Here is a 115,343-nt window from a genome sequence, read left to right as displayed (position 1 = left end):
CAGTGCCGGGGACGTCAGTGGTTGGCCACGCCGTTGCCCGAGAGCGCGGAGATGTCGTCCAGGATGTGCGACAGCGGCTCGTCGCCCTTGGCCTGGGTGCTGTTCTCGGCGCACTGCTGGTTCTGCGGGGCGGACAGGACGGGGATGTCCTGGACACCGACGTTGGCGATGATGGCGAGAACGGACTGCACGTCAGCCTTGACCGGGAGGCCCACACAGAGCTTGTTGGCGGTGCCCTGGACCAGGGTGGCCTGGGGGCTCATGTCGCCCTTGGTCACCGAGTTCCCGAACGCCTCGCGCGCGCCGTTGCCGCTGGCGGAGGTGGTGCCGGCGTCGTCCCCGATGGCAAGCGCCTGGGGGGCGACCGCCGCGGACATACCGACGACGGAAGCGGCGACCGCCGCCGCGGCCATTGCCTTCTTGAGCATTTCGCTATTCCTTTCCCTGTCCTGACTCCTGGTCAGGACCATGTGCCTGCCACCGAACCAACCGGAAGCGCCGTATTTGGTTGCGGCCAGTCACCCGATCGGTTTTCCCGACCCGGCGACCGGAGTTCGCCGCAATAGGCCATCGGAGTGAACCGGAGCAACCAAACAGGTCAGGTGAAGTTAATCCGAACGCTCCGGTGGACGGGGCTTCTCACCGAAGGGACTCACAAGTGATCAAGAAGGTTCTGGCCACCGCCGCGGTCGCCGCTTCCGTCGTCGGCGTCTCCGCCGCCGCGGCCGCTCCGGCGCTCGCCATCGGCAACGACAGCGGCACCACGTCCGCCAGCGGCAACGGCGCCAGCCAGTCGTTCGGCAACTCGGCCACCTTCGGCAACATGAGCCCCCAGATGGCACTCATCCAGGGCTCCTTCAACAAGCCCTGCATCGGCCTGCCGGCGAAGCTCAACGCCCAGTCCATCCTCGCCCTGGTCAACATCGGCGTCCAGGACATCCCGATCCTGTCCGCCCCGCAGAACCAGCAGTGCGTCGAGAACAGCACCCAGGCCAAGGGCGACGAGCCGCTGTCGCACATCCTGGACGACATCTCCGCGCTCTCGGGCAACGGTGCGGCCAACCACTGAGGCCACGCGCTGAACGGGTTCTTTTCCTGAGCCCCGGGGTGGTTTCTCCGCCCGGACAGCGGGCCGCCGGATCATCGGCGGCCCGCTGTTCTAGCGTGCGGCGCGTGACGATGAAGAGAAACCTTTGGCCACGCCGCCTGGCGATTCCCGGAATCGTCCTGGCCGCCACGGGCGCGCTGCTCGGCAGTTCCGCCCTCCCCACACTGCCCGGATTCCCCGGACTCCCCGGACTCCCCGGCCGGGAACACGCCGCGCGCGGGCTGAACATCCTGCTGATGGGCACCGACGAACGCGACATCCTCACGGCCGGTCAGAAGCAGAAGTTCCACGCCGGGGGAAAGCCCTGCGGCTGCTCGGACGTCCTGATGCTGATCCACGTCTCGGCCCACCGGGACCGCGTCAGCGTGATCAGCATGCCCCGTGACTCCTACGCGGAGATCCCGCCGTACCGGGAGAAGCCCGGCGCCAGAGAGCGCCCGCCGCATCCAGCGAAGCTCAACGCGGCCTACCAGGAGGGCGGTCCGGAGCTCATGATCCGGACCGTGGAGTCGATGGCCAAACTGAACATCGACCGGTTCCTCCAGGTGGACTTCCGGCGCTTCATCAACAGCGTGGACGAGATCGGCGGCGTCGAGGTGTGCACACCGCGGCGGCTCAAGGACACCGCGACCAGGCTCGACCTCAAGCCCGGCAAGCACCGGCTCGGTGGCGGCCAGGCGTTGCAGTACGTCCGTTCACGCCATGTCGACGGCAGCGCCGACCTCGGCAGGATCCAGCGTCAGCAGCGCTTCCTCGTCCAGGCGTGGCGGGAGGTGCGGGAACGCAAGCTGCTCACCCACCCGAGGCGCATGACGAACCTGGCGGAGACGTTGCTCGGGGCCAAGCGGCAGGGCTTCTCGGCCAGCGAACTCGTCGAGCTTGTGGCCGCGCTGCACCGGCTGCCGGACTCGGCGACGGAGTTCACGACCGTGCCGATCGCCGGGTTCGCCCCGGCCCGCCTGGGCATCGGCGCGGCGCTGGCCTGGGACCGGAAGAAGACGGACGCGCTCTTCACGACGGTGCGCGACGACCGGCCGCTGATCGAGCGGGGTGCGGAGCCGAAGCCGAAGGACCCGCCGGACATCCTCGGCAAGACGGAGCCGGTGCGGGGGAGCGCGTACGCATGCCACTGAGGGGCGCACGGCGGCCGGGCGCGATGCGCTGGGCCGATCGGGGCACAGCGCGCAACCCCGGGCGGGTACGGACCGTTGTTGATCACGCAGCTCCTCCCCCGGAGTCCGCGTTTTCGAAGGGAACGAACATGAAGAAGCTGTGGGCGACCGCTGCCCTCGCCGCCTCCGTCGCCGGTCTCGCGGGGCTGAGCGCCCCGCAGGCCCTCGCCATCGGTGACGACAGCGGCACCACGTCCGCAAGCGGCAACGGCGCCTCGTCGGAGTTCGGCAACTCGGCCACCTTCGGCGACATGAGCCCGCAGCTCTCGCTGGTCCAGGGTTCGCTGAACAAGCCGTGCATCGGTCTGCCGGCGAAGCTCAACGCCCAGTCGCTCATCGCCGCTCTCAACATCGGCGTGCAGGACATCCCGATCCTGTCCGCCCCGCAGAACCAGCAGTGCGTCGAGAACAGCACCCAGGCCAAGGGCGACGAGCCGCTGTCGCACATCCTGGACGACATCTCGGTCCTGGCGGGCAACGGCGCGGGCAACGGCTGAGCCACAGCCTGACGTACCGCGACGGCGGGTCACCGGTTCTCCGGTGACCCGCCGTTTCGTGTGCCACCGGCGGCGTCGTCCGCGGTGCGGTGTCATGTGCGGGGTCACTTGCGGTAGAGGTTCTCGATCTCTTCGGCGTATCGGGCCGTCACCGCGTGCCGTCTGACCTTCAGGGACGGGGTGAGCAGTCCGTTGGCCTCGTTGAACTCGCCCTCGACCAGGGTGAAGGCGCGGATCGACTCGGCCCGGGAGACGGCCTCGTTGGCGTAGTCGACGGCCTTCTGGACGTCCGCGCGCAGGCGGGGGTCGCGCAGCACCTCGGTGGGCGGGGTGTCGGCGGGGAGCCCGCGTACGGTCAGCCAGTGGGCGAGCGCGTCGGGGTCGAGGGCGACGAGGGCGGCGACGAAGGGGCGGTTGTCGCCGACGACCAGGCACTGGCCGACCGGGGTGCGGCTGCGCAGCCGGTCCTCCAGGACGGCCGGGGAGACGTTCTTGCCGCCGGAGGTGACCAGGATGTCCTTCTTGCGGCCGGTGATGGTGAGGTAGCCGTCGTCGTCGAGGGAGCCGAGGTCGCCGGTGGCGAACCAGCCGTCGGTGCGGACCTCGGCGGTGGCCGCCGGGTTGTTCCAGTACGAGTCGAAGACCACCCCGCCCTCGATGAGGATCTCGCCGTCGTCGGCGATCCGGACGGCCGCGCCGGGGACGGGCTGCCCGACGGTGCCGGGCCGGGGTTTCAGCGGCGGGACGAGGGTGGCGGCGGCGGTGGTCTCGGTCAGGCCGTAGCCCTCGTAGACGATGATGCCGGCCGCGTAGAAGAAGAGGCTCAGGGTGCGGTCGAGGGGTGAGCCGCCGCTGATGGCGTAGCGCATGCGGCCGCCGAGTTCCTTGCGGATGCGGCGGTAGACCAGCAGGTCGTAGAGGGCCCAGGCGGCGTAGAGGCCGGGCCCGGGGCCCTTGGCCTTCCGCTTGCCGCCGTCGCTTTCGCCTTCGTTCAGGAACTTGTCGAGGTATGCCTGCGCGAAGCGTACGGCGATGCGTTCGGCGCGGTCGAAGGAGGCGCCGCGGCCGAGCTTCTCGGCGGTGGCGCGGCCGGTGTCGTGGATGCGCTCGAAGAGGTAGGGGACGCCGACCAGGAAGGTGGGCCGGAACTCCTTGAGGGCGGGGCGGAGTTCGTCGGGTTTGACGCTCGGGAAGTGGCCGGTCTCGATGCGGGCCATCAGACAGGCGATCTGGAGGGTGCGGCCCATGATGTGGGCGAGCGGGAGGAAGAGGAGGGTGGAGGCGGTCTGGCCGGTGACCTCCTTGAAGATCGGGTGGAGCAGTTCGAGGGTGTTGGCGGCCTCGGCGTGCAGATTGGCGTGGGTGAGGACGCAGCCCTTGGGGCGGCCGGTGGTGCCGGAGGTGTAGCAGAGGGTGGCGGTGGTGTCAGGGGTGAGGGCGGCTCGGCGCCTGGTCACCTCCTCGTCGGGGAGGTCGCGGCCGAGGGCGTTCAGTCGGGCGACCGCGTCCGCGTCGAGTTCGAGGATGCGCGGGGGCAGCGGATGGTGTGCCGTGCCGGTCGTCGCCGTACGGGCGTTGTCGGCGTTCTCGACGACGATCAGGGTGGCGCCCGAGTCCCGGACGATCCAGTCGACCTGTTCGGCCGACGAGGTGGCGTAGATCGGGACGGTCTGGCCGCCGGCCGCCCAGATCGCGAAGTCCAGGAGGGTCCACTCGTAGCGGGTGCGGGACATCACGGCGACCCGGCCGCCCGGTGGGAGGCCGTGCGCGATCAGGCCCTTGGCCGTCGCGGTGACCTCGGCGGCGAACGCGGCGGCGGTGACCGGGTGCCAGCCGTCGGGCCTCCTGCGGCGCAGCACCACCGCCTCCGGGGCCTCGGCCGCGTTGGTGAAGGGGAGGTCGGCGGTGCTGCCCGTGGTGGGTGGCGCCACCAGGGGCGCGGTGCGGGCCTCCCGTACGGTGCCGGTGTCGTCCCGGAGCAGGTCGACCCGGGTGCGGGAGGCCAGGTCGGTGCGTTGTCGCGCCCGCTTCAGATCCTTGCGTACGCCCATGACGACTCCCCGGTCGCGGTGCGGCTGGCCTGTACCGGTGGGCTAACTTACTCACGCGTAAGGTTCTGCACCAGAGGTCGAGACTGCTCACGCCGGCGATGGCTTCGGCGAGGCCGCGGACGTCCCTGTCCTCGGCGCCGCCCGTCAACGCGTCGGCGGTTTCCCGGAGTTCAGGGGGCCGGAACGTGGGACGGGGGGTGCGGCTCCATGGTGGCCTAGGACACCACGTCCTTGCGGGCGAAGCCGCGGAAGGCCAGGGCGAACAGGACCAGGGCGTACGTCACGGAGACGGCGGTGCCCTGGATCATGCCGGACCACTCGGGGGTGGGCTGGACGGCGTCGGCCCAGGCGAACTGCCAGTGCGCGGGCAGGAAGTCGCGCCAGTCGCCGAGGGCGGTGACGGCGTCCAGCACGTTGCCGACGATGGTCAGGCCGACCGCGCCGCCGACCGCGCCGAGCGGGGCGTCGGTCTTCGTCGAGAGCCAGAACGCGAGCCCCGCGGTGACCAGTTGGGAGACGAAGACGTACCCGACCACGACCACGAGTCGCTGGGCAGCGGTGCCCGGGTCGAGTGCGCCGCCCGTGGGCAGCTCCAGGGAGCCCCAGCCGTAGGCGGCCGAGCCGACGGCGAGGGCGACGACCGGCAGCAGGACCATCGCGGCGAGGCTGAGGCCGAGGCCGACGACGAGCTTGGACCACAGCAGGCGGGCCCGGGGCACCGGCGCTGCGAGGAGGTAGCGCAGCGAGGACCAGCCGGCCTCCGAGGCGACCGTGTCCCCGCAGAACAGGGCGACCGGGATGACCAGGAGGAAGCCCGCGGACACGAACAGGTTGACGGCGGCGAAGTTGGCGCCGGACGCCGTCGCCGTGTCCATCAGGGTGACCTGGTTGTTGCGGCCGCCGGGCTCGCCGCCGATCGCGAAGGCGATGAGCAGGACGAACGGCAGGGCGGCGAGGATGCCGCCCATGACCAGCGTGCGGCGGCGCTTGAGCTGGCGGACCAGCTCGACGCGCAGCGGCAGCGTGCGGCCCGCCTGGTAGCCGGAGGCGACCTCGGTGAGCGTGCTCATGCGGAACCTCCGATCAGGGTGAGGAAGGCGTCCTCCAGGCGGCGGTGCGGGCCGACCGCCGTGACGGGCACGTCGAGCCGGACGAGTTCGGCGACCAGGCGCTGGGCGCTGCCGTCGGCGTCCAGGCGGACCAGCAGGCCGTCGCCGGTGGGGAGCGCGGAGGCCACCCCCGGCAGTGCGGCGATCTTCTCGACGACCGGCTCCTCCACGGGGGTGACGGTGCCCACGAGGAGGGTGTCGCCGGAGCCGACGATCTCGGCGACCGGGCCCGCCTGGACCAGCCGGCCCCGGTCCATGACCACGAGGTGCGTGCAGGACTGCTCGACCTCGGACAGCAGGTGGCTGGAGACGATGACCGTGCGGCCGGCCGCCGCGTACCGGATCATCACCTCGCGCATCTCGCGGATCTGCGGCGGGTCGAGACCGTTGGTCGGCTCGTCGAGGATGAGCAGGTCCGGGAGGCCGAGCATGGCCTGGGCGATGGCGAGGCGCTGGCGCATGCCCTGCGAGTACGTGCGTACCGCGCGGGCGAGGGCGTCGCCGAGGCCGGCGATCTCCAGGGCCTCCGCGAGGTGGGCGTCCCCGGCGGGGCGGCCGGTGGCCCGCCAGTACAACTCCAGGTTCTCCCGGCCGGACAGGTGCGGGAGGAAGCCGGCGCCCTCGACGAAGGAGCCGACGCGGGAGAGGACGGGCGCACCCGGGCGGATGGCGTGGCCGAAGACCCGGATCTCGCCGCCGTCGGGGCTGATCAGACCCATCAGCATGCGCAGGGTCGTCGTCTTGCCCGCGCCGTTCGGGCCGAGGAGGCCGAGGACCTGGCCCTTCTCGACGCGGAAGGACAGGTCGCGGACGCTGTAGCGGTCGCCGTTCGCGTACTTCTTGCTCAGGTCGGTGATCTGGAGCGGGACCTCGGCGAGCGCGGGGTCGGGGGCGGGGCCTGCGGTGCGGCGGCGGGCCGTCAGCAGCAGGGCGAGCGCGATCGCCGCGCCCGCGAGGGGCAGCCACCACACCCAGGACGGGAGCGGGGCGGCCGCGGTCGTCACGGCGGGGGCGGTCGGGACCTTCAGGTCGCCCTTCATCGAGACGGTGTACGTCGCCGGGGTCATCGGGGAGGCGTAGCCGAGGTCGGTGGAGGCGAGGACCAGGCGCAGCCGGTGTCCGTCCTCGACCTTGTGGTCGATCGCCGGGAGCGTGATCGTGACGTCCTTGCCGGCCTTGGCGCCCTCGACGCGGACCGGGGTGACGAGCTGGGACGGCAGCACCTGGCCGCCCTGGCCGCCGGCGCCGCTGACGTCGTAGACCTTGGCGAAGAGGACGGCGGTGTCGGCCGTCGACCTCACATGGACGGTGACCGTCGGGGAGCCGGTGACGCGCAGGTCGCCGGTGACCGGGGCGGAGTCGAAGGCGGCGTACTGGCCGGGGAAGTCGAGGGAGACGCCGACGCCGAGGGAGGAGAGCTGGGAGAGGCCGCCGCCCCCGAGACCGGGCAGGGCCGAGACGGCGGGCGGGCTGGCGCCGGGCGGGTTGGCGAAGGACTGCTCCTCGCGGCGGCCGGTCAGCGGGAACGCGCGCTCGCCGTTCTCCAGGCCGGGGTAGCTGTCCGCGCTCGCGCCCCTGAGCTGGGCGGCGCCGTCGGTGGAGTCGACGCCCCCGGTGCGGGTGACGCGGAAGGCGGGGCCGGTGTCGGCGGCCTTGTCGTCCTTGAGGTAGCGGTCGAACCAGTCACGCACGCGTGCCTGGACGCGATCGCCCTCCATGTCGCCGCCGTCATGGCCGCCCGAGATCCAGTCGACGTCGACGGGGGCGCCGTTGGCGCGGATCGCCTTCTCGGCCGCGTCGGACTGGGCGAGGGTGAAGAGGGAGTCGGTCTGGCCCTGGATGAGGAGGGTGGGGACCTTGATGCGGTCGGCGACGGCGGACGGCGAGCGCTGTTCGAGGAGCTCGCGGGCGGCGGTGTCGGGGGTGCCGGACTCGGCGACCCGGTCGTACATCGCGGCCAGGGCGGGTTCGAAGCGGGCGGAGCCGCCGCCCGTGTTGAAGAAGATGCCGGCCCACAGCTTCTTGAACACGCCGTCGGGGAACAGGGCGTCCGCGAGGTCCCAGTAGGTGATCGCGGGGGCGATGGCGTCGACGCGGTCGTCGTACCCGGCGGCCAGCAGGGAGATCGCGCCGCCGTAGGAGGCGCCGGCCACGCCCACCCGGGGGTCGCCGGTCTTGTCGAGCCGCACCTGGGGCTGGTTCGCGAGCCAGTCGATCAGCCGGGAGACGTCGGCGACCTCGCCCTTCGGGTCGTTCAGCCCGATCTTGCCGGTGGACTTGCCGAAGCCGCGCGCCGACCAGGTGAGCACCGCGTATCCGTCACGGGCCAGTTCCTCGGCCTGCTGACGTACGTCGTCCTTGCTTCCGCCGAAGCCGTGCCCGAGGAGGACGGCGGGGCGGCGGCCGGCGGCGCCGGAGGTGAAGTAGGAGGTGTCCAGGCGTACGCCGTCCACCGCCATGACCCGGTCGGCTTGGTGCACCGCGGGCGTGTCGTCGTCGGAGGCGACGGCCGTCCAGGTACCGGCACCGGCGAGTACGGCCACGGCGGCCACGGCGGAGACGATCCGTCGCGGCCGCCGTGGTCCTCGCAGACCGGGCAGTCGAAGATCCATGCTTCAACGGTACGGGGTCAACCTGTCGTGGAGTTGTCGACCGTGGACCGAACTCGTCGCCCTCCCGGGGGCGTACGGGCCGGGGTCGGCGTACACCAGTCGCGGTATGCGTCAGGCCTGCGCGTCGTCCGGGATCGACACCAGCCAGCGGGTGTCGCGACGGGGGCGGAGGTAGAGGGCCCAGTAGAGGGTGGCGGCGGCGGTGATGCCGCCGGTCCACAGGAGGTAGGCCGTCTCCTGCTGGGTGAGGATGTAGCCGAGGACGACGATCAGCAGGGCCGGCAGCACCGGCCACAGGGGCATGCGCCAGGCGTGGGTGTCCTGGTGGTGACCGCGCCGGGAGAGCAGGGCGGCGACCGCGACGAGCAGGTACATGCCGGTCACGGAGACGCCGGTGACGCCGTACAGGGTGTCCAGGTTCACGAAGCAGAGCAGTGCGCCGGGGATGCCGACGGCGAGGGTGGCGACCCAGGGGGAGCCGAACCGGCCGAGCTTGGCGAAGACGTCGTTGACGGGCTGGGGCCAGGCCTTGTCGCGGGCGGAGGCGAACAGGACGCGGGAGTTCTGGATGACCATCACGATGCCGGCGTTGATGATCGCGAGTGCCACGCAGAGGCTGACGAAGGTGCCGACGGCCGAGTTGGACCAGGCGGTGACCATGCCGCTGATGTCTCCGCCGGTGAGTTCGGTGAGGTCGGAGGCGCCGAAGGTGATGGCGACGACCGGGACCAGGATGATCACGGAGGAGATGGCGAGGGTGGCGAGGACCGTGCGGGCGACGTTGCGGCGCGGGTTCTCCAGCTCCTCGGAGAGGTAGACGGCGGTCGAGAAGCCCTGGGTGACGAAGAGGGCGATGGCGAGGCCGGAGACGACCAGCATGGCGGTGACGGCGTCGGTGTGGCCGTCGGCGCCGGCGACCTGCATCGAGACGAGGCTGCCCGCGCCGCGGTGGCCGTGGGCGAAGCCCAGGACGGCCACGACGGCCGCCGCGATGACCTCCAGGACCAGGAAGACGCCGGTGATCCAGGCGTTGGCGCGCAGGTCGAGCAGACCGGCGAGGGTGGCCAGCAGCATGACGGCGGCGCCCGCGAACGAGGGGTCGAGATGGACGACCGGGGCCAGGTAGTCGGCCGTGCCCATCGCGATCACCGGCGGGACGATCATGACGACGAGCAGGGAGAGGACGAAGACCAGCCAGCCGGCGAGCCGCCCGGCCAGCGTCGACACCATGGCGTACTCGCCGCCCGCGCTGGGGATGAGGGTGCCCAGCTCCGAGTAGCAGAACGCCACGGCGATACAGAGCAGCGAGCCGATCGCGATCGTGAGGGCGGTCGCGGTGCCGAGCGAGCCGAACAGGTCGGGGACGACGACGAAGAGGGTGGAGGCGGGGGTGACGCAGGAGAGGGTGAGGAGGGTGCCGCCGACGACTCCGATGGAGCGCTTGAGCTTCTGGGGACTGTCGGGTGCCTGCGCCTGAGGGGCGACGGCGGTCTCGACAGGGGGGAGCGTGTCGGTCATGCGGCGATTCCGATCGACTCGTGCGGCGGGGGTGAGGCGGGAGCGCTATCGCCTCCGGCGGCTTTGGTCGTACGTCATTCGTCCGCTCCCGGCGGCTGCATGGAATCCCGACGGAAACCGGTGCGTCAATAGGTGTTCACCTACGGAATTCGTTGCCGAGAGCGTCTCCGAGTCACGGATTTGGCAATTCTGAACAGACCGTTCCGCCCCCTTGGGACGTGCGGTAACCGCAGGGCGGGCGGCAAAAAAACATGCGGGCGTTCGCCATGCGGACGTGTCAGTGTGTCTCGTCGGAGTGCGGGGCACAGACGGTTCACAGGGGTGGGGACGAATGAAGCCGAGACACAGTGCTGCCTGGGCAGGGGCCGCGGTGGTGGCGCTCATGGCGACCGCGGGATGCGGCACGCGGGCGGCCGAGGGGGCGGGCGAGAAGGCCGCCGGGGTCGTGGACCACAGCGAGGCGATCCTCGCGGCCCTGACGCGGGCGGGCGACCGGGCCGACGACATCGGGTCCGCGCAGGTCGAAATGACGACCGAGCTGGGCCTGGGCGGCGCCCCGATCGCGATGGACGGCACGTACTCCTGGGGCGACGGGTATGCCTACGACGTCCAGATGGACACCAAGGCGTCGCAGATGCAGACGTTGCAGGACGACCCGACGATCCGCACGCTGTTCGTGGACGGCGCGTACTACTACGACGTCGATCCGCAGTCCTCGGGCCCGCTCGCGGGCAAGGAGTGGATGAAGGTCGACGCCTCGGCCATGCTGGGCGAGCAGGGGGCCCAGGCCCTCAGCGGCAGCAGCGGCAGCAGCGGCAGCCCGACGGCGTCCCTGAAGGGCCTCAAGTACGCCGACGACGTCGACGACCTGGGCACGGAGACCGTCGACGGGAAGCACACGACCCACTACCGGGCGACGATCGACGAGTCCCGGATGGGCAGGTTCAAGGACGCCCTGGGCGACCAGAGCGGCATCCTCGGCTCGGTGACCGGCGGCGTGAACTCGATCTCCGTCGACATCTGGGTCGGCGACGACGACCTGCCGGTGCGCATCCTCCAGACCATGGGGGCCATGAAGGTCACCATCGACTTCGAGAAGTTCGGCGCCACGACCGAGGTGAAGGCCCCGCCCGCCGCGCAGACCGGCGACCTCACCGAGGCGATCAAGGAGGCCGGCGCCGCACAGTGACACGAACGCGCCCGGTCCCCCCCTCGCGCGAGGGGGGGACCGGGCGCGTCAGGGCCTCAGTGGTTGCGCGGGAAGCCCAGGTCCACGCCGCCCGGACCGTCGGCCGGGTCCGGCCAGCGGGTCGTGACGACCTTGCCCCGGGTGTAGAAGTGGGTGCCGTCGTTGCCGTAGATGTGGTGGTCGCCGAAGAGCGAGTCCTTCCAGCCGCCGAAGCTGTGGTAGCCGACGGGGACCGGGATCGGGACGTTCACGCCGACCATGCCGGCCTCGATCTCCAGCTGGAAGCGACGGGCCGCGCCGCCGTCCCGGGTGAAGATCGCCGTGCCGTTGCCGAACGGCGAGCTGTTGATGAGGGCCAGACCCTCGTCGTAGCTGTCCACGCGCAGCACGCACAGCACCGGGCCGAAGATCTCGTCCTGGTAGGCCTTCGCGGTCGTGGGCACCTTGTCCAGCAACGAGATGCCGATCCAGTGACCGTCCTCGAAGCCCTCGACCGTGTAGCCGGAGCCGTCCAGGACCACCTCGGCGCCCTCGGCCGCCGCGCCCGTGACGTAGGACGCCACCTTGTCGCGGTGGACCTTCGTGATGAGCGGGCCCATCTCGGAGGTGGGGTCGTTGCCGGGACCGATCTTGATCTTCTCGGCGCGCTCGCGGATCTTCTGCACCAGCTCGTCGCCGATCGCGCCGACCGCCACGACCGCGGAGATCGCCATGCAGCGCTCGCCCGCGGAGCCGTAGGCCGCCGACACGGCCGCGTCCGCCGCCGCGTCGAGGTCGGCGTCCGGAAGGACCAGCATGTGGTTCTTCGCGCCGCCCAGGGCCTGGACGCGCTTGCCGTTCGCCGAGGCGGTCGTGTGGATGTAGCGGGCGATCGGGGTCGAGCCGACGAAGGACACGGCCTTCACGTCCGGGTGCTCCAGGAGGCGGTCGACCGCCACCTTGTCGCCGTTGACGACGTTGAAGACGCCGTCCGGCAGCCCCGCCTCCGCCAGCAGCTCGGCGAGCTTCAGGGACGCCGACGGGTCCTTCTCGGACGGCTTCAGCACGAAGGTGTTGCCGGTCGCGATGGCGATCGGGAACATCCACATCGGGACCATCGCCGGGAAGTTGAACGGCGTGATGCCCGCGACGACACCCAGCGGCTGGCGGATGGACGAGACGTCCACCCGGCTGGCCACCTCGGTCGACAGCTCGCCCTTCAGCTGCACGGTGATCCCGCACGCCAGGTCCACGATCTCCAGACCGCGCGCGACCTCGCCCAGCGCGTCACTGTGCACCTTGCCGTGCTCGGCGGTGATCAGCTCGGCGATCTCGTCCCGGTGCGCGTCCAGCAGCGCGCGGAACTTGAACAGGATCGTGGTGCGCTTGGCGAGGGACGAGGTGCCCCAGGTGGCGTAGGCGTCCTTCGCGGCGGCGACCGCGGCGTCGACCTCGTCGACGGCCGCGAAGGCGACCTTCGTGGTGACGACGCCGGTAGCCGGGTCGGTGACCGGCCCGTACGTACCCGACGCGCCTTCGACGGTCTTGCCGCCGATCCAGTGGTTGACGATCTTCGTCATGACCGAGTACTCCTTCACAGATGGCGGCGTCGGGTAGAGACGTGCCGTTCGTACAGCTCACGGGCCTTCACCGCGGACGGTCGCGTCGCGGTCTCGGCCACAGGTACATCCCACCAGGCCTGCGCCGGCGGCGGGCCCGACACAGTGTCGGCCGTTTCCGTCTCGACGTAGACACATGTGGGAGTGTCGGCGCGGCGCGCCTCGGCGAGGGCCTCGCGCAGTTCGCGGACGGTCTTCGCGCGCAGCACGCGCATGCCGAGACTGGCCACGTTGGCGGCCAGGTCGACGGGCAGCGGGGCCCCGGTGAAGGTGCCGTCCTCGGAGGTGTAGCGGTAGGCGGTGCCGAACCGCTCGCCGCCCACCGACTCCGACAGACCGCCGATCGAGGCGTAGCCGTGGTTCTGCACGAGCAGGATCTTGATGGCGATCCCCTCCTGCACGGCCGTCACGATCTCCGTCGGCATCATCAGGTACGTGCCGTCGCCGACCAGTGCCCAGACGTTGCGCTCGGGAGCGGCCAGCTTCACGCCGATCGCGGCCGGGATCTCGTACCCCATGCAGGAGTAGCCGTACTCCAGGTGGTACTGGTCCCGGGAGCGGGCCCGCCACATTTTGTGCAGGTCACCGGGGAGCGAACCGGCCGCGTTGATGATCACGTCCGACTCGTCGGCGAGGGCGTCGAGGGCGCCGAGCACCTGCTGCTGCGTCGGCCGTACGTCCGGCTCCTCGGCCTCGTAGCAGGCGTCGACGCGCTGCTCCCAGCGCTCCTTGTCCTCGGAGTACTCGGTGACGTAGGCGTCCGTGACCCGGTGGCCGTGCGTCTGGAGGGCCGCGGTCAGCTCGCCCAGGCCGCTGCGGGCGTCCGCCACGAGCGGCTGACCGGCGAGCTTGTGGCCGTCGTAGGGCGCGATGTTGAGGTTGAGGAAGCGGACGCCGTCGGCCGCGAACAGCGTGTTCGAGGCGGTGGTGAAGTCCGTGTACCTGGTGCCCACGCCTATCACCAGGTCCGCCGTGCGGGCGAGTTCGTCCGCCGTCGCCGTACCGGTGTGGCCCACGCCGCCCACGTCCTGGGGGTGGTCGTATCGCAGCGAGCCCTTTCCGGCCTGGGTGGAGGCGACCGGGATGCCGGTGGCCTCGGCGAACTCGGCGAGGGCCTCTTCGGCGCGGCTGTGGTGGACCCCGCCGCCGGCGACGATCAGCGGACGGCGGGCGGCACGGATCGCGCGGACCGCCTCGGCGAGTTCGGCCGGGTCGGCGCCCGGCCGGCGTACGGCCCAGGTGCGCTCGGCGAAGAACTCGTCGGGCCAGTCGTAGGCCTCGGCCTGGACGTCCTGGGGCAGCGCGAGGGTGACCGCGCCCGTCTCCACCGGGTCGGTGAGGACGCGCATCGCCTGGAGGGCCGCCGGGATCAGGGCCTCGGGGCGGGTGACGCGGTCGAAGTACCTCGACACCGGGCGCAGGGTGTCGTTGACCGACACGTCGCCCGCGTAGGGGACCTCGAGCTGCTGGAGCACCGGGTCGGCGACGCGGGTCGCGAAGATGTCGCCGGGCAGCAGGAGGACCGGGAGGTGGTTGACGGTCGCCAGGGCGGCGCCGGTGACCAGGTTGGTCGCGCCGGGGCCGATCGACGTCGTCACCGCGTGGGTGGACAGGCGGTTCGACTGGCGGGCGTAGCCGACGGCCGCGTGGACCATCGACTGCTCGTTGCGGCCCTGGTGGAACGGCATGTCGTCGCCGTACTCGACCAGCGCCTGGCCGAGGCCGGCGACGTTGCCGTGGCCGAAGATGCCCCAGGTCGCGCCGATCAGCCGCTGCCGTACGCCGTCGCGCTCCGTGTACTGGGCGGCGAGGAAGCGGACGAGTGCCTGGGCGACCGTCAGCCTCGTCGTCGAGGTCTGCGCCGTCATCGGTAACCCCCTGTGCTCTCTACGTGGTCCGGGTGGAAGCAGATCCGCCACTCCCGTGTCTCGCCCGGTCCCGCCATGACGTTCAGGTAGTACATGGCGTGGCCGGGCTGGGCGATGGCCGGGCCGTGCCAGCCGTCGGGGACGAGCACGGCGTCGCCGGAGCGGACCTCCGCGAGGACGTCGGATCCGCCCTCGCGTGAAGGGGATACGCGCTGATAGCCGAAACCGTTCGGGCCGTCGATCTCGAAGTAGTAGATCTCCTCGAGTTCGGCCTCCTCGCCCGGCCGGTGCTCGTCGTGCTTGTGCGGCGGGTACGAGGACCAGTTGCCGCCCGGGGTGATCACCTCGACGGCGATCAGCTTGTCGCAGTCGAAGGCGTCGGCGGAGGCGAAGTTGCGCACCAGACGGGCGCAGTTGCCGCTGCCGCGCTCTTCGACGGGGACCTCCGGCGCGGGGCCGTAGCGGGCGGGGAGTTGTCGCTCGCACTTCGCTCCTGCCAGGGCGAAGCGGCCTCCCGCGCCGGAGGCGATCTGGACCCGGGCGTCACGGGGAACGTACGCGAAGTCGGTTACCGACGCGAAAACGCTCTCCCTGCCCAGGAGTTGGAACTCTTCATCGGCTGTTCGCACGGTACATCCGCCTGCCAGCGGAAGGACGATCCACTCACTGTCACCGGTGGTGAAGTGGTGCGTGCCGCCCGGCTCCAGCTCGACGATCCGCAGACCGCAGTAACCCCAACCGGCTCGCTCGGGGTCGATGTCGAGGGTGTAGCCGGCGCCGGTGGTGGTGCCGTGCGGGATGTACAGGTCGTGGTGCGGCTCGGTGTGCGTCATACGGCCCTCACAGCAGTCCTACGGCGGTGTCCACGGCGGCGGCGACATCCCCGTCCGGCGGGTAGAGCAGCGAACGGCCGACCACCAGGCCCTGGACGGTGGGGAGTTGGAGCGCCCCGCGCCACTTCTCGTACGCCCCGTCCTGGTCGTCGCCGACCTCGCCGCCCAGCAGGACGGCGGGCAGCGTGGACGTCTGCATGACCTCGGCCATGTCGTCGGGGTTGTCGGTGACCGGGAGCTTCAGCCAGGTGTAGGCCGAGGTGCCGCCCAGGCCCGAGGCGATGGCGATCGACTTGGTGACGGCCTCGGCGGAGAGGTCGTTGCTCACCTTGCCGTCGGGGGTGCGGCGGCTGATGAACGGCTCGACGAAGAGGGGGAGCTTGCGGGCGGCCATGTCGTCGATGGCACGGGCCGTGGACTCCAGGGTGGTGAGCGAGCCCGGGTCGTCGTAGTCGATGCGCACGAGCAGCTTGCCCGCGTCGAAGTCCAGCCGCTGGATGTCCTCGGGGCGGTGACCGGTGAAGCGGTCGTCGAGCTCGAAGACGGAGCCCTGGAGCCCGCCGCGGTTCAGCGAGCCCATGACGACCTTGCCGTCGAGGGCGCCGAGCAGGAGCAGGTCGTCCAGGATGTCGGCGGTCGCGAGGACGCCGTCCACGCCGGGCCGGGAGAGGGCCAGGCACAGTCGCTCGAGCAGGCCCGCCCGGTTGGCCATGGCCAGCTTGTCGCCGCCCACGCCGAGCGCGCCACGGGCCGGGTGGTCGGCGGCGACGATCATCAGGCGGCCGGAGTCGCCCAGCAGCGGCCTGCGCGGGCGGCGGGCGGCCGCCTCGGCGATCGCCTCGGGGTGCCGCGTGCGCAGGCGGACGAGTTCGGAGATGTCGACGGTCGTCACAGGACGGCCCCCGCCTTGAGCGCGGCTTCCACTTCGTCCGGCGTCGGCATCGCGGAGGAGCACTCCAGCCGGGAGGCGACGATGGCGCCCGCCGCGTTGGCGTGCCGCATGATCTTCTCCAGGTCCCAGCCCGCGAGCAGACCGTGACAGAGGGAGCCGCCGAAGGCGTCACCGGCCCCGAGGCCGTTCAGGACGTTCACCGGCAGCGACGGGACCTCGGCGGACTCGCCCTTGTCGTTGACGGCGAGGACGCCCTTGGGGCCCTGCTTGACCACCGCGAGTTCGACGCCGGCGTCCAGCAGCGCCTGCGCCGCCGCCCGGGGCTCGCGCACTCCGGTGGCGACCTCCACCTCGTCGAGGTTGCCCACGGCGACGGTGGTGTGCTTGAGGGCCTCGGCGTAGAACGGGCGGGCGGTGTCGGGGTCGCTCCAGAACATCGGGCGCCAGTCGAGGTCGAAGACCGTGGTGCCGGCCTTGGCCCGGTGGGCCAGGGCGGCGAGCGTCGCCGTACGGCTGGGCTCCTCGCTCAGGCCGGTGCCGGTGACCCAGAAGACGCGGGCCCCCGCGACGGCGTCGAGGTCGAGTTCGTGGGCGTCGATCTCCAGGTCCGGCGCCTTGGGCTGCCGGTAGAAGTACAGCGGGAAGTCGTCCGGCGGGAAGACCTCGCAGAACGTGACGGGCGTCGGCAGCCCGGGCACCGGGGTGACCCAGCGGTCGTCGACGCCGAAGCCGCGCAGGGCCTCGTGCAGATAGGTGCCGAAGGGGTCGTCGCCGGTGCGGGAGATCACCGCCGTCTGCCGGCCGAGGCGGGCGGCGGCGACCGCGACGTTGGTCGCCGATCCCCCCAGGAACTTCCCGAAGGACGTGACCTGCGGGAGTGGGACACCCGTCTGTAGCGGATAGAGGTCCACCCCTATCCGCCCCATGGTGATCAGGTCGTACGCCATCGAGTTCCCTTCATATCGGCTCGTCCCCGTGAGAGCGCTTGCGGCACGTCCCCGGCACACGTCCCCGTATCGGCTCTCACGGCTTTGTAGCCCCGCGCGGCGGGCCCTGTCAATGTTTTGTCCAGACATTCGGACCAGCCCTTGACACCCCCTTCGGTGAGACAGCACGCTGACGCCCATGACGTCGTTGTCACCTCAGTCACCAGTTTCCGGTGTTTCCCGCATCCGTGTCGGATCAGCCCCCGACAGCTGGGGCGTCTGGTTCCCGGACGATCCCGCCCAGGTCCCCTGGCAGCGCTTCCTCGACGAGGTCGCGCAGTCCGGCTACGAATGGATCGAGCTCGGCCCCTACGGGTACCTGCCGACCGATCCCGCACTCCTCACCGAGGAGACGACCAAGCGTGGCCTGAAGGTGTCGGCGGGCACGGTCTTCACCGGCCTGCACCACGGCGAGGCCGTCTGGGAGAAGACCTGGGCGCACGTCGCGGACAACGCGGTGCTCGCCCAGGCGATGGGCGCGAAGCATCTGGTCGTCATCCCGTCCTTCTGGCGGGACGACAAGACCGGCGAGGTACTGGAGCCGGACACCCTCACCCCCGAGCAGTGGCGCAACCTCACCTCGCTGACCGAGCGGCTCGGCAAGGAGGTGCGCGAGCGGTACGGCCTCCAGATCGTCGTCCACCCGCACGCCGACACCCACGTCGACAGCGAGGAGAACGTGGTCCGCTTCCTGGACGGCACCGACTCCGACCTGGTGTCGCTGTGCCTGGACACCGGGCACTACGCGTACTGCGGCGGCGACAGCGTCAAGCTGATCGAGACCTACGGCGAGCGCATCGGGTACCTGCACCTCAAGCAGGTCGACCCGGAGATCCTGGCGGACGTACGGGCCAACCAGGTGCCGTTCGGGCCGGCCGTCGCGCGGGGCGTGATGTGCGAGCCGCCGACCGGGGTGCCCGCGCTGGGACCCGTGCTGGAGGCGGCGCAGAAGCTCGACGTCGACCTCTTCGCGATCGTCGAGCAGGACATGTACCCGTGTGCGCCGGACGCTCCGCTGCCCATCGCGCAACGTACGCGGGCGTTCTTGAGGTCGTGCGGGGCGTAGACGCGCCCACCGGGGTGCCGGGTTCCGTGTTCGCGCGAGTGCAGGTCGTGTGTGGCTTGTCGCGCCCACGCGGCGGAGCCGCATATCAACACAGCCCCGCACCCCTTAACGGCGTCGCCCCTGCCGTAGCACCATAAGGACCCATGGCTGGGAGTCCCGTACGCACCCGATCCGGTGAAGGGCCCGGCGGATCATGGGAGTTCGCTCTCGCCGGGCCCCATCCGCGGCTGCGGCCCGGAGTGATGAGCTACCGCGGGATCCGGCTCGCCATGAACCGACCGCGGCGGCGGCTCGAGACGCCCATCGGGGCCTCGACCCTGCTGCTGGGGTTCGAGCAGCCCGTGCGGATCTCGCGGGCCGGGCGGTCGCCGGACACTTTGGTGTCCGTGTACTGCGGGCCTACGACCACGCCCGCCGTCGGGGAGCACGGCGGACGGTTTTCGGGCATCGAGGTACTCATGGCGCCCTGGGCCGCGTTCACCCTGTTCGGCACGCCCCAGCACGAGCTCGTCAACCGCACCGTGGACCCCGACGAACTGCCGCACTCGCTGGGCTCGCCCCTCGGTGAACTCGCCGCCGCGCTGGCCGCGTTACCCGGCTGGGCGGACCGGTTCGGGCTGCTCGACGAGGTCCTCGCCCGGTGGCGGGAGGCCGGTACGCCGAGTTCGGAGCGGGTGGCGCGGGCCTGGTCGCTGCTGGTGCGGACGGGCGGCGCGATACCGGTGCCCCGGCTGGCCGAGGAGGTCGGCTGGAGCGTACGGCACCTGGAGAACCGGTTCCGTGAGCAGATCGGGCTCGGCCCCAAGGCGACGGCCCGGGTGCTGCGGCTGCAACGGGCCCGTCGGCTGCTGGCGCAGGGGCGGAGCGCGGCGGAGACCGCCGCCCTCTGCGGCTTCTACGACCAGGCTCATCTCAGCGGCGAGTTCAAGGCGATGACGGGATGCACGCCGAGGGAGTTCGCGCAGGCCAGACGTCTTCCGGCGCAGGCGTCCCCGGCGGCTGACCGGGTGAGCGGGGAGGCGACGAGCCTGGTCCTGCCGACCCACCCGGAGGAATGGTCCGGACCGGGTGCGCATTTTTCCAAGACCCGCCGCATTGGCTGAATACAGGCTGGGGGTCTGCCAGTTGATCCGGCGATTTCCGGCCGATCCGGGTGCTTCGAGCCTTCCGGTGCTTCGAGCACTCCGGTGCGCTTCGGCCGTTCTGGTCGTTCCGGGGGGATGGCGGGGAGCGGGAACGGGTCGGGCCTGTCGCAGCGGGCCCGGCCCGGCCCCTGTCGGCGACCTCGGGGCATTTGTCAACGCGCCCCTCCCATGAGCCCCGCACCATTCTCTGCTGCACCTGTGTCACAAAAGCCCCCTTTCTGTCACGCATGTCGCGTGTATGCGGGTCTTGCGTCACACAAGGTCGACAGCCGCTTCCGCACCGTCACCGAGTGTCGTTCACGGGGCACAGGCTTGGTGATCGCCAACGCAGCGCCGGGCTCCCCCGGGCGGCCTCCCGGCCGCCGACCCCCGCGCGCGCAGGGAGGTGCAGCACATGACCGACCGAAGGCTCTGGTCGTACAAAGAGATCGCGGCGCACATCAAGGTGCAGCCGGACACCGTACGGTCCTACCGCAAGCACGGACTGCTGCCCCAGCCCGACCATGTCGAGGGCGGCAAGCCCTTCTGGTACGCCGACACCGTGCGCGCCTGGGTCGCCTCCCGGCCGGGTAACCGGGGACGCGCTCTGGACTGACCCTCGGCGGAGAAAAACCGGCTGTGCCCCGCGGACGCGTGGGGCACAGTGCTGCGGGTGAACTTCTCCGTCAAACCCCTGCTCTCCGGCCCGAAGACCGTGTTGCGCCCCTTCACCGAGGCCGACGCCGACACCATGTGGGAGATCATCGGCGACCCCGAGGTCGTCCGTTTCACCTTCCCGCCGAACAGCGACCTCACCCGGGAGCGGGTGCGTTCCTGGTACGGCTCCCGTGCCGAGCAGCCCGACCGGCTGGACCTCGCCGTCACCGACCGCGAGACCGGCGAACTCGTGGGCGAGGTGGTCCTGCACGAGTGGGATCCGGACGCCCGCAGCTGCACCTTCCGCACGCTGATCGGACCCCGGGGCCGCGGCCGCGGGCTCGGCACCGAGGCGACCCGGCTCATCGTCGGCCACGGCTTCGAGCGACTGGGCCTGCACCGCGTCCAGCTGGAGCTGTACGGCGACAACGAACGGGCCCGCCGCGTCTACGAGAAGGTCGGGTTCGTGGTCGAGGGGGTTCGGCGGGAGGCCGCGCTGCGCAACGGGGTGTGGGTGGACGAGGTGCTCATGGCGCTACTGGACCGGGAGTGGGCCGCGCTCGGGCCCACGGATCGATGACCGTCACCCCCGCGCCCGGTGCGGTGCCCAGCGCGGACAGGGCGGCAGGGGTCTCGTCCAGGGTGATCGTCGACGTCACCAGCAGATCGGGACGCAACACCCCCGTCCGGACCAGCTCCAGCATCTGCGGGTAGGTGTGCGCGGCCATGCCGTGACTGCCCAGGATCTCCAGCTCCATGGCGATGGCGCGGGCCAGCGGGACGGGGGTCGTGCCGTCCGCCGAGGGGAGCAGGCCGACCTGGAGGTGACGGCCGCGGCGGCGCAGCCCGTTCACCGAGGCGGCGCAGGTGGCGGGGGAACCGAGCGCGTCGAGGGAGAGGTGAGCCCCTCCCCCGGTCAGCTCACGGATCGCCGCCGCCGTGTCCGGCACCCCCCGCGCGTCCACGCACTCCGCCGCGCCGAACTTCCGCGCCAGGTCCAGGGCCTGCGGGGAGACGTCCACCGCCACCACTCGTGCCCCGCTCGCCGCCGCGATCATCACGGCCGAGAGGCCCACCCCTCCGCAGCCGTGCACCGCCACCCACTCCCCCGCCGCGACCCGGCCCTGCTGCACCACGGCCCGGAACGCCGTGGCGAACCGGCAGCCGAGCGAGGCGGCGGTGGCGTACGACAGGCCGTCGGGGATCGCGACCAGGTTCACGTCGGCGTGGTCCAGGGCCACGTACTGGGCGAAGGAGCCCCAGTGCGTGAAGCCGGGCTGGGTCTGCCGCTCGCAGACCTGGTGGTCGCCGGCCGCGCAGGACGGACAGCTGCCGCAGCCGCACACGAAGGGGACGGTGACCCGGTCGCCCGGCCGCCATCCGGTGACCCGGTCGCCGACCTCCTGTACGACTCCGGCGAGTTCGTGGCCGGGCACGTGCGGCAGGGTGATGTCCGGGTCGTGGCCCATCCAGCCGTGCCAGTCGCTGCGGCACAGGCCGGTGGCCTCGACGCGCACGGTCACTCCGTGGGGGGCCGGCCGGGGGTCGGCCAGCTCACGTACCTCGGCCGGCTCCCCGTACCGCTCGAACACCACAGCCCGCATGTGCCTTCACCCTCGCCTTCGCCCGCGCGGACCCACGGTGACCCGCGCGGACCCACGGACCTCTGGCCGCCGTGGATCTCCGCGAACGCTAACCGTGCGCGTCGACCTTGTCCCGCCCGGGTTCGTCCGGCGTGGGTTCGTCCGATGCTGAAGCGGACGCGGCGGCCGGTGTCTGCCGGGCCGGCTCCCCCTCGCTCAGGCCGAACCGCTGGTGGAACCTGCGCAGCGGTGCCGGCGCCCACCAGGTGGCTCTGCCGGTGAGGCGCATGATGGCCGGGACCAGCAGGCTGCGCACCACCATCGCGTCCATCAGGACCGCCAGGGCGATCCCCAGGCCCAGCATCTTGGTGTTGGTGACGCGTGAGGTGCCGATCGCGACCATCACCACCGCCAGGATGACCGCCGCCGCCGTGATCAGGCCGCCGGTGCGCCGCAGGCCCAGACCGACCGCTCCCTCGTGGTCGCCGGTGCGGTCGTACTCCTCCTTGATGCGGGAGAGCAGGAACACGCCGTAGTCCATCGAGAGGCCGAAGGCCACGCAGAACATCAGGACCGGGAGGGTGGTCTCTATGGATCCGGGGCTGGTGAAGCCGAGGAGGCCGGAGAGGTGGCCGTCCTGGAAGACCCAGACCACCGCGCCGAACATCGCCGTCAGGCTGAGCGCGTTGAGCAGCACCGCCTGGAGCGGTATCAGCACGCTGCCGGTCAGCAGGAAGACCAGGAGCAGGGTGACGATGACGATGAAGGCCACCGCCCAGGGCAGTTGGGCGGCTATCGCGTGCTTGGAGTCGACCAGGACGGCCGCCGTGCCGGTCACGCCGGTCTTGAAGGGGGCGGCTGTGGCCCGCAGGTCGCCCACCAGGTTCTGGGCCGCGTCGTCGACGGCCTCGCCCTGGGGCAGCACCGTGAAGTACGCCGAGTCGCCGTTGACCGACGGGCCGTCCACCCGGGCCACTTCCGGCAGCGCCGCCACGCGCTCCTTGTAGGCGGCGTACTGGGCCTGCGTCGCCCTGCCCTCGGCGAGGACCTCGAGGCCGCCGCCGGGGCTGCCCGGGAAGCCGTCCCTGATGTGCTGCTGCACGACGTGGGACTCGGCCGAGGAGGGCAGCTGGCGGTCGTCCGCCGTGCCGAACCTCACGCCAAGAAAGGGCAGTCCGAGGAGGACGAGGGCGGCCGTGGTGGCCAGGGCGAAGAAGGGGGCGCGGCGCATGACCAGCTTCGCCATGCGGCCCCAGGCCCTGCCGTCCTCCTCACCGGCCGCCGCCGCGGGCCGGCCCCGGCGGAACAGACGGCGCAGGTCGAGGGAGTTGACCCGGTCGCCGAGCAGGATCAGCGCCGCCGGGAGCAGGATCAGGGCGGCCGCGGCGGCCAGCAGGACCACGGCCATGCCGGCGTAGGCGAAGGAGCGCAGGAAGTACTGCGGGAAGAGGAGCATCGCAGCCAGGGACACCGCGACCGTGAGCGCCGAGAAGAGGACCGTGCGGCCGGCCGTGCGCAGGGTGGTGCCGATGGCCGTCGTCGGATCCGCGCCGGCGGCGAGTTCCTCGCGGAAGCGGCGGACGATGAACAGGGCGTAGTCGATGGCGAGGCCGAGGCCCAGGGCCGTGGTGAGGTTCATCGCGAAGATCGAGACGTCGGTGAACCGCGTGAGGCCGCTGAGGACGGCGTTGGTGCCGAGGATCGCGACGATGCCGATGCCGAGCGGCAGCAGGGCGGCGACGGCGCTGCCGAAGACCATCACCAGCAGCACCAGCGTGATCGGCAGGGCGATGATCTCGGCGCGGGTCAGGTCCTCCTGGATGATGGTCTGCATCTCGTGCCGCACGGCGACGCCGCCGCCGATCCTCACCTCCACCGGCCCGTGCGTGCCGCGCAGGGCAGGGGCGATGCGGTCGAGGGTCTCCCCCATCGTCTTCTCGTCGCCCGTGATGCGGGCGGCTATCAGCGCCTCGTGGCCGTCCTTCGCGCGCAGGGCGGAGGCCGCTCCCGCCGCGTCGGCCTGCCAGTAGGAGCCGACGCCGACGACTCCCTTCTCGGCGGCCAGGCTCGCGGTGAGCCGGTTCGCCTCGGCGGCCACCGCCGGGTCGTCCACGGAGGCCTCGCCCGCGTCGACCAGCAGCAGGAGATTGGGCTGGGAGCCGGGGAACTCACGCTCCAGGGCCTTGGTCGCGTACGTGGACTGCGCGGCCGGATCCTCCCAGCCGCCGCTGCCCAGCCGTTCGGCGACCCCGCTGCCGGCCAGCACCGCGAGCACGGTGAGCACCAGGGCCGCGAGCAGCGACAGCCTGGGCCGGGCGGTCACGAAGCGGGTCCAGCCTCCGGCACGGGGTGGGCTGTTGACTTCGGTCATCGTGCGGTGTCCCCTTCACCCTGCAAGCAGTCGTGAAAACCGTAAAATGGCAAACACGAGAGAGCGCTCGCATTTCTGGATCCCAGAATGCGAGCGACCACTCGTGTTTGTCAATCGTGTTCGGGAAAGCTGGGGACAACGCGTGGCCGAGAGCCAGGAGAAAGAACAGCCGCGCCGCCGTCAGGCGCGTGGTGAGCGGCGCATCGCGCAGCTGCTCGAGGCCGCGGCCAGCGTCTTCTGCACGACCGGCTACACCGCCGCCAGCACCAACGCCATCGCGCGCGAGGCGGGCGTCTCACCGGGCACGCTCTACCAGTTCTTCCCGAACAAGGAAGCGATCGCGATCGAGCTGGGCGACCGCCTCATGCACCAGATGCGCGACACCTTCGGCGAGGCGCTCGCGCCGGTCGACCCGGCCACCCCGCTGGAGGAGGCCGTCGGCGCGGCCGTGGACCGGTTCATCGCCTTCAACTGCGACCATCCGGTGTTCTTCACCCTGATGCACGGGCCCGACATCCCCGGCCACATCGCCGAGGAGCACGACGCGCTGCACGCCACGCTGCTCTCCCGTATCGAGGGCCTGCTCTCCTCCCTGCTGCCGGACGCGCCGCCCGCCGACCTCACCCGCACCGCGCACATGTGCCTGGGCCTGTACAAGGCGGGCCTGGAGCTGGTCCTCGGCCACGAGGGCGCCGAGCGCGACGCGTATGTGCAGGAGCTGAAGTACGTACTGATCCGCTATCTGCAGCCGCTGGTGGGCAACCGGCTGGGCCGCGTCGAGGACAGCGCCGCCGAGGACAGTGCCGCCGGGGCCGCTACAGCCCTGTAGTACGGGTACCCGCCTCCTCCGCCGGAAGCATCCGCGCCGCCGTCCCGACCACCGTCCACACCATCCGCACCGCCGTCCGCGCGGCGGGTCATCACCTTGGATTCATACCCCCTAGGGGTATAGTGTGGGTTAACGGGAGACCTCTCGCGGCCCCGCCCGCCCCACCCGCCTCCACGAGGAGAACGACATGACCGCGCAAACCGACACCCCGGGCTCCGTCACCACCGTCTACAAGGTGAGCGGCATGAGCTGCGGCCACTGCGAGGGCGCCGTCTCCGGCGAGCTCTCCGAGCTGGCCGGTGTCACCTCGGTGAAGGCCGTCGCCTCGACCGGTGAGGTCACGGTCGTCTCCACCGCCGCGCTCGACGAGGAGGCCGTGCGCGCCGCCGTCGACGAGGCGGGCTTCGAGCTGGCCGGCCAGGCCTGAGGCGTCCGCACCTCAGCACCCCCCTCGACACCCCTCCTCCACCCACCGGGCCGTGCCGACCAGCTCATACTGGTTCCGTACGGCCCGGTCAGCTTCCTGGAGCACGGACATGACCAGCACCACCATGGAAACGCCGATAGCCGAACCGCCCGCGCCGACCGCCGAGGTCGAACTGCTCATCGGCGGGATGACCTGCGCCTCCTGCGCGGCCCGCGTCGAGAAGAAGCTCAACCGCATGGACGGCGTCGTCGCGACGGTCAACTACGCGACGGAGAAGGCGAAGGTCAGCTATCCGGCCGGGACCGAGGTCACCGACCTGATCGCGACCGTGGTGAAGACCGGGTACACGGCCGAGGAACCCGCGCCCGCTCCGGAGCCGGTCGAGGCGGACACCCCCCGGGACCCCGAGCTCGCGAGCCTGCGGCACCGGCTCCTGGTCTCCGTCCTGCTCGCCGCGCCCGTCGTCCTGCTCGCGATGATCCCCTCGCTCCAGTTCGACAACTGGCAGTGGCTCTCGTTGACGCTGGCGGCGCCGGTGGTCGTCTGGGGCGGCGGCCCGCTGCACCAGGCCGCCTGGACGAACGTGCGGCACGGTGCGGCCACCATGGACACGCTGGTCTCGGTCGGCACGCTGGCCGCGCTCGGCTGGTCGCTGTGGGCGCTGTTCTTCGGTGACGCGGGCATGCCCGGCATGCGGCACCCCTTCGAGCTCACCGTCTCCCGCACGGACGGCGCCTCCACGATCTATCTGGAGGTCGCCGCGGGCGTCACCGCCTTCATCCTGCTCGGCCGGTACCTGGAGGCCCGCTCCAAGCGGCGCGCGGGGGCGGCGCTGCGGGCGCTCATGGAGCTGGGCGCGAAGGACGTGGCCGTACTGCGGGACGGCGCGGAGGTGCGGATCCCGGTCGACCTGCTGGCCGTCGGGGACCGGTTCGTCGTGCGGCCCGGGGAGAAGGTCGCCACCGACGGGACGGTGGTGGAGGGCACCTCCGCCGTGGACGCCTCGATGCTGACCGGCGAGTCGGTCCCGGTGGACGTCGGGCCCGGTGACGCCGTCACGGGCGCGACCGTGAACGCCGGCGGCCGGCTGGTCGTCGAGGCCGGCCGGATCGGCGCGGACACCCGGCTCGCGCGCATGGCGCAGCTGGTCGAGGCCGCGCAGACCGGCAAGGCCGAGGTGCAGCGGCTGGCCGACCGGATCTCGGGGATCTTCGTGCCGGCGGTACTGCTGATCGCGGTCGCCACCTTCGGCGGCTGGCTCGCCGCGACGGGTGACACGGTCGCCGCGTTCACGGCGGCCGTCGCGGTCCTGATCATCGCCTGCCCGTGCGCGCTGGGGCTGGCCACGCCGACCGCGCTCATGGTCGGCACCGGGCGCGGCGCCCAGCTCGGCATCCTCATCAAGGGTCCCGAGGTCCTGGAGTCCACGCGCCGGGTCGACACCGTCGTCCTCGACAAGACCGGGACCGTCACCACCGGCCGGATGACCCTTCACGACGTGTACGTCGTCGATGGCACCGACGAGCGGCGGTTGCTGCGGCTCGCGGGCGCCCTGGAGCACGCCTCCGAGCACCCGGTCGCCCGGGCGGTGGCGGCGGGCGCCGAGGAGCGGGTCGGGGAGCTGCCGGCGGCCGAGCGGTTCGAGAACGTGCCCGGGCGCGGGGTGCGCGGGCGGGTGGAGGGCCGTGAGGTGGCCGTGGGGCGCCTCTTCGAGACCGTTCCGGCCGAGGTGGCCCGCGCGAAGGAGGAGGCCGAGCGGGGCGGTCGTACGGCCGTTGTCGTGGGGTGGGACGGCGTGGCGCGCGGGGTGCTCGCGGTCGCGGACGCGGTCAAGGAGACGAGCGCGGAGGCGGTGCGCGAGCTGCGGGCGCTGGGGCTCACCCCGGTGCTGCTGACCGGGGACAACCGGGCGGTCGCGGAGGCGGTCGCCGAAGCGGTCGGGATCGACCGGGTGATCGCCGAGGTGCTGCCCGAGGACAAGGTCGACGTCGTACGGCGGTTGCAGGACGAGGGGCGGGTCGTCGCCATGGTCGGGGACGGCGTCAACGACGCGGCCGCGCTCGCCACCGCCGACCTGGGGCTGGCCATGGGGACGGGCACGGACGCGGCGATCGAGGCGAGCGACCTGACGCTGGTGCGTGGGGATCTGCGGGTGGCCGCGGACGCCATCCGGCTGTCCCGGCGGACCCTGACGACGATCAAGGGCAACCTGGTGTGGGCCTTCGGCTACAACGTGGCCGCGCTGCCGCTGGCCGCCGCCGGGCTGCTGAACCCGATGATCGCGGGGGCCGCGATGGCGTTCTCGTCGGTCTTCGTCGTGACGAACAGCCTGAGGCTGCGCGCCTTCAAGTAATACCGCCGAGTAGTACGTCGCCGATCAGGGAGACCCCTGGAGTCCTGCGCGAGCCTCACATAAGCTCTTCACAAGGCTCGCGCATCATCCTTACGCTTGGGCCTCGATCGCTGTATCCGGTCTCTTGCGCATCTAACGGACATATGCAAGAGACACAGATCACAGTGATGTGAACGTAACCATCGAAGGGGTTCGAAGGTCTAAGTTGACGATGTCAGGAAGCGTCTTGGGGGGCGTGACCTGACGTCTGGGGATGTCTTGGGGGACTTCCTCAGAGATGCGTTGCCGGGGCACGCACACCGGGAAGCTTTGAGCGGCCCTCCCAGCGTGCGCTGTCCCGGCAGATCGCACACAGCGGTCGTGGGGCGAGTTCTGCTCGTTCTGCTCAACCGCGGGTTCAACAACCGAAGATGGTTACAAACAGCGAATTCAGGCGCTGTTCTCACAACGCCCGGCCGGATCCCGTGGGGGGAATCCGCACCGGGACATGGGAAGGCGCCCTGGTCGTCGGCCCGTGGGGGGACCGGCGCCGGGGCGCCTTCCGTATGCCCTGCGCACCCGGCCGCCGGGACGCGCGGCCGGCCGGACACCCGATCTCCGGACACATCGCTACCGGGACCGCACACAGCACTGCCCGGGACATCGGTCCCGGGCAGTCAGGAAACGCACCGATGACAGGGCGCCCGATCGAGCGGCGCCCCCACCGGCAGGTGTCAGCGCTCCTCGACGGGGACGAAGTCGCGCTCGACGACACCGGCGACCGCTCCGCCCGGGGGACAACCCCCGGACCCCCGGCCGCGGCTGCTCACCCCTCAACGGCGGCGCCCCCACCGGCAGGTGTCAGCGCTCCTCGACGGGGACGAAGTCGCGCTCGACGACACCGGTGTAGATCTGGCGCGGGCGGCCGATGCGGGAGCCGGGCTCCTTGATCATCTCGTGCCACTGGGCGATCCAGCCCGGGAGGCGGCCCAGGGCGAACAGGACCGTGAACATCTCGGTCGGGAAGCCCATGGCCCGGTAGATCAGGCCGGTGTAGAAGTCGACGTTCGGGTAGAGGTTGCGCGAGACGAAGTAGTCGTCGGAGAGCGCGTGCTCCTCGAGCTTCAGCGCGATGTCCAGCAGCTCGTCGGACTTGCCGAGGGCCGACAGGACGTCGTGCGCCGCCGCCTTGATGATCTTCGCGCGCGGGTCGAAGGACTTGTACACCCGGTGGCCGAAGCCCATCAGGCGGACGCCGTCCTCCTTGTTCTTCACCTTGCGGATGAAGGAGTCGACGTCGCCGCCGTTGGCCTGGATGCCCTCGAGCATCTCCAGCACGGACTGGTTGGCGCCGCCGTGCAGCGGGCCCCACAGCGCGGAGATGCCGGCCGAGATCGAGGCGAACATGTTCGCCTGCGAGGAGCCGACCAGGCGGACCGTGGACGTCGAACAGTTCTGCTCGTGGTCCGCGTGCAGGATCAGCAGCTTGTCGAGGGCGGAGACGACGACCGGGTCGAGCTCGTACTCCTGCGCCGGCACCGAGAACGTCATGCGCAGGAAGTTCTCGACGTAGCCGAGGTCGTTGCGCGGGTAGACGAACGGGTGGCCGATCGACTTCTTGTAGGCGTACGCCGCGATCGTCGGGAGCTTGGCGAGCAGCCGGATCGTGGAGAGGTTGCGCTGCTTCTCGTCGAACGGGTTGTGGCTGTCCTGGTAGAACGTGGACAGCGCCGAGACCACCGACGACAGCATGGCCATCGGGTGGGCGTCGCGCGGGAAGCCGCGGTAGAAGTTCTTGACGTCCTCGTGCAGCAGCGTGTGCTGGGTGATGTCGCTCTTGAAGACGGACAGCTCGTCGACGGTCGGCAGTTCACCGTTGATCAACAGGTAGGCGACCTCGAGGAAGGTCGACCGCTCGGCCAGCTGCTCGATCGGGTAGCCGCGGTACCGGAGGATGCCCTGTTCGCCGTCAAGGTAGGTGATGGCGGATTTATAGGCGGCCGTGTTGCCGTAGCCGCTGTCCAGGGTCACCAGACCGGTCTGGGCGCGGAGCTTCCCGATGTCGAAGCCCTTGTCGCCGACGGTGCTGTCGATCACCGGGTAGGTGTACTCGCCATCGCCGAACCGCAGTACTACAGCGTTGTTGGTGTGCTCGCTCACGTCATCCCTCACCGACGTTGTGCCTCTTCTTCGAGGTTGCCCTGACTGTCTCTACCATCCCCCATTTGGCGCACGAGAGTGCACTCGGGGTCGACCATTGGGCTCATCGGCGGCACTCAGTGCCGCCAACTAGCTCATCCTGCCGCCTGCGTCACAGTTGGGGAAGTGCTCTGTGACCTTCACGACTCATTTGATCGATCATTTTTTCCGACGATCCGGAAATCCCATGGCCCGGGGTGGTCAGCGGCCCGCCAGCCGGAAGTCCAGCGCCGTGCAGCGACGGCCCGCCGACACCGTGCGCACCGCCTGACCGATCGCCTTGCGGGAGCCGACGAGGACGACCAGCTTCTTGGCGCGCGTGACGGCCGTATACAAGAGGTTCCGCTGCAGCATCATCCATGCTCCCGTGGTGACGGGGATCACCACGGCGGGATATTCACTTCCCTGTGAACGGTGAATGGTGACCGCGTACGCGTGGGCCAGTTCGTCCAGTTCGTCGAACTCGTACGGAACCTCCTCGTCCTCGTCGGTCAGCACCGTGAGGCGCTGGTCGACCGGATCGAGTGAGGTCACGACGCCCACGGTGCCGTTGAAGACACCGTTCTTCCCCTTGTCGTAATTGTTGCGGATCTGGGTGACCTTGTCGCCGACGCGGAAGACCCGGCCGCCGAACCGCTTCTCGGGCACGTCGGGGCGGCCGGGGGTGACGGCTTGCTGGAGCAGGCCGTTGAGGGCGCCGGCGCCGGCCGGGCCGCGGTGCATGGGCGCCAGGACCTGCACGTCCCGACGCGGGTCCAGGCCGAACTTCGCCGGAATGCGCCGGGCGGCCACGTCCACCGTGAGGCGGCCGGCCTCCTCCGTGTCGTCCTCGACGAAGAGGAAGAAGTCCTTCATGCCGTCGGTGAGCGGGTGCTGTCCGGCGTTGATCCGGTGCGCGTTGGTCACCACGCCGGACTGCCGGGCCTGGCGGAACACGCGCGTGAGGCGCACGGCGGGCACCGGGCTGTCGTCGGCCAGCAGATCGCGCAGCACCTCGCCCGCGCCGACGCTGGGCAACTGGTCGACGTCCCCCACGAAGAGCAGGTGCGCGCCGGGGGGCACGGCCTTGACCAGCTTGTTGGCGAGGAGCAGGTCCAGCATCGACGCCTCGTCGACCACCACCAGGTCCGCGTCCAGCGGGCGGTCCCGGTCGTAGGCCGCGTCACCGCCGGGCTTGAGCTCCAGCAGACGGTGGACGGTGGAGGCCTCGGCGCCGGTCAGCTCGGCCAGCCGCTTGGCCGCGCGGCCGGTGGGGGCGGCCAGCACGACCTTGGCCTTCCTGGCGCGGGCCAGCTCCACGATCGAGCGGACGGTGAAGGACTTGCCGCAGCCGGGGCCGCCGGTGAGCACGGCGACCTTCTCGGTCAGAGCGAGCCGGACGGCCGCCTCCTGCTCGGGCGCGAGTTCGGCCTCGGTGCGGGACCTCAGCCAGGCCAGCGCCTTGTCCCAGGCCACGTCGCGGAAGGCCGGCATCCGGTCCTCGTCGGTGCGCAGCAGGCGCAACAGCTGGGCGGAGAGGGAGAGTTCGGCGCGGTGGAAGGGGACCAGGTAGACGGCGGTGACCGGCTCTCCCCCGTCGGCCGCCGGGACCGTCTCCCGTACGACTCCGGGGTCCTCGCCCTCCTCCTGCGGCGCCGCGAGTTCGGCGAGGCACTCGATGACCAGGCCGGTGTCGACCTGGAGGAGCTTCACCGCGTCGGCGATCAGCCGCTCCTCGGGGAGGTAGCAGTGGCCCTGGTCGGTGGCCTGGGACAGGGCGTACTGGAGGCCCGCCTTGACCCGCTCCGGGCTGTCGTGCGGGATGCCTACGGACTGGGCGATCTTGTCGGCGGTGAGGAAGCCGATGCCCCAGACGTCCGTGGCGAGCCGGTAGGGCTGGTTCTTCACGACGGAGATGGAGGCGTCGCCGTACTTCTTGTAGATGCGGACCGCGATGGAGGTGGACACCTCGACGGCCTGGAGGAAGAGCATGACCTCCTTGATCGCCTTCTGTTCCTCCCAGGCGTCGGCGATCTTCTTGGTGCGTTTCGGGCCGAGGCCGGGGACCTCGACGAGCCGCTTCGGCTCCTCCTCGATGATCTTCAGGGTGTCCATGCCGAAGTGCTGGGTGATGCGGTCGGCGAAGACCGGGCCGATGCCCTTGACCAGACCGGAGCCGAGGTATCGGCGGATGCCCTGGACGGTCGCGGGCAGGACCGTCGTGTAGTTCTCGACAGTGAACTGCTTGCCGTACTGCGGGTGGGAGCCCCAGCGGCCCTCCATGCGCAGGGACTCGCCGACCTGGGCGCCGAGCAGCGCGCCGACGACCGTGAGGAGGTCGCCGCCGCCTCTGCCCGTGTCGACGCGGGCGACCGTGTAGCCGTTCTCCTCGTTCGCGTACGTGATGCGCTCGAGCACGCCTTCCAGCGTGGCCGTACGTCGCTCTCCCGCCTGGGCGGCCCCCGCCTGATCGGTCATGATCCGACGTTACCGCCCGCCACCGACACTCCCCCTGGGCGACCGCCGGCCGTCCGCCGGACGCTGTCCGCCGGGCGCGATCACCGGGCGCGTCCACCGGCACGTCCACCGGCATGCGCAACGGCATGCGCAACGGCACGCCCGCCGACATGTCCGCCGGGCGCTGTTCATCACGATCCGGTCTCGGGATGTGGTTGAGGTCTTGATTAACCCCCGTGTAATCGATTCCAATCCTTCGTACACGTCGATGTAATCGATTCCATGACCTCGACGTCCATGAACCGAGTCCACAAGGAGGTGGGGCGGCGATGGCGAGCATCAAGGACGTCGCGGCCGAGGCGGGGGTATCCGTCGCCACGGTGTCGCGCGTCCTGAACGACCATCCCTCGGTCAGCGAGGACGCACGCACGCGTGTGCTGGCCGCCGTCGAAGCGCTGGGCTACCGCCCGAACGCCGTCGCCCGGTCGCTGCGCACCGACCAGACCCGCACCCTCGGCCTGGTCATCAGCGATGTGCTCAACCCGTACTTCACCGAACTGGCCCGCTCCGTCGAGGAGGAGGCCCGCGCGCTCGGCTACAGCGTCATCATCGGCAACGCCGACGAACGGCCCGACCTCCAGGACCACCATGTACGGACCCTGCTGGACCGCCGGATCGACGGCCTCCTCGTCTCCCCGACCGACGGCGGCTCGCCGCTGATCCTCGACGCCGCGCGCGCGGGGACGCCGATGGTGTTCGTCGACCGGTGGATCCCGGGCGTCGACGTGCCGGTGGTGCGGTCGGACGGACGCGCGGCCGTGCGGGACCTCGTCGCGCATCTGCACGGGCTGGGCCACCGCAGGCTCGCCATCATCGCCGGCCCCGCCGCCACCACCACCGGCAGCGAGCGCGTCGAGGCCTTCCGGGCCGCCATGGCCGAGTACGGGCTTCCCCTCCCGGACGCCTACACGGGCCAGGGCGACTTCCAGGCCGAGAGCGGCCGGCGGGTCACCGAGGGCTTCCTCGACCTGCCCGAGCCGCCCGAGGTCGTGTTCGCCGCCGACAACCTGATGGCGCTGGGCGCGCTGGACGCCGTACGCGCGCGTGGACTGCGGGTGCCGCGGGACATCGCGCTGGCCGCGTTCGACGACATCCGCTGGTTCGTGCACACCGATCCGCCGATCACCGCGATCGCCCAGCCGACGGGCGAGCTGGGCCGGGCCGCGGTCCGGGCGTTCGTCGACCGCATCGAGGGACGGCCCCCGCAGTCCGTCACCCTCCCGGCCCGGCTCGTCGTCCGCCGTTCGTGCGGCGAGCCGGCCCCCCAAGAGCCGCCCGCTCCCGAGGAGTTCCCCGCCTCGTCGGAGCCGTCCCCCGTAACGAACAGGAGCCAGACGTGAGCAACGCGGACGAGTTGCTGCGCATCGAAGGCATACGCAAGACCTTCCCCGGCGTGGTCGCGCTCGACAGCGTCGACTTCGACCTGCGCCGGGGCGAGGTGCATGTGCTGCTCGGTGAGAACGGCGCGGGCAAGAGCACCCTCATCAAGATGCTCTCCGGCGCCTACCGGCCCGACGCCGGGCGGATCCTGGCCGGCGGCGAGGAGGTGCGCATCCATGGCGCGCAGGACTCCGAGCGCCTCGGGATCGCCACCATCTACCAGGAGTTCAACCTCGTTCCCGATCTCACGGTCGCCGAGAACATCTTCCTGGGACGACAGCCGCGCCGCTTCGGGATGATCGACCGGAAGCGGATGGAGAGCGACGCGGCCGCCCTGCTGGAACGGGTCGGCGTGAACGTCTCGCCCCGCACGCGGGTGCGTGAACTCGGCATCGCGCGCCTGCAGATGGTCGAGATCGCCAAGGCGCTCAGCCTGAACGCCCGCGTGCTGATCATGGACGAGCCGACCGCCGTGCTGACCTCCGAGGAGGTCGTAAAGCTCTTCGCCATCGTGCGCAGCCTGCGCGCGGACGGCGTCGGCATCGTGTTCATCACGCACCACCTGGAGGAGATCGCCGCCCTCGGCGACCGGGTCACGGTCATTCGGGACGGCAGGAGCGTCGGGCAGGTCCCGGCCACCACGCCCGAGGACGAGCTGGTGCGGCTCATGGTGGGCCGCTCCATCGAGCAGCAGTACCCCAGGGAGCGCGCCGAGGCGGGCGCCGCGCTGCTGTCCGTCGAGGGGCTCACCCGGGACGGCGTCTTCCACGACGTCAGTTTCGAGGTGCACGCCGGTGAGGTCGTCGGTGTCGCCGGGCTCGTCGGCGCCGGTCGTACCGAGGTCGTACGCGCCGTCTTCGGAGCGGACCCGTACGACCGTGGAGTTGTCCGGGTCGGCGGCGCGCACCTCCCCCGGTATGACGTGAACGCCGCCATGACGGCGGGGATCGGGCTCGTGCCCGAGGACCGCAAGGGCCAGGGGCTGGTGCTCGACCAGTCGGTCGAGGAGAACCTCGGGCTCGTCACCATGCGGGCCGCGACCCGTGGCGGGCTGGTGGACCTGAAGAGCCAGCACGAGGCGGCGGCCCGGATCGCCGGGCAGCTCGGCGTGCGGATGGCGGGCCTCGGCCAGCAGGTGCGCACGCTCTCCGGCGGCAACCAGCAGAAGGTCGTCATCGGCAAATGGCTGCTGGCCGACACCAAGGTGCTCATCCTCGACGAGCCGACGCGCGGGATCGACGTCGGCGCGAAGGTCGAGATCTACCAGCTCATCAACGAGCTGACGGCCGCCGGAGCCGCCGTCCTGATGATCTCCAGCGATCTGCCCGAGGTGCTCGGCATGAGCGACCGGGTGCTGGTGATGGCCCAGGGCCGGATCGCCGGCGAACTGTCGGCGGACGAGGCGACGCAGGACTCCGTCATGGCGCTCGCCGTCAGCACTCCCACCACTCCCGCTACTCCCACCACTCACGACGCAAACGACGAAACCGAAGAACTGGAGGCCGGCCGTGGCCGCTGAGACGCTCAAGAGCGGGACGGGCGCCGGTGGCGCCGCGGCGGTCCGCCGTCTGCTCCTCGACAACGGCGCGCTGACCGCGCTGATCGTCCTCGTCATCGCCATGTCGGCGCTGTCGGGTGACTTCCTGACCACGGACAACCTGCTCAACGTGGGTGTCCAGGCGGCCGTGACCGCCATTCTCGCCTTCGGCGTGACCTTCGTGATCGTCTCGGCGGGCATCGACCTGTCGGTCGGCTCGGTGGCGGCCCTGTCGGCCACCGTGCTCGCCTGGAGCGCCACGCAGCACGGCGTACCGGTCGTCCTCGCGGTCGTCCTGGCCGTCGCCACCGGCATCGCGGCCGGTCTGGTGAACGGTTTCCTCATCGCCTACGGCAAGCTGCCGCCGTTCATCGCGACGCTCGCGATGCTGTCGGTGGCGCGCGGTCTGTCGCTGGTGATCTCCGAGGGCTCGCCGATCGCGTTCCCCGACTCGGTCTCGCACCTCGGTGACACGCTCGGCGGCTGGCTGCCGGTGCCGGTGCTCGTGATGATCGTGATGGGGCTGATCGCCGCGTTCGTGCTCGGCCGGACATACATCGGCCGTTCGATGTACGCCATCGGCGGCAACGAGGAGGCGGCGCGCCTCTCCGGTCTGCGGGTGAGGAAGCAGAAGCTCGCGATCTACGCGCTGTCCGGTGTGTTCGCGGCCGCGGCGGGCGTCGTGCTCGCCTCCCGGCTGTCCTCCGCGCAGCCGCAGGCCGCCGACGGCTACGAGCTGGACGCGATCGCCGCGGTCGTCATCGGCGGCGCCTCCCTGGCCGGTGGTACGGGCAAGGCCTCGGGCACCCTGATCGGCGCGCTGATCCTGGCGGTGCTGAGGAACGGACTGAACCTGCTGTCCGTCTCCGCCTTCTGGCAGCAGGTCGTCATCGGTGTCGTCATCGCGCTGGCGGTGCTCCTCGACACGGTGCGCCGCAAGGCGGGGGCGATCCCGCCGGCCGCCGGGACGGGCAGCGGTGGCGGCAGGAGCCGGCAGGCGGCGACGTACGGTCTCGCGGCCGTGGTCACCGTGGCGATCGTGGGCGCGACCTCCTTCCTGCACGGCGGCAACTCGTCGAGCGCGAACCCGAAGGTCGGCCTGGCGCTGTCCACGCTCAACAACCCGTTCTTCGTGCAGATCCAGTCGGGCGCGAAGGCCGAGGCGAAGAAGCTGGGCGTGGACCTGACGGTCACCGACGCGCAGAACGACGCCTCGCAGCAGGCCAACCAGCTCCAGAACTTCACCAGTTCCGGCCTCGACTCGATCATCGTCAACCCGGTGGACTCGGACGCGGCGAGCAACTCGGTGAAGGCCGCCGACAAGGCGAAGATCCCGGTGATCGCGGTCGACCGGGGCGTCAACAAGGCCACGGTGGACGCGCTGGTCGCCTCCGACAACGTGGCCGGCGGTGAGCTGGCCGCCAGGACGGTCGCCGAGAAGCTGGGCGGCACCGGCAAGATCGTGATCCTCCAGGGGCAGGCGGGCACCTCCGCGGCGCGCGAGCGTGCGGAAGGTTTCGCCAAGGGGCTGAAGGCCTACCCCGGCATCCAGGTGCTGGCCCAGCAGCCGGCCGACTTCGACCGCACCAAGGGCCTCGACGTGATGTCGAACCTGCTCCAGGCCCACCCGGACGTCCAGGGCGTCATCGCCGCCAACGACGAGATGGCGCTCGGCGCGATCAAGGCGCTGGGCTCCAAGGCGGGCAAGTCGGTCCAGGTGGTCGGCTTCGACGGCACCCCGGACGGGCTGACGGCCGTCAAGAACGGCACGCTGTACGCGTCCGTGGCGCAGCAGCCGTCCCAGCTGGGCAAGATCGCTGTGGACAACGCGCTGAAGGCGCTTCAGGGCAAGAAGGTCGAGAAGACGGTGAAGGTGCCGGTGAAGGTGGTCACGAAGGAGAACGTGGCCGGGTTCAGCGGCTGACGGCATGCGGCGAGCGGGCGGGCGGCCGCCCCGGGGACATCCCCGGGGGCCGTCCGCCCCGAGTCACGTATCAGGACGTATCAGGGGAGTCACTTCATGTACGACCACGACCTTCTGGTCGTAGGGTCGGCCAACGCCGACCTGGTGATCGACGTCGAGCGCAGGCCCGCCGCCGGTGAGACGGTGCTCGGTTCCGACCTGGCGGTCCACCCGGGCGGCAAGGGCGCGAACCAGGCCGTCGCGGGCGCCCGGCTCGGGGCCCGTACGGCCCTGCTGGCCCGGGTCGGCGACGACGCGTACGGCCGGCTGCTGCTCGACTCGCAGCGGGCGGCCGGCGTCGACACGGCCGGCGTCCTGGTCGGCGGGGCGCCCACGGGCGTCGCGCTGATCACCGTGGACCCGTCGGGCGACAACAGCATCGTGGTGTCACCGGGGGCCAACGGGCGCCTGACGCCGGCGGACGTCCGCGCGGCCACCGGTCTCCTGCACGCCTCCCGCGTGGTGTCGGCGCAGCTGGAGATCCCGCTGGAGACGGTCGTGGAGGTCGTGCGGAACCTGGCGGCGGGCAGCCGCTTCGTGCTGAACCCGTCACCGCCGCGCCCGTTGCCCGCCGAGGTGCTGGCGGCCTGCGACCCGCTGATCGTCAACGAACACGAGGCGCGGGTGATCCTCGGCGAGGCGGCGGGCGCCGGCGACGAGCCCGAGGAGTGGGCGCGGCTGCTGCTCGCGAAGGGGCCGAAGTCGGTGGTCGTGACGCTGGGCGGGGAGGGTGCGCTGGTGGCGTCGGCGGACGGCGTCTCCCGGGTGCCGTCGGTGAAGGTGGCGGCGGTGGACACGACGGGCGCGGGCGACTCCTTCACGGCGGCGCTGGCCTGGCGGCTGGGGACGGGTCACGGCCTGGCCGAGGCGGCGGCCTACGCGGCGCGGGTCGGGGCGGTCGCCGTGACCCGGCGGGGCGCGCAGGAGTCGTTCCCGACGGCCGAGGAGGTCGAGGCCCTGGGCTGTGCCGATCCGGGGGACGCCACCCGGGGCCCCGGCCGAACGGCCGACAGCGCACCCGGGCACGAGCGGCGAGGTGGGTCCCTGTGAAGAAGGCCGGGATCCTCAACCGCCATCTGGCCGGAGCGCTGGCCGAGTTGGGGCACGGGGACGGGGTGCTGGTGTGCGACGCCGGCATGCCGATACCGGACGGGCCGCGGGTGGTCGACCTCGCCTTCCTGGCGGGGGTGCCGTCGTTCGCCGAGGTGGTCGACGGGCTGCTCGCCGAGCTGGTCGTGGAGGGCGCCACGGCGGCGAGCGAGGTCCGCGAGGCGAATCCGGCGGCGGCCGGGCTGCTGGACGGGCACTTCCCCGGGCTGGCCCTGGTCCCGCACGAGGAGCTGAAGAGGCTGTCGGCGGGGGCGCGGCTGGTGGTGCGCACCGGCGAGGCGCGGCCGTACGCGAACGTCCTGCTCCGGTGTGGGGTGTTCTTCTGAGGTCCACCGACCGCGGCTGAAAAGCCTCGAGGGGGCCCGGTCCGTCGACCGGGCCCCCTCGGCTTTTCCCCTCCGTACCAGAACCCCCGCGATCCCCCCGGATCCCCCTCCAGAAGCCCTGATGCCACGTACGACACGCGGAGGTGCGGAAGGGTTGCACGGCTTCCGGAAATTTCTGACGGGCCGTTCGGCGCGCACGGCAGGGCGGATGCCGGTGCGAACGGCGGTGCGATGGAAACAAGCCATTGGCACATGCCGGGCGCATCAAACACCTCCCGGCCGCATTGCATCAGTTGTGGTGAACCGCGCAGGTCAAACGGGTGATGCGGGCAAATCGCCCCCCATGATGTGGTCGTTCCCACCGCCTCCCACAAGGAGCACGCCCATGTCGGAAACAGCCGAGCCCAACGTCGGCACCTTCACCCTCGGTGCCGCCGTCACCGTCGAACCCCCCACCCCGGTCGAGGTCCCGGACCACGAGGAATGGCCTCTGCCGAACGGCTTCGCCTGGATCTTCCGGGGCGAGGGCAACACCACCCCCGGCAGCCTCGTCCACCCCGTGATCATGGCCGACGGCTTCAACCTCGGCCGCAGCGAGCTCGACAAGCTCTACCAGGGGCTGGAGACCGGTTTCCCGTTCATCAGCGAGCTGCGCGGACGCGGCAGGGACGTGATCCTGCTCGGGTTCGAGGAGCGCAGCGCGTCGATCCTGGACAACGCGGAAGCCGCCGTGGCCGCCGTCATGCGGGCCAACGCCGAGAAGCGGGGCGACGCCCCCTTGGTCGTCGGCGGGTTCAGCATGGGCGGCATCGTCACCCGATACGCGCTGGCCAAGCTGGAGCGGCAGCGGATGCACCACCAGACCGCGCTGTACTTCTCGTACGACAGCCCGCACCGGGGCGCCTCCATCCCCGTCGGCGTGCAGGCGTTCTCGTACTTCATTCCGTTCGCGAACGACTTCGCGAAGCAGATGGACAGCCCGGCGGCCCGTCAGATGCTGTGGCGGCACTACGACAAGGACACCGGGAAGATCGGGGTCGCCCCGGAGCGCGTCGAGTTCCTGGAGGCGCTGAACCGCGTCGGCTACTGGCCGCAGATCCCGATGAAGGTCGGCATCGCCAACGGCCGCGGCGACGGGATCGGCCTGCCGGACGTCACGCCGGGTGACGTCGCGCTGAGCATCGACCGGATCTACCCCGGCACCACCTTCTACACCCAGGCCCAGGGCGACGACGTGACGGTCGCCTACCTGAACCGGCGGTTCCCCCCGGCCGAGGAGACCATCACCACCGACGGCTTCCCGGAGCTGGACGGCGCGCCGGGCGGCACCCTGCACACGTACAAGATCCTCGCCGACGCGATGAAGAAGCTCGGCGGCACGGTCGAGCTGCGGCACGAGGACGTGTGCTTCGTGCCGTCGGTGAGCGCGGTCGCCGTCCGCGACATCGAGGCACAGGCCGACCTGTACGCGAAGATCAACGACATGTCCCCGGACGAGAGCGAGTTGGACGACTTCGTCTGCTCGCCGACGACCACGCCGCACACCGGGATCACCGCCGAGCTGTGCACCTGGCTGCTGGAGCGCCTGCCCGACTGACCCGCAGCGTCCCGCCCAGCAGCACCGGGGCCGCCCATCCGCTCACACCTGGCGGAGGGCGGCCCCTTCGTCGCTCCCCGATCCGGCGGTACTAGGCAGGCGCCTCGGGTGTCTCGGGGGCCGGCGGCAGGGGGTCGGAGACGAACCAGCCGCGCTGCGGAACGGCGTACACCCAGCTTTCGTCCGCCAGCAGGACCAGGCCTCGCCGCACGGTGGTCCGCGCGATCCCGTACTTCTGCACAAGCTGAGCTTCGCTCGGCAGCATCCGTCCGGGCTGCCAGTCGCCGCGTTGAATCTGCGCCCGCAGAATCTCGGCCAGCTGCCGGTACGGGGTCAGCGGCGCTCCGTGATCGATCTCAGCGTCGGGGTTCATGGAGTCGACGCTAGGCAACGGGAGTGTTCCCCACACTTTGAGATACGTATCGCGACGAAGCGATACAAGGCGATACGATGGGGCCGCCCGACGAAGAGCGCCCCGGCGGGAAGGTGCAAGCTTCCGTGCCGGGGCTCAGCCGACCCTAGGAGTCGACCTGTGCGCAGCCTACTGGCCGCGATCCTGAGCCTTTTCCTGCCGCCTCGCGGAGCGCACCGCTCCCCCGACGTACCGGCGTTCCCGACCGCCTCCCCGTGCGCTCCCCCGCGCCGGACGCCCCCCACGGACGTGATCATCGCCGACGGTCTGCCGCTGGTCAGGCCCTATCTCGCCGTCTGGGAACGCGAACGCGACGCCCTGGACCGCAGGCACCTCCAGCGGGAGCGGCGGCGGGCGGCGGTCCTGGCCACCCTGGGTCAGGACTACGTCCCGGCGGAGGTCGCCGCGTGAGCGCCAGGCGGTTCCGCAGCCTCGGCGTCGACCCCGCCACCGGGAAGGAGGCGTTCGTGGTCGCGCGTCCCGGCGGGGTCCTGGAGGAGCTGGCCGACGCGCACGCGCTGAAGGCCGCCGCCGTCCTGGTGACGGTCGTGGGGGCCGTACTGGACGGAGGCAGGGCGTCGGACACCGAACTCGCCGCCTTCGTACCGTCGCTGCACGCGGCGCTCGAGGAATGCGTCGGCGTCATGGCGGCGGACAGGGAGCGCTGACGCAGGGGGGCGACCGGCTGCCGGCCGTCGGCAGCAGTCCGACGGCCGGCGGAGCGGACGGGCGGCCCGGAGCCGTCAACGGGCCGCCGTGTGCGTCACGAAGCGTTCGGCGGTCTCGGCGAGCACCTCCCTGCCGTCCCTCGCCCACAGGGCGTCGTTGAACAGCTCGACCTCGATCGCGCCCGTGTATCCGGCCGCCGTCACGTAGCCCAGCCACTCGCGCATGTCGATCGCGCCGTCGCCGATCTGGCCGCGGCCGTTCAGCACGCCCTCCGGGAGGGGGGTCGTCCAGTCGGCTAGCTGGAAGGTGTGGATACGGCCGCCCGCGCCCGCCCGGGCGATCTGGGCGGGGGCCTGGTCGTCCCACCAGATGTGGTACGTGTCGACGGTGACGCCGACCTGGTGGGCCGGGAAGCGTTCCGCGAGGTCCAGGGCCTGCGTGAGGGTCGAGACCACACAGCGGTCGGAGGCGAACATGGGGTGCAGGGGCTCGATGGCCAGCTTCACCCCGTGCTCCTCGGCGTAGGGGCCGAGGACGGAGAGGGCGTCGGCGATGCGCTCGCGGGCGCCGTGCAGGTCCTTGGAGCCGGTCGGCAGGCCGCCGGAGACCAGGACCAGCACCTCGGTACCGAGCGTCGCCGCCTCGTCCACGGCCCGGCGGTTGTCGGCCAGGGCGGCCGCCCGTCCGTCCGGGTCGAGCGCCGTGAGGAAGCCGCCGCGGCACAGCGTCGTCACCGTCAGACCCGCGTCGCGAACCAGCTTGGCGGTCCGCTCCACGCCGTACGTCTGCACCGGTTCGCGCCACAGGCCGACGTTCGTCACGCCCAGGTCACCGCAGGCGGCGACCAGTTCGGGCATCGACAGCTGCTTCACCGTCATCTGGTTGATGGAGAAGCGGGTCAGGTCCGGGTTGCTCACTGGGTCACTCCGTACAGGGCGAGCAGGTTCTTCATCCGTTCCTCGGCCAGCTTGGGGTCGGGGAACAGGCCCAGTCCGTCGGCGAGTTCGTAGGCGCGGGCGAAGTGCGGGAGGGAACGGGCCGACTGGAGGCCGCCGACCATCGTGAAGTGCGACTGGTGGCCGGCCAGCCAGGCCAGGAACACCACGCCCGTCTTGTAGAAGCGGGTGGGGGTCTGGAACAGGTGGCGGGACAACTCGACGGTGGGGTCGAGGAGTTCGCGGAAGCCGGCCGTGTTCCCCGTGTCGAGGACGCGGACGGCCTCCGCCGCCAGCGGGCCCAGCGGGTCGAAGATGCCGAGGAGGGCGTGGCTGAAGCCCTTCTCGTCGCCCGCGATCAGCTCGGGGTAGTTGAAGTCGTCGCCCGTGTAGCAGCGCACGCCCTGCGGCAGCCTGCGGCGGATGTCGATCTCCCGCTGGGCGTCCAGCAGCGAGACCTTGATGCCCTCCACCTTGTCGGGGTGCGCGGCGATGACCTCCAGGAAGGTGTCGGTGGCCGCGTCCAGGTCCGACGACCCCCAGTAGCCCTCCAGCGCCGGGTCGAACATCGGGCCCAGCCAGTGCAGGACCACCGGCTCGGAGGACTGGCGCAGGAGGTGGCCGTAGACGTCGAGGTAGTCCTCGGGGCCCGACGCGGCCGCCGCCAGGGCGCGGGACGCCATCAGGATGGACCGGGCGCCGGACGTCTCGACGAGGGCGAGCTGCTCCTCGTAGGCGGCGCGGACCTCGGCGAGGGTCGCCGGACCGGTGAGCTGGTCGGTGCCGACGCCGCAGGCGATGAGGCCGCCCACCGTCTTGGCCTCGGCGGCCGACCGGCGGATCAGTTCGGCCGCGCCGGCCCAGTCCAGGCCCATGCCGCGCTGGGCGGTGTCCATCGCCTCGGCGACGCCGAGCCCGTGGGACCACAGGTGGCGGCGGAAGGCGAGGGTGGCGTCCCAGTCGATCGCGGCGGGCGAGTCGGGCGTGGTGTCCGCGAACGGGTCCGCGACGACGTGCGCGGCCGAGAAGACCGTACGGGAGGTGAAGGGGGCGCCGGTGGTGAGGGCGAGGGGCTCGGTGCGGGGTTCGTAGGTCCGCAGGGTGCCGTCGGCGCCGGGGAGCCGGAGGGTCACAGCGTGACCTCCGGGACGTCCAGGCGCAGGCCCTCGGAGGAGGACTTCAGGCCGAGCTCGGCGAGCTGGACGCCACGGGCGCCGGCCAGCAGGTCCCAGTGGTAGGGGGCGTCGGCGTAGACGTGCTTGAGGAACAGCTCCCACTGGGCCTTGAAGCCGTTGTCGAAGTCCTGGTTGTCCGGGACTTCCTGCCACTGGTCGCGGAAGACCTCGGTGGCCGGGATGTCCGGGTTCCAGACGGGCTTGGGGGTCGCGCTGCGGTGCTGGACACGGCAGTTGCGCAGGCCGGCGACCGCCGAGCCCTCCGTGCCGTCGACCTGGAACTCCACGAGCTCGTCGCGGTTGACCCGGACCGCCCAGGAGGAGTTGATCTGGGCGATGGCGCCGCCGTCGAGTTCGAAGATGCCGTAGGCGGCGTCGTCGGCGGTGGCGTCGTAGGGCTTGGCGTTCTCGTCCCAGCGCTGCGGGATGTGGGTGGTGGCGAGGGCCTGGACGGACTTCACCCGGCCGAACAGCTCGTGCAGGACGTACTCCCAGTGCGGGAACATGTCGACGACGATGCCGCCGCCGTCCTCGGCGCGGTAGTTCCAGGACGGGCGCTGGGCGGCCTGCCAGTCGCCCTCGAAGACCCAGTAGCCGAACTCGCCGCGGATGGAGAGGATCCGGCCGAAGAAGCCGCCGTCGATGAGGCGCTTCAGCTTCAGCAGGCCCGGGAGGAACAGCTTGTCCTGGACGACGCCGTGCTTGATGCCCGCGGCGGTGGCGAGGCGGGCGAGTTCGAGGGCGCCGTCGAGGCCGGTGGCCGTCGGCTTCTCGGTGTAGATGTGCTTGCCGGCGGCGATGGCCTTCTTGATGGCCTCCTCGCGGGCGGAGGTGACCTGGGCGTCGAAGTAGATGTCGACGGTGGGGTCGGCGAGGACCGCGTCGACGTCCGTGGAGACGTTCTCCGGGTCGAGTCCGTGCCGCTCGGCCAGCGTCCTCAGCGCGTGCTCGCGGCGGCCGACGAGGATCGGTTCCGGCCACAGCACGGTGCCGTCGCCGAGGTCGAGTCCGCCCTGTTCGCGCAGGGCCAGGATGGAGCGGACGAGGTGCTGGCGGTAGCCCATGCGCCCCGTCACGCCGTTCATGGCGATACGCACCGTCTTGCGTGTCACGTCGATCCTCTCGTAGGCGTCGTGCGCAGTCGCCTGCGCGTTTCGTACGCGGTCGTGCGCGCCGCGTACGCCTCTTCCTGATCAGCGTTACAGCAAGCGCTTTCTATACAAGGAGAAGCTAGCCTCTGACCAGCGGTCCGGACAAGACCGTGTCCATCTCGAGTTGTTCGAGGGGGCGAACAACGGGGGTGCTGGGCCGTAAGGTCTGCTCGACACGCCCGGAACCATGCCCGTGCGGCAGCTGTCTACCAGGGCGTACGACGACGTACGACGAGAAGCGTGACCGGAGGACAGACGAGATGACGGTGACCCTGGCGGACGTGGCGGCCCGCGCGCAGGTCTCGCCCGCAACAGTGTCGCGCGTGCTGAACGGGAACTACCCCGTCGCCGCTACCACCAGGGAGCGGGTGCTGCGGGCGGTCGACGAGCTGGACTACGTACTGAACGGGCCGGCGAGCGCGCTGGCCGCGGCCACCTCCGACCTGGTCGGCATCCTGGTGAACGACATCGCCGACCCCTTCTTCGGGATCATGGCGAGTGCGATCCAGTCGGAGATCGGGGGGCCGGGCGGGCGGGCCGGCGGCGAACGGCTCGCGGTCGTCTGCAACACCGGGGGCTCCCCGGAGCGCGAGCTGACCTACCTGACGCTGCTTCAGCGGCAGCGGGCCGCGGCCGTGGTGCTCACCGGCGGCGCCATGGAGAACGAGCCGCACGCGGCGGCGGTGGCGGCGAAGCTGCGCCGGCTCGGCGAGGCGGGGACACGGGTGGTGCTGTGCGGTCGGCCGCCGGCGCCGGACACCACGGCGATCGCGCTGACCTTCGACAACCGCGGCGGCGGGCGGGAACTGACCGAGCATCTGATCGGGCTCGGACACCGGCGGCTCGGCTACATCGCGGGCCCCGAGGAGCGCACCACCACCCGGCACCGGCTGGAGGGCCACCGGGCGGCGCTGGCCGCGGCCGGCATCGAGGAGGACCCCCGCTGGACCGTGCACGGACGGTACGACCGCCGGGCCGGCTACGAGGCGACGCTGGAGCTGCTGCGCCGGGACCCCTCCCTGACGGCGGTCGTCGCCGCCAACGACTCCGTCGCCCTCGGCGCCTGCGCGGCGTTGCGCGACTCCGGCCTGCGGATCCCGGACGACGTCTCGGTCGCCGGCTTCGACGACCTCCCCTTCAGCATCGACGTGCTGCCCTCCCTCACGACGGTACGGCTGCCGCTGGCCGAGGCGGGAGCGCGGGCGGGGCGCATCGCCATGGGCCGCGAGGAGCCGCCGCCCGGCGGGATCGCCACGGTGCGGGGCGAGTTGATGGTGCGGGGGTCCTCCGGGGCACCGCGGGGGTGAAGGTGCGGGGATCCTCCGGGGCACCGCGGGGTGAAAGTGCCGGGGGTGCGGGTGCGGGGGTCCTCCAGGACGCCGCGGGGGTGAAGGTGCCGGGGGTGAGAGTACGGGGATCCTCCGGGACGCCGCGGGCGTGAAAGTGCCGGGGGTGAGAGTGCGAGGGTCCTCCGGGACGCCGCGGGGTGAAAGTGCCGGGGGTGAGAGTGCGAGGGTCCTCCGGGACGCCGCGGGGTGAAGGTGCCGGGGGTGAGGGTGCGGGGGTCTGCGGGGCGCCGCGGGGTGAGGGTACGGGGGGTGAAACCGGGGTGAGGCTGCCGCTCGCTCATATCCGGGCCGAGCTGATCGAGGTCGTCCGGATCGGCGATCCCGCCAGGCACCTCACCTCGCGGGATCTGACCGGCGACGTCGTCGAGGTCTGGGCGGGGGAAGAGGTACGGCAGCTCCTGCGGCTGGTCGGCGACCTCCCGGACAGCCCGAAATACCGCTGCTTCCTCCCCGGCTGGGGCATCCGCGCCTACGACGACACCGATCCCGAGCCGCTCTTCGAGATCGCGTTCTGCTTCCGGTGCAACGGAGCCCGCGTCTGGGGACGTGACGTCACGGAGGAGCAGCGGCACCAGGACTTCGAGGCGGAGAGCCCGGCCGGACGGGAGCTGCTGCGCCGGTTCCGTGCCTGCGCCCCGGAGTGAGGCGTCCGCGGCCCCCACTGGACCCGAACCCCGTACCGGGGTGACAGTGGTGACCATGAAGCTCGCCTTCTCCACCCTCGGTGTTCCCGGTGCTCCCCTGTCCGAGGTGCTGCGGCTCGCGGTCGCGCACGGGTATCACGGCGTGGAGCTGCGCGCCCATCCGGAGGAGCCGGTCCATCCGGGGCTGAGCCCGGACGAACGGGCCGACGCCGCCGCCGAGTTCAAGGCGGCCGGCGTCGAGATCCTGGGGCTCGCGGGCTACCCCCGGGTCGCCGCGCCGGGCGACGACGAGCCCGTGATCGAGGAGATCCGGGAGCTCGTCGACCTCGCCCGTGACCTCGGGGCGCCCTTCGTCCGGGTCTTTCCCGGCGGCGAGGACGAACAGGCCGACGCCATCGCCGCCCGGCGGCTCGGCACCGCCGCCGAGTACGCCGCCGACCTCGGCGTACGCATCCTGCTGGAGACCCACGACTCACACCGCACCGGCGCGGACGCCATCCGCGTGCTCGGCCTGGTCGGACACCGGCAGGTCGGGGCGCTGTGGGACGTCATGCACACCTGGCTGGGCGGCGAACAGCCGCAGGAGACCTACGCGGCGCTCTCCCCGTATCTCGGATACGTGCAGGTCAAGGACATCGCCTCGGCCGAGGACAGCACCCCGCTGGCGCTCGGCGCCGGGGTGCTGCCGCTCGCCGAGTGCGTGGAGGTCCTGACGCGGCACGGCTGGGACGGGTGGCTGTGCTGGGAGTACGAGCGGCGCTGGTACGAGAACGCCCAGCCGCTGCCCGAACTGCTGAGCGACGGACGCGAACACCTCGGACGCCTCCTGAACGACTCCGCGTAAAGGGGGCGGCGCACGGCCCGGAGCCCGGCAGGGCGTGTGCCGGGCGGGTGGCAGGGCATGGGGGCCGGGTAAACGAGTGGCACCTCGGTCGGTGGCCGGGTTAGCCTCCGCGCCGTGAATCAGCAGCCAGCGGCCTCCGTCGCCGTCGTTTCGTCATGAGCCTCCTGTCCAGGGCCCTGGTCGACGTTCGTCCTCTTCGTTCCTCCCCCGTCTTCCGGCGGCTGCTGATCGGGCGCACGGTGTCCACGCTCGGTGGCTTCATGACCATGGTCACCGTCATGTACCAGGTCTGGGACACGACCCACAGCTCGGTCTGGAGCGGCGCGGTCGGGCTGGCGCAGGCGCTGCCGCTGATCGGCGTCGGGCTGTTCGCGGGCTCCTGGGTGGACCGGGCCGACCGGCGCCGCGCGTATCTCCTGAGCACCGTCGGCTCGGCGGCCTGCTCCGTCCTGCTGGCCGTGCAGGGCTTCACCGGGCGGGCGCCGGTGGTCGTGGTGCTCGCGCTGGTGGCGGTGCAGTCGTCGTTCGGGGCGATCGGAGCGCCCGCGGCGGGCGTGTTCCTGCCCCGGCTGCTGCCCCGGGACCAGGTGGCTGCCGGTCTCGCCCTGAACCAGGTCACCGGCCAGGCGATGATGCTGCTCGGCCCGGCCGTCGCCGGTCTCGTGCTCGGCTGGTGGGGCGTCGGCGTGTGCTACCTGGTGGACGCCCTCACCTTCGGCATGGCCTTCTACGGCGCCTACGGGCTGCCCGCGCTGCCGCCCGAGGGCGAGAAGTCTCGCCCCGGCGTCCAGGGCGTCCTGGACGGGCTGCGGTTCCTGACCGGTCACCGCGCGGTGCGCGGCGCGCTGCTGGTCGATCTGGCCGCCACCGTGCTGGCGATGCCGGCCGGCCTGTTCCCGCTCGTCAACGAGGAACGCTTCGGCGGCGACCCGCGCACGCTCGGGCTGTTCCTGTCCGCGCTCGCCGTGGGCGGGGTGGCGGCGACCGCTCTCTCCGGGTCGGTCACCCGGCTCGGCCGACCCGGCCCGGTGATGCTCTGCTCCGCGAGCGTCTGGGGCGCGGCCCTCGCCCTCTTCGGTCTGACGGCCAGCCCCTGGGCGGGCCTGGGGATGCTGGTGGTGGCCGGTGCGGCGGACTCGGTGGCCGTGTTGTCCCGGGCCACGATCGTGCAGACCCGCACCCCCGACGCCTTGCTGGGCCGGGTGACGGCGGCCGAGGCGATCGTCGGCCAGGCGGGCCCCAACCTCGGCAACCTGCGCGGCGGTGTGGTGGCCGGCTGGACCTCGGGCACGACCGCGCTGATCACCGGCGGTCTGATGTGCCTGGCGGCGGTCGCGGCGGTGGGGACGGCGACCCCGGAGCTGCGGGGCGGCCGCGCGATCGGCACGGGTCCGCAGGACGCGGATGCGCAGGACGCGGGTCCATGGGACGCGGACGCGCGGGACGCGGATCCGCAGGACGCGGGCGCGTGGCCTGAGGATGCGCAGGACGCGGATGCGCAGGACGCGCAGGCCACGCTCCCACGGTCCACGGACCCGCAGGCAGCCGCCACAGCCCCGCACGCGACCGCACCGTCCGCCACCGTGCCGCCCGCTACCGCACCGTGAGTTTCGTCGTCCCGTCCAGGCACCACTCCAGTACCGAGGGCCAGGAGCCGTAACCGGCGTCCAGGTCGAGGTGGGCGGCGCCCGGGAGGAGTTCGGCGGCGAGGCCCAGGGCGTCGCCGTAGGCCGCCTGCACGCCTTCCGGGAGGTAGGGGTCGTCGTCCCCGGCCACGAGCCGGGTTGCGTGCGCGAGCGTGCCGCCGTCGAGCCGCCGCCCGAAGAGGGTTCCGGCGCACCGGAATCCCTCGACCTCGGGATACCGTGCGAGGACCGATTGGGACGGCGGAGCCACCAGCAGCACCCGGTCGACGCCCGCGAGTCCCGGCAGGTCGCGGGCGACGGCGTGCAGCCAGAGCAGGACCGAGAGGCTGTGGGCGACGACCACCCGCTCGGAACCGGCGGCGAGCGCGTCGAGGTGGCCGGCCAGTTCCGTCAGCCACACCTCCAGGTCGGGGTCGTCCGGGTCCGGCAGCTGCGGGTAGACGACCTCATGGCCGAGTTCGGTGAGGCGGTCCGCGAGCCAGTGCTGCCAGTGGTCCTCCGGGCGGTGGTTCTGCCAGCCGTGGAGGATGAGATAGGAGCGTGGGGTCATGGGTCCGATGATTTCCCACCCCGATATACAAGGTCCAGTTAATCTTTCCCGGTGGAACCCGTAAGCAGACCCTTAAGTCAGCGTCTGGGCCAGCCCTTGGGCGCCGCCCACTCCATCGACCTGCGTCGGCTGACCGTCCTGCGCGAGCTGGAGCGCCGGGGCAGCCTGGCGCGGACGGCCGAGGCCTTGCATCTCACGCCCTCGGCCGTCTCCCAGCAGCTCGCCGCCCTCGCCCGCGACCTGGGCGTACCGCTCACGGAACGGGACGGCAGAGGCGTACGCCTCACCGGTCAGGCGCGGGTCCTGCTCGCGCACGCCGAGGTGATCGCCGCCCAACTGGAGCGGGCCCGCGCCGACCTGGCGGCCTACGAGGAGGGCGGGCGGGGCGCGGTGACCGTCGGCTGTTTCTCCAGCGGCATCCTGGGGCTGCTGCCGACCGCGCTGCGGGCGTTGCGGAACCGGCTTCCGCAGCTGCGCGTGGACGTCGTGGAGGCCGAGCCGCCGGATCTGTTCACCGCGCTCGACGGCGGGCAGATCGATGTGGCCGTAGCCGTCGACTTCGCGGCCGCTCCCCCGCACACCGACCGCCGTTACACCCGCGAGGACCTGCTGACGGACGTCCTGGACGTCGCCCTCCCGCCCGACCACCGGCTCGCGGAGCGTGCCGAGGTGCCGTTGCGGGAGCTGGCCACGGACGTCTGGATCGTCGGGAACAGCCTCAGCTGCTGCGGGGCGGTGACCCGCTCGGTCTGCGCGGCGGCCGGGTTCACGCCCGACATCCGGCACGACGTGAACGACTGGGCCGCGCTGGCGGGACTGGTGGAGGCGGGGCAGGGAGTGGCGTTGGTGCCCCGGCTGGTGCGGTCGCTGTACGTCCACCGGGAGCTGGCGCTGCGCCCGGCGCAGGGCGAGCCGCCGTCCCGGAACGTCTTCGTCGCCGTACGGGCCGGGGCGGAGCGGGATCCGGTGGTGGCGGCGGTGCGGGAGGAACTGCGTACGGCTGCCGCCCGCGTACCGGCGTAAGTGCCCCGCGGGGGCAGGCGGCTCGGGTCAGGTGCCGACGGCGACGACGGCCTGCGCCACCCGGATCACGGCCACCGCGGCCCCCCGGGCCGGACGGAGCGCCGTGCCGCGTCCCCGGCGGCGCTCACCGCGCGCGCTGCCGGAACCCCGCCACCCTTTCCGCCAACCGCCGCTCGCAGGGCGGCCATTCCTCCGCCGTGATGGAGAAGATCGCGGAGTCGCGCAGGCGGTCCTCCTCACCCGGCGCCCAGGAACGGGACCAGTTGCGCAGGACGCCCTCGAAGCGGGCGCCGACGCTCGCGATGGCCGCGCGGGAGCGGGTGTTGCGGGCGTCCGTCTTCAGGTCCACCCGGGAGACGCCCCACTGCGCGAAAGCGTGCCGGAAGAGCAGGAGCTTGGCCTCGGCGTTGACGCCCGTGCCCTGGGCGGAACCGGCCAGCCAGGTGAAACCGATCTCGACGGCGTCCAGTTGCTCGTCGGTCCGCCAGGAACGCGGCTCCCAGTACGAGGTCGTGCCGACCACCCGGCCCGAGGCGAGGGAGATCTGCGCGTAGGGCGCGAGTCTGCCGGTCGCCGCACGGGCGAGCTGGGCGTCGACGTAGTCACCGACCTCGTGCGCCCTCGGCACCCAGGTGAAGTCGTACGTCTGCCGGTTCTCCTCCGCCGCCACCGCCAGCTCGGCCGTGTGTCGTCGCTCCAGCGGCTCCAGGCGCACCAGCGCGCCCTCGAGGACCGGTCCCTCCAGCTGGAAACTCACCCGTCGCCGTCCTTCCGCAGTACCTTCGCCAGTTCCGCGAACGCCTCGTGGAAACCGGGGAAAGTCTTACGGACGCAGCCGGGGTCGTCGAACGAGATTCCGGGGACCCGCAGTCCGGTCACCGCGAAGGACATCACGATGCGGTGGTCACCGTAGGTCTTGATGTCGGCGCCCGTGAGGGACCCGCCCGCACGAGAACCGCCCGCACGAGAACCGCCCGCGCCGGGCCGGATCTCGATCCAGTCGGGGCCGGTCGCCACCTCGGCGCCCAGCCGCCGGAGGTTCTCCGCGCAGGCCTCCAGGCGGTCGCACTCCTTCACCCGCGTGTTCGCCACGTCCTCGATGCGTACGGGCCCGGAGGCGAAGGGGGCGATCGCGGCGAGGGTCGGCATGGTGTCGGAGATGTCCCGCATGTTGACCGTGACGCCGTGGAGTTCGCCGGTCCCGGACACGGTCGTACGGTCCGCGCCGACGTCGACCCGGGCGCCCATCCGCCGCAGTACGTCCACGAAGCCCAGGTCGCCCTGGAGCGCGCCCCGGCCGAGGCCCGGCACGGTCACCTCGCCGCCGGTCAGCGCGGCCGCCGCGAAGAAGTAGCTCGCGGTGGAGGCGTCGGGCTCGATCGCGTAGGTCGTGGCCCGGTAGCCGCCCGGCGGCACGACGTACGTGTTCCCCTCGCGCCCCACCTCCACCCCGAACGCCCGCATCATCGCGATCGTGATCTCGACGTACGGCGCCGAGACCAGGTCGGTGACCGTGATGCGCAGGCCGGTTCGGGTCAGCGGGCCGAGCAGCAGGAGCGCGGTCAGGTACTGGGAGGACTGGCCGGCGTCCAGCACCACGTCGCCGCCCTCGACGCCGGCCGCCCGCACGGTCAGCGGGTGGTGGCCCTCCGCCTCCTCGTGCCGCAGGTCCACGCCCAGGTCGCGCAGGGCGCGGGTGAGCGGGAGGAGGGGGCGGCGGCGCATCTGCGGGGAGGCGTCGAAGCGGTAGGTACCGCGGCCCGCGGCGGCGAGGGTCGGCAGGAAGCGTGCCGTGGTCGCGCCGTCCCGGCAGTAGACGTCGGCCTCGGCGAGCGCCGGACCCTGCGGGCGGCCGTCGACCTGCCAGGCGTCCGGTGTCCGTCCCACCCGGTAGCCGAGCCGGGTCAGGCCCTCGGCGAACCCCTCGGTGTCGTCGGAGCGCAGGGGGCGCTGGAGGGTGGTGACGCCGTCGGCTGCCGCCGCCAGGAACAGGGCGCGGGCGGTGAGGGACTTGGAACCGGGGATGTCGACGAGGGCCATGCCCCTCATGATCCCGCGCGGGTCCGCTCCGGCGCCGGTACGTCCACGGGATGGACGAGCGTCGGGACGGTTCCGTCCGGCTGAACGGCGGGTTCGGCGGCGGGCCGGGCGGCCTGCCGTGCGGCTCTCCCGGCCGGTGCGAGCGAGGTCAGTGCCACCCCTCCCACCAGCAGTGCCGCCGCGCACCAGCGCGGGCCGCTCACCGGCTCGCCGAGGAACAGGGCGGCCGACGTCATGCCGAAGACGGGGACCAGGAGGGAGAAGGGGGCCACCGTGGACGCCGGGTGGCGGCGCAGCAGCCAGCCCCAGGCGCCGAAGCCGAAGACCGTGGTGACCCAGGCGACGTAGCCGACCGTGCCGACGCCCTGCCAGTCCAGCGCGCGCAGCGCGGCCAGGTCCCGCGACGGGCCCTCGGTCAGCAGGGACAGGGCGAGCAGGGGCAGCACCGGAACCGTGCTCACCCACACCATGAAGTTCAGCGCGTCCGGCGGGGAGGCCTTACGGGTGAGGACGTTCGACGCGCCCCAGCAGGCCGCCGCCGCGATGACCAGCGCGAACGCGCCGAGCGAACCGGAGGCGCCCTCGTCCGCCGCGGCCACCCCGATCCCGGCGAGGGCCACGGCCATGCCCAGCAGCCGGATCCGGGTCGGACGTTCGCCGAGCACCGCGAAGGCGATGCCCGCCGTGAACACCGACTGGATCTGGAGGACCAGCGACGACAGGCCGGCCGGCATGCCCGCGTCCATGCCGACGAACAGCAGCCCGAACTTCGCCACCCCCAGCACCAGGCCCACCGCCACGATCCACTTCCAGGCCACCTTCGGGCGGCCCACGAGGAACACCGCGGGCAGGGCCGCCACCAGGAAGCGCAGGGCCGAGAAGAGCAGCGGCGGGAAGTGGTCGAGGCCGATCTCGACGACGGTGAAGTTCACGCCCCAGACGGCGGCGACGAGGACGGCGAGGGCGAGGTGGGCGGGGCGCATACGCCGAGGATCACTCGCCCGGACCGTGTAGCACCAGCGATGATTGCTGCACGTTTGGATGAAGGAACGCTACCGATTGGACTCACGGTGCTCGATCTCCAGCGACTGCGCGCCCTGCACGCCGTCTCCGTCCACGGCACCGTCGGCGCCGCGGCCGCCGCTCTCGGCTACACCCCGTCGGCGGTCTCCCAGCAGATCACCAAGCTGGAACGGGAGACCCGGACGGTTCTGCTGGAGCGTGCGGGGCGGGGTATCCGGCTCACCGACGAGGCGCTCCAACTCGCCGCCACGGCGAAGGAGTTGCTGGCGATCGTCGAGCGGGCCGAGACCGGGCTCGAGGAGCGGCGCGGGGTGCCGGCCGGGCGGCTGACCATCGCCGCGTTCGCCTCGGCGGCGCGCGGACTGCTGCCCTGCGTCCTCGCCGACCTGGCGCGTCGGCACCCCGCCCTGGACGCCCGGCTCACCGAGGTCGACCCGCACCTGTCCGTGGACCTGGTGGCGAAGGGGGCCGTCGACCTCGCCGTCGCGCACGACTGGGACATCGCGCCGCTGCCCGCCCCGGCGGGTGTCGAGCACGCGGTGATCGGCGACGACGCGTGCGATCTGCTGGTGCCCGAGGGCCACCCCTTCGCGGGGCGGACGGGCGTACGGCGGGAGGAACTGGGCGGCGAGCGGTGGATCTGCCAGCCGCCGGGCCGGGTCTGTCACGACTGGCTGGTACGCACGCTGCGGACGGCGGGGCACGAGCCCGACCTCGTCCACACGGCCGAGGAGAACCCGACCCTCGTCGCCCTGGTGGCCGCCGGCCTCGGGGTCGCGCTCATCCCCCGCCTCGGGCGCGGCCCGCTGCCGGCCGGGGTCGTGGAGGTCCCGCTCGACCCGACGCCCGTCCGACGGCTGTACGCACTGTGGCGCACGGGGGCGGCCCGGCGTCCGGCGATCGCGGAGGCGGTGCGGGTGCTGCGCGAACAGTGGCCGACGGCATCGGCCCACTGACCACCCCCGGGCCCACGGGCTGCCGGCCGTGTGTGCGGCCGACGCGTCCGGGGTTCAGGAGCGGGCGCGATAACGGGTGAGCATGAGGGCGACGGCTTCGTCCACCAACGTGGAGGTGGTCAAGGGCGGGATCCGTCGATCACGGCGACGGCCGGCGAGTGCGGTGACGGGCATGCGTACGCGGAGCTGATCGCGGCAGCCGCTCGACGACCAGGTCGTAGGAATCCTCGACCGCTTCGGTGACCAGTCGCTCGGTGACGCCGGGTCCTGGCCCCAGGGAGATCCAGTGCCGCTTGTCGAGATAGCGGCCCGGTGTGATCGAGGCGTAGCCGCGTACGTGAGCGCGGGCGCGTTCGGGTTCGCACTTGACCGTGACGATCTGCTCGTCCGGGTCTTCGGTGACGATCAGGAACACCTTCCCCGCGACCTTGTACACGTCGAGTGCGGGGGTGAAGGGGTATCCGTGGCCGACGTCGGGGAGGGCCAGGGCCGTCCGGCGGGCGGCGTCCTGGAGCCGGTCACCGGCCGCGCTCACCGGGCCGCCGCCTGCGTGCCGGTGCCGTAGGTGCGCGGGTCGACGGGCCGCTCGGCCCTGGGCAGGTGGGCGACGACGAGCAGGTAGGAGTCGGTGACGAGCTCCCTGACGAGCTCCTCGTCGACGCCTTCCCCACCCTCCAGGGTGATCCAGTGCTTCTTGTTCATGTGGTAGCCGGGGGTGATGTGGCTGTACTGCTCCCGCAGGGCCTGAGCCTCGCCGGGGTCCGCCTTGAGGATCACGACGGGACGCCCAGGGACCTCGGTCATCAGCATGAACACCTTGCCGCGCACCTTGAAGACCTCCCAGTCGGGGCCGAAGGGGTGCTCCAGCTGAGCTCCGGGGAGTTCCTCCGCACAGTCGGCGGCGGTCTTCTGCAGGGTCGATCCGTTCATGAGCGGTGGGCCTTCCCAGGTAGTGACGGATTACGGCGTCGAAGGAGGCGGAGGGCGCGCCGCGCGGCCGCGGCAGCACATCCCATCCTTCCCTCGACGCCGACCGGAAGGGCGGTAGGCTGCGGACACGTGATGGTCGACAAGCGACACCTCAGGCCGGGCGGACAGGCCGGACCGGCCGCGGTTCCGCTCTACGGTTTCCAGCCCCCGGTCGGCACTCCCTACGGGCTCGAGGTGAGCACCGTCGAGGAGTTCTTCGCCCAGCACGACGACTGGCCGTGGAACCCGCCCCGTCCGGGCCGCGCCACCTTCCACTACCTCATCGCGGTCACCGAAGGCGAGCTGCGGCATGACGTCGACCACGTGACGCGGACCGTCGCCCCCGGCCAGTGGCTGTGGGTGCGTCCCGGGCACGCGCAGTGCTGGCATCCTCCCGGTGCGGCCCGAGGACCGTTCATCCTGTTCGAACCGGACGTGCTGCGGCCCGACCTCGCCCGTCTCCTGGCCCCGCTCACCGCGCACGAGGCCCCTGCGGTGCTGAGCCCGCACCCCGACGACGCCGCCTGGCTCCAGCAGACGGCACTGCAGCTCCTGGACGAACACCGCGCACTCGGGCGCCGCCCCCTCGACGTCCACCACGCCCTGCGGCGCAGCCTGCTCGAATCGCTGCTGCTGCGCCTGGCCGACTCCCCGGGCGTCGTCCCCGTCGCAACGGCCACGGCCGGCACCGGCCGCGCCGACAGGTACGGACGCTTCCTGGACGCCCTGGAGCTGCACTTCCGCGAACTGCACCAGGCCGCGGACTACGCCGAGCTGCTCGGCTGCTCGGTCCGCACACTGAGCCGCGCCGCCCGGGACGCCACGGGCAAGGGGGTGCGCGAGCTCATCGACGAGCGGCGCCTCCTCGAAGCCCGCCGCCTGCTGAGAGGCGCCCGGTGGGACGCCCGGTCCGTGGCCGCCCACCTCGGCTTCACCGACCCCGCGAACTTCGGCCGCTTCTTCCGCGACCGCACCGGCCTCACCCCGGCCGCCTACGCGGCCCGCGACGTCACGAACCACCCGTGAGCGGAGCGCGGCGGCCCGAGTGCCTCTGACCATCCAGGCGACGGCTGCCCCCGGACGACGAGGCTCGCGCCACGTTCCTGGCGGCGCGCCGAGTTGCCGTTATCGCGGCCGTCGAGCGCCTGTTTCCCGCGACCACGAAGAACTGACCGGGCCCCGGGCCGGGGGTCGACCGACGCCCAGCGCGAGATTCCTCCCGGTGCGGTCCCACGTGGCGGGTACCCGGGCGGCCGTCCCACCGGTCCCCCCTGTCGCACCTGTACCGACTTCCGGGAAACGGGGTGCGCCCGGGAACCCTGTCCGAACCCCGCTCGTCCAACTCCCAAGCTGTCGGACGAGTCACCTCGGTGCGGTGTCGGCCCTCGCTGCTGGCTGCGATCGCTGACCCACCCTCTCCGCCGCACCGCGGCCCGGCAGCCGAGCCGTCATCGGCGCGCCCCCCTCCAATGCGCCGATGGCGGCGCCTCACGCGGGTAGCGTGCGCCACCGGGCCCCCACCCGGTTCCCCACCCGGTCCCCCACCGGAAGGAGCGCACATGCCCTCCAGACGCACCGTCCTCGCCGCCGGCGCGGGCGTCACCGCCGTCCTCGCCGCCGGCGGTCCGGCCCACGCGGACGACCCTCGTCCCGACGAACTCCTCGCCCGTATGACCGTGGAGGAGAAGGTCGGCCAGGTCTTCGTCTCGCGGGTGTACGGCCACTCGGCGACCGCGCCCGACCAGACCGACGTCGACGCCAACCTCGGTGAACTCGGCGTACGCACGGCCGCCGAGCTGCTCGCCCGCTACCGGCTCGGCGGGATCATCTACTTCGCCTGGGCGCACAACACGCGCGACCCGCAACAGATCGCGGACCTCTCCAACGGCATCCAGCGGGCCTCCCTCCAGCAGCCGCGCGGCCTGCCGGTGCTGATCTCCACCGACCAGGAGCACGGCGCCGTCTGCCGGGTGGGCCGCCCCGCCACCCTCTTCCCGGGCGCCATGGCGATCGGCGCCGGGGGCAGCCACGCCGACGCCCGTACCCTCGGCCGCCTCGCCGGCCGTGAGCTGCGGGCGATGGGCATCCGGCAGAACTACTCCCCGGTGGCGGACGTCAACGTCAACCCGGCCAATCCGGTCATCGGCGTGCGCTCCTTCGGCGCCGACCCGGAAGCGGTGGCCGCCCTGGTCGCGGCGGAGGCCGAGGGCTACCGGACGGCGGGAGTGGCGGCGACCGCCAAGCACTTCCCCGGGCACGGCGACACCACCGTCGACAGTCACACCGGCTTTCCCGTCATCACCCACTCGCGCGAGGAGTGGGAGACGCTGGACGCGGTGCCGTTCCGGGCGGCGATCGCGGCCGGCGTCGACTCCCTCATGACCGCGCACATCCTGGTTCCCTCACTCGACGACTCGGGTGACCCCGCCACGCTCTCCCGTCCGATCGTCACGGGTCTCCTGCGCGAGAAGCTCGGCTACGACGGGGTCGTGATCACCGACGCCCTCGACATGGCGGGCGTGCGCACGAAGTACGGCGACGCCCGGGTGCCGGTGCTCGCGCTCAAGGCCGGCGTCGACCAGCTCCTCAACGCGCCGGACCTGGACGTGGCCTGGCACGCCGTCCTGAAGGCCGTACAGGACGGGGAGCTCACCGAGGACCGGCTCGACGTGTCGGTCCTGCGGATCCTGCGGCTGAAGGCACGACTGGGGCTGCTCGACGAGCCGTACGTCAGCACGGCCGACGTGGGGCGGACGGTCGGGGCGCCGGAGCATCTCGCCGCGGCCGACCGGATCGCCGAACGGACCACGACGCTGCTGGTCAACGAGGGGCCGCTGCTGCCGCTCTCGCCCCGGACCCACCCCCGGCTCCTGGTGGTCGGCGCCGACCCGGCCTCCCCCACCGGCACCACGGGCCCGCCCACCGGCGTCCTCGCCGCCGCCCTCACCGCGCTGGGGTTCGCGGCGACGGCCCTGTCCACGGGCACGGCTCCCTCCGCCGGGACGATCGCCGCAGCGGTGACGGCCGCGGGCGGGGCGGACGCCGTGGTGGTCGCGACCTACAACGTCCCGACGGCCGACGCGCAGCGGACGCTGGTGGAGCAACTGGCGGCGACCGGACGGCCGGTGGTGGCGGTGGCCGTCCGCAACCCGTACGACGTGGCCCGACTCCCCTCCGTCCGGGCCTGCCTGGCGGCCTACTCGTGGACCGACGTCGAACTGCGGGCCGCCGCCCGGGTGATCGCCGGGGCGGTCGCACCGCGCGGGAAGCTGCCGGTGCCCGTGCGGCGGGCGGACGATCCGACACAGGTGCTGTATCCGATCGGGCACGGCCTGACGTACTAGACGTACGCCGCTCGGCGTCGCGGGTCGCGCTGGTCGGGCCCTGTTCGCCGGGCGGCCGGGGGAAGCCGCTGCACGGGAGCCGGCGGTCCGTGGGGGTAGCGGCCTGAGCACTGACCGCCGCCCCACCCCGGCGCCCCGGGCGCGCCGGCGGCGGCCCGCGCACCGTCGTCGGCGACTGCGTCCACGGCGTGGGCGGCGGGCAGCTCCGTGAGACGGCCTGCGACGGCTCGTGCGGGGGAAACCGCAGTACCGGGTGGTGAGGGCCGTGGTCGGCCGGGCCGTGACACCCGCTCGTCCTCCCCGTGACAACGGCCGTCCTCCCCGTGACACGGTCCTGCCGTGGCGCCGACTCCCCCATACGGCTCGCTCCGGCATGCGGCATATGCCAGCGTCAGAGAGGCTGGTGGCGACCCTCGAGAGTCGGCCCGCGAGCCGAGCCGAGAGCCCATGCGAGAGACGGTGGAGGCACCCGTGACACCACTGACCCGGATTCCGCTGGCCGGCGGAGGCTGCGTTCTGGTCGAGCAACCGGGCCTGTTGGACGGGGGCCCGGTGAAGGCCGGACGTGTCGGCGACGCCGTGCGCGATTTACCGATGACTCTGGAAGGGGCCCTGGAGCCGATCACGGCGGCCGCCCGCGCCACCCTCGACCAGCTGCGCAAGGCCCGCCCCGACGGCATCACCGTCGAGTTCGGCGTCGACCTCGCCTTCGAGGCCGGGGCGGTGATCACCAAGAGTCAGGCCGGTTGCCACCTGAAGGTGACCGTGTCCTGGCAGAGCGGGAGCTGATCCGGTGACCGGCACGGTGAACGAACCGGGTGACGGCGTCGCGTCGGACCTGCTCGCCGCCGTGGCCCAGATCCTCGGGCCGGACGGGGCGGTGGCCGGGGCGGGATTCCTGGTGGCGGAGGGGGTGGTGGTCACCTGTGCGCACGTCGTCCGCGCCGCGGGCGCCGGGCCCGGGGAGGAGGTGCGCGTGCACTTCCCTCACGGGCCGACAGGCGTCCCGGCCGAGGGGCACGTCGCGCCCGAGTCGTGGCGCTCCCCCGAACACGAGGACGTGGCCGTCATCCGGCTGAGCGGCCACTCGGCAGGTATGCGAGCCCTGCCGCTGGGCTCCGCGGAGGGATGCCGGGGCCACCAGGTGCGCTCCTTCGGATTCCCCGCGCAGGCCCCGCCCGAAGGACACTTCGGATTCGGGGTGGCCGGTGATCTGCTGCCGGGCTCGGACGGCAGAAGTGCTCACCTTCAACTGACCGCCGCGAACGACCTCACCACCGGATTCAGCGGCGGCCCGGTCCTCGACGAGATGACCGGCCTGGTCATCGGCATGCTCACCGAGATCACCGCGCCCGACGCCTACGAACGGGGACAGGGCATCGCGTACGTCACTCCGACGCAGGTCCTCCGGGCGATCCTGCCGGAGCTGACGGAGCGGGAGGTGTGCCCCTACCGGGGACTGGAGCCGTTCACCGCGGAGCACGCGCGCTGGTTCCAGGGCCGGGCGGAGGCGGTGGGGCAGGTCGTCACGAACCTGGCCCAGCAGCGCCGGCTGACGCTGCTGCTCGGGCCGTCGGGGTCAGGCAAGTCGTCGCTGATCCAGGCGGGGGTGCTGCGGGCGTTGGCGGCAGGGGAACTGCCGGGAAGCGACCGGTGGCTGCCGGTGCTCACCCGGCCCAGAAAGGACATGCTCGCCGAGATCGAACGTGCCGGGCTGCCGGGAGCGAGCAGTGAGGGAATCACGGCCGCGGTCAACCGACGGCTGGCGGCCGAGCCTTCCTACCAACGCGTCCTGCTGGTCATCGACCAGTTCGAGGAACTGCTGGTGCAGACCACGAACGGTCGGCTGCGGGAGCTCATGGGCCTCATCGACGAAGTCACCACGGTCACCGACGCCTACACCAAGATCACCGTGATCCTGATCATGCGGGACGACTTCTATCCGCAACTGGCCGCGCTGGCCCCCCGGCTGTTGGAAGCCGCGATGCCGGGACTCCTCAACGTGCCGGGCACGCTGAGCCAGCGGGACCTGCAGGACATCATCACGCTGCCCGCGCAGGACGTGGGACTCCGCTTCCAGCCCGGCCTGCCCGAGCAGATCATCAGCGACGTCCTGGGCATCACTCCGGAGGCGGCCCTCACCCGTCGAGCACCGGTCACCGTGCTGCCCCTGCTGGAGATGACGCTCAGCCAGCTGTGGCTGCGGCGCCAGGACGGATACCTCACGCACGAGGCGTACCGGCGTATCGGGGCGGTCAGCGGAAGCCTCACCACGTGGTGCGACAGCGTGCTCGACGAACTGCCCCCCGAGCAGCGCGTCATCGCGCGGCGGGCGCTGACCTCTCTGGTGCATCCCGCCGACCCCAGTCACCACGTCTCAGCCGTCCGCGTACAGGTTCCCCTGGACGAACTGCGTGACCTGGCCACCAGTCCGGACGAAGCCGCCGACGGTGAGCGAGCGGCCGTCGACGGTGTCATCGCCGCCCTCGCGCGCCACCGCATCATCACCACGCAGACTCTGCACGCTCCGCAAACCGCCGACGATCCGCCCGGGGAGCCGGTGGCAGAGCTGATTCACGAGGCGCTCATCCGCGACTGGAACTCGCTTCGTGAATGGGTGGACCAGGACCACCGTTTCCAGGAATGGCTCGACCGCACGCGCGAGCGACGAGCCCGGTGGGCAGCGGAGAAGGATCCGGGGGACCTGCTGGGCGGGACCGCACTCGCGGAGGGGCTCGAATGGTCACGGCGACGCCATCTCCCGGCCGACATCGCGGCCTTCCTGGCGGCGAGCAAGCAGCGCCAGCGAGCCGCGGTCCGGCGCAGCAGACGTCTGATCGCGGTCCTTGCGGGCCTGCTGGTCCTCGCGCTGGTGGCCGCCGGGGGCGCGATCTGGCAGTGGCGGACGGTCACCACCGCACGGCAGACGGCGTTGTCCCGGCAGCTGGCCGCCCAGTCCAACGAAATGCTGGCCACGAACGCCGAACTGGCCTCGTTGCTGGCCGTCCAGGCATATCGCAGCAGCCACACCGCCGAGGCCGTCGAAAGCCTGCGGGTCGACGCCGCGAAACTCCCGATGCATCGCCGCCTCTCAGGGCACACGGGCAACGTGTACCGGGTGGCGTTCAGCCCGGACAGCCGCACCCTCGCCAGCGTCGGCGCCGACAAAACGGTGCGGCTGTGGGACGTCGCCACGGCCAAGCCCCGTCGCACCCTCAAAGGACACACCGACGAGGTGTGGTCCGTGGCGTTCAGCCCCGACGGCCGCACCCTCGCGACCGCCAGCGCCGACACCACGGTGCGGCTGTGGGACGCGGCCACCGGCAGGTACCGGCGCACTCTCAGGGGACACACCGGGGACGTCCACGGGGTGGCCTTCAGCCCCGACGGGCACACCATCGCCACCGCCAGCAAGGACGGGACAGCCCGCCTGTGGGACGCCCACACCGGCGCATACCGCACCACGCTCGAAGGGCACACCGGCGCACTGAACGCGGTGGCCTTCAGCCCCGACGGGCACACCATCGCCACCGCCGGCGACGACAAGACCGTGCGTCTGTGGGACGGGGACACCGGCAAGTTCCGCCGCACCCTCAAAAAGCACACCGATGCGGTGGTCGCGGTGGCCTTCAGCCCCGACGGGCACACCCTCGCCAGCGCCGGCAACGACTACGTCACTCAGATGTGGAACGTGGCCAGCGGCAAACCCGGCATCGTCCTCAGCGGGTTCACCGCGCCTGTGGTCGCGGTGGCCTTCAGCCCCGACGGCCGCACGCTCGCCACCGCCACCGCCGAACGCACGGCGTGGTTGTGGGACGTGGCGACCGGAACGCCCCGCACCGCCCTGACCGGCCACACCAACCTGGTCTTCACGGTGGCCTTCAGCCCCGACGGCCGCACCATCGCCACCGCCGGCCGCGACAGGGTGGTACGCCTGTGGGACGCGGACCTCGTCGGCCGGCAGCGTAGCGCCCTCACCGGACATCGCGGCCTGGTGTACTGGGTTGCCTACAGCCCCGACGGGCACACCATCGCCACCGCCAGCGACGACAAGACCGTGCGCCTGTGGAACGCCGACACCGGCAAATTCCGCCGCACCCTCAAAGGACACGCCGCGGCAGTGCTGTCCGTGGCATTCAGCCCCGACGGCCGCACCATCGCCACCGCCAGCAAGGACAAAACCGTACGCCTGTGGGACGCCGACACCGGCGCATACCGCCGCACCCTCCGCGGGCACACAGGTGCTGCGGAGGCGGTCGCCTTCAGCCCCGACGGTCACACCATCGCCACCACCGGCGACGACAAGAAGGCACGCCTGTGGGACACGGACACCGGCAAGCCCCGCGCCGTTCTCCAGCACACCGATGTGGTGTACGGAGTGGCCTTCAGCGCGAACGGCCGCACGCTCGTCACCGCCGGCGCAGACTCCACCGCGCGGCTGTGGAACGCGAAGACCGGCAGACCGGGCATCGCCCTGGCCGGTCACCTCGACGAGGTGAACGCGGTGGCATTCAGCCCCGACGGCCACACCATCGCCACCGCCAGCGACGACAAGACGGTATGGCTCTGGAACGCGGACACCGGAAAGCCGCGCGCCACGCTCAAAGGACACACGGACGCAGTGTGGTCCGTGGCGTACAGCCCCGACGGCCGCACCATCGCCACCGCCAGCAAGGACACCACCGCACGGTTGTGGGACGCGCGCACCGGGAAAACCCTCACTGTCCTCGTCGGCCACGCCGGCGAGGTGAACGCGGTGGCCTTCAGCCCCGACGGACACACCATCGCCACCGCCGGCGACGACAACACGGTGCGGCTGTGGAACACCGACGCCGTCGCCACACCCGCGGAGGCGATCCAGCGGATCTGCCGTGTCGTCGCCCGTGACCTCACGCCTCAGGAACGCGCGGCCTACCTCCCCGACGAATCGGTGGACCCCGTCTGCCCCTCCCACTGACGGCGGGCCGTCCCGGACCCGCCGTCGGTGATCAGCCCTCGACGGACGTCACGGGCGCAGCGCGGGCTCCCGCTCCACGTCCCGGACGTCCAGCTTCGCGTCGAACTTCGCCAGCGGCTCGGCCTGGGAGACGGCGGTCGGCGCGACGCCCGCCCAGGCCAGGATCCGGGCCGTGGCCAGCGCCTTCTGGTCGGCGACCAGGCCGGCGACGTTCGCGCCGTGGTTCAGGCCGGGGGCCGTGAAGACATAGCTGTCCTTCGCGCCCTTGCCGAGCCCGAAGCGTTCCGCGCCCCACGGGTCGTTCTGGCCGTAGACGAAGAGCATGTGGTGGGCGTTGTGCCTGACCCACGTGTCGACGTCGCGCATCGCCCGCGGCTGGAACCTCATGGTGATGTCGCGGGGGACGAAGTTGCGCGGGGGCTGGTAGCCGTAGCGGATGTACTTCTTCTCGATGGACGGGAAGTGGATGGTGGGGGCGCCCAGTTGGGTGCCCGCCTGGTAGTAGTACGGGGTGTACGGGGACAGGCCCTGGTCCGTGTAGAACGAGAAGCCCGAGATCGTGTCGATCGACGTCCAGATCTCGTCGTCCGTCGCCGTGGCCGCGTCCGCCGGGATCGACTCGCAGTCGGACAGCAGGCTGTACTGCCAGAAGCCCCAGACGTAGTCGAGGACGACCGCCTCGTAGGCGCGGTCCAGGCTGCCGATGGTGGTGAAGGTGAAGCCCTCCGCCGCCGCGTAGTCCGCGTACTTCTTCTCCAGCGGCTCCCGGCGCACCAGCGCCTCACGCTGGACGGCGTTCAGGCGGTCGCGGCACTCCTCGGTGCCGACGCTCGCGAAGAAGCGGTCGTAGGCGGAGTCCTCGTCGTTGACGACGTCGTTCGGGGCCACGTAGGCCACCACGCCGTCCATGTCCCTGGGGTAGAAGCGCTCGTAGTAGGTCGCGGTCATGCCGCCCTTGGAGCCGCCGGTGGAGATCCAGTTCTTGGTGTAGATCTTCTTCAGCGCCTTGAAGATGCGGTGCTGGTCGCTCGCCGCCTGCCAGATGTCCAGCTTGGACCAGTCGGCCGGGTCGGGGCGGGAGGGCGTGAAGAAGCGGTACTCCATGGAGACCTGGTTGCCGTCCACGATCTGGGTGGGCTCACGGCGGCTGGGATTGGTGGAGACGTTGTAGCCGCCGGTGTAGAAGACCGTGGGGCGCGCGGTGTCCTTGTGCAGCACGGTGATCCGCTGCTGGAACGTGCCCTTGGCGGGGTGCCGGTGGTCCACCGGCTGGGTGTAGTTCAGGACGAAGTAGCGGTAGCCGGGGTACGGCTTCTCCTCGATCAGGCTCATGCCCGGTACGGCGAGGAGCTGGTCCTTGATGTCCGTGCCGGCGGTGGCCTTGGGCTCGGCGGCGGTGGCCGCCCCTGCCGTGGCCGCCGTGCTCAAGGTGCCTATGAGCACCGTGAGCGCCAGCAGCCATCTGAGCGCCTTGCGCATGCGCGTGCACCCTCCCTGTGAGACAGATGTGCGTCGCCGGAAGCTATCGGAGCAACACCCGTCACACCAGAGGGGGTTGACGCGTCGCGTCGGTCCACCGCGGTGGATTCGGCCGAGTGATCGGCCAAGGAATCGGCAGAGGAAGCGGCCGAGGACTCAGCAGAGCATCCAGCCCGAGCGGTACGAACCGCCGGCCACCGCGCCCGTCACCCGCACACACCGGTGCCCCGCGTAGACCCTGGCCGGCGGCGAACTGCGCGTGTGCCTGCGCGACTTCGACACGGCGACATGGCCGCGCGCCTGCACGCTCACCGAGATCAGCCGCTTGGTGCCGGGGTTCTTCTGGACGGTGACGGCACAGACGTAGCCGCCGTCCTTGTAGACCAGCACGGAGCCGGTGGAGAAGGGCAGGCTGCGCACCTTGCGGCCCGTGCAGGACGCGGCGGAGGTCGCGGCCTGTGCGCTGCCCGGCGCGACCACGGCGAGCAGCCCCGACACGGTCAGCAGGACCAGCCCGAGCACCAGCCGCCGGACTGTCACGCTTCTCGCACCTGTGCCCACGGTCCCCGCCCCTCCCACGCCCGTCGTACTCACGATCGCCGTATCAACGATCGCCGTACTCACGATCGCCGTACTGATGTACGGACGCACGAGGCACGCCGAACGGTTGCCCTCACACCGCCGCGGGCTCGTCCTCGCCGACGAAAGTGCGCCAGAGGCGGGCGTACCTTCCGCCCAGGGCCAGGAGCTCGTCGTGGGTGCCGTCCTCGACGACCCGACCGTGATCCATGACCACGACGCGGTCCGCTCGGGCGGCGGTGGTCAGGCGGTGGGCGACGACCAGTGTGGTGCGGCGGCCGGCCAGGCGGTCCGTCGCCTGGTTGACCTGGGCTTCCGTGGCCAGGTCGAGGGCGGCCGTCGCCTCGTCGAGGAGCAGGACGTCCGGGTCGACGAGTTCGGCGCGGGCCAGCGCGATCAGCTGGCGCTGGCCGGCGGAGAGGTTGCGGCCGCGCTCGGCGACCTCGTGGAGGTAGCCGCCGTCGAGGGTGGCGATCATCTCGTGCGCGCCGACCGCCCTGGACGCCGCCTCCACCTCGGCGTCGGTGGCGTCGGGCCGGCCGTAGGCGATGGCGTCGCGGATCGTGCCGGGGAAGAGGTACGCCTCCTGCGGGACGACGCCCAGCCGATGGCGGTACGAGGTGAGGTCGAGGGAGCGCAGGTCCGTGCCGTCGACGGTGACCCGGCCGCCGGTGGGGTCGTAGAACCGGGCCACCAGCTTGACCAGGGTCGACTTGCCCGCGCCGGTCTCGCCGACGAAGGCGACGGTCTGGCCGGCCGGAATGCTCAACTCGATGCCGGTCAGGGCCTCTTCCTCCTCGCCGTACTTGAAGTGCACGTCCTCGAAGGCGATCTCGCCGCGCAGCGAGAGGACCTCCTGCGGCTCGTCGGCGGGCCGGGTGGACGTCGGCTCCCGGAGCAGCTCCTGGATCCGGCCCAGGGAGACGGTCGCCTGCTGGTAGCCGTCGAAGACCTGGGAGAGCTGCTGGACGGGGGCGAAGAACAGGTCGATGTAGAGGAGGTACGCGACCAGCGCGCCGGTGGTGAGGGTCGCCGCGTCCACCCGGCCCGCGCCCACGATCAGGACCGCCGCCGCAGCGACCGACGACAGCAGCTGCACGAACGGGAAGTAGATCGAGATCAGCCACTGGCCCCGGATACGTGCCGCGCGGTAGCTCTCGCTGCGCTCCGCGAACCGGGCCGCGCCGTCCCGCTCGCGCCGGAAGGCCTGCACGATCCTGAGCCCGGACACCGACTCCTGGAGGTCGGCGTTGACCGTCGACACCCGCTCGCGGGCGAGTTCGTACGCCTTCACGCTCGCCCGGCGGAAGAAGTAGGTGGCGACGACCAGGGGCGGGAGCGTCGCGAAGACGACCAGCGCGAGCTGTACGTCGATGACCAGCAGGGCGCCCATGATGCCGAAGAAGGTGACGACCGAGACGAAGGCCGTGACCAGGCCGGTCTGGAGGAAGGTGGAGAGGGCGTCGACGTCCGTCGTCATCCTCGTCATGATCCGGCCGGTCAGCTCCCGCTCGTAGTAGTCGAGTCCGAGACGCTGGAGCTGGGCGAAGATCTTCAGCCGGAGGGTGTAGAGGACGCGTTCGCCGGTGCGGCCGGTCATCCGGATCTCGCCGGTCTGCGCGATCCACTGCACCAGCACGGCGAGCAGCGCGAGCAGCGAGGCCGCCCAGACGGCGCCCAGCGCCGCCCGGGTCACGCCCTGGTCGATGCCGTGCCGGATCATCACCGGCAGCAGCAGGCTCGTCCCGGCGTCGAGGGCGACCAGGCCGAGGCTGACGAGGAGGGGTGCGCCGAAGCCGCGCAGCAGCCTGCGCAGGCCGTACGACGTCTCCGGCCGGACCGCCTGGCGCTCGTCGACGTCGGGGGTGCCGACGGCCGGGGGCAGCGCCTCGATCTGGGCGAGCAGCTCGGGGGTGGCCGGCATCCCGGAGAGGGCGGTGTCCTTCGGCTCCCGGTCGCCGGTCCACAGCCGGGGGGTCACCCCGCGCTCGGCGTCGAACTCGGCGTCCAGTTCGTCGCGGACGGACGTGTCCTCGCCCGACGCCACCGGCTGGGCGTGGCCGGGCGAGACCCCGCCGAGCTCGTCGGGGTCGGTGAGCAGGCGGCGGTACAGCGCGGAGCGCTCCTGGAGCTCCTCGTGGGTGCCGAGGTCGGCGAGGCGGCCGGCGTCCAGGACGGCGATGCGGTCGGCGAGGTTGAGGGTGGAGCGGCGGTGCGCGATGAGCAGGGTCGTGCGGCCCTGCATGACCTGTTTGAGGGCCTCGTGGATCTCGTGCTCGACGGCCGCGTCCACGGCGGAGGTCGCGTCGTCGAGGACCAGCAGGCGCGGGTCGGTGAGGATCGCCCGGGCGAGCGCGACCCGCTGGCGCTGGCCACCGGAGAGGGTGAGGCCGTGTTCGCCGACCGTCGTGTCGTAGCCCTGGGGCAGCTCGGCGATGAACCGGTCGGCCTGGGCGGCGCGGGCGGCCGCCTCGATCTGCTCCTGGGTGGCGTCGGGACGGCCGTACGCGATGTTGGCGCGGACGGTGTCGGAGAAGAGGAACGAGTCCTCGGGGACCAGGCCGATCGCGGCCCGCAGCGAGTCGAGGGTGAGCTCGCGGACGTCGTGGCCGCCGATGAGGACGGCGCCCCGGGCGACGTCGTAGAAGCGGGGCAGGAGGAGGGAGACGGTGGACTTGCCCGAGCCGGAGGAGCCCACCACGGCGAGGGTCTCGCCGGGGCGGATCTCGAAGGTGAGGCCGTCGAGGACGGGCCGGCCGGGGTCGTAGCCGAAGGTCACGTCGTCGAACTCGACGGTGGCGGGGGCGTCGGCGGGCAGGTCCTTGGCGCCGTCCTTCATCGACGGTTCGGTGTCGATCAGCTCGAGGACGCGTTCGGTGCCCGCGCGGGCCTGCTGGCCGACCGTGAGGACCACGGCGAGCATCCGCACCGGGCCGACGAGCTGGGCGAGGTAGGTGGAGAACGCGACGAAGGTGCCGAGGGTGATGTGGCCGCGCACGGCCAGCCAGCCGCCGACCGCCAGCATGGCGACCTGGCCGAGGGCGGGGACGGCCTGGAGGGCGGGGGTGTACTTCGCGTTCAGGCGGATCGTGCGCAGCCGGCCGGCGAAGAGCCGGCGGCCGACCTCGCGCAGCTTGCCCGTCTCCTGGTCCTCCTGGCCGAAGCCCTTCACGACCCGTACGCCGCTGACGGCTCCGTCGACCACGCCGGCGACGGCCGCCGCCTGGGCCTGGGCGTACCAGGTGGCGGGGTGGAGCTTGGTGCGGCTGCGCCGGGCGATGTACGCGAGGGCGGGCGCCACGGCGAGGGCGACCACGGTGAGCGGGAGGGACAGCCAGGCCATGACGACCAGGGAGATCAGGAAGAGGAGCAGGTTCCCGATCGTCATCGGGAGCATGAAGAGCAGACCCTGGATGAGCTGGAGGTCGCTGGTGGCGCGGCCCACGACCTGGCCGGTGGACAGCTCGTCCTGACGTCGGCCGTCGAGGCGGGTGATCGTCTCGAACATCTCGGTCCGCAGGTCGTGCTGGACGGCGAGGGCGAGGCGGCCGCCGTAGTAGCGGCGGACGTAGGTGAGGACGTAGACGAGGACGGCGGCGGCGATCAGGGCGGCCGCCCAGGGGCCCATGCCCCGGGTGTGGTCGCCGATCACATCGTCGATGATCACCTTGGTGACCAGCGGGACCAACGCCAGGACGGCCATGCCGGCGAGCGAGGAGCCCAGCGCGAGCAGGACGTCCGCCCGGTGGCGCCAGGCGTATCCGGCCAGTCTGCGCGCCCAGCCTCGCCGCTGCTCCCCCTGCTGCACTGCCACGCCGGTGCCTTCCTGTCGTCCAGTCGTCCTGGTCTGCCAGTCCCAGTCGTCCTGGTCTGCCGGAAGGCACCAACGCCGAAGGAAGCGGATTTCATCCCTCCGCAACAATCGGGGGCCGTGCGGTCAGCGGCGGTCGGCGCGGTCAGACGCGTACGCGCAGCCGGTAGAAGCGCGTCGTCTGTGCCGCGTTCTGGTTGTCGTCGCTGGCCAGGAGCACCTCCAGACGCCCCTTGGCGCGGCCCGTGATCACCATGGCCTCGATGTTGTCGAGGAGCGGGTTCGGCTGGGGCTGCTTGGCGGTCGCTCCCAGTGACGGGCAGTTCACGATGTCGGCGAGGAGCGTCTTCCGCACCAGCCGCACGCCGTCCTGGCCGGTGAGGTTCGCGACGCCGCCGGTGTCCGTGGCGTGCCGGGGGTCGGCCACATAGAGGCGGACCGTGTTGCCGACGCCGGTGGTGAAGCCGCGCTCCAGGACGAGGAGCCGGCCGTCGGGCAGGGCCTGGACCTCGGGGACGCCGAGGCCGGAGTCGGCGCGGTAGGCGTACTGGGCCGAGAGCGCGAACCGGCCGTGGTGCCGCTGCCAGGTCTGGAAGCGGACGATGCCCGCGCTGTCTCCGGAGATCGCGTACTCCATCGACGCGAGGAGGGTGCGTCCGCCGGGGAGAAGGGTGAGGCCCTCGAAGGTCTGGTTCGTGGTGGCCCGCCCGGCGGGGGCCACGAGGAGCGAGGACGGGACCGGGAGGCGGTCGAGGATCTCGCCGTCGCGGCTGTAGCGGCGGATGGACGGCTCGGTCTCGGAGGTGATCAGACGGGTGCCGTCACCGTCGATGGCGAGGCCCTCGCTGTCGAGTGCGGCGCCGTTCTCGTCGGCGAGCGGGACGACCGACCTCGGGGCGCGGGTCTTCGCGTCCAGGCCGAAGAGCGAGGAGCGGTCGGAGAGGGCCGCGAGGGAGCCGATGGGGGTCCCCCCGCTCGACCGAGGCCGAGAGTGGGGGAGGTCCAGGGCGAGCGCGGAGAAGTTGCCGACGAAGGCCCCGTCGAAGGTCGTCTTGTCGAGGGCGTCGGAGAAGCCGTCGAGGGAGACGGCCGGTGAACAGGCGTTGCTCGGGGCCGTGTTGGTGGCTGTGTCCGTGGCTGTGCTGGTGGCCGGGTGGGCGTTCGCGGGCCCGGCGGCGGTGAGAGTGGCTGCCGCCGCCAGGCCGGCGGTGAGGGTGGCGAGTACGGTTCGCAGGCGCATGGGCGTCACCGTAGGTCGGGTCGGTGACGTGCGGTGGGACACCGCGTAAAGGCTCGCTCAGGAAGCGGCCAGGTCCTTGTGGATGACCTTGGCGACGCCCTGAATGGTCGTGATGCCGTAGTTCATCGTGCTGTTGCCGTGGGTGAGGACGGTCATGACGTAGTCGTGGCCGCCGCCCTTGAAGGTGCCGACGCTGTGCACCCGCCAGCCCTGCGTGGCACGCGACAGCCACCCGTTCTTGACGTGCCAGCTGACCCCGGCCGGCCGACCGTAGGGGGTGCCCCAGCGCTGCGACGAGATGACCTGGCCCATCAGCGTGTTGACGTAGGCGCGCGAGGCGTCGGTGAGGACCGTGTTCTTGGCGGTGAGCAGCTTCAGCAGTTTCTGCTCGTCGGTGACGGTGATCTGGGTCAGGCCCCAGTAGCCGTTCGCGCCCGGCTTGGTCTGCGTCATCTTCGCGGCGGTCAGAAAGTTCTTGATCTTCGTCGTGCCGAGCTGCTTCCACAGGGTGGAGGTGGAGGCGTTGTCCGACTTGGTGATCATGGCCGTGGCGAGGGTCTTCTCACGGCTGGTCAGCGCCCGGCCGGTCTTCTGCGCGTCCCACAGCAGCGCGGAGAGGACGGTGACCTTGACGACGCTGGCCGAGTCGAAGGCGGTGGAGGCACGCAGGGTGCAGGTGGTGTTGGTGGTGCGGTCGTAGAGGCCGACGGCGATCGTGCCCTTGCGGTTCGCGAGTGCGGCGGTGATGTCCTTCTTCAGCTTGGCCGCGAGGCCGGCCCTGGCCGACGTACAGCTCACGGTGGGCGTGGCGGCCTCGGCGGGTGCGGCGGCGGCCACGCCGGTTATGAGGACGCCGGCGGTGAGCCCGGCGCCGAGCAGCCTTCTGCTTCTTCGTGTCCGGTGAGTCATGACCTGTTGACACACAGGTTCGTACGAAAGGTTGTACGCATCGCCCAGGTTGTGCGCATCACCTCGGATGTTGGGGAAAGCCTGGGCAACCCGTTACCACGGCCTGTGCGTTCTCACAGGCGGCAGCCAGCTCGACCACAGCGACCACCCACAACGGCCGTACAGCATGCGCAGGGTGACATCTGCCACCGATCCACTCCCCCACCCGACCGTGCCCCCCGCCGTGTCCCCGGACCGGTCGCCGCCGACGGCCTCCGGACCGGCCCCCGCGGTGCCCCCGCCGGACAAGGCGCCGCGCTGGTCGCTGCCCGCGCTGATCGCGATCATGATCCTGGCGGGGGTGCTCTACTCCTGGAACCTGTCCGGGTCGAGCCTCAACAGCTTCTACAGTTCCGCCGTCTACAGCGGCACGCAGAGCTGGAAGGCATGGTTCTTCGGCTCGCTGGACGCCGGGAACTTCATCACCGTCGACAAGCCGCCGTTCGCGCTCATGATCATGGGCCTGTCCTGCCGGATCTTCGGGTTCGGCACCTGGCAGATGATGGCGCCGGAGGTGGCGGCGGCGCTGGGCACCATCTGGATCCTGCACTCCTGCGTGAAGCGGGTCTTCGGACACGCGGCCGCCGCCGTCGCGGCCCTCGTGCTCGCGCTGACGCCGATCACCGTCGCCATCAACCGCGACAACAACCCTGACACCGTCCTCGTCCTGCTGATGGTGTCCGGCGCGGCCCTCGCCCTGCGCGCCACGCGCGACGACCGGCTGCTGCCGCTCCTCGGCTCCGCGGTCTGCTTCGGGCTCGCCTTCAACACCAAGATGCTCCAGGGCTACATCGCCCTGCCCGCCGTCTTCGCCGTCTACCTGTACGCGTCGAGGCTCGGCTGGAGGAAGAAGGCCGTGAACCTGGCGCTGGCCGCCGTGGCGCTGGCCGTCGCCAGCTTCTGGTGGGCGACGGCCGTGTCCCTGGTGCCCGCCGACGACCGGCCGTACATCGGCGGTTCGACCGACGGCAGCGCCTGGGACCTGATCATGGGCTACAACGGCCTGGGCCGGGTCCTCGGCGGCGAGGGCAACGGCGGGGGCGGCGGAGGCGGCGGCTCGTTCGCCGGGACCGCGGGCATCGGCAGGATGTTCAACGACGTGCTCGGCGGCCAGATCTCCTGGCTGATCCCCTTCGCGGGCATCGCGCTCGTCGCCGGCCTGGTGCTGTGCGGCCGGACGCCGCGCACCGACCCGACCCGCGCCGCGCTGGTGCTGTGGGGCGGCTGGCTGGTGCTGCACTACCTGACCTTCGCCATGGCCGAGGGCACCATGCACCCGTACTACACGACCGCGCTCGCCCCAGGCATCGCGGCGCTGTGCGGGGGCGGCGGCGTCATGCTGTGGCGCGCCTTGCGCGGCGGTGACGCCCGCTGGTCGTGGGTGCTGCCCGTGGGCCTCGCGGTCACCGCCGGCTGGGCGATCGTGCTGCTGCGGCGCGCCACCGGCTGGAACACCTGGCTGTGGCCGGTCGTCGGCGTGGTCATGGTCCTCGCGATCGTGGGCCTGTTCGTCCTGCGGTCCGCGAGCTCGGGCACCAGGGTCCGGCTGCTCGGCGCGTCCGTCGCCGCGGCGATCGTGGCGGCCCTCGCCGGTCCGACGGCGTACGCCGCCTCGCCGGCCTTCGGTTCCTCCAGCGGCATGATGGGCGGCACCAACCCCACCGCGGGTCCGTCCACCGGTGGCGGCATGGGCGGTCCCGGCGGCGGCGGTGGCCGGGGCGGCTCCGGCGGCGGTCCCGGCGGCCAGGCACCCGGCGGCACGCAGCAGGGCGGCCAGGCGAACGGCGAGTTCCCCGGCGGCGGGGGCGGCCAGATGACGCCGGGCGGCGGCAACGGCGAACTCCCGCAGGGCGGCGGCGCCCCCAGCGGTGCGCCGAGCGGCGGCCAGGGCGGCACGAACGGGGAGTTCCCCGGTGGCGCCCAGGGCGGCGGCGAGAGCGGCACGGCTCCGGGCGGCGGCACCGGCGGTGGCCCCGGCGGCGGTACGGGTGGCGGGGGCGGTATGGGCGGTGGCGGCATGGGCGGCGCCGACAGCGAGCTCATCTCGTACCTGGAGAAGCACCAGGACGGCGCCACCTGGCTGATCGCGGTCTCCAACTCGCAGAGCGCGGGCCAGATGATCCTCAGCAGCGGCAAGCCCGTCATCTCCATGTGGGGCTTCACCGGCAGCGACCAGGCGATGACCCTCGCCAAGCTCAAGGAGCTGGTGAAGAAGGGCGAGCTGCACTACATCCAGCTCAGCGGTGGCGGCGGTATGGGCGGCAACAGCAGCCTGAACCAGGAGATCACCGCCTGGGTGCAGAAGAACGGCACGGCGGTGAAGGAGAGCGCCTACAGCTCGACGTCGAGCTCCACGTCCGGCTCGGGCACCGCGTCCGGCTCCGGCTCGGAGACCTCCGGTTCGGACGCCTCGGGCACGGAAACCTCGACGCAGAGCAACCAGTCGACGATCTACCGACTGGACGCCTCGGACGTGAGCTGACCGAAGCGGCCCAACGGTCCGGAACGGCCCCTGACTTGACGGTCAGGGGCCGTTTCGGCGTGGAAAAGCGCGTTCAACTCGCGTAGACAAGGGGCAATTTGCCGGTTCCCGTCACCTGATGGACATGTCAGATTCATTGCCATGACCGCATGTGCATGTCACTCTCCCGATTGCCGCCTCCAATCAACCCGCGTAGATCGGACACCCCACATGCTGGCGACACGCATACGCCGATGGAAGTCGGTGGCCCTTGCCACCACTGCCGTCCTGGTCGGTCTCACCGCGCCCGCGCTCACCGCGACCCCCGCCGCGGCGACCACGACGGCCTACGACTCGACGTACTACAAGAACGCGGTCGGCAAGACGGGTACGAGCCTGAAGTCCTCGCTGCACACGATCATCAGCAGCCAGACGAAGATCTCGTACTCCGCGGTCTGGGACGCTCTGAAGGCCACCGACCAGGACCCGAACAACAGCAGCAACGTGATCCTGCTGTACAGCGGTGTCTCGCGAGCCAAGTCCCTCAACGGCGGTGACGTCGGCGACTGGAACCGCGAGCACACCTGGGCCAAGTCCCACGGCGACTTCGGCGAGGTGACCGGTCCGGGCACGGACCTGCACCACCTGCGTCCCGCGGACGTCCAGGTCAACAGCATCCGCGGCAACCTGGACTTCGACAACGGCGGCAGCGCGGTCACCAACGGCGGCGGCAGCACCGTCGACTCCGACTCCTTCGCGCCGCGCGCCGCGGACCGGGGCGACGTGGCCCGCATGATCCTCTACATGGCCGTGCGCTACGAGGGTGACGACGGCTTCGCCAACCTGGAGCCCAACGAGAAGGTCGGCAACGGCAGCAACCCGTACATGGGCAAGCTCTCCGTCCTCAAGGCGTGGAACGAGGCGGACCCGCCCAGCGCCTTCGAGGAGAAGCGCAACCAGGTCATCTACGACACCTACCAGCACAACCGCAACCCGTTCATCGACCACCCGGAGTGGGTCGAGGCGATCTGGTAGCACCGGTAGCAGCTGGAGCGCGACTGCGGAGGGGCTGAACTGCCCTTGAGAACAAGGGGGTTCGGCCCCTTTCGGCATGCACGGGCACCATCCCGCCCCAGGAGCCCCTGTGTTACGTCACCGGTTCCCTCACACGGGTGAAGCCGATCTCGGTCCCGGGCATGTCGCCCGGCCCGGAGGCAAGGGTGGGGACGGGCTCCGGCGCATCAGCCGGAGCCTCCCGACTCCCTTTTCCGGAGGCCTTCTTGAAGCTTCGCGCCTGGTCCTTCGCCGCCGCACTCGCCCTGACCACCCTCACCCTGCCCGCCCACAGCGCCTCGGCGGCCGCGGCACCGTCCTGCCCCGACGGCTCGATCTGTTTCTACAGCGGCGAGAACTTCCGCGGCACCAGCTGGGAGTGGCCCGCCCGCAGCGGCTACCGGGACATGCCGCCCGCCCTCCACGACCACGTGGGCTCCTTCGTCTCCAGCACCCGCGCCTGCTTCATCAACTGGGGCCCGGTGGAGAAGCGGAACGTCTTCAACGCCGACTACCGCCTGCGCTACCTCGGCGACTTCGGCGGCCGGATCGACGCGGTGGGTCCGGGCGCCTGCTGAGCCCTACCGCTCGCTCTCGCCCACGCCCTCGCCGCGGGGCGCGCCGTGCCAACGCCACCGCGTGAGGCGCGCGTGCCCCGGGATCTCCCCCCGTCCGGTGGCCCACAGCAGAGTGGGCCACCGGTCGGGGCCGGCCGGGGCGTCCGGGAAGAGCCTCGCCAGCACCCGGTCGCACAGGCCGGCGTCCGGCTCCCACCGGAAGCCGAGCCCCTCGGCGACGTCGTGCAGATGCACCAGCGTCTCGACGACGCCCATGGCGGCGAAGCCCTCGGGGTCGGAGGCCCCGAAGACGTGATGCGACCTGACGCTCGCCGGTGTCGTACGCGCCATGGCGGTCAGCAGCGCCCCACAGGCCTCCAGCACCCGCGCGAGTCCGGCCGCCCCGGCCGCCCGGTCCGCGAAGATCACGTTCGCCGGGGCGCCGGGCCGCTCCGCGCGCCAGACGAAGGGCACCTCGGTGTCCGACGGCGCGCCCCGCGGGCCCAGTTGGGCGGCGTAGGCGAACAGGTCGTCGGCCAGATGCTCGACGGTCTCCCAGCAACTCCAGTCCAGGGAACCGGCCTTGGCGTCCCAGTCGGCGGCCTCGGCCCCCCGCAGGGCGGCCACCGCCGACCGGACCGCCTCCTGCACGTCGTCGGCGGTGACGGGGCCGGGTGATCCGTGTGCTTCAGACATGGCGGGACCGTATCAACGGTCTTCCCTAGGACAGGTGCGTGGGCGCGAACATCCGCAGCACCGCCGGGAGGAGGACCACCGAGGGGCCGGGCGTCGCCAACGCCTTCGCCAGGTCCGCCTCCAGGGTCTCCGGAGACGTCCGCACCCCCGGCACCCCGAAGGACTCCGCCAGGGCCACGTAGTCCGGGCGGGCCAGTTCGGTGGCCGTGGGCTCACCGAAGGCGTCGGTCATGTACTCGCGCAGGATGCCGTAGCCGCCGTCGTCGACGATCAGCCAGGTGACGTTCAGGCAGTACTGCCTGGCCGTCGCCAGCTCCGCGATCGAGTACAGCGCGCCGCCGTCGCCCGAGACCGCCAGCACCGGGCGGGTCGGGTCGGCCGCCGCCGCGCCCAGCGCCGCCGGGAAGCCGTAGCCCAGGCCGCCCGCGCCCTGGGCCGAGTGCATGTGGTTGGGGCCCTTCGCGTCGAAGGCCGACCAGGCCCAGTACGCGAGGATCGTCATGTCCCAGAAGGACGGGGAGTCGGCCGGCAGCGCCCTGCGGACCGACGCCAACACCTCTTGTTCCAGGGTGAGTTCCTGGGCGGCGATGCGGTCGGCGACCTTCGCCAGGACCTCACGGACGCGCTCCGGGACCCCCGGCCGCGCCCGCTCCACCACCGTCTCCAGCAGCGCCTGCAACGCCAGTCGCGCGTCCGCGTGGATGCCGAGCGCCGGATGGTTCGACTCCAGCTTTCCCAGGTCCGCCTCGATCTGGACGACCCGGCCCCGCGGCTTGAACGTGTGGTAGTTGGAGGAGAGTTCGCCGAGCCCCGAGCCGACGACCAGGAGGACGTCCGCGTCCTCGAGGAAGTCGGTGGTGTGACGGTCCTCGATCCAGGACTGGAGCGAGAGGGGGTGGTTCCAGGGGAACGCCCCCTTGCCGCCGGGTGTGGTGACCACCGGGGCCTGCAACACCTCCGCCAGCTGCTTGAGCTTGCCCGAGGCGTCCGACCGTACGACCCCGCCGCCCGCGATGATCGCCGGACGGGCCGCCTTCGACAGCAGGTCGGCTGCCACGGCGGTCAGTTCGGGGCGCGGCGGCAGCTCTTCGGGAAAGGCGTCGCCGCCGGTCACCACCGGGATCCGGGTCTGGGCCAGCAGCACGTCCTGCGGGATCTCCACCCACACCGGGCCGTGCGGCACGGTCAGCGCGGACTTCCAGGCCGCCTCGATCGCGGACGGGATCTGCGACTGGGTGCGGACGGTGTGGACCGACTTCACCACGCCGCGGAACGAGGCCGCCTGGTCGGGCAGTTCGTGCAGATAGCCGTGGCGGCCGCCGCCCAGGCCGGGGGTCGGGATCTGGCTGCTGATCGCCAGCACCGGCGCCGAGGCGGCCGCGGCCTCCTGGAGCGCCGCGAGCGAGGTGAGCGCGCCCGGGCCCGTCGACAGCAGCAGCGGGGCCGCCTCGCCGGTGATCCGGCCGTACGCGTCCGCCGCGAACCCCGCGTTGTTCTCCACCCGCAGGCCGATGTACCGCAGCGTCGAGCGGCGCAGCGCGTCGAACATGCCGAGCGCGTGCTGGCCGGGCAGCCCGAAGACGGTGGTCGCGCCCAGTCCGGCCAGCGTCTCCACGACCAGGTCTCCGCCGTTGCGGCCGGCGGGAGGGTTCAGAGCAGCGGCGATCTGCGCCTGAGTCGGCCGGAGCACCAGGTCGTGGTCGTGAGTCACTTCGCGCGAGCCTCGGCAATCTGTCGGGACATGATCGTGGTCAGTTCGTACGCCGTGTGGGACGCGGCCACCGACGTGATCTCCGCGTGATCGTACGCGGGGGCCACCTCGACGACGTCCGCCGAGACCAGGTTGCACGAGGCCAGGCCGCGCAGGATCTCCAGGAGCTCGCGCGAGGTCATGCCGCCCGCCTCCGGGGTGCCGGTGCCGGGGGCGTGCGCCGGGTCGAGGCAGTCGATGTCGATGGAGATGTAGAGAGGGCGGTCGCCGATGCGCTGACGCAGCTGGTCGGCGATCTCGTCGGCGCCGCGCCGGTACACGTCCGCCGAGGTGACGATGCCGAAGCCCAGCTTCTCGTCGTCGGTCAGGTCCTGCTTGCCGTACAGCGGGCCGCGGGTGCCGACGTGGGAGAGGGCCTCGGTGTCGAGGATGCCCTCCTCCACGGCCCGGCGGAACGGTGTGCCGTGGGTGTACTCGGCGCCGAAGTAGGTGTCCCAGGTGTCGAGGTGCGCGTCGAAGTGGAGCAGGGCGACGGGGCCGTGCTTCTTCGCGACCGAGCGCAGCAGCGGCAGCGCGATGGTGTGGTCGCCGCCCAGGGTCATCAGGCGGGCGCCCGTGCCCAGCAGGTCGTCGGCCGCCGCCTCGATCGTCTCCACGGCCTCGTGGATGTTGAACGGGTTCACCGCGATGTCGCCGCCGTCCGCCACCTGGGCGAGGGCGAAGGGGGAGGCGTCCTGCGCCGGGTTGTACGGCCGCAGCAGCCGGGACGCCTCGCGGATCGCGTTGCCGCCGAAGCGGGCGCCCGGCCGGTAGGAGACACCCGAGTCGAACGGCACGCCCACCACGGCGACGTCGGCGCGGCCGACCTCGTCGAGGCGGGGCAGCCGGGCGAAGGTCGCAGGTCCGGCATACCGCGGGACGCGGGAGGAGTCGACGGGGCCGCGGGGCGTCTCGTTGCCGCTCATGGTCACATGCTCTCTTTCTTACGCTTCATCGCGTATGCACTACTTGTCGTACGACTCTACTGGGACACCGGAACAGGCGAGGTCCCGGCCGTGTCAGGGGTCCGGCCGGCCAGGCGCTCGCGCCAGGCGGCCAGTACGGCGGGGTCGGTGGCCGGGGTCGCCAGGGACACGGCGAGGTAGGCGGCCAGGGAGCCGAGGAGGCCGTAGTAGACCGGCTCGTTGGCGAGGATGCCGTAGCCGGCCATCAGGCCGATCACCGCGACGCCGCCGACCACGACGGAGGCGAGGGCGCCCTGGACCGTGCCGCGCTTCCAGAGCAGTCCGCCGAGGATGGGGACCAGCAGTCCGCCGACGAGCAGGTTGTAGGCCACCGTCAGCGCCTCGACGACGTTGTTGAGGGCGATCGCCGTGACGATCACCGCGATGCCCATCAGCAGGATGAACAGGCGGTTGCCCCTGACCTCGTCGCGTTCCTCGGCACGCTCCTCGCCGTCGGCGTTCACGGCGCCCCGCAGCCGCGACCAGATGTCGTTGTTGGCGACGGTCGCGCAGGCGATGAGCGCGCCCGACGAGGTGGACATCACGGCGGCGAGCGCGGCGGCCAGCACCAGCCCGCGCACGCCGACCGGGAGTTCGTCCTTGACGATCGTCGCGAAGGCGGCGTCCGCGGAGGCGAGGTTCGGGTAGAGCACCTTGGCCGCCGTGCCGATGACGGCGCCGGCGAGGGCGTACACGAGACAGTAGGTACCGGCCACCGTGCCGCCCCACTTCGCCGTCCGGTCGCCGCGGGCGGTGAACACGCGCTGCCAGATGTCCTGGCCGATGAGCATGCCGAAGGTGTAGATCAGCACATAGGTGAAGATCGTCTCGCCGCCGATGCCCAGCGGGTCGAAGTACCCGGTCGGCAGCTTCGCCTTCATCTCGCCGAAGCCGCCCGCCTTGACGACCGCGATCGGCAGCAGCAGGAGGAGCACGCCGATCGTCTTCACCACGAACTGCACCATGTCGGTGAGGGTGATCGACCACATGCCGCCGAGCGTCGAGTACGCGACGACGATCGAGCCGCCGAGGATGATCGCGACGGTCCTGTTCATGTCGAAGAGGACGTCGAAGATGGTGGCGTAGGCGATGGTCGACGTCACGGCGAGCATCAGCGTGTACGCCCACATCACCACGCCCGAGATCACGCCGGCCCGGCCGCCGTAGCGCAGGTCCAGCATCTCGGAGACCGTGTAGACCTTGAGGCGGGCGATGCGGGCCGAGAAGAAGACGGAGAGGGCGAGCAGGCCCAGGCCGATGGTGAACACCATCCACGCGCCGGACAGCCCGTACTGGTATCCCAGACCGACGCCGCCGATGGTGGACGCGCCGCCGAGGACGATCGCCGCCATGGTGCCGGAGTACATGACGGGCCCGAGGCGACGCCCCGCGACCAGGAACTCACTCTTCGAGCGGGCGCGGCGCATGCCCCACCAGCCCATGGCCAGCATGCCGGCCAGATAGACGACGATCACGGTGTAGTCGACGGCCACGGGGCCCACCCTTCTTGATGGCTGAGGTGGTTCGGGAGTTGACCCTAGGTGGCCGAAAAGAGCCCTGGAAGTGTACGTTTCATCCACTCGATCCGCATCCAGTGGAGGGAACGTCCATGGTGCCGGAGCCCGCCGTGCCCGCCGTACCCCCCACCCCGCCGGTCCCCCTCGCCGCCCTGCTGGCCCGCGAGGACCTCGCTCTGCGGCAGATCGCCGGCCCCGCCGAGCCCGGCGTCGTGCTGCACGGGGCGCACACCTCGGAGATGGCCGACCCGTACCCGTATCTGCTGGGCGGCGAGCTGCTGCTGACCGCGGGCGTGCACATCCCGGAGGCGGCGGGGTCGGGGACGTACTTCGACGACTACGTCTCGCGGATCGTCGCGGCGGGCGGGGCGGCCCTCGGGTTCGGGGTCGTGCCGGTGCACGACACCGTGCCCAGGGCACTGGTCGCCGCCTGCGAGGCGTACGAGCTGCCGCTCCTGGAGGTGCCCCCGCAGACGACGTTCTCGGCCGTGGCCCGCGCGGTCTGGCAGCTGATGGAGCGGGCCCGCACCGCCGAGCTGCGCCGGGTCACGGAGGCCCAGCAGAGCCTCGCGGCCGCCGCCTCCCGCCCGGACCCGGTTCCGTCCGTCCTGCGGCAGCTCGCCCAGCGCGTCGGGGGCCGCGCGGTGCTGTACGGGCCGGAGGGGGCGGAGATCGCGGGGGCGGGTCGGACGTCCGCGGCGGACGCCCCTCTCGCCGGGCTCGCCCGCCTCCTCGTCTCCCGTGCCTCCGCCACCGCCAGCGACACCACCCCCGACGGGACCCACCTCGCCGCCTACGCGCTCGGGGCCGGCCGGGGGTTCGTGCTCGGGGTGGCGGCGCCCCGGCGCGACCCCGGGGACCACACCATCGCCTCCGTCGCCGCCGTCCTGCTCTCCCTCCTCACCGGCGAACACCAGAGCGGCTCGGGAGCGGCCCGCTCGTCGGCGCTCGTACGGCTGCTGCTGGGGGCCGCGCCCGCCGAGGTGGCCCCGCTGCTGGGAGGCGAGCGGTGGCTCGTCGTACACGCCCGGCCGGACGCCCAGGCCGCCTCGTCCCCGGCCCCCTCGTCCCCGACTCCCCCGCTCCCGGCTCCCCCGCTCCCGGCTTCGCCCGAGCGGGGGGACCCCTACCTCCCGGTGGCGGCCGCCGCGCTCGGCGCCGGTCTCGGATCACCGCTCGTCGACCTCGCGCACGACGTCGTACGGGTCCTCGTCCCGGCCGACGGCGAGCCGCGGCCACAGCCGGGCTGGACCCTCGGCGTCAGCGCGGAAGCGGCCCCCGCCGACTGGCCCGCCGCCGACGTGCAGGCGGCCCGCGCGCTGGCCCGGGCCCGCGCCACCCGCACGGCGCTGGTCCGCCACGGCTCCGGGGCCGGGCTGCTGGACCTGGTGCCCGACGACGAGGCCCGGGCCCACTCCCGGGCGCTGCTCGCCCCCATCGAGGCGAGCGGCGCGAGCACCGCGCTCATCGAGACGCTGCGCACCTGGCTCTCCCTGCACGGCAGTTGGGACCGCACGGCGGTGGCACTGGCCGTGCACCGCAACACCGTGCGGCAGCGGATCGCCCGCTGCGCGGCCCTGTTGGGGTCGGACCTGGACGATCCGGACGTCCGGATGGAGCTGTGGTTCTCTCTCAAACAACGGTGAGTGACGCGTGTCCCAGCGTCCGGAACAGCGCAGACGCGCACAGCCCGCTGCCCCACAATGGAAACCATGCCGATACCCGGGACGCCCAGCCGCGCCGAACTCGTCGACCATCTCGTCAGAACCCGTATCGCCGGGGACGTCGCCACGCCCCGCGAGAACAACCTCTCCCACTACCGCCAGCTCGCGAACGGCGTCCGCAACTTCTGGCTCGGCCTGGAACTCGGCGACCGCTGGACCGACGAGCAGGACGTGCTCGCGGTGATGGCGGAGCGGGTCGGCGTGAACGACGATCCCGAGTACCGCTACGGCCAGGACACCATCGACCCCGAGCTGACGGTCGACGGCCTGGACCGGCTCGCGGCCCGGCTGCGCAAGGCGGCCGAGGGACAGCAGCGGGTCCTCTTCGCCACCGGTCACCCGGGCGGTCTCCTCGACGTGCACCGCGCCACCGCCGCCGCCCTGCGCGCGGCCGGCTGCGAGATCGTCGTCATCCCGGAGGGGCTGCAGACGGACGAGGGGTACGTCTGGCAGCTGGCCGACGTGGCGGTCCTCGAACACGGCGCCACCCTCTGGCACACCCACTCGGGCGAGCCGATGAAGGCCATCCTCACCGCGCTCGAACGCGAGGGTCGACCGCTGCCCGACCTGGTCGTCGCCGACCACGGCTGGGCGGGCTACGCCGGGCAGCACGGCGTCGACTCCGTCGGTTACGCCGACTGCAACGACCCGGCGCTGTTCATCGCCGAGTCGGAGGGCACCGTCCAGGTGGCGGTCCCGCTCGACGACCACGTCGTCAGCCCGCGGCACTACGACGTGATGACGGCGTACCTCCTGGCGGAGGCGGGACTGACCGACTAGCCGAGGGAACCCCCGGCAGGGGCGCCGCACGCGCGCGTGCGGCGCCGGGTGCTCAGCCGCCCCGGGGGGCGCGGACCACGCCCTCCTGGATCACCGAGACGGCGAGCCGCCCGTCCTGGGTGTAGATGCGGGCCTGCCCGAGGCCCCGGCCGCCGTGCGCGGACGGCGACTCCTGGTCGTAGAGGAGCCATTCGTCGGCGCGGAACGGGCGGTGGAACCACATCGCGTGGTCCAGGGACGCCCCCACCACGTCACCGACCGCCCAGCCGCCGCGTCCGTGCGCGAGCAGGACCGAGTCGAGGAGCGTCATGTCGGAGACGTAGGTGGCGAGGACGACGTGCAGCAGCGGATCGTCGGCGAGCTTGCCGTTGGCGCGGAACCAGACCTGGGAGTGCGGCTCGCGCGCAGCGCCGTACCGGCCGTACGGCGGCTCGTCGACATAGCGCAGGTCGACCGCCTCGCGGGCCTCCAGGAACCTCTCGACGACCTCGGGGTCGAGATGGGCGTAGCCGCGCAGCCGCTCCTCGGAGGTGGGCAGCGTGACCGGGTCCGGGGCCGGCGGCATCGGGGCCTGGTGCTCGAAGCCCTCCTCGTACCGCTGGAAGGAGGCGGACAGCGCGAAGATCGGCTGTCCGTGCTGGACGGCGACGACGCGGCGCGCGGTGAAGGACCGGCCGTCGTTCATCCGGTCGACCGTGTAGACGATGGGCGCTCCCGGGTCGCCCATGCGCAGGAAGTACGCGTGCAGGGAGTGGGCGAGACGGTCCTCGGGGACCGTCCGTCCGGCGGCGACCAGTGCCTGCGCCGCGACCTGGCCGCCGAAGACGCGCGGGACGACGGCGGAGCGGGACCGGCCGCGGAAGATGTTCTCCTCGATCTGCTCGAGGTCGAGCAGATCGAGGAGATCCTGTAGTGCCTGGCTCATGGGAGACAGTTGTACCCGCCAGTGATTTCCTGAGGTTTCCCGGGCCTTACAGACCCATGTCCTTGGCGATGATCGACTTCATGATCTCGCTGGTGCCGCCGTAGATGCGGTTGACACGGTTGTCCGCGTACAGGCGGGCGATCGGGTACTCGTTCATGAAGCCGTAGCCGCCGTGCAGCTGGAGGCAGCGGTCGATCACCCGGTGGGCGACCTCGGTGCAGAACAGCTTGGCGCTGGCGGCCTCGGCCGGGGTCAGCTCGCCCGCGTCCAGGGCCTCCGTGGCGCGGTCGGCGACGGCTTCGGCCGCGTCCACCTCGGCCTGGCAGGCGGCCAGCTCGAACTTGGTGTTCTGGAAGTGCGCGACGGGCTTGCCGAAGACCACGCGCTCCTGCACGTACTGCTTGGCGAACCGGACGGCGGCCTTGGCCTGCGCGTACGCACCGTAGGCGATGCCCCAGCGCTCGGAGGCGAGGTTGTGGCCGAGGTAGTAGAAGCCCTTGTTCTCCTCGCCGAGCAGGTCCTCGACGGGCACCTTGACGTCGACGAACGCCAGCTCGGCGGTGTCGGAGGTCTTCAGGCCGAGCTTGTCCAGCTTGCGGCCGACCGAGTAGCCCTCGGCCTTGGTGTCCACCACGAACAGGGAGATGCCGTGACGGCGGTCCTCGGCGGAGGGCGCGGCGGTACGGGCGCAGACGATCATGCGGTCGGCGTGCACGCCACCGGTGATGAAGGTCTTGGAGCCGTTGAGTATGTAGTGCGTGCCGTCCTCGGAGAGCTTGGCGGTGCTCTTCATGCCCGCGAGGTCGGAGCCGGTGCCCGGCTCGGTCATCGCGATCGCCCACATCTCCTCGCCGGAGACGAACTTCGGCAGGAAGCGCTTCTTCTGCTCGTCGGTGGCGAGCAGCTTGAGGTACGGCAGACCGAGCAGCACGTGCACGCCGGAGCCGCCGAAGGAGACGCCCGCGCGGGCGGTCTCCTCGTAGAGGACGGCCTCGAACTTGTACGAGTCGATGCCGGCGCCGCCGTACTCCTCGTCGACGCGGATGCCGAAGACGCCGAGCTCGGCGAGCTTGTAGTAGAAGTCGCGCGGCGCCTGGCCGGCCTGGAACCACTCGTCGTAGACGGGGACGACCTCGGCCTCGATGAAGGCCCGGAGAGTCTCCCGGAACGCCTCGTGGTCCTCGTTGAACACCGTACGGCGCACCGCCGGCCCCTCTCTGCGCCTCAGCCGGCGCCGCTCTCGCGGATGTGGTTGCTCGCCGTCGGGGTTGCTCAATGCGTGGTTGTGGCAATGTGCGGGGCCCGATGGCTAAGCGCTTGCTCAGAGAACAACCGTACCGGCGAGTACGAAGAGCGTCCAGGGTGGGGCGGGGGTAACGCTCGTCACTCCACGGCCGCCGCGAAGGCCCCCCTGGCCATCCGGTGCAGCAGCGCCGCCGTGGCCGCGCGGCCCGGCAGGGAACCCGGTCGGCCGAGGTGCGGGGTGGAGTTCAGCAGACCGAAGACGGAGTGCACCGCCGAGCGGGCGGTCGGCTCGGCGAGGCCCGGATACACGGCGCGCAGGGCCTCCACCCACAGTTCGACGTACTGCCGCTGGAGCTGACGGACCAGCTTGCGGTCGCTGTCACGCAGGCGGTCCAGCTCTCGGTCGTGCAGGGTGATCAGGGGACGGTCGTCGAGGGCGAAGTCGATGTGGCCCTCGACGAGCGAGTCGAGGAACGCCTCGGGCGCGACGCCGTCGGCCTCCGCCAGGCGCAGCTTCGCGCCGGTCAGCAGCCGGCCGCTGATGCCGACCAGCAGCTCGGCGAGCATCGCGTCCTTGCCCGGGAAGTGCCGGTAGAGCCCCGGCCCGCTGATGCCGACGGCGGCGCCTATCTCGTCCACCCCCACGCCGTGGAACCCGCGCTCGGCGAACAGCCGCGCGGCCTCCCTGAGGATCTGCTCGCGACGGGTGGGTGCGTCGGTTCTGGTGGCCATGGAGACGATTCTAGACAGGGAGGTTAGCGGTCGTTAACCTGATGGAAATGGTTAACGCTCATTAACAGTCGATCACTGGGTGAGGGGACCGCAAGGATGGAGCAGGCACCGGAGCTGACGAGCGCGGCAGACCCCGCGTCGGAGGCCTGGCGGGCCAACGAGGCGGCGCACCGCGCACTCGTCGACGAGCTGCGCGGCAAGCTGGCCGCGGCCCGGCTGGGGGGTGGGGAGAAGGCGAGGGCGCGCCATACCGCGCGCGGGAAGCTGCTGCCCCGGGACCGGGTCGACACCCTCCTGGATCCGGGTTCGCCCTTCCTGGAGCTCGCCCCGCTCGCCGCCGACGGCATGTACGAGGGGCAGGCCCCGGCGGCCGGGGTCATCGCCGGGATCGGGCGGGTCGGCGGGCGCGCGTGCGTGATCGTCGCCAACGACGCCACCGTCAAGGGCGGCACGTACTACCCGATGACGGTGAAGAAGCATCTGCGGGCCCAGGAGGTCGCCCTCGAGAACCGGCTGCCCTGCCTGTATCTCGTGGACTCGGGCGGGGCCTTCCTGCCCATGCAGGACGAGGTGTTCCCGGACCGGGAGCACTTCGGGCGGATCTTCTACAACCAGGCCCGGATGTCCGGGGCCGGGATCCCGCAGATCGCGGCGGTGCTGGGCTCGTGCACGGCCGGCGGAGCCTACGTCCCGGCCATGAGCGACGAGGCCGTCATCGTCCGCGGCCAGGGCACGATCTTCCTGGGCGGGCCCCCGCTGGTGAAGGCCGCCACCGGCGAGGTCGTCACCGCGGAGGAGCTGGGCGGCGGCGACGTGCACGCCCGGGTGTCCGGCGTGACCGACCACCTCGCGCAGGACGACGCGCACGCGCTGCGCATCGTCCGCAACATCGTCTCCACGCTCCCCGCGCGCGGGCCCCTGCCCTGGGAGGTGCGGGCGCCCGTCGAACCCAAGGTCGACCCCTACGGGCTGTACGGCGCGGTGCCCGTCGACTCCCGCACCCCCTACGACGCGCGCGAGGTCATCGCGCGCGTGGTCGACGGCTCCCGCTTCGCGGAGTTCAAGTCCGAGTTCGGGCAGACCCTGGTCACCGGCTTCGCCCGGATCCACGGCCACCCGGTCGGCATCGTCGCCAACAACGGCATCCTGTTCTCCGAGTCCGCCCAGAAGGGCGCCCACTTCATCGAGCTGTGCGACCAGCGCGGGATCCCGCTGGTGTTCCTCCAGAACATCTCCGGGTTCATGGTCGGCCGCGACTACGAGGCCGGGGGCATCGCCAAGCACGGCGCCAAGATGGTGACGGCCGTGGCGTGCACGCGCGTGCCGAAGCTGACGGTCGTCGTCGGCGGGTCGTACGGCGCCGGGAACTACTCCATGTGCGGCCGGGCCTACTCGCCCCGCTTCCTGTGGATGTGGCCGGGCGCCAAGATCTCCGTCATGGGCGGCGAGCAGGCCGCCTCCGTCCTCGCGACCGTCAAACGGGACCAGTTGGAGGCGCGGGGCGAGGAGTGGCCCGCGGACGAGGAAGAGGCCTTCAAGGCACCGGTCCGGCAGCAGTACGAGCGCCAGGGCAACGCCTACTACGCCACCGCCCGGCTCTGGGACGACGGCGTCATCGACCCGCTGGAGACCCGGCAGGTACTGGGCCTCGCCCTGACCGCCTGTGCCCATGCGCCGCTGGGTGAGCCCCAGTTCGGCGTCTTCCGGATGTGAGGAGGGGAGCATTGATGTTCGACACCGTGCTTGTGGCCAACCGGGGCGAGATCGCCGTCCGCGTCATCCGCACCCTGCGCGCGCTGGGGGTGCGCTCGGTGGCGGTCTTCTCCGACGCCGACGCGGACGCCCGGCACGTCCGGGAGGCGGACACGGCCGTACACATCGGTCCGCCGCCGGCGGCCGAGAGCTACCTGTCGGTGGAGCGGCTGCTCGCGGCGGCCGCCCGCACCGGCGCCCAGGCCGTCCACCCGGGCTACGGCTTCCTCGCGGAGAACGCCGGCTTCGCCCGCGCCTGCGCCGACGCCGGGCTGGTCTTCATCGGGCCGCCCGCGGACGCCATCTCCCTGATGGGCGACAAGATCCGGGCCAAGGAGACCGTGCAGGCGGCCGGGGTACCGGTCGTCCCCGGGTCGAGCGGCAGCGGACTCGCCGACGCCGAACTCGCCGACGCCGCCCGCGAGATCGGCGCGCCCGTCCTGCTCAAGCCGTCGGCCGGCGGCGGCGGCAAGGGCATGCGCCTGGTACGGGACCTGGCCGTGCTGGCCGAGGAGATCGCCGCCGCCCGCCGCGAGGCCCGCGCCTCCTTCGGGGACGACACGCTCCTCGTCGAGCGGTGGGTGGACCGGCCCCGGCACATCGAGATCCAGGTCCTGGCCGACGGCCACGGGAACGTGGTGCACCTGGGCGAGCGCGAGTGCTCCCTCCAGCGCCGGCACCAGAAGATCGTCGAGGAGGCGCCCTCCGTCCTGCTGGACGAGAGGACCCGGGCGGCCATGGGCGAGGCGGCGGTCCAGGCGGCGCGCTCGTGCGGGTACCGGGGCGCGGGCACGGTGGAGTTCATCGTGCCGGGCAACGACCCGTCCTCGTACTACTTCATGGAGATGAACACCCGCCTCCAGGTGGAGCACCCGGTCACCGAACTGGTCACCGGCCTGGACCTGGTGGAGTGGCAGCTGCGGGTGGCCGCCGGTGAGCCGCTGTCCTTCGGCCAGCAGGACGTCCGGCTGACCGGGCACGCGGTCGAGGCGCGGATCTGCGCCGAGGACCCCGCGCGCGGCTTCCTGCCCTCCGGCGGGACGGTGCTGCGGCTGCGCGAACCCCAGGGCGACGGCGTGCGCACCGACTCCGGACTGAGCGAGGGCACCGAGGTCGGCAGCCTCTACGACCCGATGCTGTCCAAGGTGATCGCCTACGGGCCGGACCGGGAGACCGCGCTGCGCCGGCTCCGGGCGGCCCTCGCGGAGACGGTCACGCTGGGCGTGCAGACCAATGCCGGGTTCCTGCGGCGGCTGCTGGCCCATCCGGCGGTGGTCGCAGGCGAGTTGGACACCGGACTGGTGGAGCGGGAGGCCCCGAGGCTCGTCGCGGCCGACGTGCCGGACGACGTCTACGCGGCGGCCGCGCTGCTGCGCCAGGCCGCGCTCGCCCCCGTGCCCGGCACGGGCTGGGTGGACCCCTTCGCCGTCGCGGACGGCTGGCGGCTGGGCGGTGAGCCGGCCTGGACGGCCCACCACCTGCACGTGCCGGGACACGACCCGGTGACCGTCCGGGTGCGCGGCACGGCGGACGGCACGGTCGAGGTGCTGCCGCCGGGGACGGACACCCCGCTGCGGGGCGCCGGGGGCCCGCCCCCGGCGCCGGGCGCCGATCCCCGGTTCACCTGCCGGCTCGACGGCGTCGCCCAGTCCTTCGCCGCGCTGCCGGACGGCACCTGGCTCGGCCGGGACGGCGACGCCTGGAACGTCCGCGATCACGACCCGGTCGCCGACTCCCTCTCCCGAGGGGCTCACGCGGGCGCCGACTCGCTCACCGCGCCCATGCCCGGCACGGTCACGGTGGTGAAGGTCGCCGTCGGCGACGAGGTGGTCGCGGGCCAGAGTCTGCTGGTCGTCGAGGCGATGAAGATGGAGCACGTCATCTCCGCCCCGCACGCCGGCACGGTCGCCGAACTGGACGTGACGCCGGGCACGACGGTCGCCATGGACCAGGTGCTGGCCGTCATCGCACCGGCAGAGGCAGAGGCACAGGAGGACCAGTGACACTTCCCATGGCCGTACCGGCCGAGGGCCTGCCCACGCGGGTGCGCATCCACGAGGTGGGCCCGCGCGACGGCCTCCAGAACGAGAAGTCGACCGTGCCGACGGCCGTCAAGGCGGAGTTCGTCCACCGCCTCGCCGACGCGGGCCTCACCACCATCGAGGCCACCAGCTTCGTCCACCCCGGCTGGGTGCCCCAACTCGCGGACGCCGAGGAGCTGTTCCCGCGCGTGAGCGGCCTCGATGTGGCGCTCCCGGTGCTGGTGCCGAACGAGCGCGGCCTGGACCGCGCCCTCTCCCTGGGCGCCCGCCGGGTCGCCGTCTTCGCCAGCGCCACCGAGTCCTTCGCCAAGGCCAACCTCAACCGCTCGGTGGACGAGGTGCTGGCGATGTCCGAGCCGGTGGTGGCCCGGGCCAAGGCGCAGGACGTGCATGTGCGCGGCTACCTCTCCATGTGCTTCGGCGACCCGTGGGAGGGCGCGGTCCCGGTCGAACAGGTCGTCCGGGTCTGCCGGGCCCTGCTCGACCTGGGCTGCGACGAACTGAGCCTGGGCGACACGATCGGCGTGGCCACCCCGGGCCACGTCCGGGCCCTGCTGACCGCGCTGAACGAACAGGGCGTGCCCACGGACGCGCTGGGCGTGCACTTCCACGACACGTACGGCCAGGCGCTCGCCAACACCCTCGCCGCGCTCCAGCACGGCGTCACCACCGTCGACGCGTCGGCGGGCGGTCTCGGCGGCTGCCCGTACGCCAAGTCCGCCACCGGAAATCTCGCCACCGAAGACCTGGTGTGGATGCTGCGGGGCCTCGGCATCGACACCGGGGTGGACCTCGGCCGTCTCGTCGCCACCAGCGAGTGGATGGCCGGCCGCCTGGGCCGACCCAGCCCTTCCCGCACCGTCCGAGCACTCGGCGGAACCGCACAGTCCCACAAGGAGCAGTGACCCGACATGGACCACCGTCTCTCCCCCGAACTGGAAGAACTCCGCCGCACCGTGGAGGAGTTCGCGCACGACGTGGTCGCGCCCAAGATCGGTGACTTCTACGAGCGGCACGAGTTCCCGTACGAGATCGTCCGCGAGATGGGCCGCATGGGCCTGTTCGGGCTGCCGTTCCCCGAGGAGCACGGCGGCATGGGCGGGGACTACCTCGCCCTCGGCATCGTGCTGGAGGAGCTCGCGCGCGTCGACTCGTCCGTGGCGATCACCCTGGAGGCGGGCGTCTCACTGGGGGCCATGCCGATCCATCTCTTCGGGACGCCGGAGCAGAAGCGGGAGTGGCTGCCGCGGCTGTGCTCCGGCGAGATCCTGGGCGCCTTCGGGCTGACCGAGCCGGACGGCGGCTCCGACGCGGGCGCGACGCGTACGACGGCCCGGCTCGACCCCGAGACGGACGAGTGGGTGATCAACGGCACCAAGTGCTTCATCACCAACTCGGGCACGGACATCACGGGGCTGGTCACGGTCACGGCGGTGACCGGCCGCAAGCCGGACGGCCGACCGCTGATCTCGGCGATCATCGTCCCTTCCGGCACGCCGGGGTTCACGGTCGCGAGCCCGTACTCGAAGGTCGGCTGGAACGCCTCCGACACCCGTGAGCTGTCCTTCTCGGACGTGCGGGTCCCGGCGGCGAACCTGCTGGGCGAGGAGGGCCGCGGGTACGCGCAGTTCCTGCGGATCCTCGACGAGGGGCGCATCGCCATCGCGGCGCTCGCGACCGGCCTCGCGCAGGGCTGTGTGGACGAGTCGGTGAAGTACGCGAAGGAACGGCATGCGTTCGGCCGTCCGATCGGCGCCAACCAGGCGATCCAGTTCAAGATCGCGGACATGGAGATGAAGGCCCACACGGCCCGCCTCGCCTGGCGGGACGCGGCCTCGCGGCTGGTGGCCGGCGACCCCTTCAAGAAGGAGGCGGCCCTCGCCAAGCTGTACTCGTCGACGATCGCCGTCGACAACGCCCGTGACGCCACCCAGGTGCACGGCGGCTACGGCTTCATGAACGAGTACCCGGTGGCCCGGATGTGGCGCGACTCCAAGATCCTGGAGATCGGTGAGGGCACGAGCGAGGTGCAACGGATGCTGATCGCCCGGGAGTTGGGACTTCCGGGCTAGCCCCGCCGATCCCCGTCGGGCTCCTCGGACCCCGCTCGCGTCCTCGAAGACGACCCGGGGATCCTCGCGGGCGGGGTCGTCCTGCCGGATGCCGGGCGGCGGCGCCGGCGCCCGGAAGACCTCGCGGATCGCCCGGTCGTCGCACCCGGGGGCGGGCGCCGGCAGTCGAACGCCGACACGCGCCGGGGTGGCGTCAGGCGGGCCGCGGGACGGGCGTTGCCGGAGCGGCCACGGCCTTGCGGGTCTCGCGCATGATCAGCAGGCCGTTGACCACCATCAGTGTCGCGGTCAGCGCGTGGACGCCGAGCGCGGTGGCCAGGGAGCCGTGGTGGGCCAGCACGGTGGCCATGTCGCCGTACGCGGCCAGGGCCTCCACCAGCAGCACCAAGCCCAGCGCCCGGCGGTGGCCCGTCACCAGCAGGATGCCCAGGACCAGGGCCATGACGACGTCGCGGATCCCCTTGACGACCAGGAAGCCGCCGCCGTCGCCGGCCGGGCAGGTCGGCAGGCCGAAGCCCGGCGCCGTCGTCTCCGGGCTCAGGATGAACTCCGTCCCGAACCAGAGGATGAAGAGGATGAAGGCGGCGGCCAGGACGGTGTTGGTCTTCTTCAGCGACATCGTTCTTCTCCTTGCGAGTCTTCGTCGGCTTGGTGAGCTTCGTGGAGCTTGCTGAGTCGAGTGGGACCTGATCAGGCCGCGCGGACGAGGCTGATCGAGGGGAGTGGTTCGTCGAGATCGCGGTGGTGGATCCGAGCGGCAGCCGCATTCCGGGATGTCGGGATTCCGGTGGCCCGTCGCCGCCCGGGAAGTGGGGATCGTGCGTCGCCTGCGCGTCGCCGACCCGCGGGGTCAGGCGAGGGCGGCGACCAGCAGGGTGAAGGCGGCGATGATGACGGCGACGCGGACGTAGTGCCAGCGGTCCCAGCGGTTCATCTGCTCCTTCCAGTCCTCGGGCCGGTTCTCAGGGGTCCACGTCTTGCCCCGGTTGTTGATCGGGACGAGCAGCAGGAGCGACATGACCACGCTGAAGATCAGCAACGCGCCGGCGGTGACGACCAGTCCGGCGCCCGGACGGTCCCATCCGGCGACGGCCCAGACCGCGGCGAGGACGAGCGAGCCGATGTACCAGAACGGCATCACGGCGCCGAGCATCCGGCCCCCGTGGGCGCGGCCGAGTTGGCCGCTGTCCTCGGGCAGGGCGTTGAGGATCGGGTTGATGACGAAGGCGACGGAGAACTCCACCCCCACCATCACGCCGACGACCACGGTGGTGACGACCTCAAGTGCGTTGAGCATGACGACCCCTCCAGGAATCTAGCGTTGCTAGGTGATGAGGCAACGCTAGACCTATTACCGCTCGCTTGTCTAGCGGTGCTAGAATCGAATCATGTCGGTACAGGAACGCAAGGCACGCGAACGGGCGGACCGCGAGCGGCTCATCGTGGCGACGGCCCGCGAACTCGCCGAGCAGCAGGGCTGGGACGCGGTCACCACCCGCCGGCTCGCCGAGCGCATCGAATACAGCCAGCCCGTCCTCTACAGCCACTTCCGCGGCAAACGGGAGATCATCGGCGCCGTCGCCCTGGAGGGCGCCGCCGAGCTGGCCGCAGCGGTGCGGGCCGCGGTTTCCGCCACACACGGCCCGCGCGAGCGGGTCGCCGCCCTGGCCTACGCCTACCTCGACTTCGCCGCGCGCAACCCGGCGCTCTACGACGCCATCTTCCAGCTCGACGGCGGCCTGGCCTTCGCGCAGGAGGACACCCCGGAGCCGCTGAAGGACGCCTTCGCCGCCCTGTTGGAGACCCTCGGCGAGGTCGCCGGGGACGGCGTCCACCCGGGGCTGTTCACCGAGGTGTTCTGGGCGTCACTGCACGGGCTGGCGACCCTGGCCCGGGCGGGACGGCTGCCGCCGGGGGACGCCGAGCGAAGGGTGGAGCTGCTGGTGGACCGGCTCGCCGTGCTCTGACACGTCATCCCGGCGGGCCCGCGACCGGACCCCGCACGCCAGACGGGCAGCCTCCCTCGAAGCCGCGATGCCCATGAACCCCCGTCCCGAGCGGGCCAGTCGGCGTGGGCCCTCATGGGCACGGAGGTCGCGACCCCCTCTTCGCTTCCGGGGGCGAGCGGCGCGCACGAGCCTCAACCCGCCCCCGGAGTTCCCCTGTTCCTTCGATTCACAGGCAGAGCACAGAAAGTGAGCATGCGTCAGTCGGGGCGCCCCGTACCGCGAAACCACCCTCTGGACACGAGCTGAGGTTAGGCTAACCTACGTTCGAACCGTCCTCGGGTGATCCGCCCCGTTCGAAAGTAGCCAGACACATGTCCAACGCCAGAGCCGCTCGTCCCACCCGCCGTGGCATCCTCGCCGCCGGTGGCGCCCTGGGCCTCGGTGCCGCCCTCGCCGCCTGCGGGGACGACGACGCGAGCAGCAGTGGCTCCCCGTCGTCGGCGGGCGCCTCGGCCAAGTCCGGTTCCTGGACCTTCGAGGACGACCGCGGCGCCACGGTGAAGCTCGACAAGATCCCCGCGAACATCGTCGCCTTCACCGGCGTCGGCGCAGCCCTGTACGACTACGGCGTCCAGGTCAAGGGCGTCTTCGGCCCGACCAAGACCGCCGCGGGCAAGGCCGACGTCCAGGCCGGCGACATGGACATCACCAAGGTGACGGTCCTGGGCAACGTCTGGGACGAGTTCAACGTCGAGAAGTACGCGGCCCTGACGCCCGACGTGCTCATCTCCACGATGTTCGACAGCGCCGGCACCCTCTGGTACGTCCCCGAGGCCTCCAAGGACAAGATCGCCAAGCTCGCCCCGAGCGTCGGCGTCTCCGTCTACGACCGTCAGCTGACCGCTCCGCTCCAGCGCATGTGGGAGCTGGCCGAGTCGCTCGGCGCCGACATGACGGCGGCCTCGGTCACCGACGCCAAGAAGAAGTTCGAGGACGCGGCCGCCCGGCTGCGCGCCGCCGCCAAGGCCAAGCCCGAGATCAAGGTGCTGGCCGGTTCCGCGAGCGAGGCGCTCTTCTACGTCTCCGGCACCAACCTCTCCATCGACCTGGAGTACTTCAAGGCCCTCGGTGTGAACTTCATCGAGCCGCCGGAGAGCGCGAAGGCGGAGGGCGGTGGCTGGTACGAGTCGCTGAGCTGGGAGAACGTCGACAAGTACGCGGCCGACATCATCATGATGGACGACCGTTCCTCGACGATCCAGCCCGCCGACATCACCGAGGCGACCTGGAAGACGCTGCCCGCGGTGAAGGCCGGTCAGGTCATCGCGCGCTCGCCCGAGCCGATCCTTTCGTACGCGAAGTGCGTGCCGCTGCTGGAGAACCTCGCCGAGGCTCTCGAGAAGGCGAAGAAGGTCAGCTGAAGTCGGCTGACAAGCGGGTGGCCTCGGTCGTGAGCGAACCGTGGGCCCGTCGTGGCTCGTCGCGCCCACGCGGCGGAGCCGCATGTCGATGCGGCTCCGCGCCCCCGGAAGCAGGTGAGCCCTTTCCCACCCCACGCTTACAGGAGCCCCCTCATGACCACCGCCGTCGCCGCGCCCTTCCGGTTCTTCTCGCTCGAGGTCGTTCGGGCCCGCCGAGTCGGGTCCTCGCTCGTCCGGGTCACCTTCGCCGGGCAGGACCTGGAGCACTTCTTCTCCGACGGGCACGACCAGTCGCTGTCGCTGTTCCTGCCGCAACCGGGGCAGAGCGACCCGCAGGTGCCGTACGAGTTGGGGGACGGCTGGTGGCAGGCGTGGCGTGAACTGCCGGACGACGTACGGGCGGTGATGCGTTCGTACACCCTGCGGGCGCTGCGCCGGGACGCGCTCGGGCGCACCACCGAGATCGACGTCGACTTCGTGCTGCACACCCCGGCCGGGCCCGCGTCCGCGTGGGCCTCGGGCGCCGGCGCCGGGGACCGGGTCGTCCTGCTGGGCCCGGCCCAGGCGGACAACCGGGCGATCCGGTTCCGGCCGCCCGCGGACACCGATCTGGTCGTGCTGTGGGGCGACGCGACCGCCCTTCCGGCCATCGCGTCGATCCTGGAGTCCCTGCCGGCCGGACGGCGCGTCCGGGTCTGGCTGGAGGCGCACGACCCCGGCGACGTGCGGGAGTTGCCGACGGCGGCCGACGCCGAGGTCACCTGGGTGGTCGGGGAGAGCTCCGTGGACGTCCTCCGGGAGGCCCGTTTCCCGGCCGCCGAGCACCCGTACGTCTGGATCGCGGGCGAGTCGGGGTGCGTGAAGGCCTTGCGCCGCCACTTCGTCCGGGAACGCGGGGTCGACCGGCGCCGGATCACCTTCGTCGGCTACTGGCGCGAGGGTATGAGCGAGGAACAGCTCCGCGCGGCGGAGTAGCCACCACCCTTTCCCCCGTGGGCAGTTGTGTGGGGGAACCGACGTGATCACCGTCACGGCGGAGGCCAGGTTTCGACTGCGTCACTTAGGTTAGGCTCACCTAAGTTGAAACCGGAACTCCGCCCCGAGCCCGGCCCGCAGCGGACCTCGTCCCCATCCCCCGGAGGACCCCCACCATGCGCTCGCACCTGCTCAATGACACGACCGCGGAGCAGTACCGCCGCTCCGTGACCGAAGGAGTAGAGCGGGTGGCCGCCAAAATCGCCGCCACCGACCGTCCGTTCACCGGCGTCTCGGTCGACGCCCTCGCGCCCCGCATCGACGGGATCGACCTGGACAAGCCGCTGCACGACACCACGGCCGTCCTGGACGAGCTGGAGGAGGTCTACCTCCGCGACGCGATCTACTTCCACCACCCCCGCTACCTCGCCCACCTCAACTGCCCGGTCGTCATCCCCGCCGTGCTGGGCGAGGCGGTCCTGTCCGCCGTCAACTCCTCCCTCGACACCTGGGACCAGTCGGCCGGCGGCACCCTCATCGAGCGCAAACTGATCGACTGGACGACGGCCCGGATCGGTCTCGGCCCGGCCGCCGACGGCGTGTTCACCTCCGGCGGCACCCAGTCCAACCTCCAGGCGCTGCTGCTCGCCCGCGAGGAGGCCAAAGCGGAGCCCCTCGCCGACCTGCGCATCTTCGCCTCCGAGGTCAGCCACTTCAGCGTGAAGAAGTCCGCGAAACTGCTGGGCCTCGGACCCGACGCCGTGGTGTCCGTCCCGGTCGACAACGACAAGCGGATGCAGACCCTCGCGCTCGCCCGCGAGCTGGAGCGGTGCGAGGAGGCCGGTCTGACGCCCATGGCCGTGGTCGCCACCGCCGGCACCACCGACTTCGGCTCCATCGACCCGCTGTCCGAGATCGCCGAGCTGTGCGACCGGTACGGCACCTGGATGCACGTCGACGCGGCCTACGGCTGCGGACTGCTCGCCTCCGTGAAGTACCGGGGCCGCATCGACGGCATCGAGCGCGCCGACTCCGTCACCGTCGACTACCACAAGTCCTTCTTCCAGCCGGTGAGTTCGTCGGCCGTGCTGGTCCGCGACGCGGCCACGCTCCGCCACGCCACCTACCACGCCGAGTATCTCAACCCGCGCCGCATGGTGCAGGAGCGCATCCCCAACCAGGTGGACAAGTCGCTCCAGACCACCCGCCGCTTCGACGCGCTCAAACTGTGGATGACCCTGCGGACGATGGGCGCCGACGGCATCGGGCAGCTCTTCGACGAGGTCTGCGACCTGGCCGTCGAGGGCTGGCGCCTGCTGGCCGCCGACCCGCGCTTCGACGTCGTCGTCCAGCCGTCGCTCTCCACCCTCGTCTTCCGCTACATCCCCGCCGCCGTCACCGACCCGGCCGAGATCGACCGCGCCAACCTGTACGCCCGCAAGGCCCTGTTCGCCTCCGGTGACGCGGTGGTCGCGGGCACGAAGGTCGGCGCCCGCCACTACCTGAAGTTCACCCTGCTGAACCCCGAGACGACGACCGACGACATCGCCGCCGTCCTCGACCTGATCGCCGGCCACGCCGAGCAGTACCTGGGAGAGTCCCTTGACCGCGCTTCCTGAGGCCAGCCACACCTATGACTTCGTGGGGATCGGGCTCGGCCCCTTCAACCTCGGCCTCGCCTGCCTCACCGAGCCGATCGACGCGCTCGACGGCGTCTTCCTGGAGTCCAAGCCGGACTTCGAGTGGCACGCCGGCATGTTCCTCGACGGCGCCCACCTCCAGACGCCGTTCATGTCGGACCTGGTCACCCTGGCCGACCCGACCTCGCCGTACTCCTTCCTCAACTACCTGAAGGAGAAAGGCCGACTGTACTCGTTCTACATCCGCGAGAACTTCTACCCACTGCGGGTCGAGTACGACGACTACTGCCGCTGGGCCGCGAGGAAGCTGAGCAGCGTGCGCTTCTCGACGACGGTCGCGGAAGTGACGTACGAGGACGACGTGTACGTCGTGCGGACCACCGCCGGCGAGCGCTTCCGCGCCCGTCACCTGGTCCTGGGCACCGGCACGCCCCCGTACGTCCCGGAGGCCTGCGCCGGCCTGGGCGGCGACTTCCTGCACAACTCCCGCTACCTGCGGAACAAGGCGGAGCTGCAGAAGAAGGAGTCGATCACGCTGGTCGGCTCCGGCCAGTCGGCCGCCGAGATCTACTACGACCTGCTCAGCGAGATCGACGTCCACGGCTACCGGCTGAACTGGGTCACCCGCTCCCCGCGCTTCTTCCCGCTCGAGTACACCAAGCTCACGCTGGAGATGACCTCACCGGAGTACATCGACTACTTCCGCGAGCTGCCGGAGCAGACCCGCTACCGCCTGACGGCCGAGCAGAAGAACCTCTACAAGGGCATCGACGGCGATCTCATCAACGAGATCTTCGACCTGCTCTACCAGAAGAACCTCCGCGGCCCGGTGCCCACCCGACTGCTCACCAACTCCTCGCTGACGAGCGCGCGTTACGCCGACGGCACCTACACCCTCGCCTTCCACCAGGACGAGCAGGGCAAGGACTTCGAGCTGAGCTCCCAGGGGCTGGTCCTGGCCACCGGCTACAAGTACGTCGAGCCGGAGTTCCTCGCGCCCGTCCGGGACAGACTGCGCTACGACTCCCACGGCAACTTCGACGTCGCCCGCAACTACTCCATCGACACCACGGGCCGGGGCGTGTTCCTCCAGAACGCGGGCGCGCACACCCACAGCGTCACCTCCCCCGACCTCGGCATGGGGGCGTACCGCAACAGCTCGATCATCCGTGACCTGCTCGGCAGCGAGTACTACCCGGTCGAGAAGACCATCGCGTTCCAGGAGTTCGCCGTATGAGCACGACCACGGCCGTCGTCGGCCGCCTCACCCTCCGCCCGCTCGACCCCGTCGAGGACGCCGAGCTGCTGCACGGCTGGGTCACGCACCCCAAGGCCGCGTACTGGATGATGCAGGACGCGAAACCGGTGGACGTCGAGCGCGCCTACATGGACATCGCGGCCGACGAGCACAGCCACGCCCTCATCGGCCTGTACGACGGCGAGCCCGCGTTCCTGATGGAGTACTACGACCCGGCCCACCGTGAGCTGGTCGGCCTGTACGAGCCGCGGCCCGGCGACGTCGGCATGCACTTCCTGGTCGCCCCCACCGACCGGCCCGTGCACGGGTTCACCCGGGCCGTGATCACCACCGTGATGGCCCGCCTCTTCGACGACCCGGCCACCTCCCGGGTCGTCGTCGAGCCGGACGTCTCCAACACGGCGGTCCACGCCCTCAACGAGGCCGTCGGGTTCGTGCCCGAGCGGGAGATCCAGAAGCCGGAGAAGCGGGCGTTGCTGAGCTTCTGCACCCGCGAGCAGTTCGTCGCCGCGACGGGGGTGCCGGCATGAGCCTCGCCGACGCCGTCGCCCACCTCTCCCCCGAGCGCTGGGAGAAGGCCAACCGTCTGCTCGTCCGCAAGGCCCTCGCGGAGTTCGCGCACGAGCGCCTGTTCACCCCCGAGGAGAAGGACGGCCGCTTCGTCGTCCGCAGCGACGACGGTCTGACCTACTACCGCTTCACGGCCGTCCGCCACGCCCTCGACCACTGGCAGGTGGACGCCGACTCGATCACCCGCACCCGCGACGACGCCGAACTCCCGGTCGCCGCGCTGGACTTCTTCGTCGAGCTGAAGAAGACGCTGGGCCTGAGCCAGGAGATCCTGCCGGTCTACCTGGAGGAGATCTCCTCCACCCTCTCCGGCACCTGCTACAAACTGACCAAACCGCAGATCACGTCGGCGGAACTGGTCAAGAGCGGCTTCCAGGCCATCGAGACCGGGATGACCGAGGGCCACCCCTGCTTCGTCGCCAACAACGGACGGCTCGGCTTCGGCATCCACGAGTACCTGTCGTACGCGCCGGAGACGGCGAGCCCGGTCCGGCTGGTGTGGCTGGCCGCGCACCGCTCACGGGCCGCGTTCACGGCGGGCGTCGGCATCGCGTACGAGTCGTTCGTGCGGGAGGAGCTGGGCGAGAAGACGCTCGAGCGGTTCGACGGGATCCTGCGCGAGCAGGGCCGGAACCCGGAGGACTACCTCCTCATCCCCGTCCACCCCTGGCAGTGGTGGAACAAGCTCACCGTCACCTTCGCCGCCGAGATCGCGCGCGGGAACCTGGTCTGCCTGGGCGAGGGCGACGACGAGTACCTGGCGCAGCAGTCCATCCGGACGTTCTTCAACTCCTCGCATCCCGAGAAGCACTATGTGAAGACGGCCCTGTCCGTCCTCAACATGGGCTTCATGCGCGGCCTCTCGGCCGCCTACATGGAGGCGACCCCGGCCATCAACGACTGGCTGGCCCAGCTCATCGACAACGACCCGGTGCTGCGCTCGACGGGCCTGTCGATCATCCGGGAGCGGGCGGCCGTCGGCTACCGGCACCTGGAGTACGAGGCGGCGACGGACCGCTACTCGCCGTACCGCAAGATGCTGGCCGCGCTGTGGCGGGAGAGCCCGGTGCCCACGCTCCGGGACGGCGAGTCGCTCGCGACCATGGCCTCCCTGGTCCATGTGGACCACGAGGGCCGCTCGGTGGCCGGCGCGCTGATCGAGCAGTCGGGCCTGACGCCGACCCAGTGGCTGCGCGGCTACCTCCAGGCGTACTACACCCCGCTGCTGCACAGCTTCTACGCCTACGACCTGGTGTTCATGCCGCACGGCGAGAACACCATCCTGGTGCTGAAGGACGGGGCGGTGCAGCGGGCGATCTACAAGGACATCGCCGAGGAGATCGCGGTCATGGACCCGGACGCGGTGCTGCCGCCCGAGGTCCGGCGCATCCGCGTCGAGGTGCCCGAGGACATGAAGCTCCTGTCCATCTTCACGGACGTCTTCGACTGCTTCTTCCGCTTCCTCGCGGCCGGCCTCGCCACCGAGGGGATCCTCGACGAGGACGACTTCTGGCGCACGGTCGCCGAGGTCACCCGCGCCTACCAGGAGGAGAACCCCGAACTGGCCGACAAGTTCCGCCAGTACGACATGTTCGCCCCCGAGTTCGCCCTGTCCTGCCTCAACCGTCTCCAGCTGCGCGACAACCGGCAGATGGTGGACCTGGCGGATCCGTCGGGCGCCCTCCAGCTGATCGGCACCCTCAGAAATCCCGTCGCAGGGTTCTGATCGAGGCGGACGGGCGCCCCCGAGTACGGTCCTCGGGGGCGCCCGTCGCCGTCTTTGGAAGAATCCCCCCATGGCGGAAATCATCCAGAAGGACGGCACCTGGGTCTTCGACGGCGATGCCCTGCGGCTGACCCCGGGCCGGGACAAGAACGTCAGCCCGCTGCGCAGGGAACTGGGTGAACTGATCGTCCCCCTGGGCGCGTTGGCCGGGCTGTCGTTCGAGCAGGGCAAGAAGACCGGACGGCTGCGGCTGCGGCTGCGGGACGGCGCCGATCCCCTGCTCCAGGCGACCGGCGGACGGCTGACCGAGCCGCACGACCCCTACCAGCTGCTCGTCGACTCCGACCGGTACGGGGTCGCCGAGTACCTCGTGGACGAGGTGCGCCAGGCGCTGCTCCTCGACGAGGTGCCGGCCGACCCGGTGGACGCGTATCTGCTGCCCGGCCCGTCCGTGCCCCTGTCCGCCTCCGCCGGGGACGGCACCGCGAGCTTCGACGGTGAGCGGGTGCGCCTGGAGTGGAACTGGAAGACCGAGGAGTCCAAGTCCTCCGCCGGCGCCCGCAGTCTCGCCATCGCGGAGATCGAGGCCGTGGAGTGGCAGCCCGCGATCGGCCTCGAGAACGGCTGTCTGCGCTTCCGGCTGCGGCACGCGCCGACGAAGGCACCGGCCAAGTACGACCCCAACGCCGTGGAGCTGTGGGGCTTCAAGAAGGATCCGCTGATGGCGCTCGTCGCGGCGGCCGTACAGGCCCGGCTGCCCCATCCGGCGGCCGGACCCCGGGACGCCCTGCCCGCGCAGCGCGAGCCGGACTCCGCCGCCGGGGACGACCACGACGCGCTGCTGCGCCGGCTGCGCGAGCTCGGCGAGCTGCGCCGCGACGGCGTCCTGACGGACGAGGAGTTCGCGATGGCCAAACAGGCGGTCCTCAAGCGCATGTAGCGCGGACGAGGACCGCCTGCCGACGTGGGGGTACGCGCGGGGGTGCGGGTGGGTGTGCGGGTGGTAGGTGCGCCCCGCCTTCCGGGCGCATCCACCGGGACTACTTCGCCTTGCGGGCCACCGTGAAGTGGTCGACCTGGTCACCGGTCTCGGCTATGCCGCGCACGGTCAGCGTGGCCGTACGGCCCTTCGCGGCCGGGGTGACGTCCACCCGCAGGAACGAGTAGTCGAGGTAGCGCACGCGCGACCAGGCGACCGTCTCGTTCTGCTTGCCGGTCTTGGTGTTGACGTAGGAGGCCACGGACTCGACCTCGTTCTCGTGGCCCTCGTAGGAGAGCGGGGCGGTGAAGGCGTACAGGCTGCGGCCGGCCGCGCCCGCCGTCACGTAGACCACGCCCTCGGTCTCGGGGTACGCGGTGCCGCCGATCGGCAGCTTCTTGGTGACCGCGCCCGCCTTGATGACGTCGGTGCGCTCGTACTGGTGGTTGTGGCCGTTGATGACCAGGTCGACCGTGTACTTCTCGAACAGCGGCACCCACTCCTGGCGCACGCCCCCCTCCGAGGCGTGCGCGGTGGAGGTGCAGTAGGCGCAGTGGTGGAAGAAGATCACGATGAAGTCGACGTCCTTCGACGCCCGGTACTTCTTGAGCTGCGTCTCCAGCCACTTGGTCTGGGTGCCGCCCGAGATGCCGAGGTTGGCCGGGATCTCGAAGGAGATGTCGTTGGCGTCGAGCGAGATGACCGCCGTGTTGCCGTAGACGAAGGTGTAGACGCCCGGGAGGTTCGTCGCGTCGGGGCCGTTGTCCGGGAGGTTCCAGCGGGCGTCCTCGCCGCCGTAGCCGTTGGGCGAGTACCAGGCCTCCATGTCGTGGTTGCCGTAGGCCGGCATCCACGGGACGGACTTGGCGACGGACTCGGTCTGGGCGAGGAACTGGTCCCAGATCCGCGAGTCGAAACCGGTGTCGGCGGTCTTGCCCGCGCCGGCCGGGTCGGCGTAGGCGATGTCGCCGGCGTGCAGGTGGAAGGCCGGGTTCTGGCCGAGGAGGAGGCTGTTGTTGGCAAGGCCGTGGTAGCCGACGCCCTCGTCGCCGAAGGCGGTGAAGGTGAACGGGGCCTTGTGGTCGGGGGCGGTGGTGAAGGTGCCGAGGGTGCCGAGGAGGTGCGCGGCGGCCGGGTCGAAGCCCGCGTGGCCGACGCCGTAGTAGTACGTCCGGCCCGGCTTGAGGTGGGTGAGCTCGGCGTGCACGTAGTACTGGGTGTGGTCGCCGCTGGCGCCGACCCCGGCCGGGGTGTAGAGGGTGCGCACCTCGGCCTCGATCTTGCGGGAGAGGTCCCAGGGGTGGGCGCCGATCCGGATGAAGGGCTTCTTCACCGCGACCGGGACCTGCCAGGAGACCGTGATCTCGGTGCGCGGGTCCTTGCCGAAGGCGAGGTGGCGGCCGAAGGGGGCGACGAGGGCGCCGTCGACGTGCTCGGCGGCCGGCGTGGTCTTCGGGGTCTGCGTCGGCACGGCGGCCTGTGCCGTGGCGCCGGTCACGAACGCGCCACCCGTGACGGTGCCCAGGGTGACGGCGCCGCCTCTGATCATCGTGCGCCGGGAGAACTTGGCGCGCAGGTACTCGTGCTGCTCGGCCATGCTCATGCGCTCGGCGAGCTGCTCGGGTACGCCCATGCGAGGAGTGTCCATGACGTCTGAAACTGGTCGCCCCGGGCGACGGGCCGCAAGCCGCCAAATGGACGGTGGGGGAACAGCGGCTCATAACACATTCAAGGTTCCCCCAAGGCTCCTTAACAGGCGCCTGCCCGAAATCGGGCACGATTCTTGCGAAACCGGCTCGCGTACCTCAGGATCTACCGGGTGCACGACGAACTCGTTGATCACCTGACGCGATCCACGCCCCTCCAACGGGGCGAGGCGCTGCGGGTGATCCAGGACGTGCTCGCCTACTTCGACGAGACGACCGAGGACTACGTCCGTCGCCGCCACCGCGAGCTCCAGGCCCAGGGCCTGGTCAACGCGGAGATCTTCGAACGGGTCGAGGCGGACCTGAAATACCGTGCGGTGGCGCCGCCCGAGCTCACGCTCAGGCAACTGCGGCGCATCGTCTACGGCTGATCGAAAGCTTGGGGATACCTATATATGTGCGGAATCGTCGGATACATCGGCAGGCGTGACGTGGCCCCGCTGCTGCTCGAAGGCCTTCAGCGGCTCGAGTACCGCGGCTACGACTCGGCGGGCATCGTCGTCACCTCGCCGAAGACGGCCGGCCTGAAGATGGTCAAGGCCAAGGGCCGGGTCCGCGACCTGGAGGCCAAGGTCCCGGCGCGCTTCAAGGGCACCACCGGCATCGCCCACACCCGCTGGGCCACCCACGGCGCCCCCTCCGACGTGAACGCCCACCCGCACATGTCGGCCGACCTCAAGGTCGCCGTCGTCCACAACGGCATCATCGACAACGCCTCCGACCTGCGCAAGAAGCTCGAGGCCGACGGCGTCGAGTTCCTCTCCGAGACGGACACCGAGGTCCTCGTCCACCTCGTCGCCCGCGCCCAGGCCGAGAAGCTCGAGGACAAGGTCCGCGAGGCGCTGCGCGTGGTCGAGGGCACCTACGGCATCGCCGTCATGCACGCCGACTTCAACGACCGGATCGTCGTCGCCCGCAACGGCTCCCCGGTCGTCCTCGGCATCGGCGAGAAGGAGATGTTCGTCGCCTCGGACATCGCCGCGCTGGTCGCCCACACCCGCCAGATCGTCACCCTCGACGACGGCGAGATGGCCACCCTGAAGGCCGACGACTTCCGCACCTACACGACCGAGGGCACCCGCACCACGGCCGAGCCGACCACCGTCGAGTGGGAGGCCGCCTCCTACGACATGGGCGGCCACGACACCTACATGCACAAGGAGATCCACGAGCAGGCCGACGCCGTGGACCGCGTGCTGCGCGGCCGCATCGACGACCGCTTCTCCACCGTGCACCTCGGCGGCCTCAACCTGGACGCCCGCGAGGCGCGCCAGATCCGCCGGGTGAAGATCCTCGGCTGCGGCACCTCGTACCACGCCGGCATGATCGGCGCCCAGATGATCGAGGAGCTCGCCCGCATCCCCGCGGACGCCGAGCCCGCCTCCGAGTTCCGCTACCGCAACGCGGTCGTGGACCCCGACACCCTGTACATCGCCGTCTCGCAGTCCGGTGAGACGTACGACGTGCTGGCGGCCGTCCAGGAGCTGAAGCGCAAGGGCGCCCGGGTGCTGGGCGTGGTCAACGTGGTCGGCTCGGCGATCGCCCGCGAGGCGGACGGCGGCGTGTACGTGCACGCGGGCCCCGAGGTCTGCGTCGTCTCGACGAAGTGCTTCACCAACACCACGGTCGCCTTCGCGCTGCTCGCCCTGCACCTGGGCCGCACCCGTGACCTCTCCGTGCGCGACGGCAAGCGGATCATCGAGGGCCTGCGCAAGCTGCCCGCGCAGATCGCCGAGATCATGGAGCAGGAGGCGGAGATCGAGAAGCTGGCCGAGACGCTCGCCGAGGCCCGCTCGATGCTCTTCATCGGCCGCGTCCGGGGCTACCCGGTCGCCCGCGAGGCCTCGCTGAAGCTCAAGGAGGTCTCGTACATCCACGCCGAGGCCTACCCGGCGTCCGAGCTCAAGCACGGTCCGCTGGCCCTCATCGAGCCCGCGCTCCCGACGGTCGCGATCGTCCCCGACGACGACCTGCTGGAGAAGAACCGCGCCGCGCTGGAGGAGATCAAGGCCCGCAGCGGAAAGATCATCGCGGTCGCCCACCGGGAGCAGGAGAAGGCCGACCAGACGGTCATCGTCCCCAAGAACGAGGACGAGCTCGACCCGATCCTGATGGGCATCCCGCTCCAGCTCCTCGCCTACTACACGGCGAAGGCGCTCGGCCGCGACATCGACAAGCCGCGCAACCTGGCGAAGTCGGTCACGGTCGAGTAGTCCTCCCCGCTCGCACAGAACGGCCCCCCACGCGCGCCACCCGCGCGTGGGGGGCCGTTCTCCTGCCGGGGACGCCCAACTCCCCGGCGCCGGCTGCCGATCAGCCCGTGGCCGTCACGCCGGGGCGGGCAGCACGTCGAGAGAACGCCGTGGGCCAGTGGGCCAGCGCCGCGGTGGCCGCGTACCAGGCCACCGCGCCCGCCGCGACGGCGAACCAGCCGCCGACCTTGGTGAGTCCGTCGCTGTCGGCGAACCGGGCGACGGCCATCAGCACGAGCCCGGCGCAGAACAACCCGTAGACGCCCTGGCCGAGTTGGTCGCCGCCGGCGAGGGTCAGGGAGAGCGCCACGAGGGCGAACAGGAGCAGGAAGAGCCCGGCGGCGTTGTCGGAGACCTGGGCGCCGGCGGAGACCGCCCAGGTGAACCAGAAGGCGCCGAGGACGGTGTAGGCGGTGCCGGTGGCCGCGTCACGGTCCCGGAGGGCGAACAGGCCGGCGACGAACAGCGCGACGCCGCCGATGTAGTGGGCGATGGATACGGCGTCCGCAGCCGTCACGCCGTCGATGAGGTCGGTGTACCCGAGTCCGAAGGCCAACAGGGCGACACCCAGGGCGAGTCGGCCGGCGATCGTGGTGGTACCGCTTCCCGCAGAGACGTCGTTGTCCACGGCGGGCTCCCTTCATGCATGTGCAGTTGTGTGAGCGATATATGCCCTTCACAAAGGCACAAACACTCCTACGCGCCAGTAGATTTATGCTGCGCAACAAGGGGGCCGGACGTACCCAGATCTCATCTCACCTGGGAGGACGGCGAGTTACGGAATGACAACGACGGGCCGCTTGGCCCGCTTGGCGAGCCGCCCCGCGACCGAGCCGAAGAGCCGGCCGACGATGCCGTGGGTCGAGCCGACGACGATCGCGTCGGCCTCGTACTCCCGCCCCACCTCTTCGAGTTCGTGGCAGATGTCGCCGCCGCGCTCGACCAGGATCCAGGGCACCTCGGCGAGGTACTCCGCGCAGGCGAGCTCCAGACCGAGCACCTCGGTGCGGTGGTCCGGCACGTCGACGAAGACGGGCGGCTCGCAGCCGGCCCACACCGTGGTGGGCAGCCGGTTGGCGACATGGACGATGATCAGGCCCGAGCCGGAGCGGTGGGCCATGCCGATGGCGTACGCGAGCGCGCGTTCACTGGACGTGGAGCCGTCGAAGCCGACGACCACGCCGTGCTTGAAGGCTGGATCGCAGGAATGGCGTGCGTCTTCCGCCGCCAGGGGCTCGGCCGCCGTAGGGTCGGCGACAGGCCGCTTGCGGTCCGCGGGTTCGAAGAATTCGTGACCGGCCATGGCTGTCTCGGCGTATTGATCCTTATACGAGGGGGACGCGGCGGTGAGCGACGGAGCTGTCCGGGAATCATCTTCCCAACCCCATACCCCCAAGGGTACGGCGGCACGCCTCCTAGGCCCAGTTCCCGCACGCCCCCGGTGGGGGTTCCAGGGAGCATGCACGAGCCGACGCCCGTAACGCAATGGTTGCTGCCCCGTACAGGCGGTTTGCACAGGATTCACTTACGCGGGACCGACGTCGGCAGTGACCGACCGCTCGAACAGGCGTTGAACCCCGTGCACCGCCGTCCCACCGCCCGCCGCACCGCCGCCCCTCGCACCGCCGACGCACCGCCCGCCGGACCGCCGCCCCTCGGACCGCCGCCCCAGGAAGGAGCCCACCCCGTGCCCTCGTCGCGCACCACCCCCGAGATCCGCCCCGGCGACGACCGGTCGACCGACCTGATCCGCTGGGCGGCCTTCAGCTGCTTCCTGGTACCGGTCGTCCTCCTCTGGTACGGCGCCTCCCTGGCCGGCACCACCGGCACCGCGCTGGGCCTCGCCGCCGTCACGGCCGTCTGCCGGGTGCTGCTGCGCCGGTCCGAGCGGTGCGCGGCCCGGTTGCTCGACGAGGAGGAGGCGCCGCCGGCGCACCACCGGGGGCGCCATCAGCGCACCGGAACGGGGTCGCACCGTGGCGGTCGTCACTCCGGGGGAAACTCACCGGTCGGTTGACCGGTTTTCACGCACGGAACCGCTTCTTTTCAGCCAACTTCCGGTGATGGCGCATCCCTTGCCCCAACCACCCCCCACCCCCCGTTCCACCTGCACGGAAAGGGCCTCAGGGGCCCTGCGCACCCTACGGGGATTGGCCACCGCACCGAGGCGCACTTCCCTGCACGGCCCACGAGTGCAACGCTTCGTGATCGAATGCTTCACGCCAAGTTGCCATGTCGACAATCTGCCGGGTGGTGAACTGGCCACGCCGGCATTGTGCGACACGTTAGATTCGATCTTGACTGTCTACGGCGGGGGACTCGTGCAGGACCGAGGGGAAACGTGCAGGAGCGACACAACCGAGGAGCCGCGACCACCGAGGGGGGCTTAGCAGGATGAGCCACGACTCCACTGCCGCGCCGGAAGCCGCGGCCCGGAAACTCTCCGGGCGACGCCGCAAGGAGATCGTCGCGGTGCTGCTGTTCAGCGGCGGCCCCATTTTCGAGAGTTCCATTCCACTGTCGGTGTTCGGGATTGACCGCCAGGACGCCGGCGTACCGCGCTACCGCTTGCTGGTGTGCGGTGGCGAAGACGGCCCGCTGCGGACCACAGGGGGCCTGGAACTCACCGCGCCACACGGCCTGGAGGCGATCTCACGGGCGGGCACGGTCGTCGTGCCGGCCTGGCGTTCGATCACCTCGCCGCCGCCGGAGGATGCGCTCGACGCGCTGCGCCGGGCGCACGAGGAGGGTGCCCGCATCGTGGGCCTGTGCACCGGCGCGTTCGTGCTGGCCGCCGCGGGTCTGCTGGACGGACGCCCGGCCACGACGCACTGGATGTACGCGCCGACGCTGGCCAAGCGCTATCCGTCGGTACACGTGGATCCGCGCGAACTGTTCGTCGACGACGGCGACGTGCTGACGTCCGCGGGCACGGCGGCCGGAATCGACCTCTGTCTGCACATCGTGCGGACGGATCACGGTAACGAGGCGGCGGGCGCGCTGGCCCGGCGACTGGTCGTGCCACCACGTCGGTCGGGCGGGCAGGAGCGCTACCTCGACCGGTCTTTACCCGAGGAGATCGGCGCCGACCCGCTCGCCGAGGTCGTCGCCTGGGCGCTGGAGCATCTCCACGAGCAGTTCGACGTGGAGACGCTGGCGGCACGCGCCTATATGAGCCGCCGCACCTTCGACCGCCGCTTCCGGTCCCTGACCGGCAGCGCGCCGCTCCAGTGGCTGATCACCCAACGGGTGCTCCAGGCGCAGCGCCTGCTGGAGACGTCGGACTACTCGGTCGACGAGGTCGCGGGGCGCTGTGGCTTCCGCTCGCCGGTGGCCCTGCGCGGCCACTTCCGCCGACAGCTCGGCTCGTCCCCCGCGGCGTACCGGGCGGCCTACCGGGCCCGCAGGCCGCAGAGCGAACGGCCGACGGACAACGAACCGTCGGGACCGCCGCCACCGCCCGTGGCGCTGCACCCGGACGGCCCGGGGCCGGTGCCGCCGCAGCTGCGGCGTACGGCCTCGGCGGCGGCCGGTGCGATGGGCTCGTCGGCGTCCCTGCCGGCCGAGCACGCGCGCGACGCGTACGCGAGCTCGCGGGCGAGCCTGCCGGGGCAGCGCAGCGGTACCTGAGCGGGTGACGGAACCTCTCGAGCGCCGGTCGGGCCCACCAGCCCGACCGGCGCTCGGGCATGAGAGCGTCCCCGCGGGGCACCGCAAAGGCCGACGTCAGCTTTAGGGTGGTCGCATGAACGATCGCATGGTGTGGATCGACTGCGAGATGACCGGCCTCTCGCTGTCGGACGACGCTCTCATCGAGGTAGCCGCCCTCGTCACCGACTCCGAGCTGAACGTGCTCGGCGACGGCGTCGACATCGTCATCCGCCCGCCGGCCCGGGCACTGGAGACGATGCCGGAGGTGGTGCGCGAGATGCACACCTCGTCCGGGCTGCTCGAAGAGCTGGCGGGCGGGACGACCCTCGCCGAGGCCGAGGCCCAGGTGCTGGCCTATGTGAGGGAGCACGTGAAGGAGCCGGGCAAGGCTCCGCTGTGCGGCAACTCCGTCGGCACGGACCGCGGCTTCCTGGCGCGGGACATGACCGCCCTCGAGGGCTACCTCCACTACCGGATCGTCGACGTGTCGTCGATCAAGGAGCTCGCCCGGCGCTGGTACCCGCGGGCGTACTTCAACAGCCCCCCGAAGAACGGCAACCACCGCGCCCTCGCCGACATCCGCGAGTCCATCGCGGAACTGCGCTACTACCGCGAGGCCGTCTTCGTGCCGCAGCCCGGGCCGGACTCCGACACCGCCAAGACCATCGCCGCGAAGCACGTCCTGCCCAGCAGCTGACGGAGCCCCGTAAAGGCATGCGCGAGCACCCCCTCGGACCCTGTACACTTTTTCTCGGCCGGTAGGGAGACCGCAAAGTCCAACTGCCGGGCGTGGTGGGTGTAGCTCAGCTGGTAGAGCACCTGGTTGTGGTCCAGGATGCCGCGGGTTCAAGTCCCGTCACTCACCCTGAGTCATCAGCCGGTGACCTCCCGAGAGGGAGGTCACCGGCTGATGTGTTTCCCGGGAGGCGTCATGCGCTCGACCCTCACCGCCGAGCCGTTCACGACCGCCCGGCTCGACGTCGTCCCGCTGCGCGTCGACCACGCGGCCGAGATGGCGGTCGTCCTGGGCGATCCCGCGTTGCACGCCTTCATCGGCGGCGCCCCCGGCACGCCCGAGGCCCTGCGCGCCCGCTACGAGCGGCTCGTCGCCGGTTCGCCGGATCCGTCCGTCTCCTGGTGCAACTGGGTGCTGCGGGTGCGGGACGCCGACCGGCCGGCCGGGACCGTCCAGGCCACCGTGACCGGGCGGGACCACGCCGAGATCGCCTGGGTCGTCGGCACCCCCTGGCAGGGCCGCGGCCTCGCCTGCGAGGCGGCGGCGGGACTCGTCGGCCGGCTGCGGGCCCAGGGCGTGCGCACGATCGTCGCCCACATCCACCCCGATCACCACGCGTCCGCGGCCGTGGCCCGTTCCGCCGGGCTGTCGGTCACCGCGGAGCGGCAGGACGGCGAGGTGCGGTGGCGGCTGATCACCGCTCCGTGAATCCACGCACGCCCAGGAACGCCACGCTCAGCATCGCCACGCCCAGGAACGCCGCGCTCAGGAACGCCATGCTCAGGAGGAGGAGCGCCCCACCAGCTCCGTCGCCAGCACGACCTGCCGGCGCTCCAGGCCCCGGGACACCGCGGGACGGCGGTCCGCGATCTCCGTGAGGAGCAGGTCCAGCATCCTGCGGCCCATCTCCTCGATGGGCTGGCGGACGCTCGTCAGCGGCGGGTCCATGTGCCGGGCGATCGCCGAGTCGTCGTAGCCGACCATCGCCACGTCCTCCGGGAGGCGGCGGCCCGCCTCGCGCAGCGCCCGGCGGGCGCCGGCCGCCATCACGTCGGAGCCCGCGAAGACCGCGTCGAGGGTGGGGTTGCGGGCGAGGAGCTCGCCCATCGCGCGGTGTCCGCCCTCCTCGGTGAAGTCGCCCGGGGCGATCAGGCCCTCGTCCGGCGGGTAGCCCGCGTCGCGCAGGGCGTCCCGGTAGCCGTCGACGCGCCGCTGGGCGCCGTAGACGTCCGTGCGGCCGGTGATGTGGGCGATGCGGGTACGGCCCCGGGAGAGCAGGTGGTCCACCGCCGAGCGGGCGCCGCCGTAGTTGTCGGAGTCCACGGAGGGGAGGGTCTCCGCGGCGGAGCGCGGGCCGCTGATCACCGCCGGGATCTCCAGCTGGGCCAGCAGATCGGGCAGCGGGTCGTCCGCGTGGACCGAGACCAGGAGAACCCCGTCGACGCGGTGCGCCGCCAGGTACTGGGCGAGCCGGCGTCGTTCGCGATCGCTACCCGCGAAGATCAGCAGCAGCTGCATCTCGGTGTCGGAGAGTTCCGCGCCGACACCGCGCAGCATGTCCGAGAAGTACGGCTCGGCGAAGAAGCGGGTCTCCGGCTCGGGGACCACCAGCGCGATGGCGTCCGTGCGGTTGGCGGCCAGGGCGCGGGCCGCGGTGTTGGGGACGTAGCCGAGCTCGGCGACGGCCGCCTCGACGGCCGCGCGGGTCGCGTCGCTGACTCTCGGCGAGCCGTTGATCACCCGGGAGACCGTGCCGCGGCCGACACCGGCGCGCGCGGCCACCTCTTCGAGAGTCGGCCGCCCTCCGCTCCGGCTCCGCGCTCCGTGGCTTGCCATGGGCCCCGCCTTCCCGCCGTCGTTCACGCTGGCCTGGAATCTAACAGCCCCGTCCGTTCCGCCCACCTTCGCCGACGGCCGCCGTCCCCTCAGGCCCGCTGCGGCCCCGCGGGGACCTTGCCCCCGGCCGCCGGGCGGGCCTCTCCCCGGAACGCCGAAGGCGCCCAACTCCCGGACCCCGGGCGGCCGGAGTGTCACCGCTCGCGGCCGGAAAGCGCTGTCCCCTCGAGTTAGCTAACGGGCCGATAACTGAACGCATCTCTCCGCGTTCCCACCCTTGACACCCCCGCCCGAACCGACGACTCTTCAACACATCACCTGTGGGAGCGCTCCCACGGTACCTGACACATACACATCCCGCACGTTCCCCGCCCGAGCCGCAGCGAGTAACTAACGGGCCCAACAATGCAGTTGGCCGGGGGGTCGGCACGTCAGGGCAACAGGAGGACGCAATGCGAGCACGTACCCGAACCACCCGCCGGGTGGTGGTCCTCGCGGCCGTAGCGTCGCTGGGCGCCGGGCTGCTGGCCGGCTGTGCCGACGACGGCAACGACGACGCTTCCGACGGCTCGTCGTCGGGCAGCGGCAAGGGCAAGACGACGATCACGATGGGTCTGTTCGGCACGATGGGCTTCAAGGAGGCCGGGCTCTACACCGAGTACGAGAAGCTCCACCCCGACATCAAGATCGCCGAGAATGTCACGGAGCGGAACGAGAACTACTACCCGGCGCTCGTCAACCACCTCACCACCAACAGCGGCCTGATGGACGTCCAGGCCATCGAGGTGGGCAACATCGCCGAGGTCGTGGCCACCCAGGCGGCCAAGTTCGAGGACCTGTCGAAGGTCTCGGGCGTCGACAAGAGCAAGTGGCTGGACTGGAAGTGGTCGCAGGGCACCACCAAGGACGGCCAGACGATCGGCCTCGGCACCGACATCGGTCCGATGGCCCTCTGCTACCGCAAGGACCTCTTCGAGGCGGCCGGTCTGCCCACCGACCGCGCCGAGGTCGGCAAGCTGTGGGCCGGTGACTGGAACAAGTTCGTCGCCACCGGCGAGCGGTACAAGCAGAAGGCCAAGGCGGGCACCTTCTTCATGGACTCCCCCGGCGGCCTGATCAACGCCATCCTCAGCAGTGAGAAGGAGAAGTTCTACGACTCCTCCGGCGAGATCATCTACAAGACGAACCCGGCGGTGAAGGCCGCGTTCGACCTGACCGCGAAGGCCGCCGAGGAGGGCCTGGTCCAGGCCCAGACGCAGTTCCAGCAGTCGTGGGACACGACGATCGCGAACAGCAAGTTCGCCACCATCGCCTGCCCGCCGTGGATGCTCGGCACCATCAAGGGCAAGGCGAAGGCGGAGGACGCCGGCAAGTGGGACGTGGCCGTCGCGCCGAAGTCCGGCAACTGGGGCGGTTCCTTCCTGGGCGTCCCGAAGAGCGGCAAGCACGTGAAGGAGGCCGAGGCGTTCATCACCTGGCTGACCGCGCCCGAGCAGCAGGCGAAGCTGTTCAAGGTGCAGGGCTCCTTCCCGAGCGCGCCGAGCGCGTACACGATGCCCGAGGTGACCGGCGCGAAGAACGACATGACCGGTGACTCGCCGATCGGTACGGTCTTCTCCGAGGCCGCCAAGACGGCTCCGGTGCAGGTCATCGGCCCGAAGGACCAGATCATCCAGCAGGGCCTGACCGACAACGGCGTCATCCTCGTGACGAAGGGCAAGTCGGCGGCGGAGGCCTGGAACACGGCCACCAAGACCATCGACAACAACCTGGACAAGTGACCCGCATGACCACCCGCCACGACACCGCCGCGCCCCCCACCAAGGAGGGGGGCGCGGCCCCGGGCCGCCCGGCCGCCGTCACCACGGAGGCGGAGCAGCGGCATCGGGCCCGGCTCTCCCGCCGCTGGCAGCGGGACAAGCGCTGGAGTCCGTACGCCTTCGTCTCGCCGTTCTTCCTGCTGTTCCTCGCGTTCGGCCTGTTCCCGCTGGTCTACACCGGCTGGGCGTCGCTGCACCAGGTGGAGCTGACCGCGCCCACCGACATGACGTGGGTGGGGATGCGCAACTACACGCGCATCTTCGAGGACGACTTCTTCTGGAACGCGGCGAAGAACACCCTGACGATCGGGATCATCTCGACCGTTCCGCAGCTGCTGATGGCGATGGGCATCGCCCACATCCTCAACTACAAGCTGCG

General features: G+C 71.5%; 95 protein-coding genes, 1 tRNA gene and 1 pseudogene (1 of these 97 cut by a window edge). 55 read left to right on the top strand and 42 right to left on the bottom strand.

Translation table 11 applies throughout. The features are described from left to right. Positions 1-14: 14 nt before the first annotated feature. Positions 15-428, bottom strand: a complete 414-nt coding sequence (locus ACIRPU_RS01040; protein WP_403859929.1) for a rodlin — start codon at positions 426-428, stop codon at positions 15-17. Positions 429-658: 230 nt separating this feature from the next. Here ACIRPU_RS01040 and ACIRPU_RS01035 point away from each other — a divergent pair, with 230 nt between their 5' ends. From ACIRPU_RS01035 to ACIRPU_RS01025, 3 genes are all read left to right on the top strand, one after another. Continuing rightward, complete coding sequence (locus ACIRPU_RS01035; protein WP_403859926.1) at positions 659-1,069, top strand: rodlin; 411 nt, start codon at positions 659-661, stop codon at positions 1,067-1,069. 110 nt (positions 1,070-1,179) lie between these two features. Next, complete coding sequence (locus ACIRPU_RS01030; RefSeq protein ID WP_403861533.1) at positions 1,180-2,241, top strand: LCP family protein; 1,062 nt, start codon at positions 1,180-1,182, stop codon at positions 2,239-2,241. A 128-nt stretch (positions 2,242-2,369) separates the two neighbouring features. Next, positions 2,370-2,777 carry a rodlin gene (locus ACIRPU_RS01025; RefSeq protein WP_403859923.1) on the top strand — a complete coding sequence of 136 codons (408 nt, stop codon included), beginning with the start codon at positions 2,370-2,372 and terminating at the stop codon, positions 2,775-2,777. 104 nt (positions 2,778-2,881) lie between these two features. On the opposite strand, the gene ACIRPU_RS01020 is transcribed toward ACIRPU_RS01025, so the two are convergent. The 4 genes from ACIRPU_RS01020 to ACIRPU_RS01005 all read right to left on the bottom strand — a co-directional run bounded on the left by ACIRPU_RS01020 (position 2,882) and on the right by ACIRPU_RS01005 (position 10,067). Continuing rightward, positions 2,882-4,828 (bottom strand): AMP-dependent synthetase/ligase, encoded by a 1,947-nt coding sequence (locus tag ACIRPU_RS01020; protein WP_403859920.1) that lies wholly within the window; start codon positions 4,826-4,828, stop codon positions 2,882-2,884. 215 nt (positions 4,829-5,043) lie between these two features. Then, the gene (locus ACIRPU_RS01015) at positions 5,044-5,898 is read right to left on the bottom strand and encodes an ABC transporter permease (protein WP_384114391.1); all 855 of its coding nucleotides are present in this window, start codon (positions 5,896-5,898) and stop codon (positions 5,044-5,046) included. Then, positions 5,895-8,549 (bottom strand): CocE/NonD family hydrolase, encoded by a 2,655-nt coding sequence (locus tag ACIRPU_RS01010; RefSeq protein WP_403859917.1) that lies wholly within the window; start codon positions 8,547-8,549, stop codon positions 5,895-5,897. Before ACIRPU_RS01010 ends, ACIRPU_RS01015 begins: the two co-directional genes overlap by 4 nt. Before the next feature lie 111 nt (positions 8,550-8,660). Next, a complete protein-coding gene (locus ACIRPU_RS01005; RefSeq protein ID WP_403859914.1) occupies positions 8,661-10,067 on the bottom strand; it encodes an APC family permease in 1,407 nt (468 codons plus the stop codon). A gap of 382 nt (positions 10,068-10,449) precedes the next feature. Here ACIRPU_RS01005 and ACIRPU_RS01000 point away from each other — a divergent pair, with 382 nt between their 5' ends. Next, positions 10,450-11,256 carry a hypothetical protein gene (locus ACIRPU_RS01000; protein ID WP_403859911.1) on the top strand — a complete coding sequence of 269 codons (807 nt, stop codon included), beginning with the start codon at positions 10,450-10,452 and terminating at the stop codon, positions 11,254-11,256. 56 nt (positions 11,257-11,312) lie between these two features. On the opposite strand, the gene mmsA is transcribed toward ACIRPU_RS01000, so the two are convergent. Genes mmsA through iolC form a run of 5 tightly spaced genes read right to left on the bottom strand, consistent with a single transcriptional unit; the run spans position 11,313 to position 17,394 of the window. After that, positions 11,313-12,815, bottom strand: coding sequence for a CoA-acylating methylmalonate-semialdehyde dehydrogenase (mmsA, locus tag ACIRPU_RS00995; protein ID WP_403859908.1), 1,503 nt, complete (start codon positions 12,813-12,815; stop codon positions 11,313-11,315). Between the two features lie 14 nt (positions 12,816-12,829). After that, the gene (iolD, locus tag ACIRPU_RS00990) at positions 12,830-14,722 is read right to left on the bottom strand and encodes a 3D-(3,5/4)-trihydroxycyclohexane-1,2-dione acylhydrolase (decyclizing) (RefSeq protein ID WP_384121607.1); all 1,893 of its coding nucleotides are present in this window, start codon (positions 14,720-14,722) and stop codon (positions 12,830-12,832) included. After that, positions 14,719-15,555: a 5-deoxy-glucuronate isomerase gene (gene iolB / locus ACIRPU_RS00985; RefSeq protein WP_355701473.1), complete on the bottom strand. Its 837-nt coding sequence runs from the start codon at positions 15,553-15,555 to the stop codon at positions 14,719-14,721. Before iolB ends, iolD begins: the two co-directional genes overlap by 4 nt. Before the next feature lie 7 nt (positions 15,556-15,562). Beyond that, positions 15,563-16,447 carry a deoxyribose-phosphate aldolase gene (locus tag ACIRPU_RS00980; RefSeq protein WP_403859904.1) on the bottom strand — a complete coding sequence of 295 codons (885 nt, stop codon included), beginning with the start codon at positions 16,445-16,447 and terminating at the stop codon, positions 15,563-15,565. Then, positions 16,444-17,394: a 5-dehydro-2-deoxygluconokinase gene (gene iolC / locus ACIRPU_RS00975; protein ID WP_403859901.1), complete on the bottom strand. Its 951-nt coding sequence runs from the start codon at positions 17,392-17,394 to the stop codon at positions 16,444-16,446. Before iolC ends, ACIRPU_RS00980 begins: the two co-directional genes overlap by 4 nt. 178 nt (positions 17,395-17,572) lie before the next feature. Between iolC and ACIRPU_RS00970 the strand changes: the two genes are divergently transcribed. The 4 genes from ACIRPU_RS00970 (at position 17,573) to ACIRPU_RS00955 (ending at position 20,860) form a co-directional block, all read left to right on the top strand. Further along, a complete protein-coding gene (locus ACIRPU_RS00970; protein ID WP_355701476.1) occupies positions 17,573-18,499 on the top strand; it encodes a sugar phosphate isomerase/epimerase in 927 nt (308 codons plus the stop codon). Positions 18,500-18,768: 269 nt separating this feature from the next. Next, positions 18,769-19,602, top strand: coding sequence for a helix-turn-helix domain-containing protein (locus ACIRPU_RS00965; RefSeq protein ID WP_403859898.1), 834 nt, complete (start codon positions 18,769-18,771; stop codon positions 19,600-19,602). Positions 19,603-20,038: 436 nt separating this feature from the next. Next, a complete protein-coding gene (locus ACIRPU_RS00960; protein WP_020131726.1) occupies positions 20,039-20,239 on the top strand; it encodes an AlpA family transcriptional regulator in 201 nt (66 codons plus the stop codon). Between the two features lie 57 nt (positions 20,240-20,296). Then, positions 20,297-20,860: a GNAT family N-acetyltransferase gene (locus tag ACIRPU_RS00955; protein ID WP_403859895.1), complete on the top strand. Its 564-nt coding sequence runs from the start codon at positions 20,297-20,299 to the stop codon at positions 20,858-20,860. Here ACIRPU_RS00955 and ACIRPU_RS00950 read toward each other — a convergent pair. Both ACIRPU_RS00950 and ACIRPU_RS00945 read right to left on the bottom strand, forming a co-directional pair. Beyond that, positions 20,808-21,884, bottom strand: coding sequence for a zinc-dependent alcohol dehydrogenase family protein (locus ACIRPU_RS00950; RefSeq protein WP_403859892.1), 1,077 nt, complete (start codon positions 21,882-21,884; stop codon positions 20,808-20,810). The two genes, ACIRPU_RS00955 and ACIRPU_RS00950, sit on opposite strands and share 53 nt — an antisense overlap. 88 nt (positions 21,885-21,972) lie before the next feature. Next, complete coding sequence (locus tag ACIRPU_RS00945; RefSeq protein WP_403859889.1) at positions 21,973-24,234, bottom strand: MMPL family transporter; 2,262 nt, start codon at positions 24,232-24,234, stop codon at positions 21,973-21,975. 142 nt (positions 24,235-24,376) lie between these two features. Here ACIRPU_RS00945 and ACIRPU_RS00940 point away from each other — a divergent pair, with 142 nt between their 5' ends. The 3 genes from ACIRPU_RS00940 to ACIRPU_RS00930 all read left to right on the top strand — a co-directional run bounded on the left by ACIRPU_RS00940 (position 24,377) and on the right by ACIRPU_RS00930 (position 27,843). Next, positions 24,377-25,063, top strand: coding sequence for a TetR/AcrR family transcriptional regulator (locus ACIRPU_RS00940; protein WP_403859886.1), 687 nt, complete (start codon positions 24,377-24,379; stop codon positions 25,061-25,063). 187 nt (positions 25,064-25,250) lie between these two features. Further along, positions 25,251-25,490 (top strand): heavy-metal-associated domain-containing protein, encoded by a 240-nt coding sequence (locus ACIRPU_RS00935; protein WP_355701482.1) that lies wholly within the window; start codon positions 25,251-25,253, stop codon positions 25,488-25,490. A 109-nt stretch (positions 25,491-25,599) separates the two neighbouring features. Continuing rightward, positions 25,600-27,843, top strand: coding sequence for a heavy metal translocating P-type ATPase (locus ACIRPU_RS00930; protein ID WP_403859883.1), 2,244 nt, complete (start codon positions 25,600-25,602; stop codon positions 27,841-27,843). Positions 27,844-28,683: 840 nt separating this feature from the next. Here ACIRPU_RS00930 and ACIRPU_RS00925 read toward each other — a convergent pair. Further along, the gene (locus ACIRPU_RS00925; protein ID WP_020131734.1) at positions 28,684-29,982 is read right to left on the bottom strand and encodes a citrate synthase; all 1,299 of its coding nucleotides are present in this window, start codon (positions 29,980-29,982) and stop codon (positions 28,684-28,686) included. A gap of 240 nt (positions 29,983-30,222) precedes the next feature. Continuing rightward, on the bottom strand, positions 30,223-32,478 hold the full coding sequence (locus ACIRPU_RS00920) for an ATP-dependent RecD-like DNA helicase (RefSeq protein WP_403859879.1): 2,256 nt from the start codon (positions 32,476-32,478) through the stop codon (positions 30,223-30,225). A gap of 308 nt (positions 32,479-32,786) precedes the next feature. Here ACIRPU_RS00920 and ACIRPU_RS00915 point away from each other — a divergent pair, with 308 nt between their 5' ends. The 6 genes from ACIRPU_RS00915 (at position 32,787) to ACIRPU_RS00890 (ending at position 40,430) form a co-directional block, all read left to right on the top strand. Next, a complete protein-coding gene (locus ACIRPU_RS00915) occupies positions 32,787-33,857 on the top strand; it encodes a LacI family DNA-binding transcriptional regulator (RefSeq protein WP_403859876.1) in 1,071 nt (356 codons plus the stop codon). After that, positions 33,854-35,416, top strand: coding sequence for a sugar ABC transporter ATP-binding protein (locus ACIRPU_RS00910; RefSeq protein WP_403859873.1), 1,563 nt, complete (start codon positions 33,854-33,856; stop codon positions 35,414-35,416). The genes ACIRPU_RS00915 and ACIRPU_RS00910 overlap by 4 nt, the downstream gene beginning before the upstream one ends. Continuing rightward, complete coding sequence (locus ACIRPU_RS00905; protein WP_403859870.1) at positions 35,406-37,358, top strand: substrate-binding domain-containing protein; 1,953 nt, start codon at positions 35,406-35,408, stop codon at positions 37,356-37,358. Before ACIRPU_RS00910 ends, ACIRPU_RS00905 begins: the two co-directional genes overlap by 11 nt. A 96-nt stretch (positions 37,359-37,454) precedes the next feature. Then, positions 37,455-38,447, top strand: a complete 993-nt coding sequence (gene rbsK / locus ACIRPU_RS00900) for a ribokinase (RefSeq protein WP_403859867.1) — start codon at positions 37,455-37,457, stop codon at positions 38,445-38,447. Beyond that, positions 38,444-38,833: a D-ribose pyranase gene (rbsD, locus tag ACIRPU_RS00895; RefSeq protein ID WP_362525463.1), complete on the top strand. Its 390-nt coding sequence runs from the start codon at positions 38,444-38,446 to the stop codon at positions 38,831-38,833. The genes rbsK and rbsD overlap by 4 nt, the downstream gene beginning before the upstream one ends. A 385-nt stretch (positions 38,834-39,218) precedes the next feature. Next, complete coding sequence (locus tag ACIRPU_RS00890) at positions 39,219-40,430, top strand: esterase/lipase family protein (RefSeq protein ID WP_389497707.1); 1,212 nt, start codon at positions 39,219-39,221, stop codon at positions 40,428-40,430. 91 nt (positions 40,431-40,521) lie between these two features. Here the strand turns inward: ACIRPU_RS00890 and ACIRPU_RS00885 are convergent, their stop codons facing one another. Continuing rightward, positions 40,522-40,803, bottom strand: coding sequence for a GntR family transcriptional regulator (locus ACIRPU_RS00885; RefSeq protein ID WP_403859863.1), 282 nt, complete (start codon positions 40,801-40,803; stop codon positions 40,522-40,524). A gap of 159 nt (positions 40,804-40,962) precedes the next feature. Between ACIRPU_RS00885 and ACIRPU_RS00880 the strand changes: the two genes are divergently transcribed. Further along, positions 40,963-41,253: a hypothetical protein gene (locus tag ACIRPU_RS00880; protein WP_403859860.1), complete on the top strand. Its 291-nt coding sequence runs from the start codon at positions 40,963-40,965 to the stop codon at positions 41,251-41,253. Next, positions 41,250-41,510: a hypothetical protein gene (locus tag ACIRPU_RS00875; protein WP_389497701.1), complete on the top strand. Its 261-nt coding sequence runs from the start codon at positions 41,250-41,252 to the stop codon at positions 41,508-41,510. Before ACIRPU_RS00880 ends, ACIRPU_RS00875 begins: the two co-directional genes overlap by 4 nt. A gap of 75 nt (positions 41,511-41,585) precedes the next feature. On the opposite strand, the gene ACIRPU_RS00870 is transcribed toward ACIRPU_RS00875, so the two are convergent. From ACIRPU_RS00870 to ACIRPU_RS00860, 3 genes are read right to left on the bottom strand one after another with little or no spacing between them, the layout of a single operon-like run. After that, on the bottom strand, positions 41,586-42,389 hold the full coding sequence (locus tag ACIRPU_RS00870) for a sugar phosphate isomerase/epimerase family protein (protein WP_403861530.1): 804 nt from the start codon (positions 42,387-42,389) through the stop codon (positions 41,586-41,588). A gap of 35 nt (positions 42,390-42,424) precedes the next feature. After that, positions 42,425-43,579: a dihydrodipicolinate synthase family protein gene (locus tag ACIRPU_RS00865; RefSeq protein ID WP_403859856.1), complete on the bottom strand. Its 1,155-nt coding sequence runs from the start codon at positions 43,577-43,579 to the stop codon at positions 42,425-42,427. Beyond that, positions 43,576-44,733, bottom strand: a complete 1,158-nt coding sequence (locus ACIRPU_RS00860; protein WP_355701496.1) for a Gfo/Idh/MocA family oxidoreductase — start codon at positions 44,731-44,733, stop codon at positions 43,576-43,578. Before ACIRPU_RS00860 ends, ACIRPU_RS00865 begins: the two co-directional genes overlap by 4 nt. A gap of 299 nt (positions 44,734-45,032) precedes the next feature. Between ACIRPU_RS00860 and ACIRPU_RS00855 the strand changes: the two genes are divergently transcribed. The 4 genes and pseudogenes from ACIRPU_RS00855 to ACIRPU_RS00840 all read left to right on the top strand — a co-directional run. After that, on the top strand, positions 45,033-46,079 hold the full coding sequence (locus ACIRPU_RS00855) for a LacI family DNA-binding transcriptional regulator (RefSeq protein ID WP_385555957.1): 1,047 nt from the start codon (positions 45,033-45,035) through the stop codon (positions 46,077-46,079). A 302-nt stretch (positions 46,080-46,381) separates the two neighbouring features. Then, entirely contained in the window at positions 46,382-46,765 is a 384-nt protein-coding gene (locus tag ACIRPU_RS00850) for a hypothetical protein (RefSeq protein ID WP_403859851.1), read from the top strand. Positions 46,766-46,820: 55 nt separating this feature from the next. Continuing rightward, the gene (locus ACIRPU_RS00845) at positions 46,821-47,609 is read left to right on the top strand and encodes a sugar phosphate isomerase/epimerase family protein (RefSeq protein WP_403859848.1); all 789 of its coding nucleotides are present in this window, start codon (positions 46,821-46,823) and stop codon (positions 47,607-47,609) included. Positions 47,610-47,764: 155 nt separating this feature from the next. Next, positions 47,765-48,982, top strand: a pseudogene (locus tag ACIRPU_RS00840) (MFS transporter); the annotation flags it as partial. Between the two features lie 220 nt (positions 48,983-49,202). On the opposite strand, the gene ACIRPU_RS00835 reads toward ACIRPU_RS00840, so the two are convergent. Continuing rightward, positions 49,203-49,805, bottom strand: a complete 603-nt coding sequence (locus ACIRPU_RS00835; RefSeq protein WP_403859845.1) for an alpha/beta hydrolase — start codon at positions 49,803-49,805, stop codon at positions 49,203-49,205. 96 nt (positions 49,806-49,901) lie between these two features. On the opposite strand from ACIRPU_RS00835, the gene ACIRPU_RS00830 reads away from it, so the two are divergent. Further along, positions 49,902-50,828: a LysR family transcriptional regulator gene (locus tag ACIRPU_RS00830; RefSeq protein WP_403859842.1), complete on the top strand. Its 927-nt coding sequence runs from the start codon at positions 49,902-49,904 to the stop codon at positions 50,826-50,828. A gap of 124 nt (positions 50,829-50,952) precedes the next feature. On the opposite strand, the gene ACIRPU_RS00825 is transcribed toward ACIRPU_RS00830, so the two are convergent. Genes ACIRPU_RS00825 through ACIRPU_RS00815 form a run of 3 tightly spaced genes read right to left on the bottom strand, consistent with a single transcriptional unit; the run spans position 50,953 to position 53,851 of the window. Further along, entirely contained in the window at positions 50,953-51,585 is a 633-nt protein-coding gene (locus ACIRPU_RS00825) for a GNAT family protein (RefSeq protein ID WP_355701501.1), read from the bottom strand. Continuing rightward, the gene (gene aroA / locus ACIRPU_RS00820; protein ID WP_403859839.1) at positions 51,582-52,868 is read right to left on the bottom strand and encodes a 3-phosphoshikimate 1-carboxyvinyltransferase; all 1,287 of its coding nucleotides are present in this window, start codon (positions 52,866-52,868) and stop codon (positions 51,582-51,584) included. The genes ACIRPU_RS00825 and aroA overlap by 4 nt, the downstream gene beginning before the upstream one ends. A 5-nt stretch (positions 52,869-52,873) precedes the next feature. Next, positions 52,874-53,851: an EamA family transporter gene (locus ACIRPU_RS00815; protein ID WP_403859836.1), complete on the bottom strand. Its 978-nt coding sequence runs from the start codon at positions 53,849-53,851 to the stop codon at positions 52,874-52,876. A gap of 87 nt (positions 53,852-53,938) precedes the next feature. On the opposite strand from ACIRPU_RS00815, the gene ACIRPU_RS00810 reads away from it, so the two are divergent. Further along, positions 53,939-54,847: a LysR family transcriptional regulator gene (locus tag ACIRPU_RS00810; RefSeq protein ID WP_384115569.1), complete on the top strand. Its 909-nt coding sequence runs from the start codon at positions 53,939-53,941 to the stop codon at positions 54,845-54,847. 139 nt (positions 54,848-54,986) lie between these two features. Here the strand turns inward: ACIRPU_RS00810 and ACIRPU_RS00805 are convergent, their stop codons facing one another. Both ACIRPU_RS00805 and ACIRPU_RS00800 read right to left on the bottom strand, forming a co-directional pair. Then, positions 54,987-55,382 carry an MmcQ/YjbR family DNA-binding protein gene (locus tag ACIRPU_RS00805; RefSeq protein ID WP_403859832.1) on the bottom strand — a complete coding sequence of 132 codons (396 nt, stop codon included), beginning with the start codon at positions 55,380-55,382 and terminating at the stop codon, positions 54,987-54,989. Further along, positions 55,379-55,777, bottom strand: a complete 399-nt coding sequence (locus ACIRPU_RS00800; protein WP_403859829.1) for an MmcQ/YjbR family DNA-binding protein — start codon at positions 55,775-55,777, stop codon at positions 55,379-55,381. The genes ACIRPU_RS00805 and ACIRPU_RS00800 overlap by 4 nt, the downstream gene beginning before the upstream one ends. Before the next feature lie 129 nt (positions 55,778-55,906). Here ACIRPU_RS00800 and ACIRPU_RS00795 point away from each other — a divergent pair, with 129 nt between their 5' ends. From ACIRPU_RS00795 to ACIRPU_RS00780, 4 genes are all read left to right on the top strand, one after another. After that, entirely contained in the window at positions 55,907-56,842 is a 936-nt protein-coding gene (locus tag ACIRPU_RS00795) for a helix-turn-helix domain-containing protein (protein WP_403859826.1), read from the top strand. 533 nt (positions 56,843-57,375) lie between these two features. Further along, complete coding sequence (locus ACIRPU_RS00790; protein WP_403859823.1) at positions 57,376-59,160, top strand: glycoside hydrolase family 3 protein; 1,785 nt, start codon at positions 57,376-57,378, stop codon at positions 59,158-59,160. A gap of 471 nt (positions 59,161-59,631) precedes the next feature. Beyond that, complete coding sequence (locus ACIRPU_RS00785; protein ID WP_355701509.1) at positions 59,632-59,949, top strand: CU044_2847 family protein; 318 nt, start codon at positions 59,632-59,634, stop codon at positions 59,947-59,949. A gap of 4 nt (positions 59,950-59,953) precedes the next feature. Continuing rightward, a complete protein-coding gene (locus tag ACIRPU_RS00780) occupies positions 59,954-64,117 on the top strand; it encodes a trypsin-like peptidase domain-containing protein (protein WP_403859820.1) in 4,164 nt (1,387 codons plus the stop codon). Between the two features lie 48 nt (positions 64,118-64,165). Here ACIRPU_RS00780 and ACIRPU_RS00775 read toward each other — a convergent pair whose 3' ends face one another. The 5 genes from ACIRPU_RS00775 to ACIRPU_RS00755 all read right to left on the bottom strand — a co-directional run bounded on the left by ACIRPU_RS00775 (position 64,166) and on the right by ACIRPU_RS00755 (position 72,135). Continuing rightward, positions 64,166-65,596: a S28 family serine protease gene (locus ACIRPU_RS00775; protein WP_403859817.1), complete on the bottom strand. Its 1,431-nt coding sequence runs from the start codon at positions 65,594-65,596 to the stop codon at positions 64,166-64,168. 156 nt (positions 65,597-65,752) lie between these two features. Beyond that, complete coding sequence (locus ACIRPU_RS00770; RefSeq protein WP_403859814.1) at positions 65,753-66,136, bottom strand: hypothetical protein; 384 nt, start codon at positions 66,134-66,136, stop codon at positions 65,753-65,755. A gap of 133 nt (positions 66,137-66,269) precedes the next feature. After that, positions 66,270-69,989: an ABC transporter ATP-binding protein gene (locus tag ACIRPU_RS00765; protein WP_403859811.1), complete on the bottom strand. Its 3,720-nt coding sequence runs from the start codon at positions 69,987-69,989 to the stop codon at positions 66,270-66,272. Positions 69,990-70,131: 142 nt separating this feature from the next. Further along, positions 70,132-71,226: an esterase-like activity of phytase family protein gene (locus ACIRPU_RS00760; RefSeq protein ID WP_403859808.1), complete on the bottom strand. Its 1,095-nt coding sequence runs from the start codon at positions 71,224-71,226 to the stop codon at positions 70,132-70,134. 57 nt (positions 71,227-71,283) lie between these two features. Then, entirely contained in the window at positions 71,284-72,135 is an 852-nt protein-coding gene (locus tag ACIRPU_RS00755; protein ID WP_403859805.1) for a serine hydrolase, read from the bottom strand. 175 nt (positions 72,136-72,310) lie between these two features. Between ACIRPU_RS00755 and ACIRPU_RS00750 the strand changes: the two genes are divergently transcribed. The 3 genes from ACIRPU_RS00750 (at position 72,311) to ACIRPU_RS00740 (ending at position 76,266) form a co-directional block, all read left to right on the top strand. After that, positions 72,311-74,656: a glycosyltransferase family 39 protein gene (locus tag ACIRPU_RS00750; protein WP_403859802.1), complete on the top strand. Its 2,346-nt coding sequence runs from the start codon at positions 72,311-72,313 to the stop codon at positions 74,654-74,656. A gap of 210 nt (positions 74,657-74,866) precedes the next feature. Beyond that, positions 74,867-75,670: an endonuclease I family protein gene (locus ACIRPU_RS00745; protein ID WP_062648243.1), complete on the top strand. Its 804-nt coding sequence runs from the start codon at positions 74,867-74,869 to the stop codon at positions 75,668-75,670. 245 nt (positions 75,671-75,915) lie between these two features. Next, on the top strand, positions 75,916-76,266 hold the full coding sequence (locus ACIRPU_RS00740) for a peptidase inhibitor family I36 protein (protein ID WP_403859798.1): 351 nt from the start codon (positions 75,916-75,918) through the stop codon (positions 76,264-76,266). Between the two features lie 3 nt (positions 76,267-76,269). Here the strand turns inward: ACIRPU_RS00740 and ACIRPU_RS00735 are convergent, their stop codons facing one another. The 4 genes from ACIRPU_RS00735 to ACIRPU_RS00720 are packed head-to-tail and all read right to left on the bottom strand — an operon-like array spanning position 76,270 to position 81,149. Continuing rightward, positions 76,270-76,941, bottom strand: coding sequence for a DinB family protein (locus ACIRPU_RS00735; RefSeq protein WP_403859795.1), 672 nt, complete (start codon positions 76,939-76,941; stop codon positions 76,270-76,272). Between the two features lie 25 nt (positions 76,942-76,966). Beyond that, a complete protein-coding gene (locus tag ACIRPU_RS00730; RefSeq protein ID WP_403859792.1) occupies positions 76,967-78,652 on the bottom strand; it encodes a thiamine pyrophosphate-binding protein in 1,686 nt (561 codons plus the stop codon). Continuing rightward, on the bottom strand, positions 78,649-79,617 hold the full coding sequence (gene speB, locus ACIRPU_RS00725; RefSeq protein ID WP_355701519.1) for an agmatinase: 969 nt from the start codon (positions 79,615-79,617) through the stop codon (positions 78,649-78,651). Before speB ends, ACIRPU_RS00730 begins: the two co-directional genes overlap by 4 nt. A gap of 56 nt (positions 79,618-79,673) precedes the next feature. Beyond that, positions 79,674-81,149: a sodium:solute symporter gene (locus tag ACIRPU_RS00720; protein WP_403859788.1), complete on the bottom strand. Its 1,476-nt coding sequence runs from the start codon at positions 81,147-81,149 to the stop codon at positions 79,674-79,676. A gap of 116 nt (positions 81,150-81,265) precedes the next feature. Between ACIRPU_RS00720 and ACIRPU_RS00715 the strand changes: the two genes are divergently transcribed. Next, positions 81,266-82,819, top strand: coding sequence for a helix-turn-helix domain-containing protein (locus ACIRPU_RS00715; RefSeq protein ID WP_403859785.1), 1,554 nt, complete (start codon positions 81,266-81,268; stop codon positions 82,817-82,819). 66 nt (positions 82,820-82,885) lie between these two features. Then, a complete protein-coding gene (locus tag ACIRPU_RS00710) occupies positions 82,886-83,677 on the top strand; it encodes a phosphatase (protein ID WP_385555908.1) in 792 nt (263 codons plus the stop codon). 52 nt (positions 83,678-83,729) lie between these two features. Here the strand turns inward: ACIRPU_RS00710 and ACIRPU_RS00705 are convergent, their stop codons facing one another. From ACIRPU_RS00705 to ACIRPU_RS00695, 3 genes are all read right to left on the bottom strand, one after another. Next, positions 83,730-84,602, bottom strand: coding sequence for an acyl-CoA thioesterase II (locus ACIRPU_RS00705; protein WP_355701523.1), 873 nt, complete (start codon positions 84,600-84,602; stop codon positions 83,730-83,732). A 46-nt stretch (positions 84,603-84,648) separates the two neighbouring features. Further along, complete coding sequence (locus ACIRPU_RS00700; protein WP_355701524.1) at positions 84,649-85,806, bottom strand: acyl-CoA dehydrogenase family protein; 1,158 nt, start codon at positions 85,804-85,806, stop codon at positions 84,649-84,651. 179 nt (positions 85,807-85,985) lie between these two features. Then, the gene (locus tag ACIRPU_RS00695; RefSeq protein WP_383473407.1) at positions 85,986-86,579 is read right to left on the bottom strand and encodes a TetR/AcrR family transcriptional regulator; all 594 of its coding nucleotides are present in this window, start codon (positions 86,577-86,579) and stop codon (positions 85,986-85,988) included. Positions 86,580-86,675: 96 nt separating this feature from the next. Between ACIRPU_RS00695 and ACIRPU_RS00690 the strand changes: the two genes are divergently transcribed. Genes ACIRPU_RS00690 through ACIRPU_RS00675 form a run of 4 tightly spaced genes read left to right on the top strand, consistent with a single transcriptional unit; the run spans position 86,676 to position 92,445 of the window. Next, on the top strand, positions 86,676-88,292 hold the full coding sequence (locus tag ACIRPU_RS00690; RefSeq protein ID WP_384115495.1) for a carboxyl transferase domain-containing protein: 1,617 nt from the start codon (positions 86,676-86,678) through the stop codon (positions 88,290-88,292). A 14-nt stretch (positions 88,293-88,306) separates the two neighbouring features. Beyond that, positions 88,307-90,334 (top strand): acetyl/propionyl/methylcrotonyl-CoA carboxylase subunit alpha, encoded by a 2,028-nt coding sequence (locus ACIRPU_RS00685; RefSeq protein WP_403859779.1) that lies wholly within the window; start codon positions 88,307-88,309, stop codon positions 90,332-90,334. 8 nt (positions 90,335-90,342) lie between these two features. Beyond that, positions 90,343-91,278, top strand: a complete 936-nt coding sequence (locus ACIRPU_RS00680; RefSeq protein WP_355701731.1) for a hydroxymethylglutaryl-CoA lyase — start codon at positions 90,343-90,345, stop codon at positions 91,276-91,278. Between the two features lie 6 nt (positions 91,279-91,284). Then, positions 91,285-92,445 (top strand): acyl-CoA dehydrogenase family protein, encoded by a 1,161-nt coding sequence (locus ACIRPU_RS00675; protein WP_394640943.1) that lies wholly within the window; start codon positions 91,285-91,287, stop codon positions 92,443-92,445. Positions 92,446-92,638: 193 nt separating this feature from the next. Here the strand turns inward: ACIRPU_RS00675 and ACIRPU_RS00670 are convergent, their stop codons facing one another. Then, complete coding sequence (locus ACIRPU_RS00670; RefSeq protein ID WP_403859774.1) at positions 92,639-93,064, bottom strand: DUF4267 domain-containing protein; 426 nt, start codon at positions 93,062-93,064, stop codon at positions 92,639-92,641. A 231-nt stretch (positions 93,065-93,295) separates the two neighbouring features. Next, on the bottom strand, positions 93,296-93,742 hold the full coding sequence (locus ACIRPU_RS00665; protein WP_355701530.1) for a DUF1772 domain-containing protein: 447 nt from the start codon (positions 93,740-93,742) through the stop codon (positions 93,296-93,298). 91 nt (positions 93,743-93,833) lie between these two features. Between ACIRPU_RS00665 and ACIRPU_RS00660 the strand changes: the two genes are divergently transcribed. From ACIRPU_RS00660 to ACIRPU_RS00625, 8 genes are all read left to right on the top strand, one after another. Continuing rightward, the gene (locus tag ACIRPU_RS00660; RefSeq protein ID WP_403859770.1) at positions 93,834-94,412 is read left to right on the top strand and encodes a TetR/AcrR family transcriptional regulator; all 579 of its coding nucleotides are present in this window, start codon (positions 93,834-93,836) and stop codon (positions 94,410-94,412) included. A gap of 353 nt (positions 94,413-94,765) precedes the next feature. After that, entirely contained in the window at positions 94,766-95,815 is a 1,050-nt protein-coding gene (locus ACIRPU_RS00655) for an ABC transporter substrate-binding protein (RefSeq protein ID WP_403859767.1), read from the top strand. A gap of 153 nt (positions 95,816-95,968) precedes the next feature. Next, complete coding sequence (locus ACIRPU_RS00650) at positions 95,969-96,790, top strand: siderophore-interacting protein (protein WP_403859764.1); 822 nt, start codon at positions 95,969-95,971, stop codon at positions 96,788-96,790. Positions 96,791-96,966: 176 nt separating this feature from the next. Next, positions 96,967-98,409, top strand: coding sequence for a lysine decarboxylase DesA (gene desA / locus ACIRPU_RS00645; RefSeq protein WP_403859761.1), 1,443 nt, complete (start codon positions 96,967-96,969; stop codon positions 98,407-98,409). Then, entirely contained in the window at positions 98,393-99,667 is a 1,275-nt protein-coding gene (locus tag ACIRPU_RS00640) for a lysine N(6)-hydroxylase/L-ornithine N(5)-oxygenase family protein (RefSeq protein WP_403859758.1), read from the top strand. The genes desA and ACIRPU_RS00640 overlap by 17 nt, the downstream gene beginning before the upstream one ends. Continuing rightward, positions 99,664-100,218, top strand: coding sequence for a GNAT family N-acetyltransferase (locus tag ACIRPU_RS00635; protein ID WP_403859755.1), 555 nt, complete (start codon positions 99,664-99,666; stop codon positions 100,216-100,218). The genes ACIRPU_RS00640 and ACIRPU_RS00635 overlap by 4 nt, the downstream gene beginning before the upstream one ends. Further along, positions 100,215-101,984: an IucA/IucC family protein gene (locus ACIRPU_RS00630; RefSeq protein ID WP_403859752.1), complete on the top strand. Its 1,770-nt coding sequence runs from the start codon at positions 100,215-100,217 to the stop codon at positions 101,982-101,984. Before ACIRPU_RS00635 ends, ACIRPU_RS00630 begins: the two co-directional genes overlap by 4 nt. A gap of 70 nt (positions 101,985-102,054) precedes the next feature. Continuing rightward, entirely contained in the window at positions 102,055-102,924 is an 870-nt protein-coding gene (locus tag ACIRPU_RS00625) for a DUF4429 domain-containing protein (RefSeq protein ID WP_403859749.1), read from the top strand. Between the two features lie 100 nt (positions 102,925-103,024). On the opposite strand, the gene ACIRPU_RS00620 is transcribed toward ACIRPU_RS00625, so the two are convergent. After that, on the bottom strand, positions 103,025-104,596 hold the full coding sequence (locus ACIRPU_RS00620; protein WP_355701539.1) for a metallophosphoesterase family protein: 1,572 nt from the start codon (positions 104,594-104,596) through the stop codon (positions 103,025-103,027). A 186-nt stretch (positions 104,597-104,782) separates the two neighbouring features. Here ACIRPU_RS00620 and ACIRPU_RS00615 point away from each other — a divergent pair, with 186 nt between their 5' ends. Together ACIRPU_RS00615 and glmS are read left to right on the top strand one after the other, a co-directional pair. Continuing rightward, positions 104,783-105,040 carry a hypothetical protein gene (locus tag ACIRPU_RS00615; protein ID WP_189918144.1) on the top strand — a complete coding sequence of 86 codons (258 nt, stop codon included), beginning with the start codon at positions 104,783-104,785 and terminating at the stop codon, positions 105,038-105,040. 24 nt (positions 105,041-105,064) lie between these two features. Then, positions 105,065-106,882, top strand: coding sequence for a glutamine--fructose-6-phosphate transaminase (isomerizing) (gene glmS / locus ACIRPU_RS00610; protein WP_171397451.1), 1,818 nt, complete (start codon positions 105,065-105,067; stop codon positions 106,880-106,882). Between the two features lie 100 nt (positions 106,883-106,982). Here the strand turns inward: glmS and ACIRPU_RS00605 are convergent, their stop codons facing one another. After that, positions 106,983-107,549: a GPR1/FUN34/YaaH family transporter gene (locus tag ACIRPU_RS00605; RefSeq protein WP_403859744.1), complete on the bottom strand. Its 567-nt coding sequence runs from the start codon at positions 107,547-107,549 to the stop codon at positions 106,983-106,985. 147 nt (positions 107,550-107,696) lie between these two features. Then, the gene (locus tag ACIRPU_RS00600; protein WP_355701542.1) at positions 107,697-108,224 is read right to left on the bottom strand and encodes a universal stress protein; all 528 of its coding nucleotides are present in this window, start codon (positions 108,222-108,224) and stop codon (positions 107,697-107,699) included. Positions 108,225-108,608: 384 nt separating this feature from the next. Between ACIRPU_RS00600 and ACIRPU_RS00595 the strand changes: the two genes are divergently transcribed. From ACIRPU_RS00595 to ACIRPU_RS00575, 5 genes are all read left to right on the top strand, one after another. Further along, positions 108,609-108,938, top strand: a complete 330-nt coding sequence (locus ACIRPU_RS00595) for a hypothetical protein (protein ID WP_403859741.1) — start codon at positions 108,609-108,611, stop codon at positions 108,936-108,938. A gap of 377 nt (positions 108,939-109,315) precedes the next feature. Next, positions 109,316-110,551: a helix-turn-helix domain-containing protein gene (locus tag ACIRPU_RS00590; RefSeq protein ID WP_403859738.1), complete on the top strand. Its 1,236-nt coding sequence runs from the start codon at positions 109,316-109,318 to the stop codon at positions 110,549-110,551. A 115-nt stretch (positions 110,552-110,666) separates the two neighbouring features. Continuing rightward, positions 110,667-111,269, top strand: coding sequence for an oligoribonuclease (gene orn / locus ACIRPU_RS00585; RefSeq protein ID WP_355701545.1), 603 nt, complete (start codon positions 110,667-110,669; stop codon positions 111,267-111,269). Positions 111,270-111,364: 95 nt separating this feature from the next. Then, positions 111,365-111,437, top strand: a tRNA-His gene (locus tag ACIRPU_RS00580). 66 nt (positions 111,438-111,503) lie between these two features. After that, positions 111,504-112,016: a GNAT family N-acetyltransferase gene (locus ACIRPU_RS00575; protein WP_403859735.1), complete on the top strand. Its 513-nt coding sequence runs from the start codon at positions 111,504-111,506 to the stop codon at positions 112,014-112,016. Positions 112,017-112,088: 72 nt separating this feature from the next. Here the strand turns inward: ACIRPU_RS00575 and ACIRPU_RS00570 are convergent, their stop codons facing one another. After that, the gene (locus tag ACIRPU_RS00570; protein ID WP_403859732.1) at positions 112,089-113,144 is read right to left on the bottom strand and encodes a LacI family DNA-binding transcriptional regulator; all 1,056 of its coding nucleotides are present in this window, start codon (positions 113,142-113,144) and stop codon (positions 112,089-112,091) included. Positions 113,145-113,596: 452 nt separating this feature from the next. On the opposite strand from ACIRPU_RS00570, the gene ACIRPU_RS00565 reads away from it, so the two are divergent. Both ACIRPU_RS00565 and ACIRPU_RS00560 read left to right on the top strand, forming a co-directional pair. Continuing rightward, positions 113,597-114,925: an ABC transporter substrate-binding protein gene (locus ACIRPU_RS00565; RefSeq protein WP_403859729.1), complete on the top strand. Its 1,329-nt coding sequence runs from the start codon at positions 113,597-113,599 to the stop codon at positions 114,923-114,925. 5 nt (positions 114,926-114,930) lie between these two features. Then, positions 114,931-115,343, top strand: partial view of a carbohydrate ABC transporter permease gene (locus ACIRPU_RS00560; protein WP_384111901.1) — the start only. 598 nt of this gene lie beyond the right edge of the window; the window shows 413 of its 1,011 coding nt (coding positions 1-413); it begins with the start codon at positions 114,931-114,933; its stop codon lies off the right edge, out of view.

Source organism: Streptomyces sp. NPDC102259 (assembly GCF_044766465.1).
GTDB lineage: Bacteria > Actinomycetota > Actinomycetes > Streptomycetales > Streptomycetaceae > Streptomyces.
Note: the sequence above shows the minus strand (reverse complement) of the source record. Positions and strands in the feature narration are given on the sequence as shown.

Coding starts and splice junctions, on each gene's coding strand:
- ACIRPU_RS00775 (WP_403859817.1), bottom strand. CDS start 65,596: ATGCGCAAGGCGCTCAGATGGCTGCTGGCGCTCACGGTGCTCATAGGC.
- ACIRPU_RS00845 (WP_403859848.1), top strand. CDS start 46,821: ATGAAGCTCGCCTTCTCCACCCTCGGTGTTCCCGGTGCTCCCCTGTCC.
- ACIRPU_RS01025 (WP_403859923.1), top strand. CDS start 2,370: ATGAAGAAGCTGTGGGCGACCGCTGCCCTCGCCGCCTCCGTCGCCGGT.
- ACIRPU_RS00945 (WP_403859889.1), bottom strand. CDS start 24,234: ATGACCGAAGTCAACAGCCCACCCCGTGCCGGAGGCTGGACCCGCTTC.
- ACIRPU_RS01020 (WP_403859920.1), bottom strand. CDS start 4,828: ATGGGCGTACGCAAGGATCTGAAGCGGGCGCGACAACGCACCGACCTG.
- ACIRPU_RS00675 (WP_394640943.1), top strand. CDS start 91,285: ATGGACCACCGTCTCTCCCCCGAACTGGAAGAACTCCGCCGCACCGTG.
- ACIRPU_RS00650 (WP_403859764.1), top strand. CDS start 95,969: ATGACCACCGCCGTCGCCGCGCCCTTCCGGTTCTTCTCGCTCGAGGTC.
- ACIRPU_RS00685 (WP_403859779.1), top strand. CDS start 88,307: ATGTTCGACACCGTGCTTGTGGCCAACCGGGGCGAGATCGCCGTCCGC.
- ACIRPU_RS01000 (WP_403859911.1), top strand. CDS start 10,450: ATGGCGACCGCGGGATGCGGCACGCGGGCGGCCGAGGGGGCGGGCGAG.
- orn (WP_355701545.1), top strand. CDS start 110,667: ATGAACGATCGCATGGTGTGGATCGACTGCGAGATGACCGGCCTCTCG.
- ACIRPU_RS00660 (WP_403859770.1), top strand. CDS start 93,834: ATGTCGGTACAGGAACGCAAGGCACGCGAACGGGCGGACCGCGAGCGG.
- ACIRPU_RS01010 (WP_403859917.1), bottom strand. CDS start 8,549: ATGGATCTTCGACTGCCCGGTCTGCGAGGACCACGGCGGCCGCGACGG.
- ACIRPU_RS00680 (WP_355701731.1), top strand. CDS start 90,343: ATGGCCGTACCGGCCGAGGGCCTGCCCACGCGGGTGCGCATCCACGAG.
- ACIRPU_RS00760 (WP_403859808.1), bottom strand. CDS start 71,226: ATGCGCCTGCGAACCGTACTCGCCACCCTCACCGCCGGCCTGGCGGCG.
- ACIRPU_RS00885 (WP_403859863.1), bottom strand. CDS start 40,803: ATGAACCCCGACGCTGAGATCGATCACGGAGCGCCGCTGACCCCGTAC.
- ACIRPU_RS00755 (WP_403859805.1), bottom strand. CDS start 72,135: ATGACTCACCGGACACGAAGAAGCAGAAGGCTGCTCGGCGCCGGGCTC.
- ACIRPU_RS00600 (WP_355701542.1), bottom strand. CDS start 108,224: ATGGCCGGTCACGAATTCTTCGAACCCGCGGACCGCAAGCGGCCTGTC.
- ACIRPU_RS00935 (WP_355701482.1), top strand. CDS start 25,251: ATGACCGCGCAAACCGACACCCCGGGCTCCGTCACCACCGTCTACAAG.
- ACIRPU_RS00570 (WP_403859732.1), bottom strand. CDS start 113,144: ATGGCAAGCCACGGAGCGCGGAGCCGGAGCGGAGGGCGGCCGACTCTC.
- ACIRPU_RS00950 (WP_403859892.1), bottom strand. CDS start 21,884: ATGCGGGCTGTGGTGTTCGAGCGGTACGGGGAGCCGGCCGAGGTACGT.
- ACIRPU_RS00565 (WP_403859729.1), top strand. CDS start 113,597: ATGCGAGCACGTACCCGAACCACCCGCCGGGTGGTGGTCCTCGCGGCC.
- rbsK (WP_403859867.1), top strand. CDS start 37,455: ATGTACGACCACGACCTTCTGGTCGTAGGGTCGGCCAACGCCGACCTG.
- ACIRPU_RS00710 (WP_385555908.1), top strand. CDS start 82,886: ATGCCGATACCCGGGACGCCCAGCCGCGCCGAACTCGTCGACCATCTC.
- iolC (WP_403859901.1), bottom strand. CDS start 17,394: ATGGCGTACGACCTGATCACCATGGGGCGGATAGGGGTGGACCTCTAT.
- ACIRPU_RS00930 (WP_403859883.1), top strand. CDS start 25,600: ATGACCAGCACCACCATGGAAACGCCGATAGCCGAACCGCCCGCGCCG.
- ACIRPU_RS00815 (WP_403859836.1), bottom strand. CDS start 53,851: ATGCGCCCCGCCCACCTCGCCCTCGCCGTCCTCGTCGCCGCCGTCTGG.
- aroA (WP_403859839.1), bottom strand. CDS start 52,868: ATGGCCCTCGTCGACATCCCCGGTTCCAAGTCCCTCACCGCCCGCGCC.
- ACIRPU_RS00715 (WP_403859785.1), top strand. CDS start 81,266: ATGGTGCCGGAGCCCGCCGTGCCCGCCGTACCCCCCACCCCGCCGGTC.
- ACIRPU_RS00965 (WP_403859898.1), top strand. CDS start 18,769: ATGAACCGACCGCGGCGGCGGCTCGAGACGCCCATCGGGGCCTCGACC.
- ACIRPU_RS00705 (WP_355701523.1), bottom strand. CDS start 84,602: ATGAGCCAGGCACTACAGGATCTCCTCGATCTGCTCGACCTCGAGCAG.
- ACIRPU_RS00920 (WP_403859879.1), bottom strand. CDS start 32,478: ATGACCGATCAGGCGGGGGCCGCCCAGGCGGGAGAGCGACGTACGGCC.
- ACIRPU_RS00835 (WP_403859845.1), bottom strand. CDS start 49,805: ATGACCCCACGCTCCTATCTCATCCTCCACGGCTGGCAGAACCACCGC.
- glmS (WP_171397451.1), top strand. CDS start 105,065: ATGTGCGGAATCGTCGGATACATCGGCAGGCGTGACGTGGCCCCGCTG.
- ACIRPU_RS00800 (WP_403859829.1), bottom strand. CDS start 55,777: ATGAACGGATCGACCCTGCAGAAGACCGCCGCCGACTGTGCGGAGGAA.
- ACIRPU_RS00625 (WP_403859749.1), top strand. CDS start 102,055: ATGGCGGAAATCATCCAGAAGGACGGCACCTGGGTCTTCGACGGCGAT.
- ACIRPU_RS01015 (WP_384114391.1), bottom strand. CDS start 5,898: ATGAGCACGCTCACCGAGGTCGCCTCCGGCTACCAGGCGGGCCGCACG.
- ACIRPU_RS00695 (WP_383473407.1), bottom strand. CDS start 86,579: ATGGCCACCAGAACCGACGCACCCACCCGTCGCGAGCAGATCCTCAGG.
- ACIRPU_RS00575 (WP_403859735.1), top strand. CDS start 111,504: ATGCGCTCGACCCTCACCGCCGAGCCGTTCACGACCGCCCGGCTCGAC.
- ACIRPU_RS00745 (WP_062648243.1), top strand. CDS start 74,867: ATGCTGGCGACACGCATACGCCGATGGAAGTCGGTGGCCCTTGCCACC.
- ACIRPU_RS01030 (WP_403861533.1), top strand. CDS start 1,180: ATGAAGAGAAACCTTTGGCCACGCCGCCTGGCGATTCCCGGAATCGTC.
- ACIRPU_RS00635 (WP_403859755.1), top strand. CDS start 99,664: ATGAGCACGACCACGGCCGTCGTCGGCCGCCTCACCCTCCGCCCGCTC.
- ACIRPU_RS00890 (WP_389497707.1), top strand. CDS start 39,219: ATGTCGGAAACAGCCGAGCCCAACGTCGGCACCTTCACCCTCGGTGCC.
- desA (WP_403859761.1), top strand. CDS start 96,967: ATGCGCTCGCACCTGCTCAATGACACGACCGCGGAGCAGTACCGCCGC.
- ACIRPU_RS01005 (WP_403859914.1), bottom strand. CDS start 10,067: ATGACCGACACGCTCCCCCCTGTCGAGACCGCCGTCGCCCCTCAGGCG.
- ACIRPU_RS00960 (WP_020131726.1), top strand. CDS start 20,039: ATGACCGACCGAAGGCTCTGGTCGTACAAAGAGATCGCGGCGCACATC.
- ACIRPU_RS00790 (WP_403859823.1), top strand. CDS start 57,376: ATGCCCTCCAGACGCACCGTCCTCGCCGCCGGCGCGGGCGTCACCGCC.
- ACIRPU_RS00970 (WP_355701476.1), top strand. CDS start 17,573: ATGACGTCGTTGTCACCTCAGTCACCAGTTTCCGGTGTTTCCCGCATC.
- ACIRPU_RS00915 (WP_403859876.1), top strand. CDS start 32,787: ATGGCGAGCATCAAGGACGTCGCGGCCGAGGCGGGGGTATCCGTCGCC.
- ACIRPU_RS00655 (WP_403859767.1), top strand. CDS start 94,766: ATGTCCAACGCCAGAGCCGCTCGTCCCACCCGCCGTGGCATCCTCGCC.
- ACIRPU_RS00630 (WP_403859752.1), top strand. CDS start 100,215: ATGAGCCTCGCCGACGCCGTCGCCCACCTCTCCCCCGAGCGCTGGGAG.
- ACIRPU_RS01040 (WP_403859929.1), bottom strand. CDS start 428: ATGCTCAAGAAGGCAATGGCCGCGGCGGCGGTCGCCGCTTCCGTCGTC.
- ACIRPU_RS00690 (WP_384115495.1), top strand. CDS start 86,676: ATGGAGCAGGCACCGGAGCTGACGAGCGCGGCAGACCCCGCGTCGGAG.
- ACIRPU_RS00735 (WP_403859795.1), bottom strand. CDS start 76,941: ATGTCTGAAGCACACGGATCACCCGGCCCCGTCACCGCCGACGACGTG.
- mmsA (WP_403859908.1), bottom strand. CDS start 12,815: ATGACGAAGATCGTCAACCACTGGATCGGCGGCAAGACCGTCGAAGGC.
- iolB (WP_355701473.1), bottom strand. CDS start 15,555: ATGACGCACACCGAGCCGCACCACGACCTGTACATCCCGCACGGCACC.
- iolD (WP_384121607.1), bottom strand. CDS start 14,722: ATGACGGCGCAGACCTCGACGACGAGGCTGACGGTCGCCCAGGCACTC.
- ACIRPU_RS00670 (WP_403859774.1), bottom strand. CDS start 93,064: ATGTCGCTGAAGAAGACCAACACCGTCCTGGCCGCCGCCTTCATCCTC.
- ACIRPU_RS00665 (WP_355701530.1), bottom strand. CDS start 93,742: ATGCTCAACGCACTTGAGGTCGTCACCACCGTGGTCGTCGGCGTGATG.
- ACIRPU_RS00590 (WP_403859738.1), top strand. CDS start 109,316: ATGAGCCACGACTCCACTGCCGCGCCGGAAGCCGCGGCCCGGAAACTC.
- speB (WP_355701519.1), bottom strand. CDS start 79,617: ATGAGCGGCAACGAGACGCCCCGCGGCCCCGTCGACTCCTCCCGCGTC.
- ACIRPU_RS00620 (WP_355701539.1), bottom strand. CDS start 104,596: ATGGGCGTACCCGAGCAGCTCGCCGAGCGCATGAGCATGGCCGAGCAG.
- ACIRPU_RS00855 (WP_385555957.1), top strand. CDS start 45,033: ATGACGGTGACCCTGGCGGACGTGGCGGCCCGCGCGCAGGTCTCGCCC.
- ACIRPU_RS00870 (WP_403861530.1), bottom strand. CDS start 42,389: ATGACGGTGAAGCAGCTGTCGATGCCCGAACTGGTCGCCGCCTGCGGT.